The 115,343-nt window shown below is 36.8% G+C and carries 66 protein-coding genes (2 of these 66 running past the window's edge); 62 read left to right on the top strand and 4 right to left on the bottom strand.

The annotated features are described in order from the left end of the window. The 54 genes from PBT91_RS12360 to fucP all read left to right on the top strand — a co-directional run. On the top strand, nucleotides 1–1,250 hold the 3' portion of the coding sequence (locus tag PBT91_RS12360; protein WP_270058775.1) for a glycoside hydrolase family 28 protein. It extends 337 nt beyond the left edge of the window; the window shows 1,250 of its 1,587 coding nt (coding positions 338–1,587); its start codon lies beyond the left edge, outside the window; it ends in the stop codon at nucleotides 1,248–1,250. Nucleotides 1,251–1,535: 285 nt separating this feature from the next. Next, nucleotides 1,536–4,616 carry a SusC/RagA family TonB-linked outer membrane protein gene (locus PBT91_RS12355; protein ID WP_270058774.1) on the top strand — a complete coding sequence of 1,027 codons (3,081 nt, stop codon included), beginning with the start codon at nucleotides 1,536–1,538 and terminating at the stop codon, nucleotides 4,614–4,616. Nucleotides 4,617–4,627: 11 nt separating this feature from the next. Further along, entirely contained in the window at nucleotides 4,628–6,169 is a 1,542-nt protein-coding gene (locus PBT91_RS12350) for a RagB/SusD family nutrient uptake outer membrane protein (RefSeq protein ID WP_270058773.1), read from the top strand. Nucleotides 6,170–6,326: 157 nt separating this feature from the next. Further along, nucleotides 6,327–9,326, top strand: coding sequence for a SusC/RagA family TonB-linked outer membrane protein (locus PBT91_RS12345; protein WP_270058772.1), 3,000 nt, complete (start codon nucleotides 6,327–6,329; stop codon nucleotides 9,324–9,326). A gap of 14 nt (nucleotides 9,327–9,340) precedes the next feature. Next, a complete protein-coding gene (locus tag PBT91_RS12340) occupies nucleotides 9,341–10,972 on the top strand; it encodes a RagB/SusD family nutrient uptake outer membrane protein (protein WP_270058771.1) in 1,632 nt (543 codons plus the stop codon). 52 nt (nucleotides 10,973–11,024) lie between these two features. Further along, complete coding sequence (locus PBT91_RS12335) at nucleotides 11,025–13,841, top strand: glycoside hydrolase family 2 protein (RefSeq protein ID WP_270058770.1); 2,817 nt, start codon at nucleotides 11,025–11,027, stop codon at nucleotides 13,839–13,841. 108 nt (nucleotides 13,842–13,949) lie between these two features. Beyond that, nucleotides 13,950–15,833: a right-handed parallel beta-helix repeat-containing protein gene (locus PBT91_RS12330; protein ID WP_270058769.1), complete on the top strand. Its 1,884-nt coding sequence runs from the start codon at nucleotides 13,950–13,952 to the stop codon at nucleotides 15,831–15,833. Further along, the gene (locus PBT91_RS12325) at nucleotides 15,826–16,920 is read left to right on the top strand and encodes a Gfo/Idh/MocA family protein (protein WP_270058768.1); all 1,095 of its coding nucleotides are present in this window, start codon (nucleotides 15,826–15,828) and stop codon (nucleotides 16,918–16,920) included. Before PBT91_RS12330 ends, PBT91_RS12325 begins: the two co-directional genes overlap by 8 nt. 15 nt (nucleotides 16,921–16,935) lie before the next feature. Beyond that, entirely contained in the window at nucleotides 16,936–18,519 is a 1,584-nt protein-coding gene (locus PBT91_RS12320; protein WP_270058767.1) for a sodium:solute symporter, read from the top strand. Nucleotides 18,520–18,528: 9 nt separating this feature from the next. Next, entirely contained in the window at nucleotides 18,529–21,252 is a 2,724-nt protein-coding gene (locus PBT91_RS12315) for an alpha-d-galacturonidase (protein ID WP_270058766.1), read from the top strand. A 79-nt stretch (nucleotides 21,253–21,331) separates the two neighbouring features. Further along, nucleotides 21,332–23,530, top strand: coding sequence for an alpha-L-rhamnosidase-related protein (locus tag PBT91_RS12310; RefSeq protein ID WP_270058765.1), 2,199 nt, complete (start codon nucleotides 21,332–21,334; stop codon nucleotides 23,528–23,530). Between the two features lie 5 nt (nucleotides 23,531–23,535). Then, nucleotides 23,536–23,979, top strand: coding sequence for a MaoC family dehydratase (locus PBT91_RS12305; RefSeq protein WP_270058764.1), 444 nt, complete (start codon nucleotides 23,536–23,538; stop codon nucleotides 23,977–23,979). Then, the gene (locus PBT91_RS12300; RefSeq protein ID WP_270058763.1) at nucleotides 23,979–25,142 is read left to right on the top strand and encodes an ABC transporter substrate-binding protein; all 1,164 of its coding nucleotides are present in this window, start codon (nucleotides 23,979–23,981) and stop codon (nucleotides 25,140–25,142) included. Before PBT91_RS12305 ends, PBT91_RS12300 begins: the two co-directional genes overlap by 1 nt. Next, nucleotides 25,132–26,301, top strand: a complete 1,170-nt coding sequence (locus PBT91_RS12295) for a CaiB/BaiF CoA transferase family protein (RefSeq protein ID WP_270058762.1) — start codon at nucleotides 25,132–25,134, stop codon at nucleotides 26,299–26,301. The genes PBT91_RS12300 and PBT91_RS12295 overlap by 11 nt, the downstream gene beginning before the upstream one ends. Beyond that, complete coding sequence (locus PBT91_RS12290; protein WP_270058761.1) at nucleotides 26,298–27,446, top strand: CaiB/BaiF CoA transferase family protein; 1,149 nt, start codon at nucleotides 26,298–26,300, stop codon at nucleotides 27,444–27,446. The genes PBT91_RS12295 and PBT91_RS12290 overlap by 4 nt, the downstream gene beginning before the upstream one ends. Nucleotides 27,447–27,449: 3 nt before the next feature. Then, complete coding sequence (locus PBT91_RS12285) at nucleotides 27,450–28,313, top strand: amidohydrolase family protein (protein WP_270058760.1); 864 nt, start codon at nucleotides 27,450–27,452, stop codon at nucleotides 28,311–28,313. Further along, entirely contained in the window at nucleotides 28,310–29,344 is a 1,035-nt protein-coding gene (locus PBT91_RS12280) for an L-rhamnose/proton symporter RhaT (protein ID WP_270058759.1), read from the top strand. Before PBT91_RS12285 ends, PBT91_RS12280 begins: the two co-directional genes overlap by 4 nt. Beyond that, nucleotides 29,344–30,387: a Gfo/Idh/MocA family protein gene (locus tag PBT91_RS12275; protein WP_270058758.1), complete on the top strand. Its 1,044-nt coding sequence runs from the start codon at nucleotides 29,344–29,346 to the stop codon at nucleotides 30,385–30,387. The genes PBT91_RS12280 and PBT91_RS12275 overlap by 1 nt, the downstream gene beginning before the upstream one ends. A gap of 20 nt (nucleotides 30,388–30,407) precedes the next feature. Next, nucleotides 30,408–30,728 (top strand): hypothetical protein, encoded by a 321-nt coding sequence (locus tag PBT91_RS12270; RefSeq protein WP_270058757.1) that lies wholly within the window; start codon nucleotides 30,408–30,410, stop codon nucleotides 30,726–30,728. After that, on the top strand, nucleotides 30,725–31,966 hold the full coding sequence (locus PBT91_RS12265; protein ID WP_270058756.1) for a glucuronyl esterase domain-containing protein: 1,242 nt from the start codon (nucleotides 30,725–30,727) through the stop codon (nucleotides 31,964–31,966). Before PBT91_RS12270 ends, PBT91_RS12265 begins: the two co-directional genes overlap by 4 nt. 78 nt (nucleotides 31,967–32,044) lie before the next feature. After that, the gene (locus tag PBT91_RS12260; protein ID WP_270058755.1) at nucleotides 32,045–33,175 is read left to right on the top strand and encodes a glycosylase; all 1,131 of its coding nucleotides are present in this window, start codon (nucleotides 32,045–32,047) and stop codon (nucleotides 33,173–33,175) included. A 34-nt stretch (nucleotides 33,176–33,209) separates the two neighbouring features. After that, on the top strand, nucleotides 33,210–36,449 hold the full coding sequence (locus PBT91_RS12255) for a glycoside hydrolase family 2 TIM barrel-domain containing protein (RefSeq protein ID WP_270058754.1): 3,240 nt from the start codon (nucleotides 33,210–33,212) through the stop codon (nucleotides 36,447–36,449). After that, entirely contained in the window at nucleotides 36,449–39,850 is a 3,402-nt protein-coding gene (locus tag PBT91_RS12250) for a glycosyl hydrolase (protein ID WP_270058753.1), read from the top strand. Before PBT91_RS12255 ends, PBT91_RS12250 begins: the two co-directional genes overlap by 1 nt. Before the next feature lie 70 nt (nucleotides 39,851–39,920). Next, on the top strand, nucleotides 39,921–41,174 hold the full coding sequence (locus PBT91_RS12245) for a ribulose-bisphosphate carboxylase large subunit family protein (protein WP_270058752.1): 1,254 nt from the start codon (nucleotides 39,921–39,923) through the stop codon (nucleotides 41,172–41,174). After that, nucleotides 41,161–42,570 (top strand): four-carbon acid sugar kinase family protein, encoded by a 1,410-nt coding sequence (locus PBT91_RS12240; protein ID WP_270058751.1) that lies wholly within the window; start codon nucleotides 41,161–41,163, stop codon nucleotides 42,568–42,570. The genes PBT91_RS12245 and PBT91_RS12240 overlap by 14 nt, the downstream gene beginning before the upstream one ends. Beyond that, nucleotides 42,563–43,225, top strand: a complete 663-nt coding sequence (locus PBT91_RS12235; protein WP_270058750.1) for an aspartate/glutamate racemase family protein — start codon at nucleotides 42,563–42,565, stop codon at nucleotides 43,223–43,225. Before PBT91_RS12240 ends, PBT91_RS12235 begins: the two co-directional genes overlap by 8 nt. Nucleotide 43,226: 1 nt before the next feature. Then, nucleotides 43,227–44,489, top strand: a complete 1,263-nt coding sequence (locus PBT91_RS12230; protein ID WP_270058749.1) for a bile acid:sodium symporter family protein — start codon at nucleotides 43,227–43,229, stop codon at nucleotides 44,487–44,489. A 92-nt stretch (nucleotides 44,490–44,581) separates the two neighbouring features. Further along, complete coding sequence (locus tag PBT91_RS12225; RefSeq protein WP_270058748.1) at nucleotides 44,582–46,009, top strand: sialate O-acetylesterase; 1,428 nt, start codon at nucleotides 44,582–44,584, stop codon at nucleotides 46,007–46,009. An 8-nt stretch (nucleotides 46,010–46,017) separates the two neighbouring features. Further along, nucleotides 46,018–48,363 carry a DUF5703 domain-containing protein gene (locus PBT91_RS12220; protein WP_270058747.1) on the top strand — a complete coding sequence of 782 codons (2,346 nt, stop codon included), beginning with the start codon at nucleotides 46,018–46,020 and terminating at the stop codon, nucleotides 48,361–48,363. Nucleotides 48,364–48,409: 46 nt separating this feature from the next. Further along, nucleotides 48,410–50,821, top strand: coding sequence for a pectate lyase family protein (locus PBT91_RS12215; RefSeq protein ID WP_270058746.1), 2,412 nt, complete (start codon nucleotides 48,410–48,412; stop codon nucleotides 50,819–50,821). An 8-nt stretch (nucleotides 50,822–50,829) separates the two neighbouring features. Next, nucleotides 50,830–52,845, top strand: a complete 2,016-nt coding sequence (locus tag PBT91_RS12210) for an aceric acid hydrolase (RefSeq protein WP_270058745.1) — start codon at nucleotides 50,830–50,832, stop codon at nucleotides 52,843–52,845. 318 nt (nucleotides 52,846–53,163) lie between these two features. Further along, nucleotides 53,164–56,517: a SusC/RagA family TonB-linked outer membrane protein gene (locus tag PBT91_RS12205; protein ID WP_270058744.1), complete on the top strand. Its 3,354-nt coding sequence runs from the start codon at nucleotides 53,164–53,166 to the stop codon at nucleotides 56,515–56,517. Between the two features lie 19 nt (nucleotides 56,518–56,536). Beyond that, on the top strand, nucleotides 56,537–58,501 hold the full coding sequence (locus PBT91_RS12200) for a RagB/SusD family nutrient uptake outer membrane protein (RefSeq protein WP_270058743.1): 1,965 nt from the start codon (nucleotides 56,537–56,539) through the stop codon (nucleotides 58,499–58,501). A 73-nt stretch (nucleotides 58,502–58,574) separates the two neighbouring features. Then, nucleotides 58,575–60,293, top strand: coding sequence for a pectate lyase family protein (locus tag PBT91_RS12195; RefSeq protein ID WP_270058742.1), 1,719 nt, complete (start codon nucleotides 58,575–58,577; stop codon nucleotides 60,291–60,293). A gap of 4 nt (nucleotides 60,294–60,297) precedes the next feature. Beyond that, nucleotides 60,298–62,406 carry a DUF3826 domain-containing protein gene (locus PBT91_RS12190; protein WP_270058741.1) on the top strand — a complete coding sequence of 703 codons (2,109 nt, stop codon included), beginning with the start codon at nucleotides 60,298–60,300 and terminating at the stop codon, nucleotides 62,404–62,406. A 136-nt stretch (nucleotides 62,407–62,542) separates the two neighbouring features. Continuing rightward, the gene (locus PBT91_RS12185; RefSeq protein ID WP_270058740.1) at nucleotides 62,543–64,249 is read left to right on the top strand and encodes a pectate lyase family protein; all 1,707 of its coding nucleotides are present in this window, start codon (nucleotides 62,543–62,545) and stop codon (nucleotides 64,247–64,249) included. Nucleotides 64,250–64,378: 129 nt separating this feature from the next. Then, complete coding sequence (locus PBT91_RS12180; RefSeq protein WP_270058739.1) at nucleotides 64,379–67,498, top strand: DUF6298 domain-containing protein; 3,120 nt, start codon at nucleotides 64,379–64,381, stop codon at nucleotides 67,496–67,498. A gap of 3 nt (nucleotides 67,499–67,501) precedes the next feature. Further along, nucleotides 67,502–68,926 carry a glycoside hydrolase family 140 protein gene (locus PBT91_RS12175; RefSeq protein WP_270058738.1) on the top strand — a complete coding sequence of 475 codons (1,425 nt, stop codon included), beginning with the start codon at nucleotides 67,502–67,504 and terminating at the stop codon, nucleotides 68,924–68,926. Further along, nucleotides 68,926–70,503, top strand: coding sequence for a glycoside hydrolase family 28 protein (locus PBT91_RS12170; RefSeq protein WP_270058737.1), 1,578 nt, complete (start codon nucleotides 68,926–68,928; stop codon nucleotides 70,501–70,503). The genes PBT91_RS12175 and PBT91_RS12170 overlap by 1 nt, the downstream gene beginning before the upstream one ends. After that, entirely contained in the window at nucleotides 70,500–71,489 is a 990-nt protein-coding gene (locus PBT91_RS12165; RefSeq protein ID WP_270058736.1) for a glycoside hydrolase family 43 protein, read from the top strand. Before PBT91_RS12170 ends, PBT91_RS12165 begins: the two co-directional genes overlap by 4 nt. A 32-nt stretch (nucleotides 71,490–71,521) precedes the next feature. Further along, complete coding sequence (locus PBT91_RS12160; protein ID WP_270058735.1) at nucleotides 71,522–73,387, top strand: six-hairpin glycosidase; 1,866 nt, start codon at nucleotides 71,522–71,524, stop codon at nucleotides 73,385–73,387. Then, complete coding sequence (locus PBT91_RS12155; RefSeq protein WP_270058734.1) at nucleotides 73,388–76,180, top strand: alpha-L-rhamnosidase; 2,793 nt, start codon at nucleotides 73,388–73,390, stop codon at nucleotides 76,178–76,180. Next, entirely contained in the window at nucleotides 76,180–77,616 is a 1,437-nt protein-coding gene (locus tag PBT91_RS12150) for an alpha/beta hydrolase family protein (protein ID WP_270058733.1), read from the top strand. Before PBT91_RS12155 ends, PBT91_RS12150 begins: the two co-directional genes overlap by 1 nt. Further along, nucleotides 77,609–80,062 carry a glycoside hydrolase family 95 protein gene (locus tag PBT91_RS12145; RefSeq protein ID WP_270058732.1) on the top strand — a complete coding sequence of 818 codons (2,454 nt, stop codon included), beginning with the start codon at nucleotides 77,609–77,611 and terminating at the stop codon, nucleotides 80,060–80,062. Before PBT91_RS12150 ends, PBT91_RS12145 begins: the two co-directional genes overlap by 8 nt. 6 nt (nucleotides 80,063–80,068) lie before the next feature. Further along, nucleotides 80,069–81,643, top strand: coding sequence for an MGH1-like glycoside hydrolase domain-containing protein (locus PBT91_RS12140; RefSeq protein ID WP_270058731.1), 1,575 nt, complete (start codon nucleotides 80,069–80,071; stop codon nucleotides 81,641–81,643). A 13-nt stretch (nucleotides 81,644–81,656) separates the two neighbouring features. Continuing rightward, the gene (locus tag PBT91_RS12135) at nucleotides 81,657–84,401 is read left to right on the top strand and encodes an alpha-L-rhamnosidase (protein ID WP_270058730.1); all 2,745 of its coding nucleotides are present in this window, start codon (nucleotides 81,657–81,659) and stop codon (nucleotides 84,399–84,401) included. 21 nt (nucleotides 84,402–84,422) lie between these two features. Beyond that, on the top strand, nucleotides 84,423–86,372 hold the full coding sequence (locus PBT91_RS12130; RefSeq protein ID WP_270058729.1) for an exo-alpha-sialidase: 1,950 nt from the start codon (nucleotides 84,423–84,425) through the stop codon (nucleotides 86,370–86,372). Nucleotides 86,373–86,402: 30 nt separating this feature from the next. Beyond that, nucleotides 86,403–89,948 carry a malectin domain-containing carbohydrate-binding protein gene (locus PBT91_RS12125; protein ID WP_270058728.1) on the top strand — a complete coding sequence of 1,182 codons (3,546 nt, stop codon included), beginning with the start codon at nucleotides 86,403–86,405 and terminating at the stop codon, nucleotides 89,946–89,948. A 22-nt stretch (nucleotides 89,949–89,970) separates the two neighbouring features. Further along, the gene (galB, locus tag PBT91_RS12120) at nucleotides 89,971–92,424 is read left to right on the top strand and encodes a beta-galactosidase GalB (protein ID WP_270058727.1); all 2,454 of its coding nucleotides are present in this window, start codon (nucleotides 89,971–89,973) and stop codon (nucleotides 92,422–92,424) included. Between the two features lie 11 nt (nucleotides 92,425–92,435). Then, on the top strand, nucleotides 92,436–93,446 hold the full coding sequence (locus PBT91_RS12115; RefSeq protein WP_270058726.1) for a zinc-binding alcohol dehydrogenase family protein: 1,011 nt from the start codon (nucleotides 92,436–92,438) through the stop codon (nucleotides 93,444–93,446). Nucleotides 93,447–93,453: 7 nt separating this feature from the next. Then, complete coding sequence (locus PBT91_RS12110; protein ID WP_270058725.1) at nucleotides 93,454–93,801, top strand: L-rhamnose mutarotase; 348 nt, start codon at nucleotides 93,454–93,456, stop codon at nucleotides 93,799–93,801. A 3-nt stretch (nucleotides 93,802–93,804) separates the two neighbouring features. Further along, nucleotides 93,805–94,632, top strand: coding sequence for an amidohydrolase family protein (locus PBT91_RS12105; RefSeq protein WP_270058724.1), 828 nt, complete (start codon nucleotides 93,805–93,807; stop codon nucleotides 94,630–94,632). Nucleotides 94,633–94,634: 2 nt separating this feature from the next. Further along, the gene (locus PBT91_RS12100) at nucleotides 94,635–95,423 is read left to right on the top strand and encodes an SDR family oxidoreductase (RefSeq protein WP_270058723.1); all 789 of its coding nucleotides are present in this window, start codon (nucleotides 94,635–94,637) and stop codon (nucleotides 95,421–95,423) included. Between the two features lie 5 nt (nucleotides 95,424–95,428). Continuing rightward, nucleotides 95,429–96,733: an L-fucose:H+ symporter permease gene (gene fucP, locus PBT91_RS12095; protein ID WP_270058722.1), complete on the top strand. Its 1,305-nt coding sequence runs from the start codon at nucleotides 95,429–95,431 to the stop codon at nucleotides 96,731–96,733. Here the strand turns inward: fucP and PBT91_RS12090 are convergent. Continuing rightward, complete coding sequence (locus tag PBT91_RS12090; RefSeq protein WP_270058721.1) at nucleotides 96,730–97,779, bottom strand: GntR family transcriptional regulator; 1,050 nt, start codon at nucleotides 97,777–97,779, stop codon at nucleotides 96,730–96,732. The two genes, fucP and PBT91_RS12090, sit on opposite strands and share 4 nt — an antisense overlap. A 146-nt stretch (nucleotides 97,780–97,925) precedes the next feature. Between PBT91_RS12090 and PBT91_RS12085 the strand changes: the two genes are divergently transcribed. The 5 genes from PBT91_RS12085 (at nucleotide 97,926) to PBT91_RS12065 (ending at nucleotide 106,964) form a co-directional block, all read left to right on the top strand. Next, on the top strand, nucleotides 97,926–100,022 hold the full coding sequence (locus PBT91_RS12085; RefSeq protein ID WP_270058720.1) for a bifunctional aldolase/short-chain dehydrogenase: 2,097 nt from the start codon (nucleotides 97,926–97,928) through the stop codon (nucleotides 100,020–100,022). A 322-nt stretch (nucleotides 100,023–100,344) separates the two neighbouring features. After that, the gene (locus PBT91_RS12080) at nucleotides 100,345–101,625 is read left to right on the top strand and encodes a TIM barrel protein (RefSeq protein WP_270058719.1); all 1,281 of its coding nucleotides are present in this window, start codon (nucleotides 100,345–100,347) and stop codon (nucleotides 101,623–101,625) included. 482 nt (nucleotides 101,626–102,107) lie between these two features. Next, nucleotides 102,108–103,493 carry an FGGY-family carbohydrate kinase gene (locus PBT91_RS12075; RefSeq protein ID WP_270058718.1) on the top strand — a complete coding sequence of 462 codons (1,386 nt, stop codon included), beginning with the start codon at nucleotides 102,108–102,110 and terminating at the stop codon, nucleotides 103,491–103,493. A gap of 535 nt (nucleotides 103,494–104,028) precedes the next feature. Continuing rightward, a complete protein-coding gene (locus PBT91_RS12070; RefSeq protein ID WP_270058717.1) occupies nucleotides 104,029–105,180 on the top strand; it encodes an alpha-hydroxy acid oxidase in 1,152 nt (383 codons plus the stop codon). Between the two features lie 362 nt (nucleotides 105,181–105,542). After that, entirely contained in the window at nucleotides 105,543–106,964 is a 1,422-nt protein-coding gene (locus tag PBT91_RS12065; protein ID WP_270058716.1) for a purine-cytosine permease family protein, read from the top strand. A 57-nt stretch (nucleotides 106,965–107,021) separates the two neighbouring features. Here PBT91_RS12065 and PBT91_RS12060 read toward each other — a convergent pair whose 3' ends face one another. The 3 genes from PBT91_RS12060 to PBT91_RS12050 are packed head-to-tail and all read right to left on the bottom strand — an operon-like array spanning nucleotide 107,022 to nucleotide 111,419. After that, a complete protein-coding gene (locus PBT91_RS12060; RefSeq protein WP_270058715.1) occupies nucleotides 107,022–108,419 on the bottom strand; it encodes a TolC family protein in 1,398 nt (465 codons plus the stop codon). A gap of 1 nt (nucleotide 108,420) precedes the next feature. Further along, the gene (locus tag PBT91_RS12055; RefSeq protein ID WP_270058714.1) at nucleotides 108,421–109,803 is read right to left on the bottom strand and encodes an HlyD family secretion protein; all 1,383 of its coding nucleotides are present in this window, start codon (nucleotides 109,801–109,803) and stop codon (nucleotides 108,421–108,423) included. 11 nt (nucleotides 109,804–109,814) lie between these two features. Continuing rightward, a complete protein-coding gene (locus tag PBT91_RS12050) occupies nucleotides 109,815–111,419 on the bottom strand; it encodes an ATP-binding cassette domain-containing protein (RefSeq protein WP_270058713.1) in 1,605 nt (534 codons plus the stop codon). A gap of 305 nt (nucleotides 111,420–111,724) precedes the next feature. On the opposite strand from PBT91_RS12050, the gene PBT91_RS12045 reads away from it, so the two are divergent. From PBT91_RS12045 to PBT91_RS12035, 3 genes are all read left to right on the top strand, one after another. Next, complete coding sequence (locus PBT91_RS12045) at nucleotides 111,725–112,807, top strand: alkaline phosphatase family protein (protein ID WP_270058712.1); 1,083 nt, start codon at nucleotides 111,725–111,727, stop codon at nucleotides 112,805–112,807. A gap of 567 nt (nucleotides 112,808–113,374) precedes the next feature. Then, nucleotides 113,375–114,349, top strand: coding sequence for a ribonucleotide-diphosphate reductase subunit beta (locus PBT91_RS12040; protein WP_270058711.1), 975 nt, complete (start codon nucleotides 113,375–113,377; stop codon nucleotides 114,347–114,349). A 34-nt stretch (nucleotides 114,350–114,383) separates the two neighbouring features. Then, nucleotides 114,384–115,343 carry the 5' portion of a ribonucleoside-diphosphate reductase subunit alpha gene (locus tag PBT91_RS12035; protein WP_270058710.1) on the top strand. It continues 735 nt past the right edge of the window, so the window shows 960 of its 1,695 coding nt (coding positions 1–960); it begins with the start codon at nucleotides 114,384–114,386; its stop codon lies off the right edge, out of view.

The raw sequence follows: 115,343 nt of genomic DNA, 5'->3' as shown, positions 1-115,343 counted from the left end.
AAACTGGCAGAATCTCATTAAAAAGTAATATAAATCTGCATTTAGAAGATGGAGCAGAACTATATTTTTCTGGACAATTGGAAGATTACAGACCCGCGGTTTTCACTCGTCATGAAGGGGTAGAGGTAATGTCTCTAGGAGCTTGTATCTATGCACTCAATCAGGAGAATATAGCGGTAACAGGTAGAGGAACTATTTATGGTCCTGAAGAGGGACCTGTAAGAAGTCAAATGATGACCGAGGATGTTACGGAAAAATTTGTAGCTATAGAGAAACCTGTTGAAGATAGAATTTATGAAGGTTATAATAACGAACCTATTTTTTTACCCATGTTAATTTCTCCAACAAATTGCAAAAATGTTTATATCGAAGGAATTACCTTAGAAAGGACAGCATTTTGGAATATTGTTCCGGTATATTGTGACGGTGTTATTATAAGGGGCGTAACCGTTAATTCGGTTGGGATTCCAAGAGGAGATGGAATTGATATTGAATCTTCAAGAAATGTTCTTATTGAATATTCTACACTAAATAGTGGCGATGATTGTTTTACAATGAAAGCAGGTAGAGGAGAAGATGGTATAAGAGTAGATAAACCCACGGAAAATGTGGTTGTAAGATATTGTTTGGCCAAAAAAGGACATGGTGCAATAACAATAGGAAGTGAAACCGCAGGAACGATTAGAAATCTTTATATTCACGATTGTGTTTTTGATAACACAGGAGTAGGAATTCGATTTAAAACTCGTAGACCACGAGGTGGAGGAGGAGAAAATTTGTATTATAAAAGGTTAAGAATGAACCTACACGGTACTGCTTTTAAATGGGATATGCTCGGCCAGCCAATGTACGTTGGAGATCTGGCTAAGAGAAAACCAGTGCTAGAAGTTAATATATTAACTCCAACATTCAGAGATATTTTTATAGAAGATATTTTAGTTGAAAAAGCAAAAACATTTTTAAAATTATACGGGATACCAGAATCACCAATGACTAATCTGCAAATGAAAAATATAGAAGTTAAGAAAAGCGATGAGCTTTTTATCGTAAATGATGCAGATCAACTGGTTTTCAATAATATAAATATTACCAGTAAGGATTCTTTAATGGTGTTTCTGGATGCTAGAAACATCAGTTTTAAAGATGCGATATTTAACGTTTCTGGGGATACTTTAAAGATTAAAAGAGAGGGTAATCTTACCGAGAACATTTATTTTAAAAATACAAATATTCCATTTGTTCATAATTAGATGTATGGTTGACGCTTCTTTATATCAAGAAGGTTTTTATTTAAAGCAAGTGCTCTAATTTTTAGATATTTATTAAATTTATATCCTTAATAGTTATTCCTTTTAAATCAGTGGCATTATAATTTTGAAAAAATTTCAAAGAACTTAGAATATGATAATTTCTGATGTGAAATTTTAGATATCTTTTTAAAAACAGGATGCGACAGGATACTTTCCTATTCATTAGTTAATAAATTTAAGAAACCTTTAGAAGTTTTTATTTTTTTTAACTAATCTAAAAAGATCATGTCAAACTTTAGAATAAAAATATATTCTCTGTTTATCTTTTTTATTATTTCTCTGGTAACTTATGGACAAACTTCAAAAATTACTGGTACAATTACAGATGAAAATAATGTGCCCCTACCTGGAGTAAATATTATGATAAAGGGAACAAACGACGGAACCCAATCTGATTTTGATGGTAATTTTAGTATCGATGCTAGTGAAGGACAAGTTTTGATCTTTTCTTTTGTAGGAACGAAAACGATTGAGAAGCTGGTAAAAGAAAATCAAAACTATGATATTGTTATGGCATCAGATCAGGCCAGTCTGGAGGAAGTTGTAATTGTTGGATATGGCTCTCAGAAAAAGGAGAATCTTACTGGAGCTGTTGGATCGGTTTCTGGAGAGACATTAAATGAAAGACCTGCTCCAAATGCAGGAAATTTAATCCAGGGAAGGGTGACAGGACTGCAAGTTACCCAATCTAGTGCGGAACCTGGAAGAGATAATCCAGAATTTCTAATTCGCGGTAGAGGCTCTTTTGGAGGAAGTACAGCTCCATTAGTTTTAATTGATGGTGTAACAGGATCATTGAACAATTTGTCACCAAATGATATTGAAAATATTACTGTATTGAAAGATGCGGCTTCTGCTTCAATTTATGGTGCTCGAGCAGCGAATGGGGTAATTCTTGTTACTACAAAATCTGGGAAAAAGGGTAAAACTGAATTTTCATACAGAATGAATTATGCAATTCAAACTCCGACAGCTCTTCCTGATTTAATTACCAACTCTGCGGATTATATGGAAATGTATAATCAAGCTGCCGAGAGATCTGGAGTTGCTTTTAGGTATCCAGAAAGTGATATTATAGCTTATCGAAATGCCGATAATGATCCTCAATATCCAAATTTTGATTATTTAGATTATTATTTCAATTCCGCAGCTTTAATCAATCACAGCCTATCAATATCTGGGGGGGCAGAAAAAAGTAGTTATAATATCTCCTTGAATTACCTAGATCAGGAAGGAATGATTCCTGGTTATGATTTCGATCGTTACAATGCTCTACTTAATTATAATAATAAGATTTCAGATAAAATTGATATTGGAACCAGTATTAAAATGAGTTATAAAGATCGTAAAGAACCACCTTTCACTGGAGCAAATATGGCGCTATCAATTTATGCTGCTGGGCCTAATTACAGTCCATTTCTACCAGATGGAAGCGGTAGAGCAGTTTCCAGAGCTTATCAAAGTGAGGGCAGAAATAGAAATCCTCAAGAATATTATTTGATGGGGGATAAATATACTAAAGAATATAATTTAAATGCTCAAGCGTTTGTAAATGTAAAACCATTTGAGGATTTGGTATGGTCAACCACATTCGCCGTGAATTACGTAGATGAATTTTTTAAGATGCATCAGCGAAATTACAACGCCTATCTTTTTCAGGAAATTGATGAAACAGGTGATTATAAACAATCTACTTATGGTCCAGATATCTTAGGTGTTACAGATCAGTATGCTAAGGAGATTAGTCCTACAGTATTCAGCACTCTTACTTACGATAAATCAATTAATGAATTGCATAAATTTAAGTTGTTAGCTGGATTTGAGCAGATTTCTTATCAAATAAGAAGTCTAAGAGGAAGAAGAATCAATTCTGTACTTCCATCTTTGGAAGAATTGTCTGGTTATTCTTCAGAAAGAGAGTCTCTGTTTTTCAGTCATCCGCGCTTACCGGGATTGATAAATCCATCAGAATGGGCAATGCGATCGTTTTTTGGTAGGCTGAATTATGATTTTGATAGTAAATATTTATTTGAAGCAAATTTTAGATACGATGGTACTTCAAAAGTTTCGCCTGATAATAGATGGGGATTTTTTCCATCATTTTCGGCAGGATGGTTGATTTCGAAAGAGAAATTTCTAAAAGATACAGATTGGATCAAGACTTTAAAGATTCGAAGTTCTTATGGTACATTAGGAAATCAAGATATTGGAACTTACTTATATCAGGATGTATTAGAAATCGATAATGTCAATTATTCATTTGATAATGAAACCCTGCAACAAGGAGCTGTTCTAGAGGTTTTTAGAGATCAGGGGATTAAATGGGAATCTACAAGTGTTTTAGATATAGGTCTTGATTTTCAGTCTAAGAATAATTTGATAGGAATAACATTTGATTGGTTTAGAAAACACACTTACGATATTTTAGCTTTTCAGCCAGTTCCGGCAAGTCTTGGCTTAGATGAACCAACTCTTAACGATGGAGAAATGCTAAATAAGGGTTTTGAACTGGAGCTTACCCATAGAAATAGCATCGGAGAATTTAATTATAATGCAAACTTCTTATTCTCGAGGATTAGAAATGAGCTTCTAGAAATACGGGTGCCAAATTACGGATCTAGAATTAGGGAAGAAGGTCTTCCATACGATTCTCATTACTTATATGAGTGGGATGGCATTTTTCAAATAGAAGATATTAATAATCCGGATGTTCCTTTTCATCAATTAAATGCGAATCCTAGACCTGGAGATCTTAAAATGAAAGATCAAAATGGAGATGGAGTAGTAGACGCAGAAGATAGAATAGTAGTAGATGGGGCGTATCCTGATTTCACTTATTCTTTTGGATTTAATGCTAACTATAAAAATTTTACTTTCAGTGCTTTCTTTCAGGGAGTTAAGGGGATAAAGGCAAGATTAGAAAATTGGGGGGTCGATCCTTATATGCAAGGAACCGCACCAACACAAGAATGGAGAAATGCATGGACTCCAGAAAATCCAACTAATGCTCTTCCAGCTTTATATATTGCTGGCTACCCAGGTGTTGCTAGCTATAAAGCTTCGACCTTTTATTTAAAAGATGCATCATATTTAAGATTGAAGAATATAAATATAGGGTACGATTTGCCAAGTAGTGTTTTACAAACATTAAATGCCAAAAGAATTAATGTTTATTTCTCGGCAGATAATCTTTTGACTATTACAGATTTCGAAGGGGGCGATCCGGAAAGGACATCGCTTACTGGGAATTTGGCACAATATCCTCAAGCCAAAGTTTACAATTTTGGATTAAATGTTACTTTTTAAATAAAAATAATATGAAAAGTTTAAATATAATTATTCTGGTAATGAGTGCGATGCTAATCTTGTCCTGTAATGATGACTTTTTAGATAAAAATCCACCAGATACAATTTCTACCCAAAACTTCTGGACTTCACAGGAAGATGTAGAAACTGCCTTAGCGGGGGTATATTATAGACTACAAGAAAATTTTCTTGGCTATGAAAGAGTATATTTAGATGGATTAACAGATAATGCCTTTCTTGATCCCGGAAATTCTAACCAGTCCAATCTGGGAAATGTGGCATTAGGGAATATTTCGGCAAATTTGGGAGGAGCCATTCCAAATATGTATGAAACTCCTTACCGCGTTATTGTAGCTTGTAATTATTTTTTAGATAATATTGATAAGGCACCTATAGAGCAATCAGAAATTTTAACTTATAGAGCAGAAGTACGATTTATTAGAGCTTTAGCCTACTTTGATTTAGTAAGAACTTTTGGAGGAGTAATAATCTATCGAGATTATCCTCAAAATTTAGAAGAGGTTAAAATTGCAAAAAGCACCGTTCAGGAGGTATATTCTTTTATCCAGGAAGATCTGCAATTTGCCATAGATAATTTGCCACGAAAAGATTTTCAAGGTCATGCTGTGAAAGGTAGTGCTAATAGTCTTATGGGGCGTGTATTAATTACTCAAGAAAAATTTGGTGAAGCTTTGCCCTATTTAAAAGCGGTCATTGATTCTGAAGTTTTTGGTCTTGCAAACAATTACAAATTATTATTTCTCACAAATGGGCAAATAGATCCCTCCATTAATAAAGAAATAATTTTTGCAACTCAATACCTTTCGCCTAATAATCCTCAAAGAATTAGACCGGGTGCAGGTGGCCATGATGTTGAGTTAGGATGGTACTCATTGCTTCAGCCTTATAAAGACCTGGTTGATAGTTACGAAATGATTGATGGTAAACTGCCAGAGAATTCTGCGATTTACAATCCCAATAATCCTTACGAAAATAGAGACCCGCGTTTAGATATGACGATCAAACTTCCTAACGAAATTTGGAAGAATAACCAAGGCGAAGTATGGGATGGAAGCTATAATTCTTATACAGGATTTCTTACTGAAAAGTATGTAGATCTTTCAAAGGCACCGTTTACTTTCTCCACAGCTATAAACACCGATCAGGACTATATACATATCCGCTATGCTGATGTTCTGCTAATGTTTGCTGAAGCTCAAAACGAGGTTAATGGCCCTAATGATATGGCATATAATACAATAGATGAAGTTCGAAATAGGCCAGGTGTAGAAATGCCTCCTGTAGACAGAACGCGATACAACACTAAAGAAGAGTTAAGAAATTATATACGTAGAGAAAGAAGAGTAGAATTAGCACTTGAAGGTATAAGGTATAATGATTTAAAAAGATGGAAAATTGCAGAAGATGTTATTTCAAACATAACAAACCCTTTAGGGCAAAATCCAATCTTTAGAGATTTTAACTATCTTATGCCTTTCCCTCAATCTGAATTAGATAACAATCCAAATTTAGTGCAAAATCCAGGATACTAAAATTATATTCACGATTCAGAAAAAAATCTATGTTTTAAAAAACATGATTAAAATATAAGATTTAATTATTACCTCAAGGCTGAATTTGGCGTTTATCCAGGTATTATTCGTTTAATATCATCCATTAGTTTTTGAAATCATCAAACAGTAAAATATTATGAAAAAAACGATAGTAAAGGCTATTTTAGGGATAAGCTTTTTTTTTATTAATCTGTTTGTTCATGCTCAGTCTAAACAAGTTGAAGGGACAGTTAAAGATGAAAATAATATACCGCTACCCGGAGTTAACATTCGAATAAAAGGGACCAATGCAGGAACTCAGTCTGATTTTGATGGTAACTTTAGTATTGAAGCCAACGATGGACAAATTTTGATATTTAGTTTTGTTGGAACGAAAACGATTGAGAAGTTAGTGGAAGAAAATCAAAACTATGATGTTGTTATGGCATCAGATCAGGCAAGTCTGGAGGAAGTTGTAATTGTTGGTTATGGTAAAAAAAATAAAAGAAATATAACCGGTTCGGTAAGTTCAGTGGAAACTGAGCAAATTGAATCGCAACCTAATACAAATGTGGCTCAGGCACTTCGTGGTAGGGTTGCAGGTGTGCAGTTCAATGATAATGGAAGACCTGGACAAGGAGGCAGCATTCTCATAAGGGGGCAAGCATCCTTGACTGCTGGAAACGATCCCTTAATTATTGTGGATGGAGCTTTTTTTTACGGAGAATTAGCAGATATTAATCCTAACGACATTGAATCCATGCAGGTACTTAAAGATGCTAGTGCAACCGCAATTTATGGCTCGAGAGCATCTAATGGTGTTATACTTATATCTACAAAAACTGGGGTGCAGGGTAAACCAACGATTAGATTAAATGTATATTCTGGGATATCAGATTATTATGATAAGGTGCCTCTATATGGTCCAGAAGCTTACCTTCAACGTAGACGCGATTTTAATATTCAAAATGCAAATGAAGGAGAAACACCTATTACCGATGTAGAACGAATTTTAGATACTGAAACTGAATTAGAGCAATATAATGCCGGAAAAACAATAGATCCCTGGGAATTTATTGCGCAAGATGCAATACAGCAATCTTATAACTTAAGTATCTCCGGAAGAATGGATAATACTAGTTATTATTTATCCGGTAATTTAGTGAAAGAAGAAGGTTTGATCTATGGAGACCAATCAGAAAGAATTTCTATACGTATGAACTTGGAAAACAATATTACAGATTGGTTGAAGATAGGCCTGAATAGCTCTTACACACAAAGAGATTTGTCTGGCATTCCAGCCTCACTATCTTCAACATATTGGCTAAGTCCTTATGCTAAAGTTTACGATGATAATGGAGATTTACTACCTTACCCAACAAATGATCAATTAGTTACAAATCCTTTATTTGATGCTTCACAAAGAAAGAATGAAGAAGTTTCAAATAATCTTTTTGCAAATATTTTCGCAGAAATAAACTTTCCATTTTTGGATGGTCTGTCTTATTCTTTTAATTATAATCCAAATATTCAATGGGATAGAGATTATACATTTATTCCTATTTATATAAAAAATGGGATAAATAATACAGGAGCGGCAGGTAAGACAAATGAAAATGAATTCAACTGGCAAATAGAGCATATTTTAAAATATGCTAAAAATTGGGGCGAACATGCTTTAGATCTCACTTTGCTTTATGGTAATAATAGTAGTTTTTACGAAACTACGACTGCTGAATCAAGTAATTTTTTTACGGATGTAAATGGTTGGAATAATCTTAATATAGGAGAAGTTCAGAACTCATATTCATATGCTGAAGACAGAACTGGAACTTCTGAAATGGGAAGATTAAATTATCAATATTTAGACAGGTATCTTGTTACCTTAACAATCAGGCGTGATGGTTCATCAGTTTTCGGTACAAATAATAAATACGGAATTTTTCCTTCAATGGCATTAGGATGGATAGCATCTGAAGAAAATTTTTTAAACCATGTTAATGAAATTGATTTATTAAAATTTAGGTTGTCTTTTGGACAAGTAGGTAATCAATCCATAGATCCTTATTCTTCTTTAGATCGTTCTGCTTTCGATCAATATGTTTTTGGCGACGGCAGTCAGACCTATACGGGCTCTTTTCCACTCTCTGGAAATATGCCTAATCCAAATTTAAAATGGGAAACATCTACATCTTTCAACGCCGCAGTAGATTTTACAATTTTAGACAGAAGAATAGATGGTACAGTTGAATATTATGATACTAAGACAATAGATTTATTAACGGCAAGAAGCATTCCTGTGATAAATGGATTTTCTAGTGTGCTCACAAATATCGGTGAATTAAATAATAAAGGTTTAGAAGTAAGCCTTTCTACGATTAATATAGATTATCCTAATTCACAATTTCGATGGAGCTCATCAATTATTTTTTCAACTAATAAAAACAAAATTGTTCGTCTATATGGGAATGATAATAATAGAGATGGTATTGAAGATGATGATGTTAGTAACCGTTGGTTTATAGGTCAACCTATTAATTCAAATTTCGATTACGTATTTGACGGTATTTATCAGGAAGGAGATGATATTCCAGAGGGTTATATGCCAGGATGGGTAAAAGTAAAAGACATAAATAATGATGGAAGCATTACACCTGAAGATCGAACAATTATTAGTCAGGGGCAACCAAAATATAGACTCGGATTAGGAAATAATTTTGAATACAAAAATTTCTCCTTTTCGTTTTTTGTAAATAGTGCACAGGGTTGGGAAGCACCTTTAAATATTCTGGATCCAAGCGGTTATTCAGGAAATAGTTTTCCAGGAAGATCTGTAAATATGGTTAATGCGGGTTATTGGACCCCTGAGAATCAATCCAACACAAGACCATCCCTTAACTGGACTAATCCATTAGGAATGTCTTTTTATCAAAGCAAAGATTTTATATGGCTTCAGGATGCTACACTAGCTTATAAATTTGATTCTGATTTTGTAAACTCTTTAAATATGAAAAATTTGAAAATTTATTTAAGCGGAAGAAATTTACTGATTTTTACAGATTGGATGGGGCCTGATCCCGAAAGTGGATATAACAATATAAATAATTTATATCCTTCAGCTAGGACCATAGTAGGCGGGCTTGATTTAAGTTTTTAATAAAAATTCTTGATATGAAATTACATAAAAATCTACTGAAATATATATTATTTGGAGCAAGTTTTCTAATGTTTCTTAGTTCATGTAATAAAGAATTTTTGGAAGAAGAACCATTGGGCTTTCCAAATTCTAATAACATCTTAAAAGATATAGGCGGTTTTGAAAGTGCAATTGTAGCATTACATGTTGCGGCTAGAGAAATGTATTTTTATCCTGATGGTTCGAGAATGAACTCTTTATGGCTTGGAACCGATGTGGCATATACGGGGGACAGATCACTTGCCGATTTTGAGAATTACCAAACTTGGTTAACACCAACTCAATTTTCTGTGGAATTCTATTGGGATTGGGCATATTTGGATGTTATTCCAAGAGCAAATACTATCATAGAATTTGCGAATGGTCCAGATGCGGTTTGGGAGAGTGAAGAACAAAAAAATACCGTTACAGCTGAAGCCCGGTTTTTTAGAGGTTATGCATATAATATTTTAGCAAAACTTTATGGAGATGTTCCTCTAGTTAATCAGATTTATAATAATCCAAAGACTGATTTTGTGAGAAGTCCTAGAATAGATGTTTACGATTTTGCCAAAGAGGATCTTGAATTTGCAAGCCAGTGGCTACCAGTAGAGGCACCTTTTGATGGACGAATTGAGAAGGGCGCTGCAGACCATCTATTGTCTGAAATATATATAAGTCTAGGTGATTTTGATGCTGCAGTGGCAAGTGCTTCTAAAGTTATAGAATCTCCAAGATATGAATTGATGACTGAAAGATTTGGGAATTATCTTGACAAGCCGGGAGATGTTTTCGCAGATTTATTTAAGGATGAAAATCAAAATCGTTCTAGTACTACCAATACAGAAACAATATGGGCTTTGCAATTCGAATTTCAAACTCCAGGAGGAACAGCCGGGGGCGCCAAATGGTATTCTAATGGATGGTTAAGGGCGTGGGGACCTAAATGGTGGGATATAAAAGATCCGCAGGGTAATTCTGGAATGCAGCTTACAACAGATAGTTTAGGGAGAGGAGTCGCCTGGGTTCGACCTTCAGCATATTACTATGATAAGATATGGAATGAAGATCCGATGGATATGAGAAATTCGAAATACAATATTAAAAGAGAATATTATTATAATAATCCTGATTCTCCTTATTTTGGAGAGAAAGTAAATCCCTCAATTACGAATCTTGATACATTAGTTCAGTATTATCCGATGATTATGAAAATAGAACCACAGTTATTTCCTGAAGGTCCAACTTATGGTAGAGCCTTTAAGGATACTTACGTTATGCGACTTGCAGAAACATACTTATTGAGAGCGGAGGCATATTTTCGTAATGGTAATCTTGAAGAAGCTGCAAACGATATAAATACGCTTAAAAAGCGAGTCAAGGCAGAATTGATAACAGCATCAGATATAAACATAGATTATATATTGGATGAACGTGCCAGAGAACTAATTATTGAAGAACCAAGGCGTTTAACTTTAAATCGATTGGGTTTGTTGTACGAACGGGTAAGAAAATATAATCCGGAAAGTAGTTCAAGTGTACAGGATTATCACAATCTTTTTCCTATTCCTCAATCTGCTATAGACGCTAATATTGATTCAGAACTCCGCCAAAATCCTGGTTACTAATTTATTTTTTGTATAAAAAATCTAAGCTTTCCAACTCTAACTCGGAAATTAAATGAGATCATTTTTTAAACTAGTTATATTTTTTACTTACGTATTTTTTCTTTCAGAAGCCTTTGCCCAGCAAACAGAAATTCAATATTTATCTGGTACCGGTAGTGACCAGACTGTAGACTGGAAATTTATGGTTGATGATGGGAGAAAAGCAAACGAATGGACCACAATTCCTGTACCTTCTAATTGGGAGCAATTCGGTTTTGGAACTTATAATTACGGACATGCAGAAGACGATGAAAGAGGGAAGGAAACAGGTCATTATAAGTACGAATTTAATATTCCATCAGAGTGGAAAAATAAACAAATAGAAATCGTTTTTGAAGGTTCAATGACGGATACCGAGGTAAAAATCAATGGAAAACTGGCAGGCCCGGTACATCAAGGAGCTTTTTATCGTTTCAAATACAATATTTCAGATTTACTGAATTTTGGTTCTGAACATAATTTACTGGAAGTGAGCGTCAAAAAACATTCCACAAATGAATCCGTGAATCAGGCCGAAAGACATGCCGATTACTGGATTTTTGGCGGGATTTTTCGTCCGGTATACTTACAGGCAAAACCTATTCAAAATATAGAAAGAGTAGCTATTAATGCGCAGGCCGATGGTCAGTTTGAAGCAGAAATTTTTTGTAATAATATTCATAGAAATGGGAGTCTGGATGCTCAAATCTTTAGTTTAAATGGAGATCCGGTTGGGGAGACTTTTACCATTGACCTTAATAGGGGCTCAAATTCCGTAATAGTTCAATCAAATTTTGAAAATATCCAAACTTGGAATCCTGAAGATCCAAATTTATACAAGGTAGAGTTCAGATTGAAAAATAATAGTAAAACTATTCATAAACTCACACAAAACTTCGGTTTTAGAACAATCCAATTGCGAGAGCGAGATGGAATATATGTAAACGGAACAAAAATAAAGTTTAAAGGTGTAAACAGACATACATTTTGGCCTACTACTGGTCGTGCTTCAAGTAAAACCAGAAGTATTGAAGATGTTGAGTTGATTAAAAGCATGAATATGAATGCGGTGCGTATGTCACATTATCCACCCGATCAACATTTTCTGGATGTTGCTGATTCCTTGGGACTCTTTGTACTTGATGAACTTGCCGGATGGCATGCATCATATGATACTGAAGTAGGTAGCAAGTTAGTAAAGGAAATGGTTATTCGAGATGTTAATCATCCTTCTATTGTATTTTGGGATAATGGTAACGAAGGAGGTCATAATACAGATCTAGACTCACTTTTTCAGAAATATGATATTCAAAATCGAAGAACCATTCATCCTTGGCAAACCTTTAATGGTTTGTCTAATGAGCATTATCGACCTTATAATTATGGAGTAGGTACTTACTGGAATGGCCGGAATGTTGTTTTTCCAACTGAATTTTTACACGGAATGTATGATGGTGGAGCTGGTGCTGGTTTGAATGATTTTTGGAATAAAATGATATGGGACAATCCACTTGCTGCAGGAGGATTTATTTGGGTTTTTGCTGATGAAGGAGTGAAGCGAACAGACACCGGTGAAATCGATACCTATAATGGTGCTGCAGCTGATGGTATTTTGGGTCCGTTTCACGAAAAAGAAGCAAGTTACTATGCAATCAAAGAAATCTGGTCTCCGATTCATTTTCAGAATATAAATATTACGGAATATTTCAAGGGCAAATTGAAAATTGAAAATCGATATTTCTACACCAATTTAAAAGAAATTAATTTTAGCTGGAAATTGGAAAGTTTGTCTGGATCCAATCAAGACTTAAAAACGAAGCCGTTTACAGATAAAGCCAACTCACCAGACATTGCGCCCGGGGCCAGTGGATATCTAAACCTTTCACTTCCTGGAAACTGGCAAAATTACGATGTGATGTATATGACCGCCACAGATAATTTTGGCAGAGAAATTTATAGCTGGAGCTGGCCTTTACAATTTCCAAAAGAAGTTATCGATAAGCTGCTCTCAAAGAAATCTGAAGGTTCAGTCCAAATGACTGAAAATGATACTCAAATTACGGTAAAGGCAGGTGGGATTGAATTTGAAATTGGTAAAAATGACGGATTATTAAAAAAAGTTGCTAATCAAAATGGCATCATTCCTTTTAATAATGGCCCTCATCTTAGTGCAGGAAAAGTTGAATTTAAATCTCTTAAAACTCAAAAATCTGGTGATACCTTATCGGTAATTTCATCATTTGAAGAGGAATCGAGGATGAAAGAATTTACCTGGACATTTTATCCTTCGGGCTGGGTAAAACTGGAAATTTATTACAAACCAGAAGAATACGATGTAGATTTCGATTATATGGGTGTAGATTTTTCATATCCCGAAAATTTAGTCGAAGCCGTTACATGGCTTGGAGATGGTCCTTATCGAGTTTGGAAAAACAGAATGCAGGGCGTAGAATATGGAATTCATCGAAAAGATTATAACAATACTGTAACTGGTGTTTCACCGATAGTTTATCCTGAATTTAAAGGATATCATTCGAATTTGTACTGGACAAAAATTGAATCAAAACAACAGTCGTTTTTGGTAGCAACGGCTACCGATGATGTATTTTTGAGATTATATACTCCTGAATATCCTCAAAAGGAGTTCGAAGCTCGAACGTCACCTCCTTTTCCAGAACAGGATATTTCTTTTATGCAGGCAATTCCTGCTATTGGAAGTAAAACAAATCAGCCAGAACGGCTTGGGCCAGATGGGCAAAAAAATATTTTCTTCGATTACGGCACATTTGATGATTGGCGGATAAGAAGCAAAAAGATGACATTATTTTTTGATTTTTCAGCAGGTCAATAGTTGTTTTTCAGCTTTAAAGTTGATTTTTTGTTTTTCTTCAAGTAAGTACAGGATAGGTTTAATGTGTTGAATAATTATCATTGATGTAATTAAACAACATGCTCAACTATGTTATCTAAAATTTACTTAAGACTTCTATCAATATTGCTTCTTCTGTTTGGATCATTTTCTCATGCCGCAGAGATTTATGTTTCCCCAAATGGTAAAGATAGTAATACAGGAGATAGTTTAAATCCATTGGCAACAGTTTCAGCTGCGCTTCGAAAAGCCAGGGAATTAAGAAGATTAAATAAACTGGATGAAAATGAAGGTATTCAAATAATTATAGAGGATGGTATTTACCGACTTTATGAGCCAATTCTATTACGTCCGGAAGATTCTGGAACATTAGATTCCCCTACAGTCATAAAATCAGCCGATAAATCGAAGCCTGTTTTTTCAGGAGGCATAGAAATTCAAAACTGGAAAAAAGCGAATACCACTAACTTAAATATTGATTCAGCAATTAATAATAATCTTTGGGTTGCAGATTTGCCGCTGTTCGGGGGAAATTCGATTCAGTTTAGACAAATCTGGGTAGATGGTCAAAAAGCAAGGCGTGCGACAAATCTTGGGGAGCAGAAGCTAAATAGAATTCTTTCTGTAGATTCTGAAAATGAGATTATGTGGATCCCGACTCCTAATTTGGATTTTAAAAATCCGGAAGATCTTGAATTTGTAATTCACCAGTGGTGGGCTATCGCCAATCTTCGTGTTAAATCACTGGAAAGGCATGGGGATAGCACAGCAGTGAAATTTCATCAACCTGAGAGTAAAATTGAATTTGAACATCCGTGGCCGGCACCGTTTATAGATTCTAAAAAGGAGTATAACGGAAATTCGGCATTTTATTTTACTGGAGCCGCCGAATTGTTGAGCGAACCTGGAGAATGGTACCTCGACAAAAGAAACCTTAAAGTTTACTATTACCCGAAAAACGGAAAGGACCCTAATAATTCTGAAATTATTGTTCCTGCTTTAGAAAGTCTTGTAGAGATTAAGGGAACTTTGGATAAAACAGTTTCTAATATTCAATTTGAAAATATAAGTTTTCAGCATTCTACATGGATGCGCCCATCACAAAAAGGTCATGTACCGCTTCAGGCCGGTTGGTCTATAATCGATGCCTATAAATTAGAAGAACCAGGAACACCAGACAAAGCCGCATTGGAAAATCAAGCATGGATAGAAAGACAGCCAGCTGCATTTGAAGTATCCAATGCCAATAATATTAAAATTATTGGATGCAAATTCAGTCATTTAGCTGCTACTGGATTAGATCTTATTAGTGGTGTGGCTGAAAGTGAAATTGCGGGTAATGTTTTTGAGGATGTAGGAGGAACCGCTATTCAGGCGGCTTTTTTTGGAGGGGCTGAATTTGAGGCTCACTTGCCATATCAACCAAAAGATGAACGGGAAATAGTACACCACCTAAATATTCATAATAATTACATAACTAATGTTACTAACGAAGATTGGGGATGTGTAGGCATTAGTATTGGTGTCGCTCACGATATTGATATTAGTCATAATGAAGTTTCAGATATCAATTATAGTGGGATTTGTTTGGGTTGGAGCTGGACTAAAACGATTTCGATCGCTAAGAATAATAGGATTCACGCTAATAGGATTCACAATTTCGCTAAGCAAATGTATGATGTAGGCGGTATTTATACCCTTTCTGCCCAGCCAAATACAGAGATTAGTGAAAATGCAATATATGATCTAAACGAGGCACCTTATGCGCACATGCCACATCATCATCAATATATTTATTACGATGAGGGCTCTTCCTACATAAGATCTATAAATAACTGGACCGAAAAGGATAAATTTTTTGAGAACAGTCCGGGACCGGGTAATTTATGGGAAAACAATGGTCCTGGAGTAGCAAAAGAAATTAAGGATAATGCAGGTCTACAACCTGAGTTTCAACAAATAAAAAATGAGTAAAGAAAACAAAAAGTTACGATTAGGGATTTTAGGTTTGGGAGAAGGTAGAAGTACTATTTCTGCAGCACTTTCCAGTCCTAAGATTGAATTGGTGAAGATGTGTGATCTCAATCTCGAAGTTTGTAAGAAAAGAGCAAAGGAATTTGATTTTTATGAATATACTACAAAATTTGAAGATTTGCTTAATGATCCTACCGTAGAGGCTATAGCAATCTACACCCCAGATCATTTGCATGCTGCTCATATTAAACTGGCGCTGGAACATGATAAACACGTAGTTTGTACGAAACCCTTGATTGATGATCTTAAAGAAGCTTCTGAATTAGTTGAGCTTCAGGTAAAAACTGGAAAAAAGTTATTTGTAGGCCAGAGCAGTAGGTTTTTTCAACCGATGAAACGACAACGACAGGATTTTGAGAATGGTTTAATTGGAGATTTAGTTACTGTGGAAGCCTATTATAATGCAGATCATCGATGGTTTCTGGAAAAACCCTGGGCCCTGGAAAATTCTTTTAAATGGCTATATGGAGGCTTAAGCCATCCGGTAGACTTCATTAGATGGTATTTGCCAGAAATTGAAGAAGTAATGGGGTATGGCATGCTTAGCAAAAATGGTAAAAACGGTGGTCTTAAAAATTACGACACCATGCAGTTTATATATAAATCCAAAGATGGTAGAATTGCCAGGGTTGGAGGTGCCTATTCAGGACCAGTACAACCAGTACAGAGAGACAGTGAAATGAGCTGTATTCTTCGCGGAAATTTAGGTTGTAGCCAAGGAGATTATATGGATTTACGATACGCTATAACAGATAAAGATGGTGAAGAACGTATAATAACGTGGGAACATAAGTTAAAGCATTTTTTCAGGTTTGAAGGGAAAAGTCATCATGCCGGAGAATACGAGAACTATTTAAATTATTTTGCCGATAGTATTCATCAGGATTTTACCGCATACCCCGATTTAATAGAAGGAATAGGTACAATTGTTCTATTAAAGGCTATGGAGAGATCTCTTGATTCTGGTAAACCGGAAAAAATTTCAACAATTATTGAGGAATTCAATCTGCAGAAACTACTATCCTAAATTTTAAGATTATTTATGGAAATTCATGAGTTATTGACCATAACTGATTTTATCGTTGTGGGTGTATATATTTTAATTCTTGTAGGGATAGGCTACTGGGCCAGCTTTAGAGATAAAAAAGATGTAGACGAGAATCTATTTTTAGCAGGTAATTCCCTTAACTGGACTAGTATTGGTTTTACCATGTGGGGAACAAACGTTGGGCCTTCAATGTTGATAGCCTCCGCTAGTATTGGCTATACCACAGGTATTGTAGCGGGAAATTTTGCCTGGTATGCTTTTATTTTTATTTTTTTACTGGCCGTAGTATTTGCTCCGCGTTATCTAGGTGCAAAAACACAAACTTTACCCGAATTTATGGGGAAACGTTTTGGTAATTCTACGCAAAATATTTTGGCCTGGTATACGATAGTAACGGTATTAATTAGCTGGCTATCTCTTACACTTTTTGCAGGAGGTATTCTTATTCAGCAGATTTTAGGAATTCCCATGTGGCTATCCATTATCGTTTTAATCATCATAGCTTCTTTTTTTACTATCGCTGGTGGCCTCAAAGCTATCGCTGCTACCAATGTATTTCAGATGGTTTTATTGATTGTGGTTTCATTAGCATTAACAATAACCGGGATTTACAAAATTGGGGGTGCAGAAAGGCTAATTTCAGAAACTCCTTCAGAGTATTGGAATCTTTTTCTTCCAGCCGATGATGCTAACTATCCATGGCTTGCTATTGTCTTAGGATATCCGGTAATGGGAGTTTGGTTTTGGTGTACAGATCAATCAATGGTACAATCGGTCCTGGGAGCGCAAAATATTAAACAGGGGCAGCTTGGCGCCAATTTTACCGGTTGGCTTAAAATACTGGATGTGCCTTTATTTATTCTTCCAGGAGTAATTTGCTTTATTCTTTATCCCGAATTACAAAATCCAGATGAGGCTTACATGACCATGGTGACCAAAATGTTTCCTGTTGGTATGACAGGTCTCGTGATGGCAGTTTTAATCGCAGCCTTGGTAAGTACTATAGATTCGGCTTTAAATGCTTTAAGTACTGTTTTTACAATGGATATTTATGTGAAGAAATTTAAACCTGAAGCAACCCAAAGACAAGTGGTTAAGATTGGGCGAATAGTAACTGTAATAGGAGCGGTATTAGCCATTTTTATCACGCTTGCGATAAATAGTATCAAAGGATTAAATCTTTTTGACGTTTTTCAATCAATTCTAGGATTCATTGCACCACCAATGTCGGTAGTTTTCTTGTTTGGTGTACTTTGGAAGAAAACCACCACCCGTGCCGTAAATATCATTCTTATTTTAGGAACCATTCTTAGCATGGGCATAGGCGTCTTCTATTTATGGGTTTTCCCAGCAGCCAATTATAATTTTTGGCCACATTTTCTATTGCTTTCTTTTTACATTTTCGTGTTTCTTTCTGTACTAATTGTGATTCTTTCGCTTAACGATAAATCGAAAAACCAATATGTAAGTACGCTGGACTATGGAGAATTATCAAAATTGAAACCTTCAGCTAAAGTGATGTGGGCCGCCTTATTTATCGTAATGATAGGTCTTTATATATTCTTCAACGGAAATTAAAAAGCGTTAATGAAAACCATTTTAAGTACATTCTTCATCATTTTTTCAATGCAACTGAATGCTCAGATTGCAATTTCATTTGATAAAGAATCACCAAGAATAAATTTTGGTTCAGAACGGTTGATGCTGGAACTGGATCGTATTGGAGAAGATATTCGATTCCTTGAAGACGTGCCAAACGGTTTTTCAGAATCAAGACTAATCATTGTAGCTGAAAAAGATTCTGATTGGTTTAGAACACATATTTTTAAAAGTGATCTGCCCAAAATTACCAATTCAAAGGAAGCTTTCAGAATTTCTTCGGAAGGAAATAAAATATATGTCATAGGGAATGACGAGTCCGGTGCACTTTATGGAGCATTGGAGCTTGCCGATAGAATTAAATCTGAAGAAAAATTACCGAAAAATCTCGATTTTGGTGATCAGCCGGAGATGGTTTTGCGTGGAACTGCTATAGGAATGCAAAAAATGAATATTCTTCCCGATAGGCATGTTTATGAATATCCATATACTCCAAAAAACTTTCCCTGGTTTTATGATAAGGAACTATGGATAAAATATTTGGATATGTTGGTTGAAAATCGATATAATTCCTTGTATTTATGGAACGGGCATCCATTTGCGTCTTTAGTGAAATTAGAAGATTATCCCTATGCACTTGAAGTAGATGAAGAAACTTTCAGAAAAAACGAAGAAATATTTGAATTTCTAACAACAGAAGCTGATAAACGCGGAATTTGGGTAATTCAAATGTTTTATAATATTATCGTTTCCAAACCTTTTGCAGAACATCATAATATCCCTACTCAGGATAGAGGACGTGAAATTACTCCGTTACTGGAAGATTATACTCGAAAATCAATAGCCGCTTTTATAGAGAAATATCCTAATGTTGGGCTTCTGGTCGCACTGGGAGAAGCTATGAGCGGCATTGAAAATGATATAAGCTGGTTTACGAATACCATTATTCCCGGCGTGAAGGATGGCATGCAACGACTGGGAAGAGAAGATGAACCACCAATCATTTTGAGAGCGCACGATACTGATGCTCCAAAGGTTGTGCAGGCTGCGTTTCCCATGTATAAAAATCTCTATACCACACATAAGTATACTGGTGAGTCTTTAACGACTTATGAACCACGAGGTCCTTGGACAAAAATCCATCAGGATTTAAGTAATCTGGCTTCGGTACATATTTCAAACGTTCATATCCTTGCAAACCTGGAGCCATTTCGTTTTGGTTCTCCTAATTTTATTGAAAAGACAGTTAAAGCTATGCATGAAGTTCACGGAGCAAATGCCTTGCATCTGTATCCTCAAACTTCTTATTGGGACTGGCCATATACCGCAGATAATACGGCACCCCGTTTACTGGAAATGGATCGAGATTGGATCTGGTATAGCGCCTGGGGAAGATATGCCTGGCAAAAAGAAAGAGAAAGAAATGAAGAAATTGAATTCTGGAGCGACGAATTTTCTAAAAAGTATGGCACTGATCGGGCTGCCTCTGAACAAATTCTAACGGCTTATGAGGAGACCGGAGAAATTGCTCCTAAAACATTACGAAGATTTGGAATAACTGAAGGGAACAGGCAAACCTTATTACTAGGTATGTTTATGAGTCAGTTGGTTAATCCATATAAGTGGCGCGTTTATCCGGGATTTTATGAATCCACCGGGCCAGAAGGAGAAATTTTGATTGAATACGCCGAAAAAGAATTTAATAATGAACCACATATCGGAGAAACACCCCTACAAATTATTCAGGAAATTGAGGACCATGGTAAAAAAGCTGTTGAGGCAATAGATAAGACAGAACCGAATGTAAGTAAAAATAAAGATGAATTCATTCGACTTCAAAATGATATTCGTGCGTATAAAGCATTTGCATATTTCTTTTCTGAAAAAGTAAAAGCGGCCATGCTTGTATTAAGATATGATCATTCGGGAGAGAAAAATGCTCTTTTAAAAGCAATCCCTCATCTAGAAAACAGTTTGAAACACTATCGTAAACTGGTTGAATTGACCGACGGAAATTATTTTTATGCTAATAGTATGCAAACATCCATGAGGCGGATTCCTACTGGTGGAGATGATGGAAAATATAAGCTGTGGTCTGAAATGTTACCGCTTTACGAACAGGAATTAGAAAATTTTAGAAAAAATTTAAATAATATTGACTCTTCAGTAAAATCTGATTCACAGGACAAAAAAGTTAAAGCATGGACACCTGCTGAAGTTAAAATTCTCTCGGGGCAGGAAACTTATTCGGTTGCAGTGGGAAGTCTTGTATATGATAAAATGAGTGCGCAAATTATTAAAGCTGCTCCTGAAATTTCAAAACTAACCGGCGTAAAATTTAAGGAGAAGAATCAGATAGCAAATGGAACAATTCTCAAGTTTGAAAACTCAAAACCTGTGAAAGTGGTGGTAGGATTTTTTGAAGATGCCGAGGATACAGAAAATCTAATAGCTCCTACCTTAGAAAATAATGCAGCGGGTAATATTATGGGACAGGCTGATATTGCAATTGCTAATGCTTTGAAATTGGATGGTTATCCCAAAATAAATATACATACCTATCACTTCGAGACCGGTAAAAATGAACTTCAATTGGAAAAAGGAAGAGTGTTAATACTTGGATTTATCCCGGCAGTGCAAAAAATAAATAGCAGGGATGCGGGTCTTGTAGGTGAAAAATCGGTAGACTGGCTATTTCAGGATTCTAATTAAAAGGAATAACAGGGAGGTACAGGATAAATTCATAATAAATTTTAGGGATATTTCAACAATAACTTAGGCCTATTAGTTCATGAAATCATTGAAATACTCCTTTATAAAAATTGCCGTACTTCTAATAATATCCCTTTGTAGTTGTAATATCGCCATTTCCCAGGAAGAGAATATGAGGGAAAGCAGTGCAACCTGGATTTGGTATCCTGGCGATTTCGAAATTTGGCTTAGCAATAAGATGCAAGTACGTCGTACAGAGCGAGAAGCGGTATTTCCGCCATTATGGGGCTATTACAGTCCGTTTCCATTGGTTACTTTTCAGACGGAAGTCGACTTGCCGGAAGCAGATGAGGTTAGTATTTATTCAGAAGGTTCTTTTCAGTTACTGATTGACGGTGAACAAATTTATGGTCAGCCAAAATCTCTCACAATAGAAGCAGGGAAACACACTATCTCGCTTAAAGTTTATAATCAGGAATTTTTACCGTCTATTTATATACGGGGAAAATATATTAATTCAGATGAATCCTGGATCGTTACCAACGAAGATAAGTTATGGATTGATGAAGAAGGAAAAGCGCAACAGTCGGGTACACCCTGGAAATCAGTGGGTTACTGGAAATTTAATTCGCCTAATGAAAATCCTTCAGACTTCAGGCTGGAAACCGAACCCTGGAATGCAAAAAAAAGAGAGAAAGTAGGAAATGGGGAATTAGTCGATTTTGGTAAGGAAACTTTTGGTTATATAAAAGTTCATGGCTTGAAGGGAGAAGGACAGCTTTCTTTGTATTATGGCGAATCCCGTGAAGAAGCGATGGATTCTGCCAGGTGTGAAACACTGGATTATATTCAGTTTGATGGCAATCAACCTTCAGAATATACACATGACGAATCTAAAGCATTTCGTTACGTCCAGTTACAGGCAGATGCCTCTATTGAATACGACTCTATTTCGATGTTGTACGAATACCTTCCACTGGATTATCGCGGGGAATTTAATTCTTCAGATGAATTGCTGAATGAAATCTGGGATGTTTCAGCCTATACAATGCACCTTACCTCCCGAGAATTTTTTATAGATGGAATAAAAAGGGATCGTTGGATTTGGTCTGGCGACGCTTACCAGAGTTATTTGATGAACTACTACCTTTTCTTCGATAATAATTCCGTAGAAAGAACGCTGCTTGCGTTAAGAGGAAAAGAACCGGTAACTGCGCATATCAATACCATTATGGATTATTCGCTGTATTGGTTTGTGGGAATATATGATTACTATCTCTATACTGGTGATACAAGTTTTATTGAACAGTTCTATCCAAGAATGAAAAGTCTTATGGAATTTGTTTTAGGAAGGCGTAATAAATCCGGATTCCTGGAGCCTTTAGAGGGTGACTGGGTTTTTATCGATTGGGCCGATGGCTTACCGAAGACAGGTGAAGTAAGTTTTGAACAAATGCTCCTGGCTAGAAGTCTGGAGGCTATGGCAAGAAGTGCAGAAATTGCCGGTGAAAATAACGACCAAAAGAGATATAAAAGTTTAGCTGAAGAAATGCAAAAAAAACTGTTCGATGTTTTTTGGGATGAAAAAAACCAGGTCATGAAGCACCAGAGAGTTAATGGTGAAATGCAGAATATTGTAACCCGTTATGCAAATATGTTCGGGATTTTCTTCAATTATTTCAATGAAGAACAGAAGCAAAGCGTAAAAGAGAAGGTTTTGTTGAACGATGATATTCTACTGATTACTACGCCTTATATGCGTTTTTACGAATTAGAGGCTCTTTGCGCTATTGGGGAGCAGGAATATGTTCTTGATGAAATTCGGGATTATTGGGGCGGAATGCTGGATTTAGGCGCCACTTCATTCTGGGAAAAATATGATCCTTCAGATGAAGGAGAACAGCATTTATCGATGTACGGACGGCCTTACGGGAAAAGCTTGTGCCATGCCTGGGGAGCTAGTCCTATTTATCTGTTCGGTAAATATTATTTAGGGGTCAAGCCAACTGCTCCAGGTTACGCGCAATATGAAATTAGGCCAAATCTTGGCGGACTCGATTGGATGGAAGGGAAAGTACCAACACCTAATGGCGAAATCGAAATATTTGCCAGTAAGAAAGAAATACGATTAACCGGAGTTAAAGGAGAAGGAAATTTAATTTTCAAAAGTAAATCGAAACCCAAGAGTTCAGAAACAATCAAAAGTCTGGGAAATGATGAATATGAAATGATCATCAATCCTGGAAAGGAATATAAAATCAGCTATAAAGCTATCTAGAATATATGTTTATACAGAAGTACTACGAAGAATTTGAAATCGGTGAAGAGCGAACCACCATTGGCCGCACCATAACCGAAACCGATATTGTGATGCATGCCGGACAAACAGGCGATTTTTTCCCGCATCACATGGATAAAGAATGGTGTAGAACACAAGCATTCAAAAAGCGAATTGCACACGGCACTTTGATCTTTTCAGTAGCTATCGGCATGACGGCCAATGTGATTAATGAAGTGGCAATGACTTACGGTTATGAACGTTTACGTTTTACCAATCCGGTTTTTATTGAGGATACCATTCGCGTAAAAATTAGTATTTCTGATAAAAAAGATCATAAAAAACCACAATATGGTATTGTGACTGAGAAAGTAGAGGTTTTCAATCAGAATGATGAGCTGGTCATGCTTTGCGAACACTTATTACTAACCGAAAAGAAGGAAGGCTAATGGATGATTCTCCAAAAGTATTGAAAGGAATAACCTGGGGTCATACCCGCGGACTCGTTCCATTGCAAGCCTGCGCGCAGCGTTTCAGAGAACTATATCCCAATGTTCATATCGAATGGCGCCAGCGAACACTGCAGGAATTTGCAGATTATCCTATTGAAGAACTTACAAAAAGTTACGATTTGCTAGTGATCGATCATCCCTGGGTTGGATGTGCCGCAGCTACCCGCTGCGTGTTACCATTAGAAGAACATTTGCCAAAAGAATTTTTAGAAAATCAGCAGCAAAATCAGGTAGGTAGCTCACATGACAGTTATTATTTTGGCGAGCACCAGTGGGCGCTGGCTATCGATGCCGCTGCTCCCGTCCCTAGTTTCAGAAAAGATTTGCTTAAGGAAAATAATGTTGAGATTCCTCAAACTTGGGAGGAGGTTATGGAATTGGCGAAAAAGGGTAAAGTAGCCGCCCCTGCAATTCCCATAGATCTTCTAATGAATTTCTATATGTTTTGTCAGGCTCATGGTGAAGTACCATTTAAAGCTGAAGATATTATCGTAAGTGAACAGGTGGCCTATGAAGCCATGAGCACGATGCAGGATTTTTACAGTCTGCTGGATAAAAAAATGTTTCAGGCGAATCCAATTAAAGTAGCCGAAATGATGACCTCAGGAAACGATTTCTGGTATTGCCCTTTTGCATATGGATATTCAAATTATACACACAGGGGTTATGCGAAATATCAACTACATTATGGTGACCTTGTAAGTTTTAAAGGAAAAAAGTTAAGAAGTACATTAGGAGGAACCGGTTTATCGGTTTCCGAATTCAGCGGGCATAAAAAGGAAGCTTTGAAATTTGCTGAAATGATAGCTTCAGAAAGATACCAGTCCACTGAATTTGTATTACATGGCGGCCAGCCTGGTCATCGGAAAGCCTGGCTTGATAAAACCAATAATGCCATCAGTAATAATTGTTTTCAAGACTCCTTGAAATCTTTGGATAATTCCTATTTGCGGCCAAGATATAACGGGTATTTACATTTTCAAGATCATGCTGGTGATCCTTTACAGCAATTTTTGAAAGGAGAGAAAAGGATGTTGGATGCCTTTAGTGAAATGAATAGTATTTATAAGGAAAGCCTGAAAACGAAAAATGAAAAATAAATCCAATAATAAACCTTTAAAAGGAATTTTGGTCCTGGAATTTTGCCAGTATCTTTCCGGACCTTCAGCTGGTCTCCGGCTTGCTGATCTTGGTGCAAGAGTGATTAAAATTGAAAATCCTGGCAAAGGTGATTTATGTCGAGTTTTGCCTATAAAAGATCAATGGGTGGATGATAATTCACTCCTCTTTCATACTATAAATCGAAATAAAGAAAGTTACACGGCCAACTTAAAATCTGAAGAAGAACTTGCTGAGATCAGGAGATTGATCGGAAAAGCAGATGTAATGATTCACAATTTTCGACCTGGTGTGATGGAAAAACTAGGACTGGATTTTAAGAAGGTTCAAAAATACAATGCTGAACTGGTTTATGCTGAAATAAGCGGCTACGGAAAAGAAGGGCCTTGGGCTAAAAAACCAGGTCAGGATTTGCTTTTGCAAGCTATGAGCGGTTTAATGTATGCCAGTGGTGATCAAGATGATGCTCCAACGCCTTTTGGTCTGGCAATTGGAGATATTCTTTGTGGCGCCCAAGTGGTACAGGCAATTCTGGCAGCTTTAGTTTATCGAAAACGTAAGCACAAAGCGGTCAAAATTGAAGTCAGTTTACTGGAGTCGCTTATTGATTTTCAGTTTGAACTATTCACCACATATTTTGCCAGCGGTAAACTTCCGGAGCGTTCCAAAGTGAACAATGCTCACGCTTTGCTGGGAGCTCCTTATGGAATTTATAAAACCAAAGATGGGCATATTGCGCTGGCCATGATTCCGCTGAAAGATCTGAAAGACGTATTGAATTCTGAAAGCTTGAATGGTTTTGATCAATCCATGATTTTTTCAAACAGAGATGAGATCAAAGCGGTTCTTGTTGATATGCTGAAAGAAAAACCTTCAGCATACTGGATAGAAAAGTTACAGACCAACTGTTTATGGGCTGCCCAGTTGAAAAACTGGAATGAACTGAAAAATTCGGCTAGCTACGACCTTTTACAACTCGAACAGGAAATAAAAGTTTCCGAAGAAAAAGGTTTTAAAACTAATCGTTGTCCTATAAGAATTGACGGGGAAATTATGTGGGGAGCCGTACCCGCGCCGCAGCTTGGTCGAAATTCTGAAAATATTAAAGAGGAGTTCAATTTAAAGGCAGCGCATTTATGAAATTGCTGGAAGGAATAAGGGTTGTAGATTTTTCACAATTTCTATCGGGTCCATCTGCCAGTCTTCGTTTAGCTGATTTTGGAGCTCGAGTGATTAAGATTGAGAAAAAAGGGAGCGGCGATATTTGTAGGCAGCTTTATGTTTCTGAGATAAAAGTTGCCAATGAATCTACTTTATTTCATACGATTAATCGTAATAAAGAAAGCTTTGCTGCAGATCTGAAGGTTGAGGGAGATAAAAAGCAAGTTTTGGAGTTACTGAAAAATGCTGATGTGTTAATGCATAATTTTAGACCTGGAGTAATGGAAAGACTCGGTTTTTCCTATGATGAGGTTCAGAAAATTAATCCAAAGATCATTTATGCTTCCATTAGCGGATATGGCGTTGAAGGAGAATGGAAAGGACTGCCGGGGCAAGATCTGCTTTTACAATCACTAACCGGTTTACCATATTTAAATGGGGAAAGCACAAAATTGCCCACACCTATGGGAATAAGCGTGGTTGATATTCTTGCTGGAACCCATCTGGCTCAGGGTATTCTCGCAGCATTGGTGAAACTGGATAATACGGGAAAAGGAAGTCTTGTTCAGGTTAGTATGCTGGAGTCTGCACTGGATTTTCAGTTTGAAGTTTTTACCACCTTTTTGAATGACGGCGAAGAATTACCAGAAAGAAGCAAAAAGAATCATGCACATTCTTATGTGGCAGCACCTTATGGAATATATAAAACTCAAGACGGATTCTTAGCTCTTGCCATGGGAAATATTCCAATACTGGGAGAACTTCTAAATTGTTCAGAATTGGGAAAGTTTCCCTATTCAAAGCAGTGGTTTAAGAAGAGAGACGAGATTAAAGAAGTTCTAGCAGCGCATTTAAAAGATAATACCACATCCTACTGGCTCAATATTTTGGAGGCTGCTGATATTTGGTGTGCAAAAGTTTACAATATAGAAGAATTAAAAAAAGAGGAAGGATACAGATTGCTGGAAATGGAAATGGATGTGAAAACCAGCAAAGGTGAAGTGATAAAGACAACACGCTGCCCGATTAGAATTAACGGTGAAAAACTAAATTCTGTTGTTGGAGCTCCATTTCTGGGAGAGCACAATGATTCGATTTCGAGAGAATTCAATTTAAAGCCTTAGAAAATGAAGATTATTGATACCCATATTCATATTTGGGATTTTGAAAAAGCAAAATACACGTGGTTAGAAGGAAATAATTCTCCTTTAAATCGCACCTATGCTATTGAAGAACTTGAAGGCGAAAGACTCAAAACTAATGTGGAATATGGGATATTGGTGCAGGCGGCTAACAATTTTGAAGATACAGATTGGATGCTGAATGTGGCAAACCGAACCTCCTGGATAAAAGGTGTGGTTGGTTGGTTACCTTTGTTAGATCCTGAGTATTCCAAAGCAATCTTGCAGAATAAATATCAAAAGAACTTATATTTTAAAGGTGTTAGACACCTCATTCACGATGAAAAGGATGCCAGGTGGTTATTACAGCCAAAGGTATTGAAGTCGTTACAGGTGCTCGCTAAACACCAAATTCCATTTGATGTGGTAGGGGTTTTGCCGGAACACATCGAAACTGCGCTGGAAGTTTGCCGACAGGTGCCGGAACTGAAAATGGTATTCGACCACCTAAATCAACCTCCTATCAAAGAAAATCTGAAATTCGGATCTTGGGGAGATTTGATGAAAAAAGCAGCTCAAAATCAAAACTTCTATATGAAAATTTCAGGTCTGGGAACTACCTCCGGAAAACCTGAAAAATGGCGAAAAGATGATATTTCTGATTATATAAAATTCATTTTAGATCATTTTGGAAGTTATCGTTGTTTTTTAGGCGGTGACTGGCCAGTTTCTTTATTATCAGGCAGTTATTCTTATACCTGGAGACAGTATGAAGAAACGCTTCAGGATTTATTAAGTGAAGAAGAAAGGCGTGCCGTTTATTACGATAACGCAAATACTTTTTATAATTTAAACCTAGAAGATTTATGAGTGTAATTGGAGGAGTGGCATTTCATGCTATTGGAGCTGCTTTTGCAGCTTTATGCTATACACCGCAAAAGAAATTGGTCAACTGGTCGTGGCAAAGCTACTGGCTTGCTCAGGCATTTGTTTGCTGGTTTTTACTTCCGTTAATCGTAGCATGGATAACCATTCCTGAATTAATACAGGTTTTACACGAAGCGCCTTCAGATGCGATGTGGAAAGCATTTACACTTGGAGCAGCATATGGTGTGGGAGGAACTGCTTTTGGACTGGCGATACGATATATTGGTTTTTCACTTACTTACGCCATTTCCATAGGAATTTCCTGTGTCATAGGTACGTTGTTACCACCCTTAGTGAAAGGAGAATTAGGTGAAGTTTTGTCTCAATCAGGTTCATTTTGGATTATTTTAGGGATGTTATTAGGAGTGATAGGAATTGCACTTTGTGGAGTAGCAGGAAGGTTTAAAGAAATTGATATATCTGGATATTCGGGTAGTATTGATACCACATTTTCAGTAAAAAAAGGACTTCCTTTATGTATTCTTGCCGGAATATTATCTGCTTTATATGGCTTCGCGATAGATCAAGGACAACCTATTGCTGATATTGCTTTAGAACACGGTGCTGGAAATTTTCAAACCAATGTGGTTTATATTTTTTCAAATACCGGAGCATTTATAACCACTTCGATTTATTGCATTTTTCTACATAATAAAGAAAAAACTTGGGTAGAATATCATATTTTACAAAGCAAGTCTCTTCGATTAAATTTTGTCCTAGCGACGTTTACTGGGATGATGTGGTATTCCCAATTCTTTTTCTATGGACTGGGACATGTAAGAATGGGAGCCTATAAATTTACAAGTTGGGCAATACATATGATTATGCTGGTATTATTCAGTATGGTAGCAGGTTTGGTACTAAAAGAATGGATTCATGCCAAACGAAGAACAATTTTTTCACTTGTGATGGCTATAATTATATTGCTTTTAGCTGTATTTTCATTAACCATGGGTAATTCAATTTCAACCTAATGAGAGATCAAACTGGGATAATCATAATAGGAGCAGGTGCCGTTGTTAAAGATGCCCATTTACCCGCTTATCAAATTGCTGATTACAATGTGATTGGCATATTTGATATGGATCTAGAGAAGGCTAAAAATCTTGCAGAACTTTTTAAAATACCTAATGTATTTAAATCCCTCGATGAGGCTATACGATACAGTAATAGTACCACAGTCTATGACGTCGCTGTTCCTGGTAAAGAAGTTTTTAATGTTTTAGAACAAATACCTAAAGATTCAGTAATACTTATCCAAAAGCCAATGGGTGAAAACTTGAAAACAGCGCAGGAAATTTTAAACCTATGTCGTGATAAACAAATAAAGGCAGGCGTTAATTTTCAATTACGCTATGCTCCTTTTATTAGTAAAGCCAGAGATTTTATCATTGAAGGTAAGCTTGGAGAAATACATGATATAGAGATAAATGTAAATGTTTTTACACCATGGCATTTATGGGATTTTTTGAAAAATATTCCCAGAATGGAAATTCTTTATCATAGCATTCATTATATAGATCTTGTTCGATCCTTTCTTGGAAATCCCATGAAGGTTTATGCTAAATCTATCAAGCATCCTGAATGTAAAAATCTTGCACAGGTGCGATCTAATATTATTATGGACTACGGTGATTTTATAAGAGCTAATATTCTTACCAATCATAATCATGGGTATTCTCAAAAATATCAGCGTTCTTTTATAAAAATTGAGGGAACCAAGGGGGCAATTCGAATTGAAATTGGAGTCTTAAAGGATTATCCAAAAGGCAGGGATGATAAATTTGAATATATTTTATATGATGAAAACGAGGACTGGCAAGAAGAAAAAATCAATGGTACTTGGTTTCCGCATGCATTTATAGGTTCTATGCAAGAACTATTTAAGGCGCGCAAGAACAACAATTATATTCCCAATAATAGTGTGGAAGATTGTATTCATACCATGGCTGCGGTTGAAGCGGCTTACATTTCAAATCAGAAGGGTGGGGTTGATCCATCTTCATTAGAAGAATAAATATTTAATTTTAAAATAATATGATAGGTTTTGAATTAAATGTAAAAGGCGAAGTTTTTAAAGCAGCTTTATATAAAGGTGTTTTAACCGTTATTTTAACAAAACATCACGATACAATAGATCTTCATTTTGGAGGACTAGATACGGATAATGATGAAAATATTGATTGGTTAAATGCTACTTTAGAATTAGATGAAGAAATTAAAGTGAAAGTAAAAGATATCTTTGAAAATTCTGAACCGGAGCGTGTAAGACGAAAAGATAGAAAATCACAGGATGAGCTTGATCTTCAGAAATATTATAGCCTTAAGAAAAAACTAGAGGAAAAGGGCTTAATATGAGATTACTCTTCTTTACGATATTTTTCACCGGAATGTTTTTCAACCTAACTGCGCAGAATAGAAAGTCTGTCGAATTAAATTTACTAGACCCGCTACTATCAGAAAACGGTATTAAAATCACCAAAATTGAAGAATGGGAAAGTGTACGCCGGCCAGAAATTCTAGAAATGGTCAAAAAGTTAATGTATGGAATTTCCCCTGAAGCTCCTCACGAACTCAAAATTATAGTTTTTGATCAATCAGAAAATGCTTTAAAGGGAAAAGCGATTCGGAAGCAAGTGGCTGTATATATACCAGGGAAAACCGATTACCATTTACTAGATTTATTGATTTATCTACCTAAAAACATTAAACCCGCACCGGTATTTTTAGGATTAAATTTTCAGGGAAATCATGCAGTTAATTCAGATCCCAAAATTCGTTTATCAGACAAGTGGGTTTGGATAGGAGCAGGGGGCTCAATTAAAAATCATCCAACCGAAAAATCTCGTGGTGCAGTTTCGAGTCGCTGGCCGATAGAAATGATTTTGGAAAAAGGTTATGGTGTAGCTACGGTTTATGCGGGCGATCTTGATCCGGATTATTTTGATGATTTTAAAAACGGAATACATGCTTTATATCCAGAATTGCAAAATAGAGAAGATAATTTTAGCACTATGGGTGCCTGGGCTTGGGGATTGAGTCGTTGTATGGATTATTTTGAAACTGACGAAGATATTGATTCTGAAAAAATAGCCGTTTTAGGATTTTCTAGGATGGGAAAAGCAGCTATTTGGGCTGGAGCCAAAGATCAACGCTTTGGAATGGTTATCAGTAATGAATCCGGCGGAGGCGGAGCTGCACTTTCTAAACGCAAAGTGGGAGAAGATCTAGCTCGTTTGAATAATGGCAATAAGCATTGGTTTAGTAAAAAGTTTAAAGAGTTTAATCTAAATGAAGAAAAATTACCTTTTGATCAGCATATGGTGCTTTCTCTTATAGCGCCAAGACCAGTTTATATTGCTAGTGCTGAAGGCGATCCCGGATCAGATCCAGAAGGCGAATTTCTTTCGGCAAAATTAGCTTCTCCGATATATAATCTTTTTGGAATAGAAGCTTTTACAACTACGCAATTTCCGGAAATAAATCAACCCATACTTAAAAAAGGAATGGGATACCATATTCGATCGGGAACACATGATATTACTAAATACGACTGGGAACAATTCTTAAAATTTGCTGATTTGAACTGGAAATAGAATCTTCAAGTAAGTACAGGATAGCTATAAAGCTTTAGTGTCTTATATTGTCTTACTGTTCAGTCAAACCTAGTTTCAATGAAAAAATTATATATCTCTTTTGTGTTCTTGATATTTTCAATATGCATTTCATGCTCTAATAAGGTGGGAAAGAAAACGTATAAAAAAAGGGAGATTACTAATGCAGTGATGGAAGAGATTTATAACGAGATCAAAACCCCTTATAAATACGGTTTGGTGATGGTTCCTGAAGATAATTCTTATAAAATGGATTGTCCTAGTGTGTATAAAATTGACGATATCTGGTATATGACTTACCTTATTTATGATGGTAGAGGGTATGAAACATGGATGGCTAAAAGTGAAAATTTGCTGGATTGGGAACACCTAGGCAAGGTTATGTCTTTTTCAAACGATACGACCCAATGGGATAGAAATCAAAAGGCAGGATATATCGCTTTACAAGATCCAACATGGGGTGGTAGTTATGAATGGAATACATATGATCATAAATATTGGATGAGCTATTTTGGAGGTGATAGTGAAGGTTATGAAGCCGGCACCTTATCGCTAGGCATGGCTTATTCTGAAAAAGTACCTAATAAACCAGTTGAATTTGAAAGACTGCCAAAACCTATACTTACACCACATGATCAAGATGCCAGATGGTATGATAACAGTACGATGTATAAGGAAACTGTGATAAGAGATTTTCAAGGAGAAACAGGTCACGAATTTATTATGTATTACAATGCCCGTGGAGATAGTTTAAATCCGGGAAAAGGTGCAGAAAGAATAGCCATGGCAGTTTCTGATAATATGAAAGATTGGAAGCGTTACGGTAATAAGCCATTAATCAATCACCATACAGGGATTTCAGGAGATCCATATATTCAACGGATTAATGATACCTGGGTAATGTTTTATTTTGGCGCCTTCTGGAAGGAGGGCGCGTTTAATAGATTTGCTGTTTCCAACGATTTAATTAACTGGAAAGACTGGGAAGGAGAAGATCTCATTGCGCCATCAGAGCCTTATGATGAATCTTTTGCGCATAAATCTTTTGTGGTAAAGCATGACGGGGTGGTTTATCATTTCTATTGTGCAGTAAACAAGCCATTTCAGCGTGGTATCGCTGTAGCAACTTCCAAAGATTTAGGAAAAAGTGAACTTCATTTTGTAGCCCCTGATGAGAAAAAGAAAAATTAAGAATTTTTATTTTATAGTTTTAGTCTGTACATGTTTGTCAACATTTGGTCAAACGGTTACCGGAGAAAAGGCAGGGATACCAGAATTACCGCAAATTTATAAACCTAATCCCTGGGAGAATCCTTTGGTAACCAGTATCAATCGCGAACCAGCAAGAGCTACAGCTTATTCCTATAAAAATATTGAAGATGCATTAATTGGTGATCGAAACAGAAGTCGATTGAAAATGCTCAATGGCCAATGGCATTTTAAATATGCTGTAAACTTTCAAAATGGGCCATCAGAATTTTATAGAAAGCAAGTAAAAAATTGGGATACAATTGAAGTTCCTTCAAACTGGGAATTAAAGGGATACGATATCCCTATTTACAAAAGTGCAGTGTATCCTTTCCGTCCTATAAATCCACCGTCAGTACCAAAAGTTACTAATGGAGTGGGGTCTTATCAAAGAAATTTCACCGTTCCGGTAGATTGGAAAGATCATATTATTACGTTGCATTTTGGCGGTGTAAGCTCAGCCTTTAAAGTATGGATTAATGGTGACTTTTTAGGATATGGTCAAGATAGTTTTTTACCATCAGAATTTAATATTACACCTTATTTAAAAGAAGGTGAAAATACACTTTCGGTACAAGTGTTACGTTGGAGCGATGGATCCTATTTAGAAGATCAGGATCATTGGCGATTAAGTGGTATTCAACGAGAAGTATTTCTTATGGCTGAACCTAAATTGCATATAGAAGACTTTTTCTTTCAAGGAAAATTGGATAAAAATTATACTGATGCTCTATTTCAATTAAGACCAGAAGTGCAAAATCTTACCGACGATACCATTAAAAACCATCGCCTAGAAGTTCAGTTATACGATCCAGAGAATCATCCTGTTTTTGAAAAAGCTTTGGATACGGCGGTTTCAGAAATAATTAATGAAAGTTATCCCAGATTGGATAATGTAAGGTTCGGTTTTTTTGAAAAGCAAATAAAAAATCCAAAAAAATGGAGTGCTGAGGTTCCGAATCTTTACACTCTGTTAATGATTTTAAAGGATGCTGAAGGAAATATTTCTGAAGTAAAAGCATCAAAAATAGGATTTCGATCTATCGAATTTTCTAAAGAAGATAGCAAATTATTGATTAACGGAAAAGAGACCTATGTCTACGGAGTAAATCGTCATGATCATCATCCGGTTAGAGGAAAAGCAATGACTCGCAAAGATATGGAAGAGGATATTAAAACCATCAAAAGGTTTAATTTCAACTTGATACGTACCAGCCATTACCCCAACGACCCGTATATTTATGAGTTATGCGATAAATATGGTTTGATGGTAATGGATGAGGCTAATTTAGAAACTCATGGAATTGGAGGTAAATTAAGTAATGATCCCGAATGGAATCACGCCTATATGGAGCGGATGACAAGAATGGTTGAACGTGATAAGAACCATCCCAGCATTATATTCTGGAGTTTGGGTAATGAGGCTGGTACCGGCCCCAATCATGCTTCGATGGCCGGCTGGACCCACGATTTTGATATTACCAGACCTGTACATTACGAACCCGCCCAAGGTGATCCGCGCTTAGCGGGGTATCTGGATCCTCTAGATGAAGGTTATCCTTCTACCGGTGACCATTCACATCGTTTTGAGAATCCTAAAGATGCACCTTATGTAGATATGGTGAGTCGATTTTATCCCGGAGTATTTACACCAAAATTTCTGGTAGATAGCAAGGCTGATACCAAGCCAATTATTTTTGTAGAGTATTCTCATTCTATGGGAAATTCAACAGGGAATTTAAAAGAATTATGGGATGAATTTCGTTCGCTTCCAAGAGTGATAGGTGGTTGCATTTGGGATTATAAAGATCAGGGATTACTAAAAAACGATCCTAAAACAGAAAAAGATTTCTATGCTTATGGCGGTGATTATGGTGAAAAATTACATGATGGTAATTTTAATATTAATGGTATTGTTGCGTCAGATGGTCGACCAAAAGCTGCGATGTATGAAAATAAATGGGTCTACCAACCTGCGAGCAGCAAATTGATTAATAAAAATACGTTACAAGTTACCAACCGAAATCCAGTACAAAATTTATCGGTTTACGATGTTGCTTTGATCCTTGTTAAAGATGGTGAAATTGCTAAAGAAAAAATAGTCAAGCCTTTGGATGTTGCTCCTGGCGATACTATAAATATAAACCCTTCATTATTTGTATCAAAGCTTGAAAAAGAATCTGAGTATTTATTGAATATTGAGTTTCGGTTAAAAGAAAATAAAGCTTGGGCTGAAAAGGGATTTGTAGTAGCTTCAGATCAATTTATAATACAGTCTAAACCAGAAATTCAGCCGAATTTCAATGAAAAATTAAATGTTCAAGTTTCTGAAGATTCAGAAAAAGCTATCGTGAAATCGGAATATTTTGAAGCCGAATTTGATAAGAAAAATGGAGCTTTATCTTCCTTAATAATCGATGGAGAAGAACAGGTTTTCTCTCCATTACTACCAAATTTTGTACGTCCGTTAACAGATAATGATCGAAAAGGATGGAAACCAAATAAAGTATTGAAGCAATGGTACAAGACTGAACCCAAATTGGTCGATTTCAAAGTGAATTCCGATAAACAATCGGTAACTATCCTTAGTCACTACGAGGTCATTAAGGATAGCGCAACGCTAACAATAACTTACGAAATTTTGCCTGAGGCTTTAATCAAAGTAGATTATTCCCTAAATGCTTCTAAACAATTACCAAATATTCCGAAAATTGGTATGCAGCTAGGAATCAAGAAAAATCATGATTTGGTGAATTGGTATGGCAAAGGGCCCATGGAAAATTATAGTGATCGAAATCATGGCTTTGGCGTAGGTAAATATTCAAAAAAGCTTAACGAATTTGTAGAACCTTATGTGATGCCACAGGAAAACGCTAATCGTACAGAAATTCGTTGGATGGCATTAACGACTTCAAATAAAAATAAAGGCCTTTTAGTTGTTGCTCAACAAAAAACATTGAGCATGAGTGCCTGGCCATATACTCAGGAAAATTTAGATGATGCTAAGCATACTATAGATTTGAAGAATCCCGGTTATATAACCTTAAATATCGATTTAAAACAAATGGGTGTGGGAGGAAATGATAGTTGGTCTCCTGTTGGTCAACCTTTGGAAAAGTATCAAATCCCTTCGCAAAATTACGAGTATAGTTTTTTTCTGAAGCCTTTTAAAAAGGGAACAAATTTAAAAGACAATTTGCAAAAGTTTAAGTATTGATGATTAAAAAAAGCTTCATTTATATTGCTTTATTATTGGCTGTTTTCATTACAACAACTTTGTTTTCACAGGAAAAAGACGAAGCCTACGAAAATTCTAAACCCTGGGTGTACTGGTATTGGATGAATAGTGCTTATTCTAAAAAGGGGATTACAGCTGATTTAGAAGCGATGAAAGATGCGGGGATTGCCGGTGCTTATTTAATGACCATCAAAGGCCCTACAGATCCGCCTTTAATAAATCCTCCTATCTTACAATTAAGCGAGGAGTTTTGGGAAATGGTTGGTTTTGCAATTGAAGAAGCAAATCGTTTAGATCTGAAAATAGCCATGCATGCAGCCGATGGTTTTGCCGTTGCAGGTGGCCCTTGGATAAAACCAGAACAATCTATGCAAAAAGTGGTTTGGACAGATACTGTTGTTAGTGGAGGGAATAAACTTAATCTCAATTTAAAACAGCCTGAAACTATTGAGCATTACTATAAAGATATCGCTACGTTTGCCATTCCACAATATTCAGAAGAAATAACATCTAGTGATAAATCGCCAAAATTAACATCTACTAAAATTGATTTTGATGCTTCTTTTCTTAATGATCTTTCAAGTGAAGATGAATTGAAGTTGAGTGAAAAAGGATGGATTCAGTATGAGTTTAAAGAAGCCTTTTTATGTAAATCGATTTTAATTGAAAGTAAAGGAGTAAACTATCAGGCACATCGTCTTCGAGTTATGGTGAGTGATGATGGAACTAATTTCAAAGATCTGGGAAGGCTTACGGCACCGCGTCATGGTTGGCAAGATTCAGGAATTCCTTATACACATAGCATAGAACCGGTAAAAGCAAAATATTTTCGATTTGTGTATGATCCTGAAGGATCTGAACCTGGTTCTGAAGATCTCGATGCCGGGAAATGGAAACAATCCCTTAAGGTGAGTAAAATTATACTTTCTAATCAATCAAAAATAGGTAATTACGAAGGTAAATCAGGTTTAGTCTGGAGAGTAAGTCCGGAAACCACCACTATTCTAAAAGGTGATTATACAAAAAAAGATAAGATTGTAGATATTTCTGAATATATAGACAAAAAAGGATCATTAAGCTGGAATGCTCCTTCTGGTAAATGGAAGATTATACGTTTTGGACATACCACTACGGGTCAGGAAAATGAAACCGGTGGAGCAGGAAAAGGGCTGGAAGTAGATAAATTTAATCCAGATGCAATAAAATTTCAATTTCATAAATGGTTTGGGAAATCAGCAGCGATAGCTGGGGAAGATTTGGTTCCAAAAGTGCTGAGTATTCTGCATATTGATAGTTGGGAGGCAGGAAGTCAAAACTGGAGTACTGTTTTTAGAAATGAATTTAAAAATCGTCGTGGGTATGACATTGTTCCATTTCTTCCGCTTTTTGCTGGAATTCCTTTAGAAGACAAGGAAACTTCAGAGCAGATTTTATACGATGTCCGTAAAACTATTTCTGAACTGATTGTGGATAATTTCTTCGGAACCATGAAAACTGAAGCAGATCAACTAGGTGTGAAATTCAGTTCTGAAAATGTAGCGCCAACTATGGTTAGTGATGCATTAATGCATTTTAAAAATGTTGATTATCCCGGAGGTGAATATTGGTTAAAAAGTCCGACCCACGATAAACCAAACGATATGTTAGATGCCATTTCAGGAGGGCATATTTACGATAAAAATATTATTCAGGCTGAAGCGTTTACCGAGTTAAGAATGGACTGGGATGAAGACCCAGAGTTATTGAAACCAATGGCAGATCGTAATTTTGCGCTTGGTATAAATCGAATCTTTTATCATGTTTTTGTACACAACCCATGGTTAGATCGTAAACCGGGAATGACTTTAGATGGCGTAGGACATTATTTTCAAAGAGATCAAACCTGGTGGAAGCCCGGTAAAGCTTGGGTAGAGTATTGTAGAAGAGTTCAGTTTCAACTTCAAAAAGGAACTCCGGTAGTAGATCTAGCCGTTTTTAGTGGAGAAGAATTACCGTCTCGATCGGTTTTACCAGATAGATTGGTTCCCTTTATGCCGAATATTTTTGGAAAAGAACGAGTTATTTCTGAAAAATCTCGTTTAAATAATAAAGGACAGCCTACGGCAAAAATGCCTAAAGAAGTTACCTATTCTAAAAATGTTACTAATCAAAAAGATTGGGTGAACACCATGAATGGCTATAAATATGATTCATTCAATCCAGATGTTTTGCTCAATGACGCAAAGGTTATTGATGGGTATGTTCAATTTAAGGGAAATATTCAGTACAAGGCGTTAGTATTTCCCGGAAGTCGAAAAATGTCGCCTAATCGTATGATTTCGAAAAAAGTAGCCGATAAAATATTAAAATTAGTCAAAAAAGGAGCTACAATTTTCGTTGCTGAAAAACCAATTCGGATTTCAGGATTTTCGGATTCAATAGATAAATTGGAATGGAAAAAAACAATCGATGAAATCTGGAAAGGCTATAAAAACGATTTGAATTTAGAAGTTGGTAACTCTTGGAAAATAGGAAAAGGAAAAGTAATTCAACTTCCATTTTACGGGAAGAATTTTAATGAAATAGGCGTTGAGCCAGATGTATTGTTTTCTCAACTAGAAAGAGATGGGATTCAGAAATTTTCGTGGTCTCACCGGAAGACAAATAAATCTGAAATTTATTTTCTAAGCAATCAGGATTCCATAGAGAAAGAGGTCAAAGTTTCTTTCCGTATAATTGGCCAAAAACCCTATTTATATGATCCTGTTACTAATGAGACACGTCCTCTTAGGAATTGGAAAGAAGAAAATAAGCGTACGGTCGTACCCCTGAAATTCGCAAAAAATGCTTCGCTATTTCTTTTATTTAAAGAAAAAACATCTGAAGAGCAATTAGCGAAAGGAAAAAACTGGCATGAGTTTGAGAATCTCGATAATTTGGATGAAAAATGGATACTATCCTTTGAAAAAAAATATTATGGAGCAGAAAAAAATATTAGAATAGATCAATTATTCGATTGGTCTGATTCAGAAAATGATAGTATCAAGTATTATTCAGGAACTTCCGTTTATAAAAAAGAGTTTGTGTTTAAAGGAAAGACTGATGATATTTGGCTTAATCTTGGGGAGTTTTCAGATATAGCTGAAGTCATTCTTAACGGAAAAAATGTAGGTGTAATTTGGACGTTTCCGCATCGTATTAATGTTTCCAAAGCGCTCAAAAATGGAAACAATAAATTGGAAATAAAAATAACCAATACTTGGCGAAATAGATTAATAGGCGATCATAAATTATCGGAAAAGAAAAGCTTAAGCTGGACTACTGCACCTTATCGATTAAATGGTGAGAAATTACTTCCGGCCGGGCTAATAGGCCCCGTAAAATTAGAAACCCTGAAATAGCGCATGTAAGGACAGGATGCGAAATCTTATGTTTTGATGGAAATTTAGATTCAGGCTTAATTTATCATGCATGGATAGAATTACCGCACATTATCTAATAGAAACCCCTTATAAACTTGAAGATGCTGCTGCAGTACTTGCAGGAGAGCAATCCAGTGGAACTTTTGTAACTGTTCCAGGTGAAACGGAAACTTTAAAGAAAAGGTTTGCAGCTCGTGTAGAAGGCATAGAGGAATTGGAGTCTATAACACATCCCAGCATACCGGGAGATATTCATAATTCAAAATTTAAAAGAGCAAAAGTTAGTGTGTCTTGGTCGGTTGAAAATTTCCAGGCTAATATCCCCACCTTAATTTCTACACTGCAGGGAAACCTGTACGAATTACGACAATTTACTGGTCTTAAGTTAGATGATTTTGATTTGCCAAAATGGTATGAAGGAAAATTTAGGGGACCGGCCTTTGGTTCAGAAAAAACGAAAAACCTGGCTAATGTGAAGCCAGGAAGGCCTATGATTGGTACGATTATAAAGCCGAGCATAGGAATGTCTCCGGAAGAAACCGCAAAACTAGTGAAAGAATTGATAGAAGCCGGGATCGATTTTATAAAAGACGATGAGTTAATGGCTTCTTCTGCGAACTCACCCTTCGAGAGACGAGTAAAACTTATTATGAATGAAATTAATCGTTTTGAGCAAAAAACAGGGAAAAAGGTTATGTATGCCTTTAATATATCAGGTGATTATGATACACTGAAAAGAAACTATGATACAATTGTAGAAAATCAAGGTACCTGTGCAATGCTAAGTATAAACAGTGTTGGTTGGACCGCGGTTAAAGCTATCGCTGATAGAGGTGAATTATCTATTCACGGTCATCGTAACGGCTGGGGAATGATTAATCGCCACCCAATGCTAGGCATTAATTTTCCTGCCTATGCTAAACTATGGCGATTAGCTGGAGTAGATCAATTACATGTAAACGGAATTCGTAATAAGTTCTGGGAATCAGATCAATCAGTAATTAGATCTATTAAATCCTGTACATCTAGTTTTTTAGGTTTAAAAGACCTATTGCCTGTAGTTTCTTCAGGACAATGGGGAGGACAGGCTTTTGATACGTACAAATTTACAAATACCACTAATCTCCTTTATATGGCTGGCGGTGGTATTATGGCACATCCTTCGGAACCCGCAGGAGGAGTAAAAGCTTTAAAACAAGCGTGGGAGAATGCGGTTGTCGGTAAGACTTTAGAGGAGACGGCAAAAGAAAATAAAGAATTTAGGGAATCAGTAGAAAAATTTGGAGGTAATGCAAAAAGATAAGAAACTATTAATGGTTTTTTATGGTGATGATTTTACCGGTTCTACTGATGCCTTGGAATTTATGGCCAGAGCTGGAGCCAAAACAATGCTATTTATGGAGCCGCCATCAGTAGAATTATTATCACAATATCAAAATCTAGATGCTATTGGTGTTGCAGGTTTAACCCGTTCGATGATTCCCGAAGAAATGAGACGCACACTTAAGGAAGATTTTGAAAAAATAGCATTGCTCAATCCTAGACATGTTCATTATAAAGTTTGTTCTACATTCGACAGTTCATCAGAAATCGGGAATATTGGAGTTGCTATTAAGGAGGGATTTAAGCAATTCAAAAACCGTTTTGTTCCTATTCTTATCGCTGCACCTAATCTTGGAAGATATATGGCGTTCGGTAATTTATTTGCTCAAATGGGTATAGGCAGTGATGGAGAAATTTTTAGGATAGATCAACATCCTTCAATGTCCAGACATCCCGTAACTCCTGCTACAGAAGGTGATCTTCGAGATCAATTGGCTTTACAGTGTGATTTCTCATCAGGATTAATTAACCTTCTGGATCTTGAACTTTCTTTGGAGCAACTAAAAGATAAACTCAAACAGATTTCAAAAGAAAATAAAATTGTTTTTTTTGATGGACTTTATGAGCGCCAAATGAAAATTCTTGGCGAACTTCTGGAAGAATCAGTAGAGTATGATAAATCACTATTTACAATAGGCTCTTCTGGTGTAGGAAAAGCTTTAGGAGATTACTGGCAACAGAAAGGAAAATTAAATGAGTGCAAAAACTGGAAAGCTTTAAAGGAAAATAAAGCTGTTTTAGTGCTTTCAGGAAGTGCAAGTCCTGTTACAGCAGATCAAATAGAATACGCTTTAAAAATGGGTTTTGCTGAAGTTTTGGTAGAGCCAGAATTTTTAGAAAAGAATTTGGAAGATTTTATTATCAAATATTCCGATAAAATTATTCAATTTTTAAAAAAAGACATCAGCGTTATTTTTCATACTTCAAAAGGATCCAACGACAAAAGGTTGGGAGCAACAAAAGAAATTACTAATAGGCTAGGATGGGATGCATCTCGCACCAGGAAAGAGTTACCGGCGAAGTTTGGTAAAATATTAGGTCAGACTGCTCTGAGAGTTCTCTCAGAAGTAATGTTGGAAAGACTTATCATTGCTGGCGGAGATACTTCAAGTTATACTGCCAGAGAATTGGGTATTAATGCCGTTGAAATGATTGCTCCGCTTTACAAGGGCGCACCACTATGCAAAGCTTTTGCGATGGATTCTCCAATAAATAATATGGAGATTAATTTAAAAGGAGGCCAGGTAGGAGGCAAAGCATATTTCGTTGAATTACAGAAAGGAAAAATTGAAAATCAAATTAAAAATTATGAGTAAAAAATTAGCATTAATCCATACTTCAGCTACTTTGGTGTCAATATTTCAAGAGCTTGTCGAAGAATACCTGAAAGATAAAGATATTCAGATTTTTAATATTGTTGACGACAGTCTCATCAAGAATACGATAGAACGGAATAAATTAACTCCGGATACCGCTAGGCGAGTAGTAAATTATATTGGATCTGCCGAAGAAGCCGGGGCAGATTACATAATGGTAACCTGTTCTTCTATCGGTGCTGCGGTAGAGTCTTCAGAAATTTTAACTTCTGTTCCTGTGCTCCGCGTAGATCGTCCTATGGCAGATAAAGCGGTTTCTGAAGGAAAAAAAATTGGAGTGGTTGCCACGCTTCCTACAACTTTAGAACCTACAAGTGATCTTGTTCGGCGTAGAGCACTTGCTGTGGGAAAAGAAATAGAACTGACTTCAAAATTATGCGAGGGAGCTTTCGAAGCTTTGATGAATGGGAATGCGCAAGAACACGATAAAAAAGTAGCAGCTGCACTAATAGAACTTACAGATACTGTTGATGTGATAGTTTTGGCCCAGGCTTCAATGGCGAGAGTGGTAGAACAGTTGGATGATATTGATAGAAAAGTTCCTATACTGGCAAGCCCTCCAGTAGCTATGGAATATCTTGTCAGAATACTGTAAAATGAAAAAAGTTTACCAGTACGCTTTGTGGATAGGGGGAGCAGCAATTATTCTACTATTTATATTATGGTTAAGTAATGTTGTAAGTTTAATTGCACCGGTTGCAGTATTGGCCGCAGTGAGTATCGCGATAGGGCTAGGTTCATTAGAGAAACTTAAAACTTACCAATATACAGCGTGGATTATTTGCGCGATTGTTTGTGGGATGGTTTATCCTACGGCTTTTCTTAAATGGGGTGCGGTAGACCTAAGAAACCCTTGGTTAATATTGATTATTGTGCAATTGGTAATGTTTGGAATGGGAACGCAAATGAGCTTAAAAGATTTTAGAGGTTTGCGTACGATGGGAAAAGGAGTTTTGATCGGTTTAATTTGCCAGTTTACGATCATGCCAATTACTGGATTTTTACTTGCTAAATTATTTGATTTTGAACCTGAAATAGCTGCCGGTATAATTTTGATAGGATCCTGCTCTAGTGGTCTAGCCTCTAATGTTATGGTTTATCTGGCTAATGCAAACTTAACTTTGTCTATTACGCTTACAGCTGTTGCAACTTTAATAGCACCTTTAATGACACCTTTTTTGATGAAAATATTAGCAGGTACTTATGTAGAGATTAATTTTCTGGAAATGTGTTTTCAAATTATAAAAATAGTTCTCATACCAATTGGAGCAGCTTTGATATTCGATGGATTACGTAATAGTGATGGAATATTCATAAAAATAATAAATGCTTTTTCAGTAGTTTCCATTTTATGGTTATTGATTATGTATTTTGGATTTTGGGGATATTTGAATACAATATTTTCTGAGCATATTCTTAATTTAATAGGTCTTGTTAATTTTGTTTTCGGAGCTGTGTTGTTTGGAAATTTATATTATTTGCTTTTTTATATTTATCCCAGGATACAGCGCATTATGCCATTAATTTCAATGTGTGGAATTATCTATTTTACTACTGTTACTACTGCTGCTAGCCGGGATAATTTACTTGCCATAGGACTATTTCTGTTACTGGCATCTATTCTTCATAATTCACTAGGGTATACGTTGGGATATTGGTTAAGCAGAATTTTAGGTATGGATAAAATTTCATCCAAAACCATTGCATTAGAAGTTGGAATGCAAAATGGAGGTATGGCATCTGGACTTGCTGGGGTTATGGGGAAATTGGCTACATTGGGTTTGGCTTCAGCCGTTTTTAGTCCCTGGATGAATATTTCTGGATCTCTACTCGCGAATTACTGGAGAAAAAATAAATAGTCTGATCACTTAAAAGCCTTAGATGGCAAGTAGGTGCAGGATGGTTTGATATATAGAATGCTTAAATTTAGGATATCTAAGCGTTGTTATACATGATTTTTTTCAAATCCACATTAATTGCTATTTGCGTATTTTTTAGTCTTCAACTAAATGCGCAGATTAAATTACCTTCTTTATTTTCAGATGATATGATTCTTCAGCAGCAAGCCCAAGTTCCGATTTGGGGATGGGGTGAGGCAAACGCGGAATATCAAATATTTACATCCTGGGACCAAAAGACTTATAAAGCTAAAAGTAACAACAAGGGGAATTGGAGTGTAAAGATTCAAACTCCAGAGGCAGGCGGAAATTTTAAAATTACCGTAGCGAATGATAATGATACGAAATCAATCGAAAATGTTACCATTGGGGAAGTTTGGTTATGTTCTGGACAGTCTAATATGGAAATGCCTTTAAAAGGTTTTCCCGGGCAGCCAGTGGATGGTGGTAATGATGCTATTGTTACTTCCAGAAATAAAAATATAAGACTTATTACTATTCCACGAAATTCTAAAATTGAACCAATAAAAGATTTTGAGGGTGGCTGGGTTGAAGCTTCTCCAAAAAATGTTTCAAATTTTAGTGCTACAGCCTGGTATTTTGGATGTTTGCTCAACAAGGTTCTGGAAGTCCCCGTAGGGCTTATTCATGTCTCTTATGGAGGATCTAATGTAGAAGCATGGATGAGCCAGCAAATGCTAAAGGATTTTGATAGTATACATATTCCAGAAAAAACGGAAGATATTGGTGAGCCTAATAGAACAGCAACTGCATTATATAATGGGATGTTATCTCCCGTGATAGGTTACGGAATTAAAGGGACTATATGGTATCAAGGAGAGTCCAATTACGATCGTCCTTTTCAATATCAAAACCTATTTCCAAAAATGGTAAATGATTGGAGAAATGAATGGAACCAAGGAGATTTTCCTTTCTATTTTGCGCAGATTGCTCCATTTGATTATAGTGTATTCACACCAGATACTATTGTTGAAAAAAATAATTCTGCTTATTTAAGGGAAGCTCAATTAAAGGCTGCTAAAATAATTCCAAACTCTGGAATTGCGATTCTTACCGATGTGGGGGAGAAGGATAATATCCATCCTGCACAAAAAGAAAAAGGAGGGAAAAGACTGGCCTATCTTGCCCTAGCTAAAACCTATTGTTTAGAAGGGTTTGAGTATGAAAGTCCTGAATTTAACGCTTTAGAGGTTAAAGAAAAAAGTGTTATTGTGTCTTTTAAGAATGTTCCTAATGGAATTACGTCTAGAGGAAGAAAGGTTACTGGTTTTGAGATTGCCGGGGAAGATCAAAAATTTTATAGAGCTGATGCTGAGGTTCGACGAAAATCAGTAGTACTTACCTCTTCGCAAGTAAAGGAACCTATCGCTGTGCGATATTTATTTAAGGATTTTGTTGAAGCCCAATTATGGAGCACTGGAGGCTTGCCTATTTCTTCTTTTAGAACTGATGAATGGTAATATACAAAATGAAACAATTTTTTTTCATCATACTTTCACTGGCCTGTTTTATCCTACATGCGCAAATTCCTGAGTTAGCGGATTACAATCCTATTTGGACGTCACAAAGTAATAATAGTTCAGAATCTATGCCAGTTGGTGGTGGTGATATAGGAATGAATGTTTGGGTAGAAAAGGGATCTATATATGCGTATTTCTCGAGAAGCGGAACCTTTGATGAGCATAATACTTTTCTAAAATTAGGTCGCTTGAAATTGGAATTAGAACCAAATCCGTTTAGTACTGAAGAAGGCTTTAAACAAGAATTAAAGCTGAATAATGGTTTTTTGGAATTTAGCCAGAGTAGTACCAAAATAAAGTTCTGGGTAGATGTTTTTAATCCTGTAATTCACATGGATATTGAAAGTTCTACAAAAATTGAAGCATCGGTAAATTATGAAAACTGGCGCTATCACGATCGAGAAGTAAAAGGAAAAGCGAATAATGCCAATTCTTATAAATGGGCGCCACAAGGAAAAATCATTACATATGCAGATTCTATATTTTTTCATGAGGAAAAGATTCTTTTTTATCATCGAAATCGTTATAGTACTGTTTTTGATGTAGCTGTCAAACAGCAGAAGATGGAATCTGTCAAAGATCAGATGACGAATCCTTTAAGAAATCTCACTTTTGGCGGACTTATTCACGGTTCGAATTTCCAGCCTGCTGGAATCTACGAAGGAGTTTATCAGGATACCGATTTTAAAGGTTTTCGGCTAAAAAGTAAAAAGCCATCAAAGAATCAAAATATCCAAATTCAGCTGTATACGAAACAAACAGAAAATATTAAAAATTGGAAGTCTGCGTTGTTAAATTCTGTTCAGGAATATAAGAAAGATAAAAACCGAGCAGCAAAGAAATCGCAGGATTGGTGGAATGCATTTTGGGATCGTAGTTGGATCTACGTTCAGGAAACAAATTCAACAAAAAAAGATTCTGTATTTCAAATAGGACAGAATTATCAGTTATTTCGATATATGCTGGGATGTAATGCTTATGGGGAATATCCAACCAAATTTAATGGAGGTCTTTTTACTTACGATCCAGCTTATGTTGATTCTACGTATAAATTTACGCCAGATTTCAGGAATTGGGGTGGAGGAACTATGACTGCGCAAAATCAACGTCTGGTTTATTTTCCCATGTTGAAAAGTGGTGATTTTGAAATGATGACTCCACAATTTAAATTTTACCAGCGTATACTGAAAAATGCCAAATTACGCTCTATAGTGTACTGGAATCATAAGGGGGCGTCTTTTACTGAGCAAATTGAGAATTATGGACTACCAAATCCCTCTGAATACAATTGGAATCGCCCTGAAGATTACGATCCTGGAATGCAATACAATGCCTGGCTCGAATACCAATGGGACACTATTTTAGAATTTTGCATGATGATTCTCGATCAACATTATTATGCGAACATAGACATCTCTGAGTATATTACATTGGTGATGAGTAGTTTGCAATTTTTTGATGAGCATTATCAATATCTGGCAGGAAAACGAGGAAGTGAAAAACTGGATGCTAATGGAGATTTGATACTTTATCCAGGATCTGCAGCAGAAACTTATAAAATGGCTTATAATGCCAACTCAACAATTGCTGGTTTAAGGGTCATTTCTGAAAAACTTCTGGATTTACCGAAGCACTATTTATCTGATATTGAGAAATCATATTTAAAAGAATTCCAAAATAGAATACCGCCTCTTAATTTTCGAGAAATAGCAGATAAAAAGGTAATTGCTCCGGCCAAAAGTTGGGAACGAGTGAATAATACAGAGGTTCCACAATTATATCCTGTATTTCCGTGGGGAATCTTTGGAATTGGTAAGCCCGAATTAGATATCGCTAGAAATACTTTTAGACTTGATCCCGATGCTAAAAAATTTAGAAGTCATATTGGGTGGAAACAAGATAATATTTTCGCTGCACGATTAGGCTTTACCAAAGAGGCCGCTAGATTCACCAAAATGAAATTAGCAAATTCAGGTCGAAGATTTCCTGCATTTTGGGGACCTGGTTTTGATTGGGTTCCAGACCATAATTGGGGAGGTTCGGGAATGATCGGACTTCAGGGAATGCTTTTACAAGCATTAAATGACAAGATTTTACTTTTCCCTGCCTGGCCCAAGCACTGGAATGTTCATTTTAAAATGCACGCTCCAGGTAATGTAACAGTTGAGGCAAAGGTAGAAAATGGTGTGTCGGAAATTATAGAAATAAGTTCAAATTACGAGAGAAATAATATTATTAATCTTTACGAATCTTCAGAAGAAGAAAAAAGTAAATTAATCTTGGATAATGAATAATATAGGATGTAAAAGGTTAAGCTTTAAGCTTATACTTATGTTAGTTATGAGTCTGAATATGGCATGTGAAGCACAAACTTCACTAGATAAAAAAGACTTTCGAACTTTAAAAGTAGATTTAGATTTTGATGGAAGGAGACTCAAAGAAGTTAATGATCCTTTATATAAATCATGGGTTATTGGAGAAGAAAAAAAGTTAACAAAATCCTTCGATGAAACCAGCATTACTTTCGAAGGAGATCTTAAGTCAGGTTGGTATAAAGCTGGTATACAAGCTCCTAATTATGCACAGCTGGTAAGCGATGGATTAGTGGCTAAAGGATCTTTAACCATGACTATCTCTGGTCTTAGAAAAGGAAAACACACATTACTTACTTTTCATAATACTTTCGATAGTCCGGAGGCAACAACTTTTGCTCCGATTAGCATATTTGTCAATAACGAAAAAGTAAAAACGGTGAAACCATCAAATAGGACTGATGCTACTGTTAATTCAGCCATGGCTTATATAAAATTTGAAGTTGAGGATGATAAAGCAGTTACCATAAATTTCGAGGTTGATAGTAATAGTGATATTGAAAACGATATTTTAGTTCTGAATGGATTTGAACTGGATGGTCAAAATATGATGAATCAGGCTCGAAGCCCATTTCCGGAAAACTCTGACGAGCACGTTGTCATTGATGACCATTTAAATTTAAAGTGGAAATCTCCTAGCGGCATCAACAGTCATAGATTATATTTCGGTACTAATCAAGATAATATTATAGAGGCGTCCGAAGATTCTGAAGAATTTCAAGGTGATTTCACCGATAATAATTTTGAAGTATCCGATCTGTATTCTATGCAAACATATTATTGGAGGGTAGATGAAATCGATGAAAATGGAGATTTAACTCGAGGTGAAGTTTGGTCCTTCAAACCTGCAAAATTAGCTTTTCCAGGAGCCCAGGGTTACGGGCGATTTGCAATAGGAGGTCGTGGAGGAAAAGTTGTTGAAGTTACTAATCTAAATGATGAAGGTGAAGGTAGTTTAAGATATGCCGTAGAAGAAATTAATGGTCCCAGAACTATTGTTTTTAATGTTTCTGGTAATATCGAATTAAAATCACGTTTGGTGATTAGCGATAAATATGTAACCGTTGCAGGGCAAACTGCCCCGGGTAAAGGAATTACAATGTCCAGAGCTCCAATAGGCTTAACAGGGGATGATGGTATTCTGCGATTTTTGCGGGTTAGAATTGGAGCGGGAAGAACCTATGATGGTATGGGGTTAACCGGTGCAAATCATAGCATTATTGATCATAGTTCAATTAGTTGGACTATAGACGAGTCTTTTAGTTCGAGAGGAGCACATAATATTACATTACAGCGTACTTTGATCTCTGAAGCTTTAAATATTGCTGATCATGGAAAATATGAAGGAGGCAAAATGCATGGATATGCGGCAACTATTGGTGGTGATATTGGAAGCTTTCATCATAATCTTCTGGCTCATAATTATGGAAGAAATTGGAGTTTAGGTGGCGGATTAACGGGAAATGGATATTATGCGGGTCGGCTAGACATTCGAAACAATGTGGTTTACAACTGGGGACATAGAACCACCGATGGTGGTGCGCATGAAGTTAATTTCGTAAATAATTATTATAAACCGGGACCTTCAACAGATTTATTTTTCGCTTTAACCATGGATCATGAAGGAGTAGGATTGGGTTCTCAAAAGGCATATTTTAAAGGTAATGTGATGCCTGGAACATTCGGACTGGAGAATCAGGAAAAAGGAAGACGCTCAAAAATTTCAAATGATGAAATTGTAGACTATGAAACGTTTGTTGATGAGCCATTTTTTCCATCCTATGTAGAAACACAACCCGCTACTTTGGCGTATAAAATCGTATTATCTGATGTTGGATCTAATTTACCTTTAGATAATCATGATAAAAGAATTATTCAGGAAACTATAGATAGTACTTATAAATATAAGGGTAGTATTAGCGGACTTGCCGGTATGATCGATACAGAAGAAGACGCCGGTGGATGGGAAGAATATCCCGAAGAAACTAGACCTGCCGATTGGGATACAGATCACGACGGTCTACCAAACTGGTGGGAAAAGGCGAAAGGCTTAAATGTAAATTCAGCTAAAGGAGATTTTAGTGAAGCGAATTCAGATAGCAATAAAGACGGATTTACCGAACTTGAAAATTATCTTAATTGGCTTGCTGAACCGCATTATATTGGTGAAGCCGAAAAGAAAATAGATATTTCTGCAAAAGATCTATTTAAGGGCTTTGTAAAGTCACCTAAATATTCTTTGATTGAAGGTTCGGCAAAAATCAAGAATGATATAATCTCGTTTTCTAGTAAAGAAAAAGGATTTCATGTGTTGCGGGTCAAGGTTACCGATGCTGATGGAGATTCGATGACTAGAAAGATTAATATTTTAATCCAATAACGATATCTATGAATAAAATAATTTTTTTTGCTGGACTTATAGTTTCCACATTTGGCTTTAGCCAGGGAAAGGGGCTGGTGGCTAATAGTGAAAGTCCTTACTCAAAATTAAAAAGTGTAGGACTTGCTGATGTTGAGTGGACAGAAGGTTTCTGGAAAGAGCAGCTTGATGTCGAAATAGATAATACATTACCATATATGTGGAAATTGTATCATAATGAAGAAATAACTCATGCATATAGAAACTTTGAAATTGCCGCAGGTCTTATGAAGGGGAGGCACGATGGCCCTTCTTTTCATGACGGAGATTTTTATAAAGTTTTTGAAGGAATGGCAGCAACCTATGCTTTAACGAAAGATGAGAATCTAAATAAGCAAATGGATGAAGCCATAGCAATGATAGGAAAAGCACAGCGAGAAGACGGCTATATTCATACTCCCGTAGTAATTGAAGAAAAATGGGGAACGCTTGGCGAAGAATATTTGCAACAGCAGCTTGGATTTGAAAAGTATAACATGGGACATCTCATGACTGCAGCTTGCGTTCATTATCGTGCCACCGGTAAGAATGATTTTTTAAATATAGCGAAAGGTGTAGCTGATTATCTCTATGATTTCTACAAGAAAGCATCACCAGAATTAGCACGTAATGCTATCTGTCCATCTCACTACATGGGGGTAGTAGAAATGTACCGTACAACCAAAGATCCCAGATATCTAGAGCTGGCCAATAATTTAATCAATATCCGTGGAACTACAGATGATGGAACAGATGATAATCAGGACCGCATCCCATTTCGTGATCAAACAGTTGCTATGGGACATGCTGTAAGAGCTAATTACTTATATGCAGGTGTTGCTGATTTATACGCAGAAACTGGGGAAGAAAAGTTACTTGAAAACCTTAAGTCTATTTGGGAAGATGTTGTTTATCGTAAAATGTACATAACCGGGGCTTGCGGTGCATTGTATGATGGGGTTTCTCCAGATGGTACCTCATATAATCCAGCAGAAGTACAGAAAATTCATCAGGCTTATGGTAGACCTTACCAATTGCCAAATGCTACAGCGCATAATGAAACATGTGCAAATATTGGTAATGTATTATGGAATTGGAGAATGCTTCAGATCACTGGAGAAGCAAAATATACAGATATACTTGAGCTGGCTCTTTATAACAGTGTTCTTTCAGGAATTAGTTTGAAAGGAGAAGAGTTTTGTTATAATAATCCACTTAATGTTTCTAGGGATCTGCCTTTCGATCAAAGGTGGGGTAGTAAAAGAGAAGGTTATATCACGTTATCAAATTGTTGTGCACCAAATGTAACCAGAACGCTAGCTGAAGTTAATAATTATGCATACAGTCTAGCCGAAAACGGAGTTTATATTAATTTATACGGAAGCAATCATCTTAATACGAAAACTAAAAACGGAGATCAGATAATAATAGACCAAACTTCAAATTATCCATGGGACGGAAAAATAGAAATTAATATACAGAAAATTCCAAAAACTAGTTTTTCCTTAAATCTTCGCATTCCCGGCTGGAGCAGTGATGCAGTTGTAAAAATTAATGGAAAAGAATATACAGATGAAATCAAATCAGGAACCTATTTGGAATTAAAGAATAACTGGAAATCGGGAGATAAGATTGTTTTGAACTTACCCATGCCCGTAAAAAAAATGGTCGCCAATCCATTAGTTGAATCAGCAAAAGGACAGGTAGCAATAAAAAAGGGACCTATAGTTTATTGCTTGGAATCCAATAGTGAAAATTTATGCCAAAGCGTTAATTCGGTGAGTCTTGATTTGCAAACTAATTTTGCATCAGATTTAATTTCTATCGATAATAGGAAAATGATGGTATTGAATGCAAGAGCAACGTGTGCAATAGAAGATTGGGACAATACATTATATAGACCTTTGAATACTGAACAGGCTTCCGAAGTTAATATACAGATGATTCCCTATTATGCGTGGGGTAATCGCAATTTTGAAGAAATGAGCGTCTGGCTTAAACATTAATAAATCTTAAAAAAATTGTTATAGAACTTTAAAAATTTTCTAAACTAAATTTGATCTGTAATATTATTAGGTTACTAAGTAATTATTTTAAAATCTGATAATTTGTTAATTTAAATTGGTGATTTAAAAGATATAAGCAGTATAGTGCAGGATAGGTTTTAGAATACTCTAAGATATATTTGAGTTAAATTAAGTAAATAGAGTTTTACAAAGTGTAAATACTGTTAATCTTATTTAAACTTTGAAAATTTACGAAATCGATTGAATTTTTTAACTAACAATTTTTTAACAATTATTAATAACAAAAATCTAATACCTATGAAACAAATAACTACAAAGGTATTTACAATTTTTCTTTTTTTCTGTGCAGGTCTCATTTATGCCCAAGATCTCGGTGATCAAAGAACAATATCTGGTAATGTTACAGATAGTGATGGAGAAATTTTACCAGGTGTAAATGTGTTCGTTAAGGGTACTCAAAATGGAGTAGTAACGGATTTTGATGGGCACTATACCATTAGAGCTTATGGTAGAGATACGCTGGTTTTTTCATTTATTGGAATGAAAACCACTGAGCGCTACATTGGAGGCGAAAGCAATATAGATGTTGTTCTAGAAGATGACAACCAGCAACTTGACGATGTAGTAGTGGTTGGTTACGGAACTCAAAAAAGACAGAATATTACTGGTGCTGTTGAATCAATAGAACCGGATGCTGTTCAAGATTTACCGGTTTCTAACTTATCAGAAGCATTAAGAGGACAAGTTACGGGTCTATCAGTTTCTGGGGGATCTCGAAGACCTGGAGATGCAGCAAGCTTGCAAATACGTCAAACTTTTGGTTTCTCCAAAGACGGAAATTCTCAATTACCTCTTATTGTGATTGATGATATGATACAAGTGGATCCACAGACGAATCAACCTACTTTAGAAACTCTTAACCGTCTCGACCCTTCTGAAATTGAAAGTATCACTATTTTAAAAGATGCCTCAGCAGCTATTTATGGGGCTAGGGCGTCACAAGGAGCTGTTGTCATAAAAACCAAAAGAGGACAAATAGGTAAACCTACCTTTAATTATTATACTCAGCTTTCGGTAAATGATGCTATTAGTCATAGTAAAACTATGAGTGCTTATGAATATGGAGTTTTTCACAATAGGTATTTGAAAGCTGATAACCGAGACAATGATGGTGCTAATTTATTTTCTGATGAAGAATTAGCAGAAATGAGAAGTCTGAATTACGATTGGTTGGATAAAGCATGGGAGTCTGCTTTCCAGCAGAGACATTCTCTAAATGTAAGCGGCGGGACTGAAAAGGCAACTTATTTTGCAGGTGTAACTTACTTTACTCAAGAAGCTAATTTAGGCGATCAAGACTATGATAAATTTAATTTCAGAACAGGTATCAATGCGAAAATTTCAAGTGATTTAGATATTTCAGCTTCGATATCTGGAAACTCTGGAAATATGGAAAGATCTTTTACAAAAGCTACTGCTAATATAAACGATAGCAGTTATGGATCAAAAGCTGGTGGTGGAGAGCAGGGTGATTACGGATATTTACTTCATATGCCAAAATACATTCCTATAACTACAATGGTAAATGGAGAAGAGTATTATATGTCTCCTTTTCCACGAACGGATCGTAATCTTCAGAGCGCCAACACCAACAGAACTATAGCCGGATGGAACTATTTCGCTACACTAAACAATGGATCTAAACAAACTACAGAAGATTTTTCTTATAATGTTAATGCTTCTGTAAATTATAACGTACCATTTATTAAAGGACTTTCTATAAAAGCAACTTACGCAAGAAGTGAGTTTACCGATTATACGGAGCAAATCCAATTGCCTTATACTTTGGCTCGAATAAAAAATTATAATAGTGAAGGGAATCATTTAGCTAGCGCGGCCGAGGATAGTGATTATAAAATTGAAGAGAATCAGCGTAATTCAAGAGTATTTTATAACAGTTCTAGGAGTGAAAGTACTCAGACAAACTTATTTGCTAATTATACTCAAACATTTGGTGAACATGATATTAGCGCCATGGTATCTATGGAACGTTCAGAATCGAGTTATAAATCGACTAGATTAGCTTATGAGAATACATCTTCAGATTATCTGGGCACCAACCAAACAGCAGGAACGTTATCAGATAACTCTACAGCTTTTAAGGGAGAGTCAGGTACATTATCTTATTTAGGACGAGTTAACTATAGTTTCAGAGATAAATATCTTCTACAATTTTTATTTAGAAGTGATGCATCAACAAAATTTGCTCCAGAAAATTATTGGGGATTTTTTCCTTCTTTTCAAGCGGGATGGATTATGTCTAAAGAATCATGGTTTGAAAACAATATAGATTGGGTTGATTTTTTCAAAATCCGATATTCGGTAGGAAAAACTGGGAAAGACAACATAAAACCATGGCAATGGGTTCAATATTACGACATCTATGTTGATAAAGGTTTTCAATTTGGAAACAATGGAGGTGAGCTAGGCGGAGCATTATCTCCAAAACTTAATCCCAATAGAGATTTAAGATGGGATAAAACCATTAAGCACAATTTAGGTTTTGATATCAATGTTTTAAATAATCGTTTAAGTTTGGGAACAAATTTTTACTACGATAAGACAACTGATTTATTAGTAAATACGGCAAGTACAGCGGGTGTGCCCATTTCGATAGGAGGTGGCTTTGCTGAACAGAATTACGGAGCAGTAAATGCATGGGGTGCAGAATTTGCTGTCAATTGGAGAGATAATATAAAAAGTGATATTAGTTATAATATTGGTGTCAATTTCGGTTTTTCAAATAACGAAGTTCAAAAATATCCAGAGGGTGCTGTAGAACATCCATCTTACAACGTAGTCAAAGAGGGTGCCTCTCTTTATTTTCCATCATGGGGATTTAGAACTTGGAAAGGAACCTCGACTGGGGATGGGATTTTAAGAACTGATGAAGATATTCAAAATTATTGGAATTATCTAAGTTCTAATGCATCTTCATCTGGAACAGAGCCAAGTTATTTAGGAATTACAGACGTGGATGGATTACGAAAGGGTATGTTAGTTTATGAAGATGTTGGAGGAGCTTTTAATCCAGAAGATGAGACGCAAGCCGATCCCGATGGTAGAATCGATAACAATCTTGATTATGTGAAATTAGATGATAATAATCGATCATATGGATTTACTACTAATTTAAGGTTCGATTTCAAAGGATTTTATGTAAGAACTCAAATTTCAACATCTTGGGGTAGTTATCAGGAATTTGATCGGGTAAAACAGGGAACCTCTTCTTCTCATAATTTCTGGGCACATGAAAGTTACTGGACAGATATGTATGATGAAGACAATAATGTTGATGGCGCATATCCGAACTTAGCATTTTATGATTCGAGTTCATTTGGTGCGAATTCAGACTTCTGGCAGATAAACACTTTCAACGCTATGGTAAGAAATTTAACCTTAGGATACCAAATCCCAAAGAAGTTACTTTCAAAAATCAATGTTCAAAGTGCGTCTATTGGAGCAACTGGTAATAATCTGTGGTATTTTAATAATCCTTATCCAGATAATTATAGAAATATGTATGACAATTCATATGTGGATTATCCAACTTTAAGAACTTGGTCACTCAACTTGAATCTGTCCTTTTAATAATTCAAAAAAATAGTTTATGAAAACAAAAATAGACATCTATATATATTTATCGTTACTATTAATTTTTTCCTCATGTAGTGATGATTTTCTTCAAGAAAAAAAGAATTTTGGTCAATATGATGATAGTTTTTATGAAAGTGAAGAACGAGTAAATTGGTATTTAAACAATATCTATTATGATTATTTTCAAGGATTAACATCTCCAGTTAATAGCATAATTGCGGAATGGTCCAATAAATCTAATCTTACTGAAGAAATGGGCGGCATAAGTGATCTTATAAATCCAACAGTTACATTAAGTAACGCAGATGAAGGATCTGGATATTACGGTACGCGATTAGAAAATAAACTGAAGAATGAACCATATCATCGTATAAGAGATATAAACTCGTTGTTAGAAGAAATAGATATAAAAGGAGAGACATTGGATGAGGATTTTAGAGCTGGGATTAAAGGACAAGCTTATTATCTAAGAGCTATACAATATTTCGATCTTATGAAAATTTATGGCGGTGTTCCTTTAGTAACCAGTGTTCAAGAAGCAAGTGAAGATGAAAGTTTAAAAATCCCTAGAGCTAGTACTACTGAAATGGTAAACCAGATTGTTGCAGATCTTGATATGGCGGCGTCTTTACTTCCATCTAATTGGGATGGTAGTGAATATGGTCGTTTTACAAAAGGAGCCGCTTTGGCTCAGAAGTGTAGAGTACTTTTAACGTATGCTAGCCCATTATTTAATAATAATTGGGAGAGTAGCGAACGATGGCAACAAGCACTTGAGGCAGGTTTACAGGCTGAAACGGAGCTTTCTTCCGCTGGATATGGCTTATATGGCAACTCTGCAAAAGATTGGGAAGAAATGTTTTTGATCGATAACAGCTTTAACCCTGAAGCGATAGTTGTACAACTTTTAGGTAGTGGTGATTCACCAGTAATTCTAAATAATTCTTGGGAAAATGATGTTAGATTAACTAATCAAGGAGGATCTGGAGGTCTTGAGGCTCCAAAAGAAATGATAGACCTGTTTCCGATGTCAGATGGAACTATGGCAACTACAGCGAACGGCTATGATGATTTTTTATTTTTTTTAGATAGAGACCCTCGTTTCTATAGAACATTTGCATTTTCAGGAAGTAAATGGACTTACAAACAGGACTCAGATCTTGTTTCTAATTATGTTTGGGCCTATCGTTGGTTTAAAATTGAAGGTGATATCCGGAATGAAACTTTTAGTAATAATAATCGCGTAGCAAGTCCTGCTTTTGTTCGAAAAATGTCGAATCCAGAAGCATCCAATGAAAGTTCATTTGAATATTCAGGTACAGATATTATAGAATACCGCTATGCTGAATTGATCCTTAATATCGCAGAGGCTTATGCAGGAATAGGTGACCTTAATAATAGTGTTCAATACTTAGGGAGAGTTAGAGATCGAGTTGGTATACCTTCTAGTAATAATTATGGTATAGGTCAACTAACCGATAAATACGAAGCCCTAAAGACATGTTTGTATGAGAGAAGGGTTGAACTAGCTTACGAAGGTAAACGTTTTTGGGACATAAAGAGATGGATGCTTTATAACGACGATGCCAGCGCAAATAATAGTACCTGCCAGAAGCTTGGTCTGCAACCAATAAACGGTACCAATAGAACTGGTCACTATCTTCAATATAGCCAAGATGCTACAACAGAGGATCCTCTTGAAGATGTTCGTACAGATTTTGGTGTAGATCCAGATTCAGAAGATTTCAAAAATCAATTAGATGAGTTAGCCGATTTTTACTCAAACAATTTTGAATTAGCCGAACTGCCTACTCCTTTTGACAATGTTAATGGCAATGAAGTTAATATAGACTGGAAACAGCATTATTACATTATGGGGCTTAGATCAAATGTTTTAACTCAAAATCCTTGGTTGGAACAGACTACTGGATGGAAAGATGCCTCTGGAGCAGAAGGTACTTTTAATTGGAAACAATAAAAATCTTTTGTAATACTAAAAGCTGTTATGAGAATATCTTGTAGCAGCTTTTTAAATTTAGCAATATAATTCTATGAAACAGAAATCAGTTATTTTTATAATATTAATATCTATAAGTCTTTCTACTTATGCGCAATATCCAAATCTTACAGAGGAAGATCGACAACGTGAAAAAAATATAGTTGAAAATGCCCACAAACATTCAGATAGTGCCTGGAAGGTAGCAGAAAAAATAGTTTTAAAAGAAGCTAGAGAAGGAAAGCCCTATATTCCTTGGGCTGCAAGACCTACAGATCTGCCTCAGGCTAAAATACCAGCATTTCCTGGAGCTGAAGGTGGAGGGATGTTTACTTATGGAGGAAGAGGAGGTAAAGTACTTACCGTGTCAAATCTTAAGGATAGCGGAGAAGGATCTCTTAGAGCAGCTTTAGAAGTTGGTGGAGCGCGGATAATAGTATTTAATGTGGCTGGAATTATAAAATTAAAAACACCTCTGATAATAAGAGCACCCTATGTAACCATTGCAGGTCAGACTGCTCCCGGTGATGGCGTTTGTATTGCAGGAGAAACAGTTTGGATAGATACACACGATGTAGTTATAAGGCATATGCGTTTTAGAAGAGGAGCTACAGATGTTTCAAGAAGAGATGATGCTATAGGAGGAAATCCAGTTGGAAACATAATGATAGATCATGTTTCAGCAAGCTGGGGATTAGATGAGAACATGTCTATGTATCGACATATGTATAGCCCAGGAGCAGATTACAAAGATGAAAAATTACCTACAGTTAATATTACTATTCAAAACAGTATTTTTTCTGAAGATTTAGATACTTATAATCATGCTTTCGGAAGTACCCTAGGTGGGGAAAATTGCATGTTTACAAAAAATTTATGGGCTAGTAATGCGGGTAGAAATCCATCGATTGGCTGGAATGGAATTTTCAATTTCGTGAATAATGTTGTTTATAACTGGAAGCATAGATCAATAGACGGCGGAGATTATAAAGCAAGCTACAATATTATAAATAATTATTTTAAGCCAGGGCCTATTACCTCAAGCGAAGACAGGGTTGGTCATCGAATATTAAAACCTGAATCTGGTAGAAGTGATCTTGATACAGTGGTATTTGGAAGAGCTTATGTTAATGGGAACATAATGAAAAATTATCCTGAAATTACGGCGAATAACTGGAATGATGGTGTTCAGATTGAAGGAAAAAATGGAGAGTTAATGGATTATGTAGAGGCTAGCAATTATTTTCCTTACATGAGAGCTAAAGAATCAATGCCTATGCCATGGTTAAGAAATATTATGACAGCTGAAGAAAGCTATTCATTTGTTTTGGAAAACGTAGGAGCTACTCTACCAGTGAGGGATGCGGTTGATAAGCGTGTGATTAAAACGGTTAGAACAGGAGAGGCTATTTATGAAAAAGAAGTAAATCCAGAATCATTTTATCAATTTGAGCACAGAAGATTACCAGCAGATTCTTATAAGCAGGGAATTATTACAGATATTAAACAAGTAGGCGGATTCCCAGAGTATAAAGGAAAGAAATATTTAGATTCCGATAAAGATGGTATGCCAGATGCATATGAGAAAGCTGTCGGTCTTAATCCCAATGATGCTTCTGATGCTACTAAAGATTTAAATGGAGATGGGTATACCAATATTGAAATGTATATAAATGGATTAGACCCAAAAAAGAAAACTGACTGGACCAAACTAGAAAACAATCATGATACTCTTGCCGATTTAAAGAATGGTCTGAATGAATACAAAAAATAAAAAAATGAAGAAAATACTTTTTTTAATATTAAGTATGCTTTCTATCTCAACTACTATTTCACAGGAGAATTTAGACCCTGAATATATAAAGGTAACTAATGAAAGAGCAGAAAAAATAGTGGCTAATATCTCTATAGAGAACGAAGCTGAAAAATCACAAGTAAAAAATACTATTGCAAATCAATATCGCTCTATTAGTCAAATTCACGAAGAACGAGATAGAGAAATTGAAGAAATTAAGATAAAGTTACCGAAAGATAAATATCCAGAGAAGTACGAATTAAAAGCCCAGGAAATTAGAGATAATTCCGACAAAAAAATAGCGAAATTGCATAGATCATTCTTAAAAGATTTATCAAAGTACTTGGACGAGGAACAAATCGAACAGGTAAAAGATGGAATGACTTACGGTGTAGTTCCAAAAACGTATCGTGCTTTTCAAGAAATGTTACCGGAACTAGCTGAAGAAGAAAAAGAGTTTATTCTAAAAAATCTTAAAGAGGCCAGAGAGAAGGCTATGGATGCCGGATCTTCCCATAAAAAACATTGGTGGTTTGGGAAGTACAAAGGAAAAATAAATAATTATTTATCTTCTAGAGGATATGATCTGGCGAAAGCCGGGGAAGAATGGCAAAAGAGAATAGATGAAGAAAAGAAAAAACTGGCATTGAGAGAACCACCGCACCCTCCACGTTTACCTGAAGAAGTTATACCAGCCTTTCCCGGAGCATGGGGAGGTGGCATGTTTACTTCTGGTGGTAGAGGAGGTAAAGTTATTGCTGTAACCAATCTTAATGATAGTGGACCTGGTAGTCTCAGAGAAGCACTTGAAGATAGTAAACCGCGAACTGTTGTTTTCCGAGTAGCAGGAACCATAAAAATAGATGAAGATCTAAATATAGATTATCCAAATGTTACAGTAGCTGGACAAACTGCTCCTGGTGACGGTATATGTATAGCAGGTACATTAAATATAAATACGCATAATGTAATACTTCGGCACCTTAGGGTACGACGCGGTGTTTCATCTGGTGGACAGGGAGATGATAATATTGGTGGTAATCCCGATCATCATATTATTATAGATCATTGTTCAACAAGCTGGGGGATGGATGAGAATATTTCCTTATACAGACACATGAGATCATCTTTAGATGGTGAATTCCAAATAAAAGACCCTTCAGAAAATATTACCATACAATGGACAATTTCTAGTGAAGCTTTAGATGCAAAAGGTCATGCATTTGGTGGAACTTGGGGGGGCAACCCTTCTACATTTCATCATAACCTTTTCGCAAGTAATACAGCAAGGAATCCATCTATAGGAATGTCAGGTAATTTTGATTTTAGGTATAACGTGATTTTTAATTGGGGGCATCGATCTATTGATGGAGGTGATGAAACTTCTATGATCAATCTAATCAATAATTACTTTAAGCCAGGACCGGCTACTAACGAAAACATTAAGTCAACTTTTGCCCGTGTAGAGGAAAGACATATGTATTCGCCTGGTAGTGCCTGGGCAGACGGAGGTTGGTATCCTGAATCTCCAGACCGTCCAGGAAAATGGTTTGTGGATGGTAATGTGATGCATGATAATAATATCTTAACCGAGAACAATTGGAAAGGTATTCGTGGGCAGAGCATAGATATGGAAAACGTTGAACAACTTAAGATTATGGCTCGAGTAAATACACCATTTGTTGGATGGCCTGTTGCTCCACATCATTCTGCAGAAGATGCTTATGAAATGGTGTTAAATAAGTCTGGAGCTACTTTACCTAAAAGAGACCCTGTAGATGCAAGAGTTATTGATATGGTGCGTTCAGGAAAGCCAACCACGTCCACTGGAATTATCAAGAATATTTCCGAAGTAGGCGGCTATCCTAACTTATCTTTCGATCCAGATGAAGTTCCAATAGATTCGGATGGTGATGGAATGCCAGATGATTGGGAAATCGAAAATGGTTTGAATCCGAACGATCCTAGTGATGGAGCCAAAGATCGGGATGGTGATGGATATACTAATTTGGAGGAATTCCTAAATGGAACAGATCCGAATGAAAAAATTGATTATCGTAATTTAGGTAATAATATCGATACTATTAGTTAATTTTATTTAAGTATATTTATTAAAGTCCCAAGAATAATTATAAAATATTTTAGGGACTTTTTTATTATACGAGTAAGTGCAGGATACTTTACTTACATGTGAAAACTATATTGCATAAAGAATCTAAATAGAATACATGCTTTATAGACCTATCTATTCAACAATTATTATCTTGTTTAATCTAATATCATTCGTTTCACTGGCTCAGTATCCAGAAATCCCAGAGGAAATGCAGGCTAAGACTGATGCCTGGATGACTAGTGAAGAAGAACGTTTGCAAGAATTATGGGATAATAAAATTTACGATATCGTTAGAGCTGAGGCAAAGAAGGGAAGACCTTATATTCCTTGGGGGTCTCATCCTGGAGATTTTATAAAAGCTGAGATTCCGGCATTTCCCGGCGCAGAAGGTGGAGGTTCTTTTACACCGGGTGGTCGAGGAGGAAAAGTATTTGTAGTAACCAGTTTAGCAGATAGCGGTGCAGGAACTCTAAGGGAAGCTTGCGAAGCCGGTGGCGCGCGAACCATCGTTTTTAACGTGGCAGGAATCATTCAGCTTGAAAAACCCATCAGTATTCGGGCACCTTATGTAACAATTGCGGGGCAAACAGCTCCCGGAGATGGCGTTTGTATAGCTGGAGAGACTTTTGCGATCGATACGCATGATGTAATCATTAGGCATATGCGATTTCGTAGAGGAGCTACGGATGTGACCCGTAGAGATGATGCTCTGGGCGGCTCACCAATGGGAAATATAATGATCGATCATGTTTCAGCGAGCTGGGGACTTGATGAAAATATGTCTCTTTACCGAAATATGTTTAAAGCAAATAAAAACTCCGATAGGGAGAAATTGCCTACCTCAAATTTAACCATTCAGAATAGTATTTCTTCCGAAGGTCTTGACACCTATAATCATGCCTTCGGAAGTACGATTGGCGGTCTTAACAGTACATTTGTTCGTAATCTTTGGGCAAACAATATCTCGCGGAACCCATCAATAGGGATGTACGGAAGTTTTAATTTTGTAAATAATGTGCTTTTCAACTGGTGGAACAGGTCTATTGATGGTGGGGATTACCGCTCTCAATTTAATATTATCAATAATTATTTTAAACCCGGGCCTATTACGCCAAAGGATCAACCAATCAGTTACCGTATTCTGAAACCGGAATCGGGATATCTGGACCCTAAAACTTATGGTAGGGCATACGTAGCTGGAAATGTAGTGGAAGGTAATCCTGATGTTACACAGGACAACTGGAATGGAGGAGTGCAACTGGAAGATATTTCAGAAGATGAAAAAAATGATCGCTTCGAATACATTAAGCAGGATAAAATGTTCTCTATGCAAAATGTAGAAATGATGGCTGCGGAAGAGGCATATGATTTCGTTCTTGATAATGCAGGTGCAACTCTTCCAAAGCGTGATGCTGTAGACGAAAGAGTGATAAAAATGGTTAGGACGGGCGAGATTAATGCCCCTGATGGATTGGAAACAAAAATTGGTACAGAATTCATCAATAGAAGACTTCCAGCCGATTCTTATAAAAAAGGAATTATTACCAGACCCGAGCAGGTTGGCGGATACCCGGAATATAAAGGTAAACCTTATACCGATTCTGATAGTGATGGGATACCAGATGCCTGGGAAAAGAAATTTGGATTGAATCCAAACGATGCGTCAGATGCTGTTGGAGATATTAATGGCGATGGATACACCAATATTGAAAAATATATCAACGGCATAGATCCAACTAAAAAAGTAGACTGGACCAACTTTGATAATAACGTAGATACCCTGGCTAAACTAGATGGTGGGTTGAGTCAGTATAAAAAATAACGATTTAAACTTCGCTAAATTCCCTGGTTACTAGTATGTACAGGATGCAATACGTTAGTGATTTTTCTATTTTGTATTCCAATTCAAGGTCAGAGTTTACTAAATGTCCAAAAATCAATAGCATACTGAATGAAAATTCAAAAGAACGTTGCCGTCTTTTTTATAATTTTGAATACTTTCCTGCAAATTCATGCTCAGCAGCAATACGCTGATATTGGTAGGGATAAAAGTGGTAACATCACCTATATCGCTGATCAATCTGGTAATCAGATTCCTGATTTTTCCTATGCCGGTTATAAAATGTCTTCCGAAGAAATTCCAAATATTGCGGCGAAGGTTACTATTTCACCTATCGATGGTGATGCCACTCAAACTATACAGGAGGCGGTAGATTACGTTTCTAATTTAAAACCTAACAAAAACGGATTTCGCGGTGCAGTGGTTCTGGAACAAGGAGTCTTTAAAATCAATGGGACGGTGTATTTAAAAACTTCCGGAGTTGTTCTACGTGGATCTGGAAATATTGAAAACGGCACAACACTACTGGGAACCGGGGTAAAGCGGGAAGCGATGATTCGGGTTTTGGGTAAAAAGGATTTTAAAATTACCGACAGTCTTAAACTTTCTAATGATGTTGTTTCGCTGGGAGCAAAAGAAATCAGTGTGAATTCAAATAAATTGAGTTCCGGGGATCAGATTTTTCTTCAGCTAAAGATGGATCAGCAATTTGTAGACACGCTGCAAATGAACAATTTTGGAGCTGAAACTGGTTGGATTGGATGGAAACCCGAGGATTGGGATATAAGCTGGGATCGTAAAATTACAGGAACGAATTCTGGTAAACTTCAATTAAGCGCACCAATTACCATGAGTTTAAACCCTCAAAAAGATAATATTCACGTATTAAAATATGAGTGGCCCGGGAGAGTTGAAAATATTGGTATTGAAAATTTAAAAATTCAATCGGAATATAATCAGGATAATCCAAAGGACGAACAACATCGGTGGTTGGGAATTTCCATAGAAAACGCCAGAAATGTTTGGGCGAGAAGACTGAATTTTGAAAATATGGCCGGAGGAGCCGTACACATTTTGAAAACGAGCAGCCAGGTTACTATCGAAGACTGTATTTCAGAACATCCGGTTTCTGAAATTGCGGCTTTTAGAAGACATACTTTTTATACTGAAGGGCAGCAAACCCTTTTTCAACGTTGTTATTCAGAATTTGGGTATCATGATTTTGCCGTTGGTGGTTATGGAACTACAGGTCCTAATGCCTTTGTGCAGTGTGAAGCCTATTTGCCATACAGTTTTTCTGGTGCGATAGGAAGCTGGGTTACAGGTATTCTTTTTGACGTAGTGACCATAGATGGTGATGCATTGAGTTTTGCAAATCAGGGCCAATTGGGCAGGGGTTCGGGCTGGACGGCTGCCAACTCAGTCATATGGGAAAGTTCGGCATCTATGATGCAAGTACCAAATCCTCCAATAGCTCAAAACTGGGCATTTGGAGTATGGGGACAATATTCCGGGAATGGCCATTGGAAAGAAGTAAACAGTCATATTTCACCAAGAAGTTTATTTTATGCCCAACTTTATAAAAGATTAGGATCTTCAAGTATGCAGGCTGATATTCTTGAAATTGGAAGCGAACCCTCTTCGAGTCCAACATTAGAAGCTGCTGAAGAACTTACCCAGGAAGCCGAAAATGTGCAAATAGAATTAAAAGATTGGATCTCAAAAGTAAACGAGCGCAGACCTATTCGTTTTAAAAATGCTGGTGCGCAGAGTTTTCAGAATCTAAAATTACCGAAAACAGGAGTAACAGCTAACACTAATAATAAAATAGTCCTTAAAAACGGGATGCTTACGTTTAAAGACAAATTGCTTGCAGGTAAACATTTTTCGGTCATGTGGTGGCGAGGAAGTTTACGTGATGATGATGTTCGAAAATCTACACCGCATATTACCCGTTTTGCACCCGGTAGAAGAGGTCTTGGTTTAACTGATAATTTAGAAGAAACGGTAGCCTGGCTAAAGCAAAATAACATGGTAGCGCTAGATCATAATTACGGTTTGTGGTATGAACGACGTATGGATGATCATGAGCGGGTACGAAGATATGATACCGATACCTGGCCTCCTTTTTACGAGCAGCCTTTTGCCCGTAGCGGGAAAGGAACCGCCTGGGACCATCTAAGCAAATACGATCTTACTAAATACAATACCTGGTACTGGTCTCGCTTACAGCGTTATGCTCAACTGGCTGAAAAGGAAGGGCAGATGTTATTCCATCAGCAATATTTTCAACATAACATTCTGGAAGCCGGTGCTCACTGGTCCAGTTCACCTTGGCGCTCTGCTAATAATATCAACGAAACCGGTTTTCCGGAGCCGGCACCTTATGCAGGCGATAAAAGAATTTTCATGGCTCGACAGTTTTACGATGTCACCAATGAGAAAAGAAAGTCTTTACATAAAGCATATATTGAAAAGTCCCTGGAAAATTTCAAAAATGAAAGTAGCGCCATTCAGTTTACCAGTGCCGAATACACCGGTCCCCTTCATTTTACCGAATTCTGGGTAGATATAATAAAAGACTGGGAAAGCAAAAATGAAAACCAGGCTTATATTGGTCTTAGTGCTACCAAAGATGTACAGGATGCTATTTTGAAAAACGAAGAAAGAGCAGCTGTGATTGATGTGATCGATATTAAATATTGGTACTACCGCCAGAACGGCGAAACTTATGCTCCGGAAGGTGGTAAAAATCTGGCACCAAGACAGCACGCCAGGAAGATGGAAAATGGTAAAGAATCCGATCAATCAGTTTACAGAGCGATAAGGGAGTATAGAGAACGGTTTCCTGAAAAAGCAGTGCTTTATAATACCAATGGTGCGCCTCGTTTTGGCTGGGCGCAGCTTATGGCAACTGCTTCGCTTCCATCCATTCCTGAAGTGGATCTGGAGCAGTTTTATTCAGAAATTCCAAAAATGACTTTTGCGGAAAATGAAACTTTTGAAAGTGATCAATGGACACTTCAGAATATAGGAAAAGCTTATCTAATTTACCTGAATGAGGACAGCTCTTTTTCGGTAGATCTTTCAGATTCTAAGGGAAAATACCAGGTTTATACCATCGATACCGAAACCGGAAAAACCGAAAAAAAAGAAATTATAAAAGCAGGTTCAGAAATAAATATGGAGCCTGGTGCTAATGAACGTTTATTTTTTATAGTCAAGATTTAAATTATGATCAAAAGAATACTTTCCAAATGTCTTCCCATCGCGCTTTTACTGATTGCATTTTCAGCCTGTAATGATAAGCGAAAAAATAAGAAAAATGAACCAGCCGAAGTTGAAAAAGATACTGCATTAACGGCCTTATCAATTTCCGAGAATCAACGGTATTTTCAGCAAGAAAATGGCGAACCTTTTTTCTGGCTAGGCGATACCGGCTGGCTTATGTTTAACAGGTTGGATCGTGACCAGATCAAGCACTATATCGAAGATAGAAAGGAAAAGAAATTCAATGTTATCCAGGCTATGGTGCTGCACACTTTAGAAGCGGTAAACGTTTACCAGGATAGTGCCCTGATGAATAAGAATGTGGCCGAGCCTGTGCTTACGGATGGTGCTAAAGCTTCAGATTCTTTACAGTATGATTTTTGGGATCATATTGACTACGCGGTAAAAACTGCGGAAGAAAATAATATTTACATGGCGCTGGTGCCGGTATGGGGTGGAAATATTAAAGATGTCACCATAGAAGAGGCCAGGGAATATGGTAAGTTTCTGGCTGAAAGATACAAGGAACAGAAAAATATAATTTGGCTAGTTGGTGGAGACACTTTTGGAAATGAATACACCGATGTTTGGAATGCGTTGGGAGAAAGCCTGGACCAGGATAAGCTCATTACTTTTCACCCAAGGGGAAGGCATGATTCTTCAGATTGGTTTCATAATGCCAGCTGGCTGGATTTTAACATGTTTCAATCTGGTCACCGAACCTACGATCAAGATGATACCGAAAGAAATTACGGGGAGGATAACTGGCGCTACGTAAAAACAGATTATAATTTAAAACCTGTGAAACCAACGCTTGATGGAGAACCTTCTTATGAAGGGATACCTTACGGGCTGCACGATACGCTACAACCTTTCTGGAAAGCCCATGAAATTAGACGTTATGCATACTGGTCTGTTTTTGCCGGTGCAGCCGGGTTTACCTATGGTCATAGTGCGGTTATGCAAATGCACCGCCCGGAAGATAAAACCGGTGCCTATGGTAACAAAAAAATATGGACAGAAGCACTTGAGGATCCAGGAGCAAAGCAAATGCAATATCTCAAGGAGCTTATGCTGAATTATCCTTATTTCGATAGGAAGCCAGATTCTGCCCTGGTTGTAAACAGCGGCGAGCGTTATGATTACCTGCCCGCAACCAGTGGCGATGCTTACTCGATGATCTATACTTACAATGGTAGAACTATTGAAATAGATGTAAAAAAGCTACAATTTGACGACTTCGAAGCCTATTGGTTTGATCCTCGAACAGGAAAAAAATCGGAGATAAAAAAACTGCCGAAGATTCAGAATGGGATGATTACTTTCGATCCTGAAGGTGAAAAAGAAGCGGGTAATGACTGGGTATTAATTCTTGAAAAGAAAGCATAATGTTTAAAAATGTTCAACTAGTGATATGTTTACTGCTACCGATGGTAAGTTTTGCTCAGGCAGATTGGATTAATATTGCTGAAAAAAGAAAAAATGTCCAGGATTCTGTAATAACTGATGTCATACAGTCAGCCATTAACGAAGCATCTGAAAAAGGAGGTGGAACCGTTTATTTTCCCGCCGGTGATTATCTTACCGGTGCACTTCGCATGAAGAGTAATATTACATTGCATCTGGATGCCGGTGCTATGTTACGTTTTTCTGATGACTTCAATGATTATCTACCCTTTGTAGAAATGCGATGGGAAGGAACGGTGATGAAGAATTTTTCACCGCTCATATATGCTTATGAAGTTGAAAATATCGCCATAACCGGAAGGGGAACCATCGATGGCCAGGGAAGAAAATGGTGGCTCGAATTATATCGTATTGAAACTGCGGAAGAAAAACCGCCCAGAACCAAATTTCAGAAAATGTGGGTAGAGCAGAATAAAGGCCTGGAGACTTCTGATTATTACCAGAGAACCATGAGTTGGGAATTCTTTCGACCCCCGTTATTTCAGGCGTATCGTTCTAATAATATTTTAATAGAAGGGGTGACTATTCAAAATAGTCCGTTTTGGACGGTAAATCCGGCATTTTGTAATAACATCAAGATCACCGGTGTAACCATATTTAATCCGGAATCACCAAATACTGATGGCATTAATCCAACTTCATGTAGAAATGTTCATATTTCAGACAGTCATATTAGCGTAGGGGATGATTGTATCACCATCAAATCTGGTCGCGATGCTGATGGTCGAAAATGGGCTACACCCACGGAAAATGTAACCATTACAAATTGCACCATGTTAAGTGGTCATGGCGGTGTGGTAATAGGCAGTGAAATGAGCGGGGGAATCAAGAAAATAACTATTTCCAATTGTGTTTTTGATGGAACAGATCGCGGAATTCGGTTAAAAACTGCTCGTGGTCGCGGTGGCGTAGTAGAAGACATTCGCGTTTCCAACATCGTGATGAATAATATTCAGCAACAGGCAATTATGATGAATATGTTTTACGATCACAACGAAACCATCGAGCCGGTTACTGAAAGAACGCCAACATTTAGGAACATCCATTTTTCAGGAATTACAGGTAAGAATATTAAAAATGCCGGACGAATTGCCGGAATAGAAGAAATGCCAGTTGAAAATATCTCTTTTTCAGATATCGATTTTGAGGCAGAGGAAGGTTTTTATATTTCTGTAGCGAAAAATGTAGAGTTTCATGATGTTTCGGTAACAACAAAAAAAGGTCCTTCGTTCGAAATTTTAAATTCTCAAAATATTGTTCTGGATAACGTGGAAACGGAAGAACCACTGGAGAATACGCCGGTGATTAAGATCGAAAATATCAATAATTTACTGCTTACAAATACCGCCATGTTTCAGCCTATGAATTATTTTCTTTCGGTCTCCGGAGAAGAAACTAAAAACATATATCTACAGAATACCATTCTTCCGAATGCAAAAACTATTGTAAAAAAGGGAAGTAAAGTTTCTGAAAATTCAATCCTACAAACTCAAAAATGATGAAAAAAGCATTTCTATTGGTTTGTATAATTGTTGCATTTTCCTGTAAAGACAAAGAGCCAAAAGGTGATAATTCTGAAGGTGAACCAACAACAGAGGCAGTTCAGAAAAAGGAATCAGACTCGGTATATCTTTATACCAGTTTCAGGGAGCCGGCAGATGAAGGTCTTTATTTAGCCTTCAGTGAAGATGGTTATAAGTGGGAAAACCTTGGAGGCCCTTATTTAAAACCAACGGTTGGTAAAAGTAAAATTATGCGTGATCCTTCCGTAGTAAAAGGAAAAGGTAGCACCTACCATATGGTTTGGACAACCGACTGGCGGGGCGGAAATGGATTTGGGTATGCCAGTACAACCGATTTTATGAACTGGAGCGAACCGAAAATGATTCCGGTAATGGCCCATGAACCTGATGTGGTGAACGTTTGGGCACCCGAAGTTTTCTATGATGAACCACGTGATCGATTTATCATTTTATGGGCGTCTACCATACCCTTTCGCTATGAGAAGGGAGAGGAAGAAGAGGAGAATAATCATCGTATGTATTATACCACCACCAAAGATTTTAAAGAGTTCTCAAAAACAGAGCTTTTAATGAATGCAGGTTTTAGTATGATAGACTGCGTGATCGTAAAAAGAGCGAAAGATGATTATGTTCTTATCATTAAAGATAACACACGTCCCAATCGAAATTTAAAAGTCGCTTTTGGTTCAGATCCGTTGGGACCTTATAAAGATATTACAAAGCCTTTTACTGATTTTCTTACCGAAGGTCCTGCCGTGATACAACAGGATGGGAAATATATTATTTATTACGATCATTATGGTGAGAAAAGCTTTGGTGCAGTTGAGACTGAAGACTTTCAGCAGTTTAAAGATATAAGTGATCAAATAAAACTTCCTGAAGGTCATAAACATGGGACAATAACCCGTATTTCAAAAAATGTTCTCAATAGCTTAATTTCCAAAAGTGAAGAATTAAAATAATCTGGATTTTCCATTTTACTAATCTTATTTAAATGCGATTAAATTCAAAGAATTTAAGGCAATTTACTGTAACGGTATTTTGTGCAATTTTCGTGGTATCTGTTAAAGCACAGCAGGTTGATACTATAAAATATACTGGGAATACGCTTTCCAATATCGATTATCATCACGGGCAGTTGAAACCGGTGATTGGTACGCATGCTGTTCAAATCATGCGCGCCAGCAGGGAACATCCTGAAACCGCAGACGATTTTGGATGGACCTATAATCATGCGCCAAATATGGCCTATTGGAATGATACTTTTTTTGTGCAATATCTAAGTAATCCTGTAGGAGAGCATATTCCGCCGGGACAATCCTTTTTAATAACTTCAAAGGATGGTCAAAATTGGGAAAAACCGAAGACACTTTTTCCAGTGTATTCCATTCCTGACGGTTATAAAAAAGAAGGTCATCCGGCAGTTGCGAATGATCTTACTTCGGTAATGCATCAGCGTATGGGATTTTATAATTCTTTAAATGGTAAATTTCTGGCCTTAGGCTATTATGGGATTTCTATGGATCAGCATGATTCCCCTAATGACGGTAAGGGTATAGGTAGAGTAGTTAGAGAGATCTACAAAGATGGAAGTTTTGGAACTATTTATTTTATTCGATATAATAAAAGCTGGGATAAGTCATTATCAGAATTTAAATTTTATAAAAAAAGTAAAGACAAACAGTTTATTGCAGCCTGTGAAGAATTGCTTTCAAAACCTTTAATGATGCAGCAATGGGTTGAGGAACAGGATCGGGACGATCCGCTTATCCCGTTGCAGGAGCAATTTAAGGCGTTTAGTTACTATCATTTACCAGACGACAGGCTTGTAGGGTTGTGGAAACATGCATTAACTTCCATGAGTCTGGACGGCGGAGAAACTTGGGAATATCACCCCTTACGTGCACCGGGATTTGTGAATAAAAATGCGAAGATCTGGGGCCAAAAAACTTCTGACGAAAAGTATGCAACTGTTTATAATCCATCAGAATTCAGATGGCCTCTTGCGGTTTCTACGAGCAAGGATGGTATTGTTTATGACGATCTTTTATTAATTCATGGAGAAATTTCTACCATGCGTTATGGCGGAAACTACAAATCGTACGGCCCACAATATGTAAGGGGAATTCTAGAAGGCAATGGTACGCCGCCAGATGGTAAAATGTGGATCACTTACAGTGTAAATAAAGAAGATATTTGGGTTGCTTCTGTTCCGGTTCCAATTACTGCGACCGCACAAACTCATGCAAATGAAATATTTGACCAGCTTCCAGATGGGAAAGAATTGGAAAAATGGAATTATTATGATTTGCAATGGGCTTCAGCAAAAATTGAGGAAAAAGGGGGTAAGAAATGGCTGGCTTTGAAAGATAAAGATGCTTATGATTATTCCAGGGCAGAACGAATTATTCCTGCTACCAAAAACCTGTGGGCGTCCTTTACCATTCGCACAGCTCAGAATGATCACGGAATTTTACAAATTGAATTTCAGGATGAGAAAGGGCAACCTGCGGTAAGAATCGTTTTTGATGAAAATGGTGAAATAAAGGCTAAAGCAGGATACAGGTTTAGTAAATTAACAGATTACCAAGACGGAAAAGACTATGAAATTGAGGTTCGCCTGGAGCCAGATACCAGATCTTATATGGTGAAAATTAATGGCGGTGACGAAAAGCGCTTAATTTTTTATGCTCCGGTAAATAAATTTGAAAGAATCATGTTTAGAACGGGAGAGCAAAGATATGAGCCTACGCCAGATAGTCCCGCGGCCAATCATGAGGATCTGGAAAATCCGGGAAAAGAGATTCCTGAAACTAAATTTTATATCAACGGATTAAAAACTGAAGAATTTCAGAAATAGATGAAAGCAGCTTCTCAAATATTGTTAGCATTTTTCTTTTCAGCTCTTTTATCCTGTGGCTCTCAGGTTGAAGAAAAAATTCCTTCCGTTACTTCAAATTTGAAAGTTCAATCGCCTGAAGTAGCTATGCAAGAGCAACCAATTGGGATTGATCCTGCTGAAGTGAAATTTGGCTGGCAGTTAAACTCTTCAGCTTTTAATGTAAAACAAAGCGCGTACAGAATCCAGGTAGCAGAAAATAAAAATGCTGAAGCACTGGTTTGGGATAGTGGTAAAATTAATTCTGAAGAGAGTCAGCACATTAAATATAACGGCTCGAAGCTAAGTGATGCTGAAGATTATTACTGGAAGGTTGAAATTTGGAGTAATAATTCGGGATATTCTGAAAGTGAGTGGAACCATTTTTATACTGCTCCAAAACCTGAAGACCTAAATGCTAAATGGATCGGTGCAATTACCAGGGAAGACAGTCACCTTCCCGAAGGTAGAAAAATGCATACGCCAACTTTTAAAAAATCAAAACGAGATTCTATAGTTGCCGCGGCAGATTCTCTTGCCTATCGCAGCATTATGCTTCGAAAAGAATTTGAGAATAAAGAACAGCTCCAATCGGCAAAAGTTTTTATTTCGGGGTTGGGTCATTACAAATTGACTATTAACGGTAAGTCTATAGGAAATAGTGAATTTGCACCTTTATGGACAGATTATGACAAAACGTTATATTATAATATATATGATGTAACCTCCCAGATACAAAACGGAATTAATGCAATTGGTGTACTGCTTGGGAATGGGATGTACAACGTGATAGGCGACAGGTATTCTAAATTCTTTGTGAGTTTTGGCCCTCCAACTTTATTTTTTCAGTTAGATCTTACCTATGCAGATGGTACTAAGGAGACTATAATTTCAGATAGTTCCTGGAAATATGCTAAAAGTCCGATCACTTTCAATACCATTTTTGGGGGAGAGGATTATGATGCCAGGATGGAACAGAACGGCTGGGATAAACCTGATTTTGATGCTGTAGGATGGAAAGATGTAGTTGTGCAGCAGGCTCCTAAAGGCAAATTATTACCACAATTGGCCCCAGCAGTAGAAATTACAAAAACGTACGAAGTTAAAGCATCTAATAAATTGGCTGATACCACGCATCTACTGAACATGGGCCAAAATCTTTCCGGATTTCCTAAAATAAAGGCCCGTGGAGCCAAAGGCCAGAAAATTAGAATATGGGTTGGAGAAAAATTAAAGGAAGACGGCACAGTTTCCCAGGGTGGCTCAGGAAAACCGTATTATTATGAATATACGTTTAAGGGCGAAGGTGTTGAAGAGTGGCGACCCTATTTCACCTATTACGGTTATCAATATATTCAAATAGAAGGAGCGAATTATAAAGCGGAAGATATTCAGGGTGCTCCTACAGTTCTGGATGTACAGTCCCAATTTGTAAACAATTCTTCAAAACCTGCCGGAACTTTTGAAAGCTCGAATGAAATTTTCAATAAGACGCATCAGCTAATCGATGCGGCTATAAAAAGTAATTTCCACAGTGTTTTTACAGATTGCCCACATCGTGAAAAGTTAGGATGGTTGGAAGAAACTCATCTTAACGGTCCCGGATTATTTTTCAACTATCATTTGGAAGGGTTTATTCCGAAGGTGATGCAGGATATTGCAGACGCGCAAAGAGAGAACGGTCTTATTCCTAATATTGCTCCGGAATATATTGTTTTTGGGGGCGATTTTACCGATTCTCCGGAATGGGGTCTTGCAGGAGTGATTTTGCCTTGGATGTATTATGAATATTACGGAGATTCTTCGTTAATTAAAAAATATTATCCGGTAATGAAGAAGTATGTAGATTATCTATCTTCTACAGCAAAAAATCATATTGTAGATCACGGACTTGGTGACTGGTATGATTTCGGTGAACACGCCGCCGGATATTCAAAAAATACCCCTATAGCAGTATCGGCAACCAGTCATTATTTCTACGGATCAAAATTATTGGCTAAAGCTGCTAAAGTGCTGGGCAAACCGGCAGATGTTGAAAAATATACAGCGCTCACCGAAGAAATAAGAGCTGCGTTTAATGATCAATTTTACAATGCAGAAAAGGGTAGCTACGACACAGGAAGTCAGTTTAGCAATGCGGTGCCCATTTATATGAACATCGTTCAACCTGAAAATAAAGAAAAAGTATTGAAGAGCCTGATGGATACTATCAAGGCAAATGATTATAGGCTTACTACGGGCGATGTGGGTAATCGCTATTTATATCAAACACTGGCTGAAAATGGTAAAAATGAAACCATGTTTAAATTGCAAAATCATTATGAGACTCCAGGTTATGGTTTTCAGATTAAATTCGGATTAACCACACTTACTGAGCAATGGGATCCAAGAAACGGAAATTCTTTGAACCATTTTATGATGGGCCAAATCGAGGAATGGTTTTATAAAAGTCTAGCAGGAATAGTTCCTGATCCTGAATATCCAGGATTCAAGCATTTTTATTTGGAGCCTCAATTGGTGGGAGATATGAAATTTATAAACGCAACTTACCAATCAATATATGGCAAAATCGTTTCTGAATGGAGCAAAGAAGCAAAGAGAAATGTCTTTAACTATAGTATTCCTCCTAACACTTCGGCAACTTTAAAGTTACCAGCCTCTAAAAAATCTGAAGTTATGGTGAATGATAGTAAATTAGAAAACTATACACTTAGAAATAACAGAATCGAATTCAAACTCGGTTCGGGAAATTACAAAATCGTAATTAAAAATTAATGGACTACATAAAAAGTCATATCCTAAATATTTATAGCTGGAAGAGTTTTATTCTTTTAACAGTATTTTTTAGTGGTTTTTATTCATGGTCTCAGAATTCTGATAATAACTTTAATAAGCCTATTTCGAAAACGATTGAGGTAATTGAAGAAATATATAATATTAAAATAAACGATGATCTAAATCTTTTAGATAACAAAACACTAGATTATGCTGATTGGCGCATTGAACAGAATAATTTGGAAGTATCCCTTACCGCGATCCTTGCGCCATTCGATTTAATGTACTGGAAAGAATCAGATTCGGTGTATAGCATTCGAAAGTTTGATTACCCTAGAAGAACACCGGATGTTGGAAAATACCGGTTGAACTATTTGAGCAATCTTTACGAAGATAAAGCCGAATGGGAAGAAAGAAAAGCTGGTTTAAAATCCTGTATACTCGATGCTTTAAAATTGCAGGATGCACCAAATATTGGCGATCCTAATGTTATTCTTACCAAGAAAAGAAAGTATAAAGGCTACAGTGTAGAAAATATTGCTCTGGAGATTGTACCCGGAGTTTATACCACAGGTTCTATTTACAAGCCTACAAGATCTGGTAAAAAAAGTGCGATAATTCTAACACCAAATGGGCATTTTGGCGATGGGCGCTATCGGGAAAGTGAACAAATACGATGTGCAAACCTGGCCAAAATGGGAGCAATTGTGGTAAGTTATGATCTTTTTGGTTGGGGAGAATCTGCGCTTCAGTTTTCTTCAGTATATCATAAGACCAGTATGGCGCAAACCATTCAGGTTTTAAATGGTAAAAAATTACTGGACTATCTTCTGAAGCTTCCGCAAACTGATACTAGTCGCGTTGGAATTACCGGTGGCTCCGGTGGAGGTTCACATACGTTGTTTCTAACGGCTATTGACGATCGCATTAAGGTTTCAGCGCCGGTAGTGATGGTTTCTTCCTACTTTTCCGGAGGTTGTCCATGTGAAAGCGGTCAGCCAATCCACTTATGCGGCAACGGAACTAATAATGCCGAAATTGCAGCAATGGCCGCTCCCAGGCCACAACTTATTATTTCAGACGGGCAGGACTGGACGCAGAATGTACCGGAACTGGAATTTCCTTTCATTAAAAATATATACTCGTTTTATAAAGCTGAAGAACAGGTTAAGAATGTTCATTTTCCTGAAGAAGGTCATGATTACAAAGAATCCAAACGAAAAGCGATGTATCAATTTATGGCGGAACATTTAGATCTGGATCTTTCAAAAATCATGAAGAATGGAAAAATTTCAGAAGAGATCACTTTAGAAACTGAAGATCAGATGAAGGCTTACGGTTTGAATGCAGAAAATTTCCCGAAAAATGCTATTTCAGATATCGAAGAGCTATACGCGCTTTTCGGGCAGACATATGAAAAAGACACACATGAATAAGGTTTTAAAACATATTAGTTTTTTGATGTTATTGTTTTCAGCGATATCCGTTAAGGGACAGGCTGAAAATGATCTGAAGTTATGGTATAATAAACCAGCCGAAAACTGGAACGAAGCCTTACCAATTGGCAATGGTCGCTTGGGAGCCATGATCTTTGGAAATCCTTCCGTAGAGCGTTTGCAGCTAAATGAAGAAACCATCTGGGCAGGACAACCTAATAGTATTGCTCATGATAAAGCCTTGAAAGCGTTGCCAAAAGTTCGAGAACTGATTTTCGAAGGAAAATATAAAGAAGCTCAGGACCTGGCAACGAGCGATATTCGATCGCAAACCAATAATGGGATGCCCTATCAAACTTTTGGGAATGTTTATATTTCATTTCCCGGTCACCAGAATTACACCAACTATTACCGTGATCTGGATATTCAGAATGCCGTAGCTTCGGTTTCTTACGAGGTTGATGGCGTAACTTATAAAAGAGAAATCCTTTCCGCTTTTAAAGATGATGTGGTGACTGTAAAACTTTCTGCAGATCAACCCGGGAAGATTACTGCCAATATTCTAATGAATAGCCCTTTTGACAAAACCGATCCGGTTAGCAGGGACGACGTAATAATGCTTGACGGGACTTCCAGTGACCACGAAGGATCGCGCGGCGGGGTGGATTTTGAAGGCCGGGTAGCAGTATCCACTAACGGTGGTTCTGCTGTTTCTGAAAACGGAAGTATCTCCATTAAAGAAGCAGACGAAGCAACAATTTATATTTCAATCGCGACCAATTTTAAGAATTATAAAGATCTTTCTGAAGATGTACGCAGCAAAACTATAAGCTTGCTGGATGCGGCTAGAAAAAAAGATTTTGAAACGATCAAAAAAGATCACACTAACTATTATCAGAAATTTTTTAATAGAGTTTCCCTGGATTTGGGTGAGTCTGAAGCGATGGATGAGCCAACAAATCTGCGTATCAAAAATTTTTCAGAGCAGGATGATCCGCAATTGGTAGCACTGTATTTCCAGTTTGGAAGGTATTTGCTCATTTCCAGTTCACAGCCGGGTGGTCAGCCTGCAAATCTTCAGGGAATCTGGAATGATATGCTTTTCCCCCCATGGGAAAGCAAGTATACCATGAATATCAATGCTGAAATGAATTACTGGCCTGCAGAGTTGACCAATTTACCGGAAATGCACGAGCCATTTATCCAGCTGGCCAAAGAGGTTAGCGAAACTGGGAAAGAGACCGCGAAGATCATGTATGATGCTGAAGGTTGGGTGTTGCATCATAATACCGATATCTGGCGAATTACCGGGCCAATCGACAATGCGCATTCTGGGATGTGGCCGAGCGGCGGCGCCTGGTTAATGCAGGATCTTTGGGAACGCTACAACTATTCCGGTGATAAAGAATATCTGAGAGAGATCTATCCCATCATGAAAGGTGCTGCGGAATTCTTTTTGGATTTTATGATCCCACATCCCGAATTTGGTTATTTGGTCGTGGTACCTTCCAATTCTCCTGAAAATTCACATGGAGGCGGTGAAGGAAATGCTTCAATTACTGCAGGAGCCACAATGGATCAGCAATTAATGTTCGATCTTTTTACGCGTACTGCAGAAGCTGCTGAAATCCTAAATCAAGATGTAGAATTTGTTCAGAAATTGAATGGTGCAAAGGAGAAACTAGCACCAATGCAGATTGGCCGCTACGGACAATTACAGGAATGGTTAAAAGATTGGGACGATCCTGAAGATGACCACCGTCATATTTCACATTTATACGGTTTATTTCCCAGCAACCAGATTTCACCGTTCAGAAATCCCGAATTATTTGAAGCTACCAAAGTGGTGCTGGAGCATCGCGGAGACAAATCTACCGGTTGGTCTATGGGCTGGAAGGTAAATTTATGGGCGCGATTACTCGATGGAAATCATGCGTATAAATTGTTGAATGACCAGCTGAGCCTGGTGGGGAGCGATGGTGGTGGTAGTTATCCAAATATGCTGGATGCACACCCGCCTTTTCAAATTGACGGAAATTTTGGCGTAACCGCCGGAATCGCTGAAATGCTAATGCAAAGTCATGAAGGAGCAATCCATATGTTACCGGCTTTACCAGACGCATGGAAGCAGGGGTCGATTCAGGGAATTCGCGCACGAGGCGGATTTACTATTGAAAACCTGCAATGGGAAAATAATGAAATTAAAGAACTAAAGATCAAATCAAATCTTGGCGGAAATCTTCGGTTGCGTACGGAAACAAAACTGGATTTAAAAAAATTAAAGGTAGCTAAAGGTGAAAATCCCAACCCGTTTTTCAGAATTAATCCAATTCAGCAGCCAATCATAAAAGATAAATCTAAAACCACGCGGCCTGATTTGCCAAAATATTACGAATACGATATAAAAACTGAAAAAGGTAAGACCTATACGTTTTCAGCAAAATAACATTTTATGAATCTGAATTATCTAAAAATATATATACTCACTGCCATTTTTACCATGCAAGTTTCCTGCAATTCTCAAAATGGAAATGATGATGTAGAAGGAAAATCTTCAAAAGCATTTATTCTAAAAGCTGAGAATTTTAAGGAATATGCTGATAAATTCAACAGTATGGAGGGTGAAAATATCGTCCAGGCCATTTCAAACGACAGTTCGTGGAATTGGATGCAGGAAAATATTCCGCTGTTTGAAACTTCACAAAAGAGCTTCGAGGAAATGTTCTATTATCGTTGGTGGACGGCCAGGAAGCATATTAAAGAAACCCCTGAAGGCTACGCGATCACCGAATTCCTTGTGGAGCGCTCTTATTCGGATAAATGGAATTTAATAAGCTGTGCGTTGAGTCATCACATTCATGAATTCAGATGGTTACATAATCGAGATTATATTGATGAGAATGTGCATGTATGGTTTCGTGGAAATGATGGTGAAAACATGGAAAAATTGCGATCCTTCAGCAGTTGGACGGCAGAAAGTCTTTACGATAAATACCTGGTAGACCAGAATAAGGATTATTTGATGGATATGTTTCCAGATCTGGTAGAAGAATATGAAGCCTGGGAAGGAGATCGAAGAAGGGAAGACGGGCTTTTCTGGCAATATGACGTTAAAGACGGAATGGAAGAATCATTAAGTGGTGGCCGGCATATTAAAAATGCTCGTCCAACCATCAATAGCTATATGTACGGTAATGCAAAGGCACTCTCGGAAATGGCTCGTATGAATGGTGATAAAGAACTCGCACAACGTTTCGATAAAAAAGCAGATACGTTGAAAAAGCTGGTAGAGGAAAAATTGTGGAATCCAAAAGATCAATTTTTTGAAACATTTACTGAAAGTGATACCTGTGCCAACGTGCGTGAAGCAATAGGTTACATACCATGGTATTTCAATCTTCCTGATGAGAATGCAGAATACAACGAAGCCTGGAAACAGGTAAAGAATGAAGAAGGATTTCTGGCGCCTTTCGGGTTGACCACCGCAGAACAAAGGAGTCCGCGATTTAGAACCCACGGTACCGGGACTTGTGAATGGGATGGAGCGGTCTGGCCTTTCGCCACTTCACAAACAATGACTGCGCTGGCAAATTTCATGAACAATTACAATCAGGACATTATTCAGAAAGAGGATTATTATCAGTTAATGGACTTATATGTGGAATCTCAATATTATCGTGGCCGGCCTTATATTGGTGAATATCTTGATGAATCTACCGGTTACTGGCTAATGGGCGATCGGGAAAGAAGCCGTTATTATAATCATTCTACGTTCAACGACTTGCTCATTACCGGGTTAGTTGGTTTGCGTCCCCGTGCAGATGATAAAATTGAAGTAAATCCGCTAATTACGGAAGACCAGTGGGAGTATTTCTGCCTGGATAATGTGTTATACCATGGTGATATTCTTACCATTTTGTGGGATAAAACCGGGGAGCGATACAACAAAGGAAAAGGCTTTAAGATTTTCAGAAACGGAAATGAGATAGCTTCCGCGGACGGTCTAGAACGAATAGTTTCAGAATAAAAGGAGAGAGACCATGAAAAGGATTTTAACACTAATAACAGTTATTTTAAGTTCAGGATTCGTTTTCGCACAAAGCGGAATAAATCTGCAGGAACTGGAATGCGAAATGCTCGAAAACCCTTTGGGAATTGATGTAGTCCAACCACGGCTTAGCTGGAAAATTGAAACCGAAAAATCGCAGGTAATGCAGGAAGCTTATCACATCATGGTGGCCTCCAGCAGAGAAAAATTGCAAAATGATGAAGCAGATCTTTGGAATTCGGGAAAGGTGAACAGCGATCAATCCATCAATGTTAAATATAATGGCAAAGAGCTGGACAGTAAAGACAAAGCTTTCTGGAAAGTAAAGATATGGACCAATAAAGGTGAGTCTGATTGGAGTGAAACGAATTATTGGAGCATGGGTATCTTAACTTATGCCGAATGGAAATCTACACGCTGGATTGGTTACAATCAGCTTTTTCCGGGAGATAGCGTAGGCCAGTTTTCCAGACTATCCGCAAGATATGTGAGGAAGAATATTGAACTTGAAAAACCGGTAAAAGAGGCCAAAATATACCTGATGGGAATGGGACTTTATGAGCTATACATCAACGGTAATCAAATTGGAGACCAGGTATTGGCTCCTGTTCCTACTGATTATACCAAAAATGTAAAATACAATGTCTTTGATGTGACTAAAGAACTTTCCGAAGGTCAAAATGTCATAGGAACTATCCTGGGGAACGGTCGATACTTTGCGATGCGGCAGGAATATAAGCCATATAAAATAAAGAATTTCGGTTTTCCGAAGATGGCATTACAACTAGTCGTGGAGTATGAAGATGGTACTTCTGAAACTATAAAAACCGATGAAAGCTGGAAGTTTACCGCAAACGGTCCAATTCGCGCCAATAATGAATATGATGGAGAAACCTACGACGCGCGTATGGAAATTCCTGATTGGAATACGGTTGGGTTTGACGATTCAGACTGGATGAATTTAATGTGGGTTCAGGAGCCAGGTGGGTTTTACGAAGGCCAGATGACTCCAAATATGAAAGTAAAAGACACCGTGATGCCGATTTCTGTAAAACAGAAAGATGACAGCTACATACTCGATATGGGACAAAACATGGTAGGCTGGTTACAGATAAAAGTGAATGGTGAACGTGGTGATACCATAAAAATGAAGTTTGCTGAATCTCTTAAAGAAGATGGCTCTTTGTATACGGCAAATCTTCGGGATGCAAAAGTAACCGATCGCTATATTTTAAAAGGGGAAAGAACCGAAACTTGGGAGCCAAAATTTGTTTATCATGGTTTTCGTTTTGTAAAAATCACCGGATTAAAGTCCAAGCCCAAAATTGAAAATTTCATAGGTAAGGTTGTATATGATGATATGAAAACGGTGGGTGCATTTGAATCTTCTAATCCAGTAATGAACCAAGTTTACAAAAATGCTTATTGGGGAATTCGCGGAAATTATAAAGGTATGCCAATTGATTGCCCACAGCGGAATGAGCGACAGCCCTGGTTGGGTGATCGAACTACCGGAGCTTACGGTGAAAGTTTTCTATTTGACCACCAGACCCTTTATTCAAAATGGCTGGACGATATTAAGTATTCACAAACCTTAGATGGTGGTATTCCCGATGTGGCTCCGGCATTTTGGAGATATTACGGTGATGGCGTAACCTGGCAGGGAACGTATATTACCGTGGCCGATATGCTATATAGGCAGTATGATGATCTTTCTGGAATCGAAAAGCATTATCCATATATAAAAAAATGGATAAAGTATATGGAGGCTAATTACCTTAAGGATGACTTAATGACTAAAGATAAATATGGTGATTGGTGTGTTCCTCCAGAATCTCTGGAGATCATTCGCGCAAAAGATCCAGAACTGCTAACCGATGGCGATGTGCTCTCTAGTGCTTTTTACTTTTACCTGCTGAATTTGATGGAGAAATTTGCAGGACTTATCGATGCTGATAAACAAGATATTGCTTACTACCAGGATCTATCAGAAAGAGTAAAAAAAGCATTTAATGAAAAATACCTGGATAAATCAAAATTGGTTTATGCTAATAATACAGTGACCGCCAATGTGCTTCCATTGGCTTTTGGGATGGTTCCAAAAGAGCATGAGCAGCAGGTTTTCGAAAATATGACTCACGAAATCGAAGTGAATAAAGACAGTCATATAAGTACAGGAGTAGTGGGAACTCAGTTTTTAATGCGCACGCTTACCGAATTTGGTAGACCAGATCTGGCATTTACATTAGCGAGTAATAACACCTATCCAAGTTGGGGGTATATGGCTGAAAATGGTGCAACAACCATTTGGGAACTATGGAATGGTAATACCGCCGATCCAGAAATGAATTCTCAGAACCACGTAATGTTGCTTGGTGACCTTATGATCTGGTATTATGAAGATATGGCCGGAATAAAATCTGATCCCGAAAATGCAGGTTTTAAAAAGATATTAATGGAACCACATTTTGATGCCGGTTTGGATTATGTTGATGCCTCTTACGATTCCAGTTACGGTGAAATAAAAAGCCACTGGAAAAAAAGTGGAAAAAAACTGAATTGGGAAATTACCATTCCACCGAATACTTCCGCAAAAATTAAAGTTCCTGCTTCAAAAATATCCAATGTAAAGCTTAATAATAAGCAACTTGAAAGTTTGGCCGAAAACGTTTCGACACACGAAGAACACGTTATTTTTGAACTATTATCAGGCGAATATACGATCAAGATTAACTAAAAGAATTTCAGTAAAAAAGATATGAGAACTTACCAATTATTGATAACCGTATTAATAGTAATTCTTGCTGTTTCCTGTCAGGATCAGGAAAAAGGGAAGGATATGGCAAAAAATGAAAAAATTGAGCTAGAAGATAAAACCTGGAAAGAAGGAATAGTTTCCGAAGAATATATTTATAAAACAGCGCCTTATCTATCTGCCCATGCAGCCACGATTGAAGAAACTACATCAGGGGATCTTATCGCGGCCTGGTTTGGTGGTACTCACGAGCGTAATCCAGACGTAGGAATATGGGTAAGTAAGCGTACAGATAATGGTTGGACCGAAGGTGTTGAGGTAGCTAATGGAGTGATTAATGATACGTTGAGATATCCTAGCTGGAACCCTGTTTTGTACCAGGTGCCAGATGGAGATCTATTGTTGTTTTATAAAGTAGGACCACACCCATCCTCCTGGTGGGGAATGCTGAAAAGATCATCAGATGGTGGAGAAACATGGTCTGAAGCCGAAGAATTACCTGAAGGTTATTTAGGCCCGATCAAAAACAAGCCGGTTTTAGCGAAAAATGGCAAATTAATTCTGCCATCAAGTGTGGAAGGTAATGGATGGAATTTAAAAATGGAATCTACTTCAGATTTTGGTAAAACCTGGTATACAACAGATACCATCCCTAACGGTAAAAAAGATATTCAAGCAATACAACCAAGTATATTAGTTCACGAAGACGGAAAATTACAGGCAATAGGACGAACCAAAAATAGAGCTCTGTTTACCACTTGGTCTGAAGATAACGGTGAAAGCTGGTCTGAGGTAGATTTGCTTTCTGTTCCCAACAATAATTCAGGAACAGATGCGGTCACCATGAAAAATGGAAAACATGCTTTAATATATAATCATGTTCTTCCAGACGGTGATAATTATAAAGGGAAGCGTTCCCCGCTAAATTTAGCAATTTCAGAAGATGGGATTAACTGGGAAGCAGCCTTGGTTTTGGAAGATTCTAAAATTAGTCAGTATTCCTATCCTGCCATTATCCAGGGTTCAGATGGGATGCTTCATGCCGTTTATACCTGGAGAAGGCAACGTATTAAATATGTGAAAATTGATCCTAAAAAACTGGTGACTTTTCCTATTGAAAATGGGCAATGGCCTGGCCCGGTCGCAGAACGTTATAAAATTGGGGTTTCAGACTGGATGATTTTGAAAAGACAAAAACTAAGCGCTTTTGAACTGGCACAGGAAATTGGTGCTGATGGGATTGAGCTGGATATGGGTAGCCTGGGTAATCGGGATACGTTTGAGAGCAAATTGAGTGATCCTGAAGAGCGAGAAAAATTCTTGAATACATCTGATTCTACCGGGGTAGAAATTGCCGCAATTGCTATGTCTGGATTTTACGCGCAGTCTTTCGCCGAACGTCCTACCGTGAAGCAAATGGTAGGAGATTGCATGGAAACCATGAAAAACATGAATGTTCCAGTGGCTTATTTACCGCTTGGAGTTACAAACAATTTGAATAAACATCCAGAGCTGCGTCCAGAAATCGTGAAACGTTTGCGCTGGGCAGCAGAACAGGTGAATGATATTGATGGCGTGATAGCCATTGAAACTTCTTTAAAAGCTTCAGAAGAAAAAAAGCTGTTGGAAGAGATTGGAAATCATAATATTAAAGTATCATTCAATTTTGCCAAGGCTGTAGAAAATGGTTGGGATATTTCTGAAGAATTAAAAACACTGGGGAGAGACAATATTGCACAAATTCACGCTTCCACAACAGACGGGGAATGGCTGGAAAATAACAATCAGTTGGATATTCCGAAGATTAAAGAAACCCTCGATAACATGTATTGGAAAGGCTGGCTTATCGTGGAGCGTTCCCGGGATACCTCTATGGTTCATAATGTTAAAGCCAATTATGGAGCGAATGTGAAATATTTAAAGAAGATTTTTCAGGGTAACGATGCAGAATAGCAATTATGGTTGCTGAATTTGAGTGATTTTATGACAAAAAGACTATTTATAGTAAGTTTTATAGTTCTTTCGGTTTTTTCCTGCAAAACCGGCGATCAGAATTTGAACGCCGCTGATGATAATAGAAAGGAATTTACCGAATTCTCTAGAAGCATTATCTCATTAAACGAAAATTGGAGAACAATCCGCGAAGATTCAGATTTACTAAAGGATACTATAAATATTGAAAAATCAAATTTTGATGATTCCTCCTGGGAGCCGATTACTGTTCCTCACAATTGGGATCAGTATTACGGGTATCGCCGCATGAAACATGGCAACTTGCATGGAAATGCCTGGTATCGTAAAGAATTAAAATTAGATCCTAAGCTTAAGGGTAAACGTCATTTTCTATTTTTTGAAGGGGTTGGTTCTTATGCGACGGTGTGGGTAAACGGAAAAAAGGTAGGAAGTCATAAAGGAGGACGAACCACATTCACACTGGATATTACAGATGCTATAGATTTTGAACGACAAAATACCATCACCGTAAAAGCAGAACATCCGCCATTTATAGCCGATTTACCCTGGGTTTGTGGAGGCTGTTCGGGCGAATGGGGATTTTCTGAAGGCTCACAGCCACTGGGAATTTTTAGGCCGGTTTCTTTAATTGTTACCAACGATATTAAAATTGAGCCTTTTGGTGTTCATATCTGGAATGATAAGAATATTTCTAAAGAAAGTGCTCAACTATATGTAGAAACTGAACTTAAAAATTATGGAGAAAAGATTAATGAGAGTATTGAAATAGAAAATCAACTTCAAGATCATAATGGCAAAATTGTCGCCAAAGCTACAAAACTTGTTTCCTTAAATAAGCAAGATACGAAAAGGTTTAAGCAGCAACTTCCGGTTATACAAAACCCAGATCTTTGGTCTCCGGAAAATCCTTATCTCTATAATTTAATAACAATAATTAAGCAGAATAAACAAATTGTAGATCGGTTAGAAACTCCTTATGGAATACGATGGATTAGTTATCCTCAAAACCGGAATGATGGTGATATGCGTTTTCACCTTAACGGAAAACCTTATTTCATTAATGGTACCTGCGAGTATGAGCATAACATGGGGCGCAGTCATTCCTTTACTGAAGAAATGATTGGCGCCAGGGTTAGCCAGATGATCTCCGGCGGATTTAATGCTTTTCGGGAGGCGCACCAGCCACATAATTTAAGATATCAGGAACACTGGGACAAGGAAGGGATTTTATTCTGGAGCCAGTTTTCAGCTCATATCTGGTATGATGCACCGGAATTTAAAGAAAACTTTAAGCGGTTATTACGGGAGTGGATTAAAGAACGCAGAAATAGTCCATCGATTATTATGTGGGGACTTCAGAATGAAAGTACGATTCCGAAGGAATTTGCTGAAGAATGCACGGCGATAATCAGGGAAATGGATCCTACTTCTTCCGAGCAACGCCTGGTAACCACCTGTAACGGTGGTGAGGGAACCGATTGGAATGTGATCCAAAACTGGTCAGGAACCTATGGAGGCGATCCTTTTAATTATGCTAACGAGTTGAAAAAAGATCTGTTAAATGGCGAATATGGAGCCTGGAGAACGACTGATTTGCATACCGAAGGTCCATTCGATCAGGATGGCGAATACAGTGAAAATAGGTTTTCCCAGCTTATGGAGATAAAAATGCACGAGGCTGAAGAAGTTCGTGATAGTGTGGTTGGACAGTACAGTTGGTTATTTGCTTCTCATGAAAATCCCGGAAGAATCCAAAATGGGGAAGCTTTTAGAGATATCGACAGAGTAGGACCAGTTAATTATAAAGGTTTCTTTACCGTTTGGAGTGAACCAGTTGATACTTATTACATGTATCGCGGAAATTATGCTCCGAAGGAAACCGAGCCCATGGTATATATCGTGTCACATTCCTGGCCAGATCGATGGAAGGAAGCCGGTAAAAAGGATGGCATCGTGGTATACTCCAATTGTGATGAGGTCGAATTATTCAATGATGTTACCGGTAAATCTTTAGGCAAAAGAAAAAATCCGGGAGTGGGAAAACATTTTCAATGGGACGATGTGGATATTCATTATAATATTTTGAAGGCCAGAGGTTTTGTGAATGGAAAAGAAGTCGCAACCGATGTTATTGTTCTGAATAATTTACCCGAATCACCAAATTTTCGACAGTTATATAGCGGAAAGGAAGTTCTAGAACCTGCAGAAGGTAATTATGTGTACCGGGTAAATGCCGGGGGACCAGAGTTTACCGATAGTTTTGGAAATACCTGGATGGCCGATGTTCACAAAACCGAAAATAAAAGCTGGGGTTCGAAATCATGGACAGATGATTTTGAAGATCTACCCGCTTTTTATGCGAGTCAGCGTAGAACCTGGGATCCTATTTCCAATACTAAAAACTGGGAGTTGTTTCAAACCTTTCGTTTTGGAATGGATAAACTGAAATATGAATTTCCTATTGAGAATGGCAATTATGAAGTTGATTTATATTTTATCGAACCCTGGTATGGTACAGGAGGTGGACTAAATTGTACAAACTGGCGTAATTTTGATGTAGCTATAAATGACAATACCGTTTTAAAAGGTTTAGATATCTGGAAAGAAGCGGGTCATGATTCGGCTCTTAAAAAAACAGTATCGGCTACTGTTAAAAATGGAGAGATGGTTATTTCTTTTCCAAAAGTAACTTCTGGGCAGGCTGTGATTTCAGCGATAGCTATTAGAGGAGAGGAGCAAACTCCGGCAAAACCCTCAGCCGGTAATTTTCAGAATATTACTTCAGAAAACGCTCAAAAGAAAACCTGGATGGATATTGGGCAAAAACAATACACCGACTCAGATACGGAGTGGACAGAATTGCCATATCAGTTTTTTGGAGCCGAATGGATAAGTTTTTCTTCTGAAAACTCAAATCTTTCAGGATTTTTCGAACTTAAAGAAACTTCAAGTGTTTATGTATTAAGTGATACTGATACCTTGGATAAGCCAAGCTGGATGCAAAGTTTCACGAAGATTGGAGGCAAAGCAAAAAACTCAGATGGAAAGAATTTTCATGTTTATTTAGATACTATTTATAAAAAACAAACTTTCAATTTTGGGAAAGAAGATATTTCCGATTTTTCAATAGTTGCGGTTCCGATCTATAAAATGGGTGAAGGGGAAGAATCTCGCCCTTCAGTTAAATTTGAAGCCGAAGCCGCATTATTTTCAGGAGACAGCATTAAAAATTTTAAAGACAGTGATTATGTAGATTTCGGAAATAAAAGTCCGGCAAGTATTGAATGGAAAGTAAGTACCGGCCTAGCTGGAATTCATTTGATGCGTTTCCGGTACATGAACGTAAGCGATAAGCCTATTGATGTAAAGTTTGAAATTATAGCTCCTAACGGAGCCATAGTTAGAAACGACCAGATCACATTTCCAATACGTGACGAAAAATGGAAAATCTTGAATACCACGACCGGAGGATATATAAATGCAGGAACCTATACGATTAGAATTTCTGCAGAGAGTTTGAAAGGTTTGTGGTTGGAGTCGTTTGAATTTCAATAATTGAGATTATTCAAAAATAAAAATGATACAATATTTTAAAAATATTCAATTGAAAGAAGCAATTTTTTGTTTTATACTCCTTTGCTTTTTCTCAGCCTGTGAAGAAGAGCGAGAGATGAATGAAGGAGAAGGTAGAATTGTTCAAAATTTTAATGCCGACTGGAATTTTCAATTAGGAGAGCATCCGGAAGCAAAGAATGATACTATAGACTTAGCTGATTGGAGAAAACTGGATGTGCCCCATGATTGGAGCATAGAAGGAGAATTTAGCGAAGAGCATCCTACTAAGCCTGAAGGCGGCGCATTGCCGGCAGGCATAGGTTGGTATCGGAAAACTTTTGAGGTTCCAGAAAGCTGGAATAATCGAAATGTTTTTATCTCTTTTGATGGAGTTTACAGAAACAGTGAAATTTGGATTAATGGAAAATATCTAGGAAAACGACCTTTTGGATACATATCGTTTCAATACGAACTTACACCATATTTGAAATTCGGCGAATCCAATGCAATTGCTGTAAAAGTAGATAATTCTGCGCAACCAAATTCTCGTTGGTATACTGGTTCCGGAATTTATAGAAATGTACATTTGGTTGCAAAATCCAATGTTCATATTGATCACTGGGGAACATCTGTAAGTACACCATTTGTTTCTAAAGATTCTGCTAAAGTTAGTTTTAAGGTAACCATTAAAAATAATCTGGATTCTCTAAAAAAAATACAACTAAAAAATGTTGTAGTAGATCAGTCTGGAAAAACAATTGCATCAGAGGAAGTAAACCTTCAACTTTCAGCTACAGATTCGATAAATGTTGGGCAGAACTTTACTATATCAAATCCAAAATTATGGAGTACAGAAAGTCCATATTTGTATAGTATTGAAACTTCTATATATCAGGATAGAAAGTTATTGGACAATGTCAAAACTCCTTTAGGAATTCGAAAATTTCATTTCGATTCTGAAAAAGGATTTTTCTTGAATGGTAAGCACACGAAGATTAAAGGAGTTTGTCTCCATCATGATAATGGAGCGCTTGGTGCTGCTATAAATGTTTATGCGCTAGAAAGAAAACTGAAACTTCTCAAGAAAATGGGAACGAATGCTATTCGAATGGCGCATAATCCGCCGTCACCAGAGATGCTCGAACTTAGTGATAAAATGGGGTTCATCGTTCAGGATGAAGCTTTTGATGTTTGGAAAAAAGGAAAAATAAAAGAAGACTATCAAACTATTTGGGATAAATGGTATGAAAAAGATTTAAAAGCAATGCTGTATCGTGATAGAAATCATCCTTCAGTGATGATGTGGAGTATTGGTAATGAAATACGAGAGCAATTTGATAGCACTGGTGTACATATTACTAAAGAATTAGTAGCTATTGTAAAGTCAGTTGATACCACACGACCTGTTACTTCTGCATTAACAGAGAATATTCCAGAGAAAAATTTTGTTTGGCAATCTGGAGCGCTTGATTTACTCGGGTTTAATTATAAACATGAAGCTTATGAAGATTTACCAAATCGGTTTCCCAATCAAAAATTTATTTCTTCAGAGAGTGTTTCCGGTTTAATGACAAGAGGAAGCTATGATATGCCATCAGGTGAACGTCGAAACTGGCCACCCGCACATGGTGAAGATTTTGATGGCAACGATGATTATACCGTTTCTGCTTACGATCAGGTTTCAGCCTATTGGGGTTCAACGCATGAAGAAACCTGGAAAACTGTTAAAAAACTGGATCATATGGCGGGAATGTTTGTGTGGACTGGTTTTGATTATCTGGGCGAACCCATTCCTTATCCTTATCCGGCAAGGAGCTCATATTTCGGGATGATAGATTTGGCCGGATTTCCCAAAGATGTTTACTACATGTATCAAAGCGAATGGACATATAAAGATGTCCTGCATATTTTTCCGCATTGGAATTGGAAAAAAGGCGAAACTATAGATGTTTGGGCGTATTATAATAATGCTGATGAAGTAGAACTCTTTCTAAATGGAAGATCACTTGGTATTAAATCAAAGATTGGGGATGACTTGCATGTCGCATGGAGCGTAGAATATGAACCGGGGAACTTAAAAGCAATTTCTAGAAAAGACGGTGAGGTAGTTTTAGAGAAGACAATTGAAACGGCAGAGGAACCTGCACAAATAGAATTAAAACCAGATAAAAACGAAATGAAATCAGATAAGAACGATCTTGTTTTTGTTACGGTAAATATTCTGGATAAAGCAGGAGTTCTTGCACCCAAAGCAAATAACCTTGTGAAATTTGAAGTTTCCGGAGGAGGCAAAATAGTTGGAGTAGACAATGGATATCAAGCCAGTTTAGAATCTTTTAAAGCGAAACAGCGAAAAGCATTTAACGGAAAATGTTTGGTGATTATTCAGTCTAACGGAAAAAAGGAATTAGTCAAATTAACTGCGCGATCAGAGGGATTAAACTCAACTAGTATTAACATCCAGATAAAGGACTAAAAAGATTGTAAATGAAATATATAGTTTGCGAGGAGCCAAATAATTTTCAGCTAAAAGAAAAGGAAGCACCGAAGAAAAAAGAAGGAGAAGCTTTATTAAAAATTCATCGAGTGGGAATTTGTGGTACCGATTTACATGCCTTTGCAGGTAATCAAGCGTTTTTCAAATATCCTAGAATTTTGGGGCATGAATTAGCTGCAGAAATACTAGAAATTGGTGATAATGAGCAGGATTTGAAAGAAGGAGACCGTGTAATTATTATGCCTTATGTGAGCTGCGGAAAATGCATTGCCTGCAGGAATGGTAAAACTAATTGTTGTGCAAACATTCAGGTGCTCGGTGTACATACAAATGGAGGGATGCAGGAAATTATTTCAGTTAGCAATGATCTATTAATTTCAGCACACGGTCTCGATTTTAATGAGATGGCTATCGTCGAACCACTGGCTATTGGAGCACATGCTATTAGAAGAGCAGCGGTTAAACCCAGAGAAGTCATTGTAGTGATTGGATGCGGGCCTATAGGAATTGGGCTTATGAAATTGGCTCAAATTGTTGGTGCGGAAGTGATTGCGCTAGATGTAAATAATGACCGACTCGAATATGTGAAAAAAGATATTGGTGTTCAGCATGCTTTTAATGTAATGGAAAATCCTGTAGAAAAAATTGCTGAAATAACAAAAGGGGACCTTGCAAGCGCTGTTTTCGACGCAACAGGAAACAAAAGAGCTTTAGAATCGGGAGTAGATTATATGTCTCATGGAGGTCGATTTGTATTAGTTGGTCTATCAAAAGGAGAACTAACCTACGAACATCCAAAAATTCATGCTAAGGAAACTACGCTATTGTGCAGTCGTAATGCAACGCTAGAAGATTTTCAGTTCGTAATTAATCATTTAAAGAAGTTTCCAACTAAATCTTTTGTGACCCATCAGGTAAAATATACTGAAATGATAGAGAATTTTAACTCTTGGTTAAATCCTGAAGCCGGTGTTATTAAAGCGATGGTGGAATTTAACTAAGTATAAAATGAAAAGATATTGTCTCACATGTGATCTAAAAGATAATAAGGAATTGATCAAAAAATACAAATTTCATCATGAGAAAAACAATGTGTGGCCGGATGTAATTGAAAGCATTAAAAATCCTGGAATTCTGAATATGCAGATTTTTTTGATTCATACTCGCTTATTTATGATTATCGATGCCGAAGATTGTTTTAGTATGAAAAAAAAGGAACAAATGGATGCTGAAAATATTAAAGTCCAGGAGTGGGAAGATTTGATGAAAACTTTCCAGAAAATACCTGATTTTTCGAAAAATGGTGAAAAATGGGTTTTAATGGATAAAATTTTTGATCTCGATGAATATAAGTAATTTATGATAATTGATACACATCAGCATTTTTGGAAATATAATGCACAAACGCACGGATGGATTGATGATAAAATGAAACGCATCCGGAAAGATTTTTTACCTGAAGATTTAGAACCACTCCTCAAAGAGAATGGAGTGGAAGGCTGTATTGCTGTGCAAGCAGATCAAACCGAAACAGAAAATGATTTTCTATTACAGCTTTCTGAAGAGAATGATTTTATTAAAGGAATTATAGGTTGGGTTAATTTCCGTGCAAATAACATCGAGGATAGACTTGCATATTATGCAGCTTCTCAAAAAATCAAAGGTTTTCGCCATGTAGTACAAGCTGAGGCGGATCCTAATTTTTTACTTCGGAAGGAATTCTGCAACGGGATAGCAAAGCTGGAAAAATATGGATTTATTTATGAAATATTAGTATTTCCGCATCAATTAGGAGCTGTTTTAGAATTTGTTCGAAAATTTCCGAATCAAAAATTTGTTATCGATCATATTGGCAAACCCTATATCGAAGATGGTTATATTTATGGGTGGATGACTATGATAAAGGAAATAGCAAATTTCGAGAATGTTTATTGCAAACTTTCCGGAATGATCACTGAAGCAGACTATGTTGGCTGGTCCTATAAACAGTTAGAACCGTATATAGAAGTTATTTTAAACGTTTTTGGAGCCAAACGTTTAATGTTTGGATCAGATTGGCCAGTTTGTCTTGTAGCAGGTGAATATCTTGAGATAATGAATATTGCTGAAAAAGCAGTTTCAAGATTAGGTGAAAATGAGAAAGCAGCTTTTTGGGGAGAAAATGCTGTGAAATTTTATAATCTATAATTATGGAATTAAAACTAAAAAATAAAATAGTATTGGTAACTGGTGGAGCTGGTATAGAAGGAAGTATCGGGCATACTATAATTTTCACCTTAGCAAAAGAGGGAGCTATTCCAATAATTTTGGACAGGAATATGCGCGGAATGGAATATGAAAAGAAATTGCAGCAATCAATACCTAAAGCAAGATTTTTTCAAACTGACTTGTCTAAACCAGAAGAAATTAAATCTTCAGTAGAGAAGGTTACTGAAGAATTTTCAGGAATCGACGTGATTATTAATAATGTAGGTGTGAATGATGGTGCTTCATTGGAATCCAGTATAGAGGAGTTTATGAATTCAATACATTTAAATCTTTTAAGTTATTACGCCACTGTAAAATTTGCCTTGCCGTTATTAAAGAAAAATAAAGGTAACATCCTTAATATAGGTTCCAAAGTGGCTGTAACTGGGCAGGGAGGGACTTCTGGGTACGCGGCTTCTAAAGGAGGCGTATTAGCTCTTACCAGAGAATGGGCCGTAGATTTAATTCAGTACCAAATTAGGTGTAATGCATTAATTATAGCAGAAAGCATGACCCCAGCATATCAGAACTGGTTAGATACTCTTAAGGATGGAACTCAGAAAAGAAAATCTATCGAAGAAAAAATACCATTTGGAAACCGAATGACTACACCACAGGAAATTGCTGATATGGCTATGTTCATTATTTCAGAAAAATCCAGTCATACAACCGGTCAGTTTATTTACGTAGATGGAGGATATGTTCATCTAGATCGTGCATTATTAAAATAATTATTATGAATCAGGCACCTGTTGTTTCTAAAAAAGTATTACTTCCATTTATATTGGTTACTTCATTGTTTGCATTATGGGGTTTCGCAAACGATATAACTAATCCCATGGTTTCTGCATTTAAAAAAGTGCTAGAACTCGACAATTTTAGAGCCTCTTTAGTGCAATTGGCATTTTATGGGGGCTATTTCACTATGGCTTTACCTGCAGCGATCTTTGTCAATCGCTACTCTTATAAGAAAGGAGTTTTACTCGGTTTGGCGCTCTATGCGGTGGGAGCTTTATTATTTTATCCGGCTGCGGCATATGAGCAGTTTTACTTTTTCTTGGCTGCCTTATATATTTTGACATTTGGACTAGCGTTCTTAGAAACAACAGCCAATCCATATATCCTAGCAATGGGCGATCCCAAAACTGCTACAAGACGTTTGAATCTTGCGCAATCTTTTAATCCAATGGGAGCATTGGCGGGTTTGATTGTGGCTCAAAATTATATTCTGGCGGCTTTAAAAAGTGATGATATTACGGAAAATGGAGACTTACTTTATGAAACCCTTGGGGTGGCAGAAAGAAACAATATACGTACAGAAGATTTGGCAGTAATTCGAGATCCTTATGTAATATTGGGACTGGTAGTCATTGCATTTTTTTTAATAATTCTCTTTACTAAAATGCCACAAAATAAAAATCAGGAAGCTAAGTCGAATATTCAACAATCTATTAGAAGGTTATTTAAGAATGGAAAATTTACGTGGGGAGTAATAGCACAAATGTTCTATGTAGGAGCACAGATAATGGTTTGGACATATTTGTACCAATACGCAGAATCTATAGGGATAAGTAATACCTTAGCTGTCAATTATGGTATTGCTGCGCTTGTACTCTTTCTTTTAGGTCGCTGGATTGGAACGGCGATGATGAAGTTTGTGGATTCTGGCAAATTATTAATGTGCTTTGCCATAGGCGCTTCATTATGTACTATTATTACTATTTATTCAAATGGAATTATAGGCTTATATTCTCTAGTAGGAATATCATTATTTATGTCAATAATGTTTCCAACAATATATGGTGTAGCATTGGAAGGTTTGGATCAAGATGCTAAATTTGGAGCTGCATTTTTGGTCATGGCGATAGTGGGAGGCGCCTTGATGCCAGCTCTCCAAGGATTAATTTTGGACATTGGAGGAACCGGTTATTCAGATGTCCTAATATTGGGTGTGCCGGAAGTCAATTTCTCTTTTATACTTCCGTTAATTTGTTTTTTAGTAGTATGCTTTTATGGTAGAATGGTAATTAAAACTAGCTAGACCGAATTGCGCTCGATATATTTGAATACATTTTTGACTTTTTCTTTTTTATTTTTAAGTACCATATAAGCAGCAGATTCGCCCATGGCTTTAAAGTCTGTGCTAATTACAGTAATACCCAGTAATTCTTTTAAAGGAGTGTCATTATAAGATATAACACCAATATCTTTTCCTAGTTTTAAATTTTTTTCTCGAATTTGTTTTACCAGATTCACTAAATCACTTTCTTCAATAGTAATATAAACATCTAGTTTTTGTAGTTCCATATCATCATAGATCTCATCGAGAATTTCAAAATCAAAATTATTTTCGATGCAAAACTGTCTAAATCCATGCATTATTCTTTTTGGATAGGGGAAAACTGATTTTTGTGGGTAAACCAATATTAATTTATCATATTTTTTAAGTTTTTGTAAGCCTTCTTTTAGGGCTTCATAAATATCACTTCTAAAATCTTGATAAACACTACCATAAATTCCTTTTATGTTTGGTTTTCCATTATCTAGCAGTATCAATTTGTCCTTAGGAATATTTTCTAATGTAGTTATAATTTCTGGAGTGTAACTTGCATGATTTAGGTTATTATCTTTAAAATGTGGCATTATTACATAATAATCAAATGCATTTATATTTTTTTCTATTGCTTTTACAAATAGAGACTCCTCACAATGATAAATATAAAGATTAACGTGCCCGTTAACTCCTAGAGCATTTACAAAAGAATTATAAATACGCATCTTGTAAGAGCTTGGTTTATTAACCAAAAAAAACACGTTTACCTTAGAAATCAAATCATTTTTAGCGATGTAGTATCCCTTTCCTTTTACTGATATTATAATTTGCTGTTTTTTTAGTAGTCTATAAGCCTTTTCAACGGTATCTCTCGATAGATAACAACTTTCACTTAGCTCATTTATAGAAGGGATTTTTTGATCAACCTTTAAATTTCCTCTAGAAATATCATTAATAATTGAATCAACTATCTGCTTATATTTTGGTATTCGGGAATTTTCTTTTATTTTAACATCAATCGTTTTCGTTGACATATAATTTTGGTTAGGGTTGTTGATGTAAATGTAAATAATTTTAGATTATTTATTTAAATCTTTAGTACTTAAGATAGCAGGGAACTACAGGATAGGCTTGGATGTTTATTAACATAAATTTGAGATAAACACATAATGATTAAATCATGCAAAAAACTTTTCAGTACGTAGACTATCTCTGGGATGAAGCCAAGGCAGCCGAATTGGGTGACGATCAGGTAGCTTTATTTTTATACCGGTCTAATATATTAGGAACCGATCTAAGAATCACTAATTATGGTGGCGGCAATACCAGTTGCAAAACCATCGAAAAAGATCCACTTACCAATGAAGATGTCGAGGTGATGTGGGTTAAAGGCTCTGGTGGTGATATTGGTACGCTTACCCGAAAAGGAATTGCCGGTTTATATACGGAACGCCTTAGAAACTTGAAAAATGTTTACGGTGGTTTAGAAGATGAAGACCGAATGGTAGGACTTTTTAATCACTGTATCTACGATCTGGATAGTAAAGCACCTTCCATCGATACACCCTTGCACGGTTTATTGCCTTTTAAACATATCGATCACCTACACCCCGATGCGCTTATCGCGGTTGCGGCTGCAAAAGATAGTGAACAGGTGACCAAAGAAATTTGGGGAGATACTATGGGTTGGGTACCCTGGCAGCGTCCTGGTTTCGATTTAGGGCTTCAGCTAGAAAAATGTTTGGAAGAAAATCCCGGAATTCGTGGAATCGTATTGGGTAGCCACGGTTTATTTACTTGGGGCGATACTTCTTACGATTGCTACATAAATAGTCTGGAGGTTATTGAAATGGCTTCTGAATATATTGAAAAGAAAATCAAAGAAAACGGAGAAGTTTTTGGCGGACAAAAACTAAAATCTTTACCTGCGGAAGAACGGAAAGAAAAGGCTGCCGAGTTAATGCCGTTACTACGCAGATTAGCTTCTTCAGAAAATCAAATGATTGGTCATTTTACTGATAGCGACACCGTTTTGCAATATATCAACAGTAACGATCTGGAGCGTTTGGCGCCTATGGGAACCTCTTGCCCCGATCATTTTCTGCGCACAAAAATTCAGCCGCTCATCCTAAGCTTAGATCCATCAGATGAGGTGACCGATACCGAAGCTACGCTGAAAAAATTAGAGCCTTCTTTTGAACAATATCGTGAAGAATACCGTCAATATTACGAAAATCATAAACACGCCAACAGTCCGGCAATGCGTGATCCTAATCCGGTGATTATCATTTATCCCGGCGTAGGAATGTTCAGTTTTGCCAAGAACAAGCAAACCACCCGTGTAGCTAGTGAATTTTATGTAAATGCCATCAACGTAATGCGTGGTGCTGAAGCGATTACTGAATATACTTCTTTACCAAGACAAGAGGCTTTTGATATCGAATATTGGTTGTTAGAAGAGGCTAAATTACAACGAATGCCTGCGGAAAAACCACTTTCACGTAAAGTAGCCGTTGTTACAGGTGCCGCCGGTGGAATTGGTAAAGCAATTGCCGATAAATTAATTCTCGAAGGAGCTAACGTAGTGCTCACCGATATTAGTCAGGAGAATTTAGAGGAAGCTTTATCGACTTACAAACGTGACGAAGCTGCGATTGCCATTTGCGATGTTACCAATGAAGATTCAATAGAAAAGGCCTACAAAGAAGCAAATCTTGCCTTTGGAGGGGTAGACATCGTGGTGCATTCAGCAGGATTAGCGATTTCAAAATCCTTACTGGACACAACACTGAAAGATTGGGAACTATTACAAAACGTATTGGTAAAAGGGCAATTCTTAATGGCGCAAAAAGGCTTTGAAATTATGCGCAAGCAAGGTTTAGGTGGCGATATCGTAAATATTGCCAGTAAAAACGGACTCGTTTCTGGACCTAACAATGTAGGCTACGGAACGGCAAAAGCGGCGCAACAACATATGACGCGCTTATTAGCTGCGGAATTAGGTGGCGATCATATTCGTGTGAATACCGTGAATCCAGATGGAGTAATCGTAGGTAGTAAAATATGGGAAGGCGATTGGGCTGAAGGTCGAGCAAAAGCTCACGGAATTAAAGTGGAAGATCTTCCGGCGCATTACGCTAAAAGAAATTTATTAAATGAAATTATCTTACCAGAGGATATCGCAAACGGCGTATTTGCCTGCGTAGGCGTCCTAGATAAAAGCACCGGAAACACCATTAATGTCGATGGCGGTATGGCGAATGCTTTTGTGAGATAAAGTTTAGATATGAGTAATTAGATTTTAGAGTCTAGATGTTAGAACTTAGAGAATAGACAAAAGAAGCAGGAAACAAGAAAGATTTAAAATGGCCTATCGAAAGCTTATCATAAAATTTGAAGTGAAAATGCCGTCAAATTTCAGGCTGTTTGAGCGATAGCGAGTTCCTGAAATTTAGGCATCGAACGATAAATTTAGATAAGTGTTCGTAAGCCTTGATTTTTTGGTTCGTTTTGTATCAAGACAAAATGAACAGATAAAATAAAAAGTTTAAACTCTAAGTTCTAGAAGCGAAGCGATCTAAAATCTTAAAATAATAGAAATGAAAATAAATACTGATCAACTATCAGAATTCAATAAAAAACAAAACGATTCGTTCGAAAACGAAATCGATTTCTTAGGAAATAAATTTGCTAAAAAAGGAATTTCGATAGCTAAAATTATACAAAAATTAGCCGATTTTCAAGTGGCTATACCGAGTTGGGCGTTAGGGGCCGGTGGAACGCGATTTGGTCGTTTTTCTTATGGCGGAGAGCCTTCTTCTTTAGAACAAAAGTTAGACGATATTGGTATTCTTCACGCTTTAACAAGAACTGCAGGAGCGGTTTCTTTGCATATTCCGTGGGATATTCCTGAAGATGTGAATGCGATTAAAGATATCGCTAAAAGTCACGATATTATTTTTGATGCGATGAATTCGAATACCTTTCAGGATCAGCCTGATGCAAAAGAAAGTTATAAATTCGGTTCACTCAACAGCATCGATAAAGCTTCTCGTGAATATGCGGTAGAACATAACAAAGAAGTGATTAAAATTGGACAGCAATTAGGTTCTAAAAGTTTAACGGTTTGGTTGGCTGATGGTGCAAGTTTTCCCGGTCAGCTGAATTTTCAAAATGCTTTGCAAAATACTGAAAAAAGCTTACAAGAAATTTATGCTTCTATGCCAGAAGATTGGAAGCTTTTTATTGAATACAAACCTTACGAGCCAAATTTTTACAGCACCACCATTCAGGATTGGGGAACGTCATTTATGCTCGTCAACGCTTGCGGCGATCGCGCTTTCACGTTGGTTGATTTAGGGCATCATTTACCGAATACCAATATTGAACAAATTGTGGCGACATTAATGTATAAAGGAAAATTAGGCGGATTCCATTTTAACGACAGTAAATATGGTGACGATGATCTGACGGTAGGTTCCATTAAGCCTTATGCCCTGTTCTTGATTTTTAATGAATTGGTTTACGGAATGGAAAACAATCCGCAAAATCCCTATCCGGCTTGGATGATTGACGCCAGCCATAATATTAAAGATCCGTTGGAAGATTTATTGCAATCGCTGGAAGCTATTTTAATCGCCTACGCGCAAGCTTTATTAGTCGATCAGAAAGCATTGAAAGAAGCGCAGCAAAATAATGATGTCACTAAATGTCAGGAAATATTACAGGATGCGTACAGAACTGATGTTCGCCCAATCGTAAAAGCGGCAAGAGCTAAAAGCGGCGCAGCTGTAAATCCGATTGAAGCCTACCGAGCTTTTGATGTTCGTAATACGCTTATTGAAGCTCGCGGACTGAAAACGGTAGCAACGGGATTGTAGAAGTTAGAATTTAGATTTGAAAAGTGAGATGTTAGAGAATAGAAATTAGAATATAGATAATAGACTCGAGATAGAAGAAATAAGAAAAATTTAAAATGGCCTATCGAAAGCTTATCGTAAAATTTGAAGTGAAAATGCCGTAAAATTTTAGGCTGTTTGAGCGATAGCGAGTTCCTAAAATTTAGGCATCGAACGATAAATTTAGATATGTGTTCGTAAGCCTTGATTTTTTGGTTCGTTTTGTATCAAGACAAAATGAACAGATAAAATTAAAAAAGTCTAACATCTAAATTCTAAAAGCAAAGCGGTCTAAGATCTAAATAACTGCGCGATGGATTGTAGCGTAAAGCCCGACCTGCAAGGTCGCGCCAAAAAAATAAAAATTTTCTCTGGGAAAGTCCGAGAGATTACATACTAACAATTTGACTTCGAATCGTTTCAGTAATGAATTGAAAAGAAGTTTTAAATTCTCGATTATCGAGATGGATAAACAAAAAGTAACGGCTGTTTTTGATATTGGTAAAACCAACAAGAAATTTTTCTTGTTCGATAAAGATTATCAGGAGGTTTTTCGGGAATATACGCGGTTGCCACTTACGGTAGATGAAGATGGTTATCCTACCGAGGATATTACGCTTTTAAAGCAGTGGATTAAAGATACGTTTCATTCGATTTTAGAAAGTGAAGAATTTGAAGTAAAATCGATCAATTTTTCGACCTATGGAGCGAGTTTAGTGCATTTAGACCATCACGGAAATGTCTTGACGCCTTTATATAACTACACGAAACCGATTGAGAAGGAAATTACCGATGCGTTTTATGCGAAATACGGTGGCGAATTGAAAATCGCAGTAGAAACAGCATCACCACAATCGGGAATGTTGAATTCTGGACTGCAATTATTTTGGTTGAAGAAAAAATATCCTGAGATTTTTAGCAAAATTAAATACTCGCTTCATTTGCCTCAATATTTGTCGTTTTTATTTACCGGAATTCCGGTAAGCGAATATACCTCGATAGGTTGCCACACTAATTTGTGGAATTATGATAAAGAGGATTATCACGAATGGGTTTATGCCGAAGGTTTCGATCAGTTATTCGGCCCCATAGTTCCAACCGCGAGCAGCATTAACACCTCTTATAAAGGCAAAAAAATTAAAATTGGGGTTGGGATTCACGATAGTTCTTCTGCCCTATTGCCGTATATTTTAAGTAAAAAGAAATCATTTTTACTACTTTCTACCGGAACTTGGAGTATTTCACTAAATCCATTTAACCAAGAAAGTTTAGATGAATTAGCGATTAAAAATAATTGCCTGAACTACCTACGGGTAGATGGAAAACGTGTAAAAGCATCTCGATTTTTTATGGGAAATGAATACCGAATTCAGGTAGAAAAACTAGGCGAATACTACGGAAAAGAATATGGATACCATCGGAATGTGGAATTTGACTCGGATTTGTATTTACGACTGATTGAAAATCCTTCTATTTATTTCAAATTTGAAGGAATTTCGCTGAAGCGTAAAAAGTTACATCAAACCGATTTAAAACCTTTTGCTACGTTTGAAGAAGCCTATCATCAATTAATGATTGAATTAATGGAATTGCAAATTCATACGATTCGAAATGCGATTGGCAATTCAGCCATTCATAAAATTTATATTGATGGTGGTTTTACCGATAATGATGTGTTTATGAAATTGATGGCGCATCATTTTAGCGAATTTAAAGTATTATCAACGCATTCACCTTTAGGCTCAGCCTTAGGAGCGGCGATGGTAATATCCAATAAAAAAGTAGATGCTAAATTTTTAAAAGAAAACTACCGAATGAAGAAATTAGTTCCGCTGTTGTTGACGAAGTAGCGTTTAGAGTCTAGACGATAGATGCTAGATTTTAGAATAGGCAATCTTAAGTTTTGAGTTAGAAAATAAGAACCAAGATACAGGAAACAAGACAAAATGAAGGAATGATAAAATAGTATGAGATTCCGTGTCAGGCATAGAATGACGATTAAAAAAATATGAAATAAAAAAAGAAAACAACGTCCTACTTTTTAATTCTGTAGCAATTGTAGGAAAATGGCGCAGCGTTGGATTTGTAGCAAGGGATTAGTGAAACGGTTTCCCTTGCGCAGGATAGGCTATTTTGCTAACAATTCAAGGAAATAAAAATAAGACTAGACTTTTTTGCTACTTTTTTTGGCAATGAAAAAAAGGAGGAATGATCAAATTTGAAATAAAAATCAGCTTGAAAATCCTGTAAAAATGAAACAAGACAGCCGTCATCCCGGACTTGATCCGGGATCTCATCAACTAAGTTCAGAATGACGACAAATAGAAAATAAAACAAACGCTGATGGCCAAATGCCAACAGCTCAAAGCTATAAAAAATACCCCTATGGCCTTTCCATTTAACACCGAATATCCGTCCATCGAATCGCTTCGTGAGCGTGCCCAAAAGCGTATGCCGCGTTTTGCATTCGAATATCTAGACGGAGGCTGTAATGAAAATATTAATATTCGAAGAAATACAGATGAAATTCGTGAAATTCAGTTAAAACCCAGATACCTTAAAAATTACAGTAAATCGAGATTAGAAACTGAATTGTTTGGTATAAAATACGATGCGCCTTTCGGGATTTCACCCATTGGTTTGCAGGGTTTAATGTGGCCAAACGCGCCTGAAATTTTAGCCAAAGCGTCGCTCAAACATAACATTCCGTTTTGTTTGAGTACGGTAACTTCTACCAGCATTGAACGCGCGAGTGAACTTACTGAAGGTCGTGCTTGGTTTCAGTTATACCATCCTACCGAAGATTGGCTGCGTGATGATATTTTGAAACGTGCTGAAGCGGCTGAAGTTCCGGTTCTGGTCATTTTATGTGATGTGCCCACTTTTGGGTATCGTCCAAAAGAGATTAGAAACGGACTCGCAATGCCACCGCAAATGAATTTTAGAAATGTATTGCAGGTAATGGGAAAACCCGTCTGGGCAATGCAAACGCTAAAACACGGCGCTCCAAATTTCGCAACAATGAAAATATATATGGAAAAAGGAATGAGCATTAAACAGCTTGGCGCTTGGATGAATGCTACTTTTTCCGGAAGATTGAATGAAGAAAAAATTAAACCACTCCGCGATCTGTGGAAAGGTAAATTAGTACTGAAAGGTGTCGTTTCTGATGAAGATGCTGAAGAAGCCATTCGTTTAGGTTTCGACGGAATCATTGTTTCTAACCACGGCGGTCGCCAATTAGATGCAGGCGAATCGACTATCAAACCCTTATCACATATTGCTGAAAAATACAAAGATCGAATTACGGTAATGATGGATAGCGGTATACGCTCAGGTCCGGATATTGCTCGCGTGATGAGTAGCGGAGCAGATTTTAGCTTTTTAGGCCGATCGTTTATGTACGGCGTGGGCGCTTTGGGTGAAGAAGGTGGCGACCATACCATCGCTATGCTGAAAATGCAGTTGCAACAAGTTTTAGAACAAGTTTGTTGCGAAAAAGTAACCGATTTACCGAAATATTTAGTGAAGGAATGATTAGAGTTAAGGGGTGAGATTTTAGAGTTTAGAAAATAAAATATAGAAATTAGACTTGAGAGGTTAGAGATGAGAATAAAGAAATAAGGAAAAGGAAAAGCGTCATCCTGAACTTGTTTTAGGATCTCATCCAGTTGAGAAAGTCAATAGTTTTCTTATTAAGCACGAAATCTTATTGAAATTGTTTGTCACTTCGAGTGATTTTATTGTAGCGGTAGCAGAAATAAAATTGTATGGAGAAGGGATTAGAATTTAGAATAAATTATTTCTAAAACTTATAAATTTCTATTAAATCGATTGAAATAAATTAATAACAAAATAAAAGCTGAAAGTTAATCGCTGATAGCTAACATTTAAAAAAAATGAGTCAGGCACACATAGAAGAAGAAATATTAACCGAAGAAATTTCGGGAGAATTCGAGCGTGAACGCGTACCAGAATCCAAATTAAAAAGCTGGAAAAGTTTTCTAGGAATGTATGCCGGAGAGCACGCGGCAGGAACCGAGTTTGTGATCGGGCCACTTTTTTTGACTACCGGAGTTAGTGCTTTCGACTTAATTATTGGATTATTGCTAGGAAATTTAATGGCGGTTTTGAGCTGGCGTTTTTTAACGGCTGAAATAGGCACAAAGTTTCGATATACTCTTTATTACCATTTAGAAAAAATCTGCGGAAAACGACTTGTTACAGTTTACAATTTGGCCAATGGAATTCTATTCTGCTTCTTGGCCGGAGCGATGATCACGGTTTCTGCTACGGCAGTTGGTGTTCCATTCGATATGGAGATGCCAAAACTCACCGATACAATGCCCAATAGTGCTACTTGGGTAATTATCGTATTGGCAATCGGAGCGGTAATTTCTGTGATCGCGGCCAAAGGTTATAATACCGTAGCAAAAGCTGCCAATTGGATGAGTCCGATTATCGTAGCTGCTTTTGTGATCTGCGGAATTGTTTCTTTAGTGAATTTAGATGTGCATAGTTTCTCTGATTTTTGGAATATTTGGGGCGAAGGAAGCGAACCTTTCCCCGGGCAGATTAAATATACGTTTTGGCACGTATTCTTATGGTCTTGGTTTGCCAACGCGGCAATGCATATTGGGATGTCGGACTTATCGGTTTTCCGTTTTGCGAAAAAACCAAGTGCAGGATGGACCACCGCTGCCGGTATATATATTGGTCATTATATTGCTTGGATTGCTGCAGCATTATTGTATGCGGTATATTTAAAATCTCCGGAAGCTCAGGCTATATCGGCAAGCGGTGAAGCACCATCTGTTGCGCCGGGTCCATTAGCGTATAATGCAATTGGAGTCTTCGGAATTATTGCAGTCGTTTTAGCAGGTTGGACTACCGCAAACCCTACAATCTATCGTGCTGGTTTAGCTTTTCAGGCCATCATCCCTAAAGTTTCAACCGCCTGGGTGACGATTATCGCAGGAACCGTGGCCACTGTTGCAGGATTATTCCCTGCCTTTGCAATGAAACTATTAGGTTTTGTAGCGCTCTACGGGTTTATATTAGCACCTATAGGCGCCATTATTGTCTTTGAATATTTCTTCGGAAAAAAGTTCGGTATACAATCTTTCTACGCTGAAAAGTCTGGAACTAAATTTAATCAGGCGGTATTTTGGGCTTGGGTAATTAGCTTCTGTGTTTTTTACTTTATTTCGGTTCAATTTGATGTTTTCTTATCATTCGTAACCCTTCCCGCTTGGCTGTTGTGTGGAGTTTTGTATTTGGTTTTTAGCAAGATGATGCAGAAGAAGCCTATCACCACTTAGAAATTCAGGATCATTTTTAAGAATTAAACCGACTACTTAGATGTGGTCGTTTTTTTATCAATCATTCTCATATTCGATCCTAAGTGTTTCGAATAATTTGGCAATAGCTAGATTTAGTTCATTGTCTATTTTATTTCTTTTTAAAATAGCATCGATCAATTTATTTTCTCTTGTATTGATATAGAAAATTGAACTTTCGCCCATTTCAAAAAGTCGTTTTTCTGCTGCTACCATGATCTGGCTTTCGGTCACAATTTCTGAAGCAATTACGGCCTGTTCCTGTAAACTAAGAATTTCTCGCTCAGTAGCTCTTATTTTGTTACTTAGTTTCCATTGACTTTCAGCTATTTTAAATTCTGCCTGCTCTCTTTTTACTTTAGCCAGTTTAAGATTGCCACGTTCTTTCCGTAGGAATAAAGGGAAACTTACTTTTACACCAGCTTTATAATTATTTACATTGATGTAATCTGCATCATCTATTTCTTCGGAAAGAAAATTATATTCCACATCTATTTTAGGCAAAAGTTGATTTCTTCGCAACCTAATATCAAGATCGTAGGCTTCTAAATCGAACTCGAGCGATTGTATTTTAGGATGGTCATCAACTTCTTTAGCATTTCCTAATAAACTTTCAATGCCCAAGGCTTCCGAAAAATTTAAGCTCTCTGGTAGAGGTCTCAATCGATCGTCTAACTCGATTGGTATATCTTCTATCCAAAGATAGTTACTCAAAGCTAATTTTGCTTTTTGCAATTTAAGCTCGGCCTGCTTTTTATCCAACCTTCTTTTCCTAACGGTTATCATCGTTTCTACCGTATCGATGGCAGGAGTTTCACCCAGTCTGCTAGAGGTTGCAATGCCTTCAAATCTTATAAATGCATTCTCCAAAAACTCCTCATAGACTGAAGTATTTTGGTAGTAATAAACCCAATCTGCGTAAGCTTTTGTCGCATCTGCAAGTACCTGGTTTATCTGGATATTCCTTTCTACCTGTGATTGTTGCTGAAAGATTTTAGCGAGTTTAAGATTATTCATTCTTTCATTGTAAAGCAAACCCTGCGCAAGCCTAATATTTACACCGGCACTCCAAAGACCATCATCTGGCGTGGTATTTTCTGGATTTAAGTAATAGCCTTCATTTTGTTCGTATCCAGCTTTTAGATCGATACCATACCAGGTTGGAATTTTAAAAGTTCCTTTCCATAAAGAATAATATTCAGTTCCTTTAAAGTTTTTCTCTTTTACGCCTCCTTCAAGTTTAGGATCAAAAGCACCGCGAGATTTCAATAATTTTGCCTCTGCGGCAGATAAATCTAGATTAGCTTGAGCCACAATAGGATGATAGCGCTTTACCATAGCCAGAAACTCTTCAAGCGTAAAGATTTCCGATTCTTGGGCTTCCGCAGAGAAATTACTGAAAACTGCAAAGCAAAATAGACAAATTAACTTTCGCATATTACTTTTTAGAATCTTTGGAATCACTTTTCTTTCCGTCTGTTTGTTTTTCTGCGCTGGTATAATAATTAGGAGGAAATCCATTTAATTTTCGCCACAGTTCGTACCATATTGGCACATCTTCTAATAAAGCTAAGGTTCTTGCACCAGAACCTACACGTAAAGCTTCTGGCCATTGATGTTTATCCCTTTCTTTAAGATCTGGAGTTAGTAGAATTCGATATTTACCATTATCGCTTATAAAATTTTCTATAGCTACTACTTTTGCACCATAAGTACCAAAAGATGCGTTCGGCCAACCGCTGAACACGATCGCAGGCCAGCCATCAAATTGTACTCTTACATGATCGCCGATATTAAGCAATGGCAAATCTATAGGCTCTACATAAGTTTCTACCGCGATATCTATATTTGAAGGCATAATAGTAACCAGTTTTTCACCTTCTTTAAAAGTCTCGCCAATACCTTGTTTTAGAGCCCGGTTTATATAGCCATCCTGAGGCGCACGTATGTACAATAAATTTTTTCTTATTTGATAATTTGAAAGCGAATTTTCTAGTTTTGAGACTTGTGCTTCAGCGTCGAATCTGGATGAGTTAGCCGTAGAAATTTCACCTTCAATTTTATTAATTTTATCGATATAATTGGCTTCAATACGATTAACTTCCATTATAGCATTTAATAGCTGATTTTTGCTACTTAGCAATTTGTTTTCGAGATCGATAACTTTGGCCTGCGATTCTTGAAATTTGGATTGCTTTGTTTCTAGATCTAACCTAGACTTTAAACCCTCTTCATATAATTCAGCTGTACGTTTGTATTGTCTTTCGGCAATGCTTAGGTTTACTTTGGCTGCTTCTAAAGAAATACTGTCACTATTTATTTTAAGATCTGCCTGCTTTCTCTTATTTCTGGTTTGTTCTAGTTTTAATTCTCTTTCACGCTGAATAGCCTGCATTTGCCTTTGTAGCGCTTCAATTTTTTGACCATAAGATTCTAAAGATCCACTTTTGGAGGTTAATTGATTGCCTGTTCTTTCAACTAAAAGAGGATCGAAATATTCATTTTTTACTTCTGTAATATGAAGAATCGTATCTCCTTTCTTAACAAAGTCACCTTCCTGAACATACCATTTTTGTATCTGTCCCGGAATAGGTGATTGCAGGGTTTGGGGTCTTTGATCGGGCTTCAATGTAGTTACGTAACCTTTACTACTTATGGTTTGCGTCCAGGGGAAAAATAGTAATATGAGTAAAAACACAAAAGTTCCTAACAAAATCCTAGAAAGAAGCTTATGGTGACTTCTTTTCACGATCAGCGAAAAAGCATTAAAGTCTTCGAACTTTACTTTTCCGCCTAATTTTGTATTAGAAAGATTGATCATTTATATTAATTTTATTTTCTTTTTAAATAAAGCGGTTCGAAATCTTCAATTTGCTCTTTGTCGTCTGCAAGAAATATACTGGTATTTTCTCTATTTGCGCATTTAATTAATGCTTGTAAATCACTATTAGAAAGTATAAATCCTTTCTCTATCATCAAGATTTCTGGTTGTTTGAGTAATTCACGAATTAAGCATATTTTTTTTGCTGTTTTAGCGCCTATTTTACTACTTCCTGAAAAAATGTAGGTGTTTAAAGATTCGGGAAGCTTATTAATGTGATCGATAATTTTAAAATCTTCTAGCATATCATAAACACGATCTGAACTCATATTAGGATTGCTTAAGGTAAGGTTTTCCCAGATGGTTCCTTCAAAAATACTATCAGTATTAAATAGCAATCCAATTTTATCTCGATATTTATCTATATTGATATTTGCTATTTCTTGTTTGTCAAGATAAATTCGGCCTTCATCGGTTTTCTTCATTCCAGAGAGGTAGTGGAAGAAATCATTTATAACCACTTCAGATCCTACAAGGTTAATCTTGTCGCCTCTATTGATTACAAGATCTGGAACCACAGTTTTTTCTATATGAAGACCTTCAATCTTAATAGGAAAAAGTTTTACATCGTTTCCATTAATTCCTGTTTTACGATCTAATTTTTTAGAAATTACTTCGTCCAATTTTTCTACAGCAGTTACCATATCGTAAATGGTTTCTAAACTAAACCCAATTTTTTCAACTGAATTGATGACCATCACAATTATAATTTCTGCGGCTACAAATTGTCCAATATTCATTTGTTGATTTAAGACTAATAACCCCCCAATTAGTAGTAATCCTAAGGTTACAATTACCTTAAAACCTACCATTAGTTTAAACTGATTTTTTACGGTATTAAAGTGATTTTGTCTTTCGTCTAAATATTTGGTAACGAGTTTGTCGTTTTTATTTTGCTCGTATTCGTCTGGAAAAGTTTTAAAAACTCTAAAATTACCGGCTACCTGTTGTATCCAAAAAGCTACGTGATATTTCTTTTTGGATTCCATAATACTACTTTTTAAAGCTTTTGTGAGAGTGAATTTAAAAATCACAAAAATTAATACAAGTAGCAATAAACTAAAACCGATAAAAAAAGGATGGTAAAAGGATAGCAGTAAAAGACCGAATATAATTTGAATAACCGCAGCGGGAAATTCTAATAATAATTTCTGAAGTCCTTTTTGCAGAGTCAAGACATCAAAAAAGCGATTGGCAAGTTCTGGGGGGTAGTAGTTCTCTAATTCTCTAACCCGCATTTTAGGAAATCTATAAATAAACTCGAAAGAAATTCTAGCAAAGACTTTCTCCTGTATAATTTCAACCAAATCTAATTGAAGAACCTGCAAGACCCCTACAAAAGCAACACCGGTAGTCACCAAGCCAGTAAGTAAAATCCATGAGGTTGAAACCTGGGCTCCTTGGATTAAATTAATAATCGCTTGAATTCCCAAAGGTACTGTAAGTCCTATAAGCCCGGCAAATATGGCGTAGTACAAAACATTTAGAATATCACGCCTTTCCAATTGAAGAAGATGAAATAATTTCTTCCAGGGAGAAATTGAACTTTTGGCCATATATTTAGGTGTGTTTTTTATCTAAGGATTTATGCTTGTATTAGATTTTAAAATTAATCAAAAGTTGTGTCCAATCAAATTCGACTGCAACCGATCTTTAAAATAAAACGCGAATATAAAATGCAACTATTAAAAATACTTTGGATCGAGATTAAAATGCCATTAAAATTTTTAGTTCTTTAATAATCTTATATCCTTAAGCTTGCAATGATAGTAAATAATCTAATCTTAAAAATTATAGTTTTCTTAAACTACGATATTATATAGAGCATTTTATCGTATTAATTTTACGCTCAAAATGGATTATGAAAACAAGTTTAAAAATTATATTCTTAGCCTTATTATTATTTACGCAGTTTTGCCGAGGGCAACAGGAAGATAAGGTTATTATTATCACTTTGGATGGTTTGCGCTGGCAGGAGTTATTTGGTGGTGCTGATTCTCTATTTATAAATAATGAAGCATTTGTAGACCATATTGGTGGTTTGAATAATCTTTTTTGGGCTGAAACGGCTCAGAAGAGAAGAAAATTACTATTTCCATTTTTCTGGAGCCATGTTGAAGAAAAAGGTGTAATTCTTGGTAACCGTTGGGAAAATAACAAAGTAAACTTAACTAATACTATGGTTTTTTCGTATCCTGGTTATAATGAAATATTAACTGGGAAAGCCGATGATGCGCGTATCAATAGCAACAAAAAAAATTATAATCCAAATAAAACCATTTTAGAAATAGCAAATAACAGCAGGCGTTTTAAGCAAAAAGTTATGGCATTTGGAAGTTGGGATGTTTTCCCGTTTATCCTGAATGAAAAACGGAGTGGTATTCCTGTAAATGCAGGATATCGATCTTCTTTATCCAAACATCCCTCAGAAAAAGCTTTGTTTTTAGATAAAATTCAGCAGGAGACACCAAAACGCTGGGGCGGTGTAAGATTTGATGTTTTTACCCATAATTATGCGATGGAAGCATTACGTCACGACAAACCCGACCTCTTGTATATCGCTTATGGCGAAACCGACGATTTTGCGCATGATGGCCGTTATGACGATTATTTAAAATCTGCTAACCGGACAGATAAAATGATCCAAGAAATATGGGAATATGTAAATATCGATCCTTACTATAAAGACAAAACAAGTATTTTGATCACAACAGATCATGGTCGCGGTACCGGAACTGGTAAAAATGATACCTGGCGAGGGCACGGTGAGGAAATTATTGGAGCTAATCAGACCTGGATTATTGCTTTTGGATCTAAAATTAAAGCACGTGGAGAATTAAAAAGTAAAGAGCAATATTTCACTTCGCAGTTTGCACCAACTATTGCAAAAATTTTAGAACTAGATTTAAATAGTGAAGCAGAAGAATTGCCCATATTAAAATAGAATAATAATTATTGAATTTTATTTCTAAAAAGGGGATTAACTAATACATTCCTTTTGTTATCTTTGCGCGTATATCTGTATTATTCTCTCCTTTTTTTATAACTACTACAGTGTTTTAGTTTTCAGTGTTTTAATTTTAAAAGTTTACATTTTTTGTAAACAATTGAGATGGGCTTGTAAATTAAAATGTTCTTTTTCAGTGTTTTATGAAATAAAATGTAAAACTTTATAAATCAGTAGTTTCAGAATTGTTCACAAAATTGTGAATAAGTATAGTAGATTTTTTCAAAAATATGCCTTCTTAGATTGTAATTTTGATCTAAGATTATTGAACGAAATTTTATTGAATTTTTTAAAGAGAATCATGTGAAGTCCATGAGCTTTACGTATTGCAAATTAGCATTGCTAATAAGCCAGAACACTTTCTTCGTTGTAATAATCTTTGTTTTCGCATAAAAGTAGTGGTTAAGGGTACCAGTATTCGCAAATTTCATAGAATTTGTAATTAAATCCAGCCATTGATGTTTGTGCATTTGTTTTTTGTTTCATTATTAACACAACAGCAGTATGAGTATTTTTGATAAGCGGCTAAATTATAAGCCTTTCGAGTATCCTGGAGTTTTAGATTTTACAGATGCTATTAATCAGTCGTTTTGGGTACATTCTGAAGTCGATTTTACTGGCGATATTCAGGATTTCCACACGTATCTTAATGAAGGAGAAAAAGATGTAGTTAAGAAGAGTTTGTTGGCGATCGCGCAAATAGAAGTTGCTGTAAAATCCTTTTGGGGAGATCTATATAAGCATTTACCAAAACCAGAATTTAATGGATTAGGAAGTACTTTTGCTGAATGTGAATTTAGACATTCGCAGGCGTATTCAAGACTTTTGGAAGTTCTGGGATACAATAATGAGTTTGCAAAAGTTGTAGAAGTTCCTGCTATCAAAAAAAGAATTGAATATTTATCTGAAGCATTAGAACATACAAATGCAGAAGATCCTAGAGAATATGTGTCTTCATTAATATTGTTTTCAATTTTAATCGAAAATGTATCGCTGTTTAGTCAGTTTGCCATCGTACTTTCTTTCAACCGCTTTAAAGGCGTTATGAAAAATGTGAGTAATATTATCGCATGGACTTCAGTAGACGAGCAAATTCATGCCAACGCCGGGATTTATATCATTAATCAAATTCGTGAAGAATATCCAGATTACTTCGACGAAGAAATGATTCAGAAATTAAATAATATCGTTAAAACTTCTATTGAAGTTGAAGGCGAGATTCTAGATTGGATTTTCGAAAACGGAGAATTAGAAAATATCGATAAAAAGAATCTAATGGATTTTATGAAATTCCGTTTAGATGATAGCTTAAAAAGTATCGGACTTCCAAAATTATACAATATCTCTTCTGCAGAATATCAGCCAATGCTTTGGTTTGAAGAAGAAGTTTTTGCCAATAGTTTAGACGATTTCTTTGCTAGACGCCCTGTAGATTATACCAAGCACGATAAAAGTATTACTGCATCAGACCTGTTTTAACATAAAGATTACAAATTAAATTCCTGAAACTCCCATGACAACGAACGTAGAAACTCAGCCTTTAATTGCCGACGAGCCAAAGAACAAAAGACTTTGGTGGCTAAATGATGAAAGTCAGCAAATTTTAAATCGAGGTTATTTATTAAAAGGAGAAACGGTAAAATCGGCTATAGAACGTATCGCCAATGCATCGGCCAAAAGATTATATAAGCCTGAATTAGCTGAAGCTTTTATTGAAATGATCGAGCGTGGTTGGATGAGTTTAAGTTCACCAATTTGGGCTAATATGGGTACCGAGCGTGGACTACCAATTTCTTGTTTTAATGTTTACGTTCCAGATAATATTGAAGGGATTACCCATAAGCTTGGAGAGGTGATTATGCAAACCAAAATTGGAGGAGGAACTTCTGGATATTTTGGCGAGTTACGTGGTCGTGGAAGTGCTGTTACTGATAATGGGAAGAGTAGTGGAGCAACAAGTTTTATGAAACTTTTTGACACTGCTATGGATACTATTTCTCAGGGTGGTGTGCGTCGTGGCGCTTTTGCTGCTTATTTGGATATAGACCATCCAGATATTAAAGAGTTTCTTGAAATTAAGAATATTGGTAATCCTATTCAGAATTTATTTTATGGCGTTTGCGTGCCAGATTACTGGATGCAGGAGATGATCGAAGGCGACTCTGATAAACGGGAAATCTGGGCTAAAGTTTTAGAAAGTCGCCAGCAAAAAGGTTTACCATATATTTTATTTAAAGACAATATTAACCGATTTAAGCCACAGGTTTATAAAGATAAAAACAGAACGATCCATTCTAGTAATCTTTGTTCTGAAATTGCTTTACCTTCTACAGAAGACGAATCATTCATCTGCTGCTTATCTTCGATGAACCTAGAGCTTTACGATGAGTGGAAAGATACTGAAGCGGTTAAGTTAGCGATCTATTTCTTAGACGGAGTACTTCAGGAATTTATCGCCAAAACTGAAGGAAAT

The sequence above is a fragment of the Zunongwangia sp. HGR-M22 genome (assembly GCF_027594425.1).
In the GTDB taxonomy this organism is placed as follows: Bacteria; Bacteroidota; Bacteroidia; order Flavobacteriales; family Flavobacteriaceae; genus Zunongwangia.
The sequence above is the reverse complement of the archived record's forward strand: the minus strand, read 5'-3'. Positions and strand labels throughout refer to the sequence as shown.

Excerpts from the sequence above, each read along its gene's own strand:
- PBT91_RS12195 (WP_270058742.1), top strand. The coding sequence starts at position 58,575 with ATGAAACAGAAATCAGTTATTTTTATAATATTAATATCTATAAGTCTT.
- PBT91_RS12350 (WP_270058773.1), top strand. The coding sequence starts at position 4,628 with ATGAAAAGTTTAAATATAATTATTCTGGTAATGAGTGCGATGCTAATC.
- PBT91_RS12345 (WP_270058772.1), top strand. The coding sequence starts at position 6,327 with ATGAAAAAAACGATAGTAAAGGCTATTTTAGGGATAAGCTTTTTTTTT.
- PBT91_RS12135 (WP_270058730.1), top strand. The coding sequence starts at position 81,657 with ATGAAAAGGATTTTAACACTAATAACAGTTATTTTAAGTTCAGGATTC.
- PBT91_RS12260 (WP_270058755.1), top strand. The coding sequence starts at position 32,045 with ATGAAAAAATTATATATCTCTTTTGTGTTCTTGATATTTTCAATATGC.
- fucP (WP_270058722.1), top strand. The coding sequence starts at position 95,429 with ATGAATCAGGCACCTGTTGTTTCTAAAAAAGTATTACTTCCATTTATA.
- PBT91_RS12340 (WP_270058771.1), top strand. The coding sequence starts at position 9,341 with ATGAAATTACATAAAAATCTACTGAAATATATATTATTTGGAGCAAGT.
- PBT91_RS12300 (WP_270058763.1), top strand. The coding sequence starts at position 23,979 with ATGGATGATTCTCCAAAAGTATTGAAAGGAATAACCTGGGGTCATACC.
- PBT91_RS12235 (WP_270058750.1), top strand. The coding sequence starts at position 42,563 with ATGAGTAAAAAATTAGCATTAATCCATACTTCAGCTACTTTGGTGTCA.
- PBT91_RS12215 (WP_270058746.1), top strand. The coding sequence starts at position 48,410 with ATGAGTCTGAATATGGCATGTGAAGCACAAACTTCACTAGATAAAAAA.
- PBT91_RS12145 (WP_270058732.1), top strand. The coding sequence starts at position 77,609 with ATGAATAAGGTTTTAAAACATATTAGTTTTTTGATGTTATTGTTTTCA.
- PBT91_RS12310 (WP_270058765.1), top strand. The coding sequence starts at position 21,332 with ATGAAATCATTGAAATACTCCTTTATAAAAATTGCCGTACTTCTAATA.
- PBT91_RS12330 (WP_270058769.1), top strand. The coding sequence starts at position 13,950 with ATGTTATCTAAAATTTACTTAAGACTTCTATCAATATTGCTTCTTCTG.
- PBT91_RS12280 (WP_270058759.1), top strand. The coding sequence starts at position 28,310 with ATGAGTGTAATTGGAGGAGTGGCATTTCATGCTATTGGAGCTGCTTTT.
- PBT91_RS12180 (WP_270058739.1), top strand. The coding sequence starts at position 64,379 with ATGAAAATTCAAAAGAACGTTGCCGTCTTTTTTATAATTTTGAATACT.
- PBT91_RS12060 (WP_270058715.1), bottom strand. The coding sequence starts at position 108,419 with ATGCGAAAGTTAATTTGTCTATTTTGCTTTGCAGTTTTCAGTAATTTC.
- PBT91_RS12210 (WP_270058745.1), top strand. The coding sequence starts at position 50,830 with ATGAATAAAATAATTTTTTTTGCTGGACTTATAGTTTCCACATTTGGC.
- PBT91_RS12275 (WP_270058758.1), top strand. The coding sequence starts at position 29,344 with ATGAGAGATCAAACTGGGATAATCATAATAGGAGCAGGTGCCGTTGTT.
- PBT91_RS12090 (WP_270058721.1), bottom strand. The coding sequence starts at position 97,779 with ATGTCAACGAAAACGATTGATGTTAAAATAAAAGAAAATTCCCGAATA.
- PBT91_RS12150 (WP_270058733.1), top strand. The coding sequence starts at position 76,180 with ATGGACTACATAAAAAGTCATATCCTAAATATTTATAGCTGGAAGAGT.
- PBT91_RS12050 (WP_270058713.1), bottom strand. The coding sequence starts at position 111,419 with ATGGCCAAAAGTTCAATTTCTCCCTGGAAGAAATTATTTCATCTTCTT.
- galB (WP_270058727.1), top strand. The coding sequence starts at position 89,971 with ATGATACAATATTTTAAAAATATTCAATTGAAAGAAGCAATTTTTTGT.
- PBT91_RS12075 (WP_270058718.1), top strand. The coding sequence starts at position 102,108 with ATGGATAAACAAAAAGTAACGGCTGTTTTTGATATTGGTAAAACCAAC.
- PBT91_RS12315 (WP_270058766.1), top strand. The coding sequence starts at position 18,529 with ATGAAAACCATTTTAAGTACATTCTTCATCATTTTTTCAATGCAACTG.
- PBT91_RS12070 (WP_270058717.1), top strand. The coding sequence starts at position 104,029 with ATGGCCTTTCCATTTAACACCGAATATCCGTCCATCGAATCGCTTCGT.
- PBT91_RS12065 (WP_270058716.1), top strand. The coding sequence starts at position 105,543 with ATGAGTCAGGCACACATAGAAGAAGAAATATTAACCGAAGAAATTTCG.
- PBT91_RS12080 (WP_270058719.1), top strand. The coding sequence starts at position 100,345 with ATGAAAATAAATACTGATCAACTATCAGAATTCAATAAAAAACAAAAC.
- PBT91_RS12140 (WP_270058731.1), top strand. The coding sequence starts at position 80,069 with ATGAATCTGAATTATCTAAAAATATATATACTCACTGCCATTTTTACC.
- PBT91_RS12125 (WP_270058728.1), top strand. The coding sequence starts at position 86,403 with ATGACAAAAAGACTATTTATAGTAAGTTTTATAGTTCTTTCGGTTTTT.
- PBT91_RS12175 (WP_270058738.1), top strand. The coding sequence starts at position 67,502 with ATGATCAAAAGAATACTTTCCAAATGTCTTCCCATCGCGCTTTTACTG.
- PBT91_RS12045 (WP_270058712.1), top strand. The coding sequence starts at position 111,725 with ATGAAAACAAGTTTAAAAATTATATTCTTAGCCTTATTATTATTTACG.
- PBT91_RS12165 (WP_270058736.1), top strand. The coding sequence starts at position 70,500 with ATGATGAAAAAAGCATTTCTATTGGTTTGTATAATTGTTGCATTTTCC.
- PBT91_RS12250 (WP_270058753.1), top strand. The coding sequence starts at position 36,449 with ATGATTAAAAAAAGCTTCATTTATATTGCTTTATTATTGGCTGTTTTC.
- PBT91_RS12105 (WP_270058724.1), top strand. The coding sequence starts at position 93,805 with ATGATAATTGATACACATCAGCATTTTTGGAAATATAATGCACAAACG.
- PBT91_RS12160 (WP_270058735.1), top strand. The coding sequence starts at position 71,522 with ATGCGATTAAATTCAAAGAATTTAAGGCAATTTACTGTAACGGTATTT.
- PBT91_RS12040 (WP_270058711.1), top strand. The coding sequence starts at position 113,375 with ATGAGTATTTTTGATAAGCGGCTAAATTATAAGCCTTTCGAGTATCCT.
- PBT91_RS12245 (WP_270058752.1), top strand. The coding sequence starts at position 39,921 with ATGGATAGAATTACCGCACATTATCTAATAGAAACCCCTTATAAACTT.
- PBT91_RS12170 (WP_270058737.1), top strand. The coding sequence starts at position 68,926 with ATGTTTAAAAATGTTCAACTAGTGATATGTTTACTGCTACCGATGGTA.
- PBT91_RS12220 (WP_270058747.1), top strand. The coding sequence starts at position 46,018 with ATGAAACAATTTTTTTTCATCATACTTTCACTGGCCTGTTTTATCCTA.
- PBT91_RS12155 (WP_270058734.1), top strand. The coding sequence starts at position 73,388 with ATGAAAGCAGCTTCTCAAATATTGTTAGCATTTTTCTTTTCAGCTCTT.
- PBT91_RS12285 (WP_270058760.1), top strand. The coding sequence starts at position 27,450 with ATGAAGATTATTGATACCCATATTCATATTTGGGATTTTGAAAAAGCA.
- PBT91_RS12115 (WP_270058726.1), top strand. The coding sequence starts at position 92,436 with ATGAAATATATAGTTTGCGAGGAGCCAAATAATTTTCAGCTAAAAGAA.
- PBT91_RS12085 (WP_270058720.1), top strand. The coding sequence starts at position 97,926 with ATGCAAAAAACTTTTCAGTACGTAGACTATCTCTGGGATGAAGCCAAG.
- PBT91_RS12230 (WP_270058749.1), top strand. The coding sequence starts at position 43,227 with ATGAAAAAAGTTTACCAGTACGCTTTGTGGATAGGGGGAGCAGCAATT.
- PBT91_RS12130 (WP_270058729.1), top strand. The coding sequence starts at position 84,423 with ATGAGAACTTACCAATTATTGATAACCGTATTAATAGTAATTCTTGCT.
- PBT91_RS12205 (WP_270058744.1), top strand. The coding sequence starts at position 53,164 with ATGAAACAAATAACTACAAAGGTATTTACAATTTTTCTTTTTTTCTGT.
- PBT91_RS12200 (WP_270058743.1), top strand. The coding sequence starts at position 56,537 with ATGAAAACAAAAATAGACATCTATATATATTTATCGTTACTATTAATT.
- PBT91_RS12320 (WP_270058767.1), top strand. The coding sequence starts at position 16,936 with ATGGAAATTCATGAGTTATTGACCATAACTGATTTTATCGTTGTGGGT.
- PBT91_RS12265 (WP_270058756.1), top strand. The coding sequence starts at position 30,725 with ATGAGATTACTCTTCTTTACGATATTTTTCACCGGAATGTTTTTCAAC.
- PBT91_RS12110 (WP_270058725.1), top strand. The coding sequence starts at position 93,454 with ATGAAAAGATATTGTCTCACATGTGATCTAAAAGATAATAAGGAATTG.
- PBT91_RS12185 (WP_270058740.1), top strand. The coding sequence starts at position 62,543 with ATGCTTTATAGACCTATCTATTCAACAATTATTATCTTGTTTAATCTA.
- PBT91_RS12335 (WP_270058770.1), top strand. The coding sequence starts at position 11,025 with ATGAGATCATTTTTTAAACTAGTTATATTTTTTACTTACGTATTTTTT.
- PBT91_RS12305 (WP_270058764.1), top strand. The coding sequence starts at position 23,536 with ATGTTTATACAGAAGTACTACGAAGAATTTGAAATCGGTGAAGAGCGA.
- PBT91_RS12355 (WP_270058774.1), top strand. The coding sequence starts at position 1,536 with ATGTCAAACTTTAGAATAAAAATATATTCTCTGTTTATCTTTTTTATT.
- PBT91_RS12295 (WP_270058762.1), top strand. The coding sequence starts at position 25,132 with ATGAAAAATAAATCCAATAATAAACCTTTAAAAGGAATTTTGGTCCTG.
- PBT91_RS12100 (WP_270058723.1), top strand. The coding sequence starts at position 94,635 with ATGGAATTAAAACTAAAAAATAAAATAGTATTGGTAACTGGTGGAGCT.
- PBT91_RS12270 (WP_270058757.1), top strand. The coding sequence starts at position 30,408 with ATGATAGGTTTTGAATTAAATGTAAAAGGCGAAGTTTTTAAAGCAGCT.
- PBT91_RS12240 (WP_270058751.1), top strand. The coding sequence starts at position 41,161 with ATGCAAAAAGATAAGAAACTATTAATGGTTTTTTATGGTGATGATTTT.
- PBT91_RS12225 (WP_270058748.1), top strand. The coding sequence starts at position 44,582 with ATGATTTTTTTCAAATCCACATTAATTGCTATTTGCGTATTTTTTAGT.
- PBT91_RS12055 (WP_270058714.1), bottom strand. The coding sequence starts at position 109,803 with ATGATCAATCTTTCTAATACAAAATTAGGCGGAAAAGTAAAGTTCGAA.
- PBT91_RS12190 (WP_270058741.1), top strand. The coding sequence starts at position 60,298 with ATGAAGAAAATACTTTTTTTAATATTAAGTATGCTTTCTATCTCAACT.
- PBT91_RS12325 (WP_270058768.1), top strand. The coding sequence starts at position 15,826 with ATGAGTAAAGAAAACAAAAAGTTACGATTAGGGATTTTAGGTTTGGGA.
- PBT91_RS12290 (WP_270058761.1), top strand. The coding sequence starts at position 26,298 with ATGAAATTGCTGGAAGGAATAAGGGTTGTAGATTTTTCACAATTTCTA.